This is a genomic window from Zhengella sp. (assembly GCF_041397485.1).
GTDB lineage: Bacteria > Pseudomonadota > Alphaproteobacteria > Rhizobiales > Rhizobiaceae > Zhengella.
In genome coordinates this window covers 270,342-384,516 of sequence record NZ_JAWKWO010000003.1, presented here as the reverse complement: position 1 = coordinate 384,516, position 114,175 = coordinate 270,342, and the positions used below count along the sequence as shown (strand labels likewise).

107 protein-coding genes, 1 tRNA gene and 1 other RNA gene (2 of these 109 only partly in view) are annotated in these 114,175 nt (G+C 61.0%); 44 read left to right on the top strand and 65 right to left on the bottom strand.

Annotation, left to right across the window (positions count from 1 at the left end):
- The 3 genes in view from R3D65_RS11480 to R3D65_RS11470 are tightly spaced (at most 4 nt apart) and all read left to right on the top strand, a layout consistent with a single transcriptional unit that may run on beyond the window.
- Nucleotides 1-67, top strand: the final stretch of a protein-coding gene (locus R3D65_RS11480; protein ID WP_371275352.1) for an efflux RND transporter periplasmic adaptor subunit. 689 nt of this gene lie to the left of the window's left edge; the window shows 67 of its 756 coding nt (coding positions 690-756); its start codon lies off the left edge, out of view; the stop codon is at nt 65-67.
- A gap of 4 nt (nt 68-71) precedes the next feature.
- Nucleotides 72-1,520 carry an efflux RND transporter periplasmic adaptor subunit gene (locus tag R3D65_RS11475; protein ID WP_371275351.1) on the top strand — a complete coding sequence of 483 codons (1,449 nt, stop codon included), beginning with the start codon at nt 72-74 and terminating at the stop codon, nt 1,518-1,520.
- Between the two features lie 3 nt (nt 1,521-1,523).
- Entirely contained in the window at nt 1,524-3,629 is a 2,106-nt protein-coding gene (locus tag R3D65_RS11470) for an HlyD family efflux transporter periplasmic adaptor subunit (protein WP_371275350.1), read from the top strand.
- Between the two features lie 3 nt (nt 3,630-3,632).
- Here R3D65_RS11470 and R3D65_RS11465 read toward each other — a convergent pair whose 3' ends face one another.
- From R3D65_RS11465 to R3D65_RS11455, 3 genes are all read right to left on the bottom strand, one after another.
- Entirely contained in the window at nt 3,633-4,007 is a 375-nt protein-coding gene (locus tag R3D65_RS11465; RefSeq protein ID WP_371275349.1) for a hypothetical protein, read from the bottom strand.
- 31 nt (nt 4,008-4,038) lie between these two features.
- The gene (locus tag R3D65_RS11460) at nt 4,039-5,424 is read right to left on the bottom strand and encodes an aspartate aminotransferase family protein (RefSeq protein WP_371275348.1); all 1,386 of its coding nucleotides are present in this window, start codon (nt 5,422-5,424) and stop codon (nt 4,039-4,041) included.
- Nucleotides 5,425-5,968: 544 nt separating this feature from the next.
- Nucleotides 5,969-6,823, bottom strand: coding sequence for an SH3 domain-containing protein (locus R3D65_RS11455; RefSeq protein WP_371275347.1), 855 nt, complete (start codon nt 6,821-6,823; stop codon nt 5,969-5,971).
- A 177-nt stretch (nt 6,824-7,000) separates the two neighbouring features.
- Between R3D65_RS11455 and R3D65_RS11450 the strand changes: the two genes are divergently transcribed.
- From R3D65_RS11450 to bmt, 3 genes are all read left to right on the top strand, one after another.
- Nucleotides 7,001-7,600 (top strand): hypothetical protein, encoded by a 600-nt coding sequence (locus tag R3D65_RS11450; protein ID WP_371275346.1) that lies wholly within the window; start codon nt 7,001-7,003, stop codon nt 7,598-7,600.
- Nucleotides 7,594-8,352, top strand: a complete 759-nt coding sequence (locus R3D65_RS11445; protein ID WP_371275345.1) for a hypothetical protein — start codon at nt 7,594-7,596, stop codon at nt 8,350-8,352. Before R3D65_RS11450 ends, R3D65_RS11445 begins: the two co-directional genes overlap by 7 nt.
- An 85-nt stretch (nt 8,353-8,437) precedes the next feature.
- Nucleotides 8,438-9,460, top strand: coding sequence for a betaine--homocysteine S-methyltransferase (bmt, locus tag R3D65_RS11440; protein WP_371275344.1), 1,023 nt, complete (start codon nt 8,438-8,440; stop codon nt 9,458-9,460).
- A 24-nt stretch (nt 9,461-9,484) separates the two neighbouring features.
- Here bmt and R3D65_RS11435 read toward each other — a convergent pair whose 3' ends face one another.
- The 6 genes from R3D65_RS11435 to R3D65_RS11410 form a co-directional block, all read right to left on the bottom strand.
- Nucleotides 9,485-9,913, bottom strand: coding sequence for a hypothetical protein (locus R3D65_RS11435; protein WP_371275343.1), 429 nt, complete (start codon nt 9,911-9,913; stop codon nt 9,485-9,487).
- A gap of 164 nt (nt 9,914-10,077) precedes the next feature.
- Entirely contained in the window at nt 10,078-12,126 is a 2,049-nt protein-coding gene (locus R3D65_RS11430) for a von Willebrand factor type A domain-containing protein (RefSeq protein WP_371275342.1), read from the bottom strand.
- 2 nt (nt 12,127-12,128) lie between these two features.
- Nucleotides 12,129-12,695 (bottom strand): RNA polymerase sigma factor, encoded by a 567-nt coding sequence (locus R3D65_RS11425; RefSeq protein ID WP_371275341.1) that lies wholly within the window; start codon nt 12,693-12,695, stop codon nt 12,129-12,131.
- A 66-nt stretch (nt 12,696-12,761) separates the two neighbouring features.
- A complete protein-coding gene (locus R3D65_RS11420; RefSeq protein ID WP_371275340.1) occupies nt 12,762-13,448 on the bottom strand; it encodes a hypothetical protein in 687 nt (228 codons plus the stop codon).
- A gap of 12 nt (nt 13,449-13,460) precedes the next feature.
- Nucleotides 13,461-14,195, bottom strand: coding sequence for a dienelactone hydrolase family protein (locus tag R3D65_RS11415; RefSeq protein ID WP_371275339.1), 735 nt, complete (start codon nt 14,193-14,195; stop codon nt 13,461-13,463).
- A 206-nt stretch (nt 14,196-14,401) separates the two neighbouring features.
- Nucleotides 14,402-15,988, bottom strand: coding sequence for a trimethylamine methyltransferase family protein (locus R3D65_RS11410; RefSeq protein WP_371275573.1), 1,587 nt, complete (start codon nt 15,986-15,988; stop codon nt 14,402-14,404).
- Between the two features lie 332 nt (nt 15,989-16,320).
- On the opposite strand from R3D65_RS11410, the gene R3D65_RS11405 reads away from it, so the two are divergent.
- The 8 genes from R3D65_RS11405 (at nt 16,321) to R3D65_RS11370 (ending at nt 22,110) form a co-directional block, all read left to right on the top strand.
- A complete protein-coding gene (locus R3D65_RS11405) occupies nt 16,321-17,022 on the top strand; it encodes a corrinoid protein (protein WP_371275338.1) in 702 nt (233 codons plus the stop codon).
- Nucleotides 17,023-17,081: 59 nt separating this feature from the next.
- The gene (locus R3D65_RS11400) at nt 17,082-17,666 is read left to right on the top strand and encodes a DUF4893 domain-containing protein (RefSeq protein WP_371275337.1); all 585 of its coding nucleotides are present in this window, start codon (nt 17,082-17,084) and stop codon (nt 17,664-17,666) included.
- The gene (locus tag R3D65_RS11395; RefSeq protein ID WP_371275336.1) at nt 17,663-18,283 is read left to right on the top strand and encodes a DUF1638 domain-containing protein; all 621 of its coding nucleotides are present in this window, start codon (nt 17,663-17,665) and stop codon (nt 18,281-18,283) included. The genes R3D65_RS11400 and R3D65_RS11395 overlap by 4 nt, the downstream gene beginning before the upstream one ends.
- Nucleotides 18,284-18,361: 78 nt before the next feature.
- Nucleotides 18,362-19,000, top strand: a complete 639-nt coding sequence (locus R3D65_RS11390) for an exopolysaccharide biosynthesis protein (protein WP_371275335.1) — start codon at nt 18,362-18,364, stop codon at nt 18,998-19,000.
- Nucleotides 19,001-19,108: 108 nt separating this feature from the next.
- Nucleotides 19,109-19,411, top strand: coding sequence for a virulence factor (locus R3D65_RS11385; RefSeq protein ID WP_371275334.1), 303 nt, complete (start codon nt 19,109-19,111; stop codon nt 19,409-19,411).
- A complete protein-coding gene (locus R3D65_RS11380) occupies nt 19,401-19,982 on the top strand; it encodes a methylenetetrahydrofolate reductase C-terminal domain-containing protein (protein ID WP_371275333.1) in 582 nt (193 codons plus the stop codon). Before R3D65_RS11385 ends, R3D65_RS11380 begins: the two co-directional genes overlap by 11 nt.
- A gap of 5 nt (nt 19,983-19,987) precedes the next feature.
- On the top strand, nt 19,988-21,082 hold the full coding sequence (locus tag R3D65_RS11375; RefSeq protein ID WP_371275332.1) for a methylenetetrahydrofolate reductase: 1,095 nt from the start codon (nt 19,988-19,990) through the stop codon (nt 21,080-21,082).
- Between the two features lie 74 nt (nt 21,083-21,156).
- Entirely contained in the window at nt 21,157-22,110 is a 954-nt protein-coding gene (locus R3D65_RS11370) for a methyltetrahydrofolate cobalamin methyltransferase (protein ID WP_371275331.1), read from the top strand.
- Between the two features lie 61 nt (nt 22,111-22,171).
- On the opposite strand, the gene R3D65_RS11365 is transcribed toward R3D65_RS11370, so the two are convergent.
- Nucleotides 22,172-22,411, bottom strand: a complete 240-nt coding sequence (locus R3D65_RS11365; RefSeq protein WP_371275330.1) for a hypothetical protein — start codon at nt 22,409-22,411, stop codon at nt 22,172-22,174.
- 110 nt (nt 22,412-22,521) lie between these two features.
- Here R3D65_RS11365 and R3D65_RS11360 point away from each other — a divergent pair, with 110 nt between their 5' ends.
- Nucleotides 22,522-24,555, top strand: coding sequence for an ASKHA domain-containing protein (locus R3D65_RS11360; protein ID WP_371275572.1), 2,034 nt, complete (start codon nt 22,522-22,524; stop codon nt 24,553-24,555).
- Between the two features lie 18 nt (nt 24,556-24,573).
- On the opposite strand, the gene R3D65_RS11355 is transcribed toward R3D65_RS11360, so the two are convergent.
- On the bottom strand, nt 24,574-25,449 hold the full coding sequence (locus R3D65_RS11355) for a LysR family transcriptional regulator (protein ID WP_371275329.1): 876 nt from the start codon (nt 25,447-25,449) through the stop codon (nt 24,574-24,576).
- 108 nt (nt 25,450-25,557) lie between these two features.
- Here R3D65_RS11355 and R3D65_RS11350 point away from each other — a divergent pair, with 108 nt between their 5' ends.
- Both R3D65_RS11350 and R3D65_RS11345 read left to right on the top strand, forming a co-directional pair.
- Nucleotides 25,558-25,704, top strand: a complete 147-nt coding sequence (locus R3D65_RS11350; RefSeq protein WP_371275328.1) for a hypothetical protein — start codon at nt 25,558-25,560, stop codon at nt 25,702-25,704.
- 174 nt (nt 25,705-25,878) lie between these two features.
- The gene (locus R3D65_RS11345) at nt 25,879-26,016 is read left to right on the top strand and encodes a hypothetical protein (RefSeq protein WP_371275327.1); all 138 of its coding nucleotides are present in this window, start codon (nt 25,879-25,881) and stop codon (nt 26,014-26,016) included.
- Between the two features lie 78 nt (nt 26,017-26,094).
- Here R3D65_RS11345 and R3D65_RS11340 read toward each other — a convergent pair whose 3' ends face one another.
- Complete coding sequence (locus tag R3D65_RS11340; protein WP_371275326.1) at nt 26,095-27,252, bottom strand: carboxylate-amine ligase; 1,158 nt, start codon at nt 27,250-27,252, stop codon at nt 26,095-26,097.
- A gap of 181 nt (nt 27,253-27,433) precedes the next feature.
- On the opposite strand from R3D65_RS11340, the gene R3D65_RS11335 reads away from it, so the two are divergent.
- A complete protein-coding gene (locus R3D65_RS11335) occupies nt 27,434-28,429 on the top strand; it encodes a GlxA family transcriptional regulator (protein WP_371275325.1) in 996 nt (331 codons plus the stop codon).
- A 9-nt stretch (nt 28,430-28,438) separates the two neighbouring features.
- On the opposite strand, the gene R3D65_RS11330 is transcribed toward R3D65_RS11335, so the two are convergent.
- Nucleotides 28,439-30,673 (bottom strand): putative bifunctional diguanylate cyclase/phosphodiesterase, encoded by a 2,235-nt coding sequence (locus tag R3D65_RS11330; protein WP_371275324.1) that lies wholly within the window; start codon nt 30,671-30,673, stop codon nt 28,439-28,441.
- On the opposite strand from R3D65_RS11330, the gene R3D65_RS11325 reads away from it, so the two are divergent.
- Nucleotides 30,659-30,913, top strand: coding sequence for a hypothetical protein (locus R3D65_RS11325; protein WP_371275323.1), 255 nt, complete (start codon nt 30,659-30,661; stop codon nt 30,911-30,913). The genes R3D65_RS11330 and R3D65_RS11325 overlap by 15 nt on opposite strands.
- Before the next feature lie 30 nt (nt 30,914-30,943).
- Here R3D65_RS11325 and R3D65_RS11320 read toward each other — a convergent pair whose 3' ends face one another.
- From R3D65_RS11320 to R3D65_RS11310, 3 genes are all read right to left on the bottom strand, one after another.
- Nucleotides 30,944-31,774, bottom strand: coding sequence for a DUF1194 domain-containing protein (locus R3D65_RS11320; protein ID WP_371275322.1), 831 nt, complete (start codon nt 31,772-31,774; stop codon nt 30,944-30,946).
- 149 nt (nt 31,775-31,923) lie between these two features.
- The gene (locus tag R3D65_RS11315; protein ID WP_371275321.1) at nt 31,924-33,201 is read right to left on the bottom strand and encodes a class I SAM-dependent methyltransferase; all 1,278 of its coding nucleotides are present in this window, start codon (nt 33,199-33,201) and stop codon (nt 31,924-31,926) included.
- 170 nt (nt 33,202-33,371) lie between these two features.
- The gene (locus R3D65_RS11310; protein ID WP_371275320.1) at nt 33,372-35,933 is read right to left on the bottom strand and encodes an FAD-dependent oxidoreductase; all 2,562 of its coding nucleotides are present in this window, start codon (nt 35,931-35,933) and stop codon (nt 33,372-33,374) included.
- A 199-nt stretch (nt 35,934-36,132) separates the two neighbouring features.
- Here R3D65_RS11310 and R3D65_RS11305 point away from each other — a divergent pair, with 199 nt between their 5' ends.
- Both R3D65_RS11305 and R3D65_RS11300 read left to right on the top strand, forming a co-directional pair.
- Nucleotides 36,133-37,224 (top strand): GNAT family N-acetyltransferase, encoded by a 1,092-nt coding sequence (locus tag R3D65_RS11305; RefSeq protein ID WP_371275319.1) that lies wholly within the window; start codon nt 36,133-36,135, stop codon nt 37,222-37,224.
- Nucleotides 37,225-37,250: 26 nt separating this feature from the next.
- The gene (locus R3D65_RS11300; RefSeq protein WP_371275318.1) at nt 37,251-38,141 is read left to right on the top strand and encodes a hypothetical protein; all 891 of its coding nucleotides are present in this window, start codon (nt 37,251-37,253) and stop codon (nt 38,139-38,141) included.
- Between the two features lie 27 nt (nt 38,142-38,168).
- Here R3D65_RS11300 and R3D65_RS11295 read toward each other — a convergent pair whose 3' ends face one another.
- The 10 genes from R3D65_RS11295 to R3D65_RS11250 form a co-directional block, all read right to left on the bottom strand.
- A complete protein-coding gene (locus tag R3D65_RS11295; protein WP_371275317.1) occupies nt 38,169-39,404 on the bottom strand; it encodes a hypothetical protein in 1,236 nt (411 codons plus the stop codon).
- Between the two features lie 3 nt (nt 39,405-39,407).
- Complete coding sequence (locus R3D65_RS11290) at nt 39,408-40,883, bottom strand: aspartate aminotransferase family protein (protein WP_371275316.1); 1,476 nt, start codon at nt 40,881-40,883, stop codon at nt 39,408-39,410.
- Nucleotides 40,884-40,898: 15 nt separating this feature from the next.
- The gene (locus tag R3D65_RS11285) at nt 40,899-41,909 is read right to left on the bottom strand and encodes an NAD-dependent epimerase/dehydratase family protein (RefSeq protein WP_371275315.1); all 1,011 of its coding nucleotides are present in this window, start codon (nt 41,907-41,909) and stop codon (nt 40,899-40,901) included.
- Complete coding sequence (locus R3D65_RS11280; protein WP_371275314.1) at nt 41,906-42,346, bottom strand: transporter; 441 nt, start codon at nt 42,344-42,346, stop codon at nt 41,906-41,908. The genes R3D65_RS11285 and R3D65_RS11280 overlap by 4 nt, the downstream gene beginning before the upstream one ends.
- Nucleotides 42,347-42,449: 103 nt before the next feature.
- Entirely contained in the window at nt 42,450-43,802 is a 1,353-nt protein-coding gene (locus tag R3D65_RS11275) for an FAD-dependent oxidoreductase (RefSeq protein ID WP_371275313.1), read from the bottom strand.
- Entirely contained in the window at nt 43,799-45,250 is a 1,452-nt protein-coding gene (locus R3D65_RS11270; RefSeq protein ID WP_371275312.1) for a UbiA family prenyltransferase, read from the bottom strand. Before R3D65_RS11270 ends, R3D65_RS11275 begins: the two co-directional genes overlap by 4 nt.
- Nucleotides 45,251-45,453: 203 nt before the next feature.
- Complete coding sequence (locus R3D65_RS11265; RefSeq protein ID WP_371275311.1) at nt 45,454-45,717, bottom strand: hypothetical protein; 264 nt, start codon at nt 45,715-45,717, stop codon at nt 45,454-45,456.
- A gap of 119 nt (nt 45,718-45,836) precedes the next feature.
- Nucleotides 45,837-48,329 carry a mechanosensitive ion channel domain-containing protein gene (locus R3D65_RS11260; RefSeq protein ID WP_371275309.1) on the bottom strand — a complete coding sequence of 831 codons (2,493 nt, stop codon included), beginning with the start codon at nt 48,327-48,329 and terminating at the stop codon, nt 45,837-45,839.
- Between the two features lie 16 nt (nt 48,330-48,345).
- Nucleotides 48,346-49,056, bottom strand: coding sequence for a nitroreductase (locus R3D65_RS11255; RefSeq protein WP_371275308.1), 711 nt, complete (start codon nt 49,054-49,056; stop codon nt 48,346-48,348).
- 24 nt (nt 49,057-49,080) lie between these two features.
- Nucleotides 49,081-49,242 carry a hypothetical protein gene (locus R3D65_RS11250; protein ID WP_371275307.1) on the bottom strand — a complete coding sequence of 54 codons (162 nt, stop codon included), beginning with the start codon at nt 49,240-49,242 and terminating at the stop codon, nt 49,081-49,083.
- A 227-nt stretch (nt 49,243-49,469) separates the two neighbouring features.
- Between R3D65_RS11250 and R3D65_RS11245 the strand changes: the two genes are divergently transcribed.
- On the top strand, nt 49,470-50,558 hold the full coding sequence (locus tag R3D65_RS11245) for a DNA topoisomerase IB (RefSeq protein WP_371275306.1): 1,089 nt from the start codon (nt 49,470-49,472) through the stop codon (nt 50,556-50,558).
- 155 nt (nt 50,559-50,713) lie between these two features.
- Here the strand turns inward: R3D65_RS11245 and R3D65_RS11240 are convergent.
- From R3D65_RS11240 to R3D65_RS11205, 8 genes are all read right to left on the bottom strand, one after another.
- Nucleotides 50,714-50,789, bottom strand: a tRNA-Lys gene (locus tag R3D65_RS11240).
- 87 nt (nt 50,790-50,876) lie between these two features.
- Nucleotides 50,877-51,791 carry a PhzF family phenazine biosynthesis protein gene (locus tag R3D65_RS11235; protein ID WP_371275305.1) on the bottom strand — a complete coding sequence of 305 codons (915 nt, stop codon included), beginning with the start codon at nt 51,789-51,791 and terminating at the stop codon, nt 50,877-50,879.
- A 72-nt stretch (nt 51,792-51,863) separates the two neighbouring features.
- The gene (locus R3D65_RS11230) at nt 51,864-52,595 is read right to left on the bottom strand and encodes a hypothetical protein (RefSeq protein ID WP_371275304.1); all 732 of its coding nucleotides are present in this window, start codon (nt 52,593-52,595) and stop codon (nt 51,864-51,866) included.
- A 2-nt stretch (nt 52,596-52,597) separates the two neighbouring features.
- On the bottom strand, nt 52,598-53,707 hold the full coding sequence (locus R3D65_RS11225) for an endonuclease/exonuclease/phosphatase family protein (RefSeq protein ID WP_371275303.1): 1,110 nt from the start codon (nt 53,705-53,707) through the stop codon (nt 52,598-52,600).
- A 169-nt stretch (nt 53,708-53,876) separates the two neighbouring features.
- Entirely contained in the window at nt 53,877-54,164 is a 288-nt protein-coding gene (locus tag R3D65_RS11220; RefSeq protein WP_371275302.1) for a hypothetical protein, read from the bottom strand.
- A 200-nt stretch (nt 54,165-54,364) separates the two neighbouring features.
- Nucleotides 54,365-55,582 carry a PLP-dependent aminotransferase family protein gene (locus R3D65_RS11215; RefSeq protein ID WP_371275301.1) on the bottom strand — a complete coding sequence of 406 codons (1,218 nt, stop codon included), beginning with the start codon at nt 55,580-55,582 and terminating at the stop codon, nt 54,365-54,367.
- A 175-nt stretch (nt 55,583-55,757) separates the two neighbouring features.
- A complete protein-coding gene (gene ilvC, locus R3D65_RS11210; RefSeq protein WP_371275300.1) occupies nt 55,758-56,777 on the bottom strand; it encodes a ketol-acid reductoisomerase in 1,020 nt (339 codons plus the stop codon).
- Between the two features lie 526 nt (nt 56,778-57,303).
- A complete protein-coding gene (locus tag R3D65_RS11205) occupies nt 57,304-58,053 on the bottom strand; it encodes a pyridoxine 5'-phosphate synthase (protein WP_371275299.1) in 750 nt (249 codons plus the stop codon).
- 104 nt (nt 58,054-58,157) lie between these two features.
- On the opposite strand from R3D65_RS11205, the gene R3D65_RS11200 reads away from it, so the two are divergent.
- Together R3D65_RS11200 and R3D65_RS11195 are read left to right on the top strand one after the other, a co-directional pair.
- Nucleotides 58,158-58,562, top strand: a complete 405-nt coding sequence (locus R3D65_RS11200; RefSeq protein WP_371275298.1) for a hypothetical protein — start codon at nt 58,158-58,160, stop codon at nt 58,560-58,562.
- 222 nt (nt 58,563-58,784) lie between these two features.
- Entirely contained in the window at nt 58,785-60,158 is a 1,374-nt protein-coding gene (locus R3D65_RS11195) for a hypothetical protein (RefSeq protein ID WP_371275297.1), read from the top strand.
- Nucleotides 60,159-60,254: 96 nt separating this feature from the next.
- On the opposite strand, the gene R3D65_RS11190 is transcribed toward R3D65_RS11195, so the two are convergent.
- Complete coding sequence (locus R3D65_RS11190) at nt 60,255-60,695, bottom strand: group III truncated hemoglobin (protein ID WP_371275296.1); 441 nt, start codon at nt 60,693-60,695, stop codon at nt 60,255-60,257.
- A gap of 140 nt (nt 60,696-60,835) precedes the next feature.
- On the opposite strand from R3D65_RS11190, the gene R3D65_RS11185 reads away from it, so the two are divergent.
- On the top strand, nt 60,836-61,963 hold the full coding sequence (locus R3D65_RS11185; protein WP_371275295.1) for an ATP-dependent RecD-like DNA helicase: 1,128 nt from the start codon (nt 60,836-60,838) through the stop codon (nt 61,961-61,963).
- Between the two features lie 98 nt (nt 61,964-62,061).
- On the opposite strand, the gene ilvN is transcribed toward R3D65_RS11185, so the two are convergent.
- The 4 genes from ilvN to R3D65_RS11165 are packed head-to-tail and all read right to left on the bottom strand — an operon-like array spanning nt 62,062 to nt 65,874.
- Nucleotides 62,062-62,634: an acetolactate synthase small subunit gene (gene ilvN / locus R3D65_RS11180; RefSeq protein WP_371275294.1), complete on the bottom strand. Its 573-nt coding sequence runs from the start codon at nt 62,632-62,634 to the stop codon at nt 62,062-62,064.
- Nucleotides 62,635-62,646: 12 nt separating this feature from the next.
- Nucleotides 62,647-63,555 carry a DMT family transporter gene (locus R3D65_RS11175; protein ID WP_371275293.1) on the bottom strand — a complete coding sequence of 303 codons (909 nt, stop codon included), beginning with the start codon at nt 63,553-63,555 and terminating at the stop codon, nt 62,647-62,649.
- Nucleotides 63,552-64,130 (bottom strand): hypothetical protein, encoded by a 579-nt coding sequence (locus R3D65_RS11170; protein ID WP_371275292.1) that lies wholly within the window; start codon nt 64,128-64,130, stop codon nt 63,552-63,554. The genes R3D65_RS11175 and R3D65_RS11170 overlap by 4 nt, the downstream gene beginning before the upstream one ends.
- Nucleotides 64,123-65,874, bottom strand: coding sequence for an acetolactate synthase 3 large subunit (locus tag R3D65_RS11165; protein ID WP_371275291.1), 1,752 nt, complete (start codon nt 65,872-65,874; stop codon nt 64,123-64,125). The genes R3D65_RS11170 and R3D65_RS11165 overlap by 8 nt, the downstream gene beginning before the upstream one ends.
- 348 nt (nt 65,875-66,222) lie before the next feature.
- On the opposite strand from R3D65_RS11165, the gene R3D65_RS11160 reads away from it, so the two are divergent.
- Nucleotides 66,223-68,295 carry an ATP-binding protein gene (locus R3D65_RS11160; protein WP_371275290.1) on the top strand — a complete coding sequence of 691 codons (2,073 nt, stop codon included), beginning with the start codon at nt 66,223-66,225 and terminating at the stop codon, nt 68,293-68,295.
- Between the two features lie 106 nt (nt 68,296-68,401).
- Here the strand turns inward: R3D65_RS11160 and R3D65_RS11155 are convergent, their stop codons facing one another.
- A complete protein-coding gene (locus R3D65_RS11155; RefSeq protein WP_371275289.1) occupies nt 68,402-69,157 on the bottom strand; it encodes a GGDEF domain-containing protein in 756 nt (251 codons plus the stop codon).
- 161 nt (nt 69,158-69,318) lie between these two features.
- Nucleotides 69,319-70,215: a tRNA (adenosine(37)-N6)-dimethylallyltransferase MiaA gene (gene miaA, locus R3D65_RS11150; protein WP_371275571.1), complete on the bottom strand. Its 897-nt coding sequence runs from the start codon at nt 70,213-70,215 to the stop codon at nt 69,319-69,321.
- Between the two features lie 7 nt (nt 70,216-70,222).
- Between miaA and serB the strand changes: the two genes are divergently transcribed.
- The gene (gene serB / locus R3D65_RS11145) at nt 70,223-71,116 is read left to right on the top strand and encodes a phosphoserine phosphatase SerB (protein WP_371275288.1); all 894 of its coding nucleotides are present in this window, start codon (nt 70,223-70,225) and stop codon (nt 71,114-71,116) included.
- A 57-nt stretch (nt 71,117-71,173) separates the two neighbouring features.
- On the opposite strand, the gene R3D65_RS11140 is transcribed toward serB, so the two are convergent.
- From R3D65_RS11140 to R3D65_RS11110, 7 genes are all read right to left on the bottom strand, one after another.
- Nucleotides 71,174-72,673: a DegQ family serine endoprotease gene (locus R3D65_RS11140; protein ID WP_371275287.1), complete on the bottom strand. Its 1,500-nt coding sequence runs from the start codon at nt 72,671-72,673 to the stop codon at nt 71,174-71,176.
- A gap of 116 nt (nt 72,674-72,789) precedes the next feature.
- Nucleotides 72,790-72,975, bottom strand: coding sequence for a DUF2065 domain-containing protein (locus R3D65_RS11135; RefSeq protein ID WP_371275286.1), 186 nt, complete (start codon nt 72,973-72,975; stop codon nt 72,790-72,792).
- Nucleotides 72,976-72,988: 13 nt separating this feature from the next.
- Nucleotides 72,989-73,948, bottom strand: a complete 960-nt coding sequence (hflC, locus tag R3D65_RS11130) for a protease modulator HflC (RefSeq protein ID WP_371275285.1) — start codon at nt 73,946-73,948, stop codon at nt 72,989-72,991.
- Nucleotides 73,945-75,039: an FtsH protease activity modulator HflK gene (gene hflK / locus R3D65_RS11125; protein WP_371275284.1), complete on the bottom strand. Its 1,095-nt coding sequence runs from the start codon at nt 75,037-75,039 to the stop codon at nt 73,945-73,947. Before hflK ends, hflC begins: the two co-directional genes overlap by 4 nt.
- Nucleotides 75,040-75,198: 159 nt before the next feature.
- A complete protein-coding gene (locus R3D65_RS11120) occupies nt 75,199-75,747 on the bottom strand; it encodes a dihydrofolate reductase (RefSeq protein ID WP_371275283.1) in 549 nt (182 codons plus the stop codon).
- Between the two features lie 91 nt (nt 75,748-75,838).
- Nucleotides 75,839-76,633 carry a thymidylate synthase gene (locus R3D65_RS11115; protein WP_371275282.1) on the bottom strand — a complete coding sequence of 265 codons (795 nt, stop codon included), beginning with the start codon at nt 76,631-76,633 and terminating at the stop codon, nt 75,839-75,841.
- Nucleotides 76,634-76,788: 155 nt separating this feature from the next.
- Nucleotides 76,789-77,097 (bottom strand): DUF2853 family protein, encoded by a 309-nt coding sequence (locus R3D65_RS11110; RefSeq protein WP_371275281.1) that lies wholly within the window; start codon nt 77,095-77,097, stop codon nt 76,789-76,791.
- 209 nt (nt 77,098-77,306) lie between these two features.
- Here R3D65_RS11110 and ssrA point away from each other — a divergent pair.
- The 4 genes from ssrA to R3D65_RS11090 all read left to right on the top strand — a co-directional run bounded on the left by ssrA (nt 77,307) and on the right by R3D65_RS11090 (nt 78,803).
- Nucleotides 77,307-77,663: a transfer-messenger RNA gene (ssrA, locus tag R3D65_RS11105) on the top strand.
- A gap of 113 nt (nt 77,664-77,776) precedes the next feature.
- A complete protein-coding gene (locus R3D65_RS11100; RefSeq protein ID WP_371275570.1) occupies nt 77,777-78,340 on the top strand; it encodes an SspB family protein in 564 nt (187 codons plus the stop codon).
- A gap of 41 nt (nt 78,341-78,381) precedes the next feature.
- A complete protein-coding gene (locus tag R3D65_RS11095) occupies nt 78,382-78,573 on the top strand; it encodes a DUF4169 family protein (protein WP_371275280.1) in 192 nt (63 codons plus the stop codon).
- Nucleotides 78,570-78,803 carry a ribbon-helix-helix domain-containing protein gene (locus R3D65_RS11090; protein ID WP_371275279.1) on the top strand — a complete coding sequence of 78 codons (234 nt, stop codon included), beginning with the start codon at nt 78,570-78,572 and terminating at the stop codon, nt 78,801-78,803. The genes R3D65_RS11095 and R3D65_RS11090 overlap by 4 nt, the downstream gene beginning before the upstream one ends.
- Before the next feature lie 7 nt (nt 78,804-78,810).
- On the opposite strand, the gene R3D65_RS11085 is transcribed toward R3D65_RS11090, so the two are convergent.
- Both R3D65_RS11085 and R3D65_RS11080 read right to left on the bottom strand, forming a co-directional pair.
- A complete protein-coding gene (locus tag R3D65_RS11085; RefSeq protein WP_371275278.1) occupies nt 78,811-82,488 on the bottom strand; it encodes an AsmA family protein in 3,678 nt (1,225 codons plus the stop codon).
- 130 nt (nt 82,489-82,618) lie between these two features.
- Nucleotides 82,619-84,031 (bottom strand): FAD-binding oxidoreductase, encoded by a 1,413-nt coding sequence (locus tag R3D65_RS11080; RefSeq protein ID WP_371275277.1) that lies wholly within the window; start codon nt 84,029-84,031, stop codon nt 82,619-82,621.
- 149 nt (nt 84,032-84,180) lie between these two features.
- On the opposite strand from R3D65_RS11080, the gene R3D65_RS11075 reads away from it, so the two are divergent.
- Entirely contained in the window at nt 84,181-84,678 is a 498-nt protein-coding gene (locus tag R3D65_RS11075; protein WP_371275276.1) for a thioesterase family protein, read from the top strand.
- Nucleotides 84,679-84,755: 77 nt separating this feature from the next.
- Here R3D65_RS11075 and R3D65_RS11070 read toward each other — a convergent pair whose 3' ends face one another.
- On the bottom strand, nt 84,756-86,561 hold the full coding sequence (locus tag R3D65_RS11070) for a chloride channel protein (protein ID WP_371275275.1): 1,806 nt from the start codon (nt 86,559-86,561) through the stop codon (nt 84,756-84,758).
- A gap of 257 nt (nt 86,562-86,818) precedes the next feature.
- Between R3D65_RS11070 and R3D65_RS11065 the strand changes: the two genes are divergently transcribed.
- The 3 genes from R3D65_RS11065 to R3D65_RS11055 all read left to right on the top strand — a co-directional run bounded on the left by R3D65_RS11065 (nt 86,819) and on the right by R3D65_RS11055 (nt 91,173).
- Nucleotides 86,819-87,877, top strand: a complete 1,059-nt coding sequence (locus tag R3D65_RS11065; protein ID WP_371275274.1) for a serine/threonine protein kinase — start codon at nt 86,819-86,821, stop codon at nt 87,875-87,877.
- A gap of 70 nt (nt 87,878-87,947) precedes the next feature.
- A complete protein-coding gene (locus R3D65_RS11060) occupies nt 87,948-90,515 on the top strand; it encodes an ATP-dependent helicase (RefSeq protein WP_371275273.1) in 2,568 nt (855 codons plus the stop codon).
- Between the two features lie 55 nt (nt 90,516-90,570).
- Nucleotides 90,571-91,173, top strand: coding sequence for a hypothetical protein (locus tag R3D65_RS11055; protein ID WP_371275272.1), 603 nt, complete (start codon nt 90,571-90,573; stop codon nt 91,171-91,173).
- 56 nt (nt 91,174-91,229) lie between these two features.
- On the opposite strand, the gene R3D65_RS11050 is transcribed toward R3D65_RS11055, so the two are convergent.
- Nucleotides 91,230-91,964, bottom strand: a complete 735-nt coding sequence (locus tag R3D65_RS11050; RefSeq protein ID WP_371275271.1) for a glutamine amidotransferase — start codon at nt 91,962-91,964, stop codon at nt 91,230-91,232.
- Between the two features lie 308 nt (nt 91,965-92,272).
- On the opposite strand from R3D65_RS11050, the gene R3D65_RS11045 reads away from it, so the two are divergent.
- Nucleotides 92,273-93,868: an isocitrate lyase gene (locus R3D65_RS11045; protein ID WP_371275270.1), complete on the top strand. Its 1,596-nt coding sequence runs from the start codon at nt 92,273-92,275 to the stop codon at nt 93,866-93,868.
- A gap of 119 nt (nt 93,869-93,987) precedes the next feature.
- Here R3D65_RS11045 and R3D65_RS11040 read toward each other — a convergent pair whose 3' ends face one another.
- A complete protein-coding gene (locus R3D65_RS11040; RefSeq protein WP_371275269.1) occupies nt 93,988-94,989 on the bottom strand; it encodes a 2-hydroxyacid dehydrogenase in 1,002 nt (333 codons plus the stop codon).
- 145 nt (nt 94,990-95,134) lie between these two features.
- On the opposite strand from R3D65_RS11040, the gene R3D65_RS11035 reads away from it, so the two are divergent.
- Genes R3D65_RS11035 through R3D65_RS11025 form a run of 3 tightly spaced genes read left to right on the top strand, consistent with a single transcriptional unit; the run spans nt 95,135 to nt 97,269 of the window.
- Nucleotides 95,135-95,347 carry an alkylphosphonate utilization protein gene (locus R3D65_RS11035; protein WP_371275268.1) on the top strand — a complete coding sequence of 71 codons (213 nt, stop codon included), beginning with the start codon at nt 95,135-95,137 and terminating at the stop codon, nt 95,345-95,347.
- A 9-nt stretch (nt 95,348-95,356) separates the two neighbouring features.
- On the top strand, nt 95,357-96,562 hold the full coding sequence (locus tag R3D65_RS11030; protein WP_371275267.1) for an NAD(P)/FAD-dependent oxidoreductase: 1,206 nt from the start codon (nt 95,357-95,359) through the stop codon (nt 96,560-96,562).
- The gene (locus R3D65_RS11025) at nt 96,559-97,269 is read left to right on the top strand and encodes an alpha/beta fold hydrolase (protein WP_371275266.1); all 711 of its coding nucleotides are present in this window, start codon (nt 96,559-96,561) and stop codon (nt 97,267-97,269) included. Before R3D65_RS11030 ends, R3D65_RS11025 begins: the two co-directional genes overlap by 4 nt.
- Before the next feature lie 38 nt (nt 97,270-97,307).
- Here the strand turns inward: R3D65_RS11025 and R3D65_RS11020 are convergent, their stop codons facing one another.
- The 3 genes from R3D65_RS11020 to R3D65_RS11010 form a co-directional block, all read right to left on the bottom strand.
- The gene (locus R3D65_RS11020; protein WP_371275265.1) at nt 97,308-98,135 is read right to left on the bottom strand and encodes a DUF2189 domain-containing protein; all 828 of its coding nucleotides are present in this window, start codon (nt 98,133-98,135) and stop codon (nt 97,308-97,310) included.
- A gap of 174 nt (nt 98,136-98,309) precedes the next feature.
- Complete coding sequence (locus R3D65_RS11015; RefSeq protein ID WP_371275264.1) at nt 98,310-98,945, bottom strand: DapH/DapD/GlmU-related protein; 636 nt, start codon at nt 98,943-98,945, stop codon at nt 98,310-98,312.
- Between the two features lie 49 nt (nt 98,946-98,994).
- The gene (locus R3D65_RS11010) at nt 98,995-99,471 is read right to left on the bottom strand and encodes a CreA family protein (protein ID WP_371275569.1); all 477 of its coding nucleotides are present in this window, start codon (nt 99,469-99,471) and stop codon (nt 98,995-98,997) included.
- 160 nt (nt 99,472-99,631) lie between these two features.
- Between R3D65_RS11010 and R3D65_RS11005 the strand changes: the two genes are divergently transcribed.
- From R3D65_RS11005 to R3D65_RS10990, 4 genes are all read left to right on the top strand, one after another.
- On the top strand, nt 99,632-99,793 hold the full coding sequence (locus R3D65_RS11005) for a hypothetical protein (protein WP_371275263.1): 162 nt from the start codon (nt 99,632-99,634) through the stop codon (nt 99,791-99,793).
- 27 nt (nt 99,794-99,820) lie between these two features.
- Nucleotides 99,821-100,402, top strand: coding sequence for an SCO family protein (locus tag R3D65_RS11000; protein ID WP_371275262.1), 582 nt, complete (start codon nt 99,821-99,823; stop codon nt 100,400-100,402).
- Nucleotides 100,403-100,500: 98 nt separating this feature from the next.
- Nucleotides 100,501-102,354 (top strand): cation:proton antiporter, encoded by a 1,854-nt coding sequence (locus R3D65_RS10995; protein WP_371275261.1) that lies wholly within the window; start codon nt 100,501-100,503, stop codon nt 102,352-102,354.
- Nucleotides 102,351-103,226, top strand: coding sequence for a 50S ribosomal protein L11 methyltransferase (locus tag R3D65_RS10990; protein ID WP_371275260.1), 876 nt, complete (start codon nt 102,351-102,353; stop codon nt 103,224-103,226). Before R3D65_RS10995 ends, R3D65_RS10990 begins: the two co-directional genes overlap by 4 nt.
- A gap of 122 nt (nt 103,227-103,348) precedes the next feature.
- On the opposite strand, the gene R3D65_RS10985 is transcribed toward R3D65_RS10990, so the two are convergent.
- The gene (locus tag R3D65_RS10985; protein ID WP_371275259.1) at nt 103,349-103,531 is read right to left on the bottom strand and encodes a hypothetical protein; all 183 of its coding nucleotides are present in this window, start codon (nt 103,529-103,531) and stop codon (nt 103,349-103,351) included.
- A gap of 242 nt (nt 103,532-103,773) precedes the next feature.
- Between R3D65_RS10985 and R3D65_RS10980 the strand changes: the two genes are divergently transcribed.
- Nucleotides 103,774-105,639, top strand: coding sequence for an aminopeptidase P family protein (locus tag R3D65_RS10980; protein ID WP_371275258.1), 1,866 nt, complete (start codon nt 103,774-103,776; stop codon nt 105,637-105,639).
- Here R3D65_RS10980 and R3D65_RS10975 read toward each other — a convergent pair.
- From R3D65_RS10975 to ftsZ, 8 genes are all read right to left on the bottom strand, one after another.
- Nucleotides 105,620-105,916 carry an AzlD family protein gene (locus R3D65_RS10975; protein WP_371275257.1) on the bottom strand — a complete coding sequence of 99 codons (297 nt, stop codon included), beginning with the start codon at nt 105,914-105,916 and terminating at the stop codon, nt 105,620-105,622. The two genes, R3D65_RS10980 and R3D65_RS10975, sit on opposite strands and share 20 nt — an antisense overlap.
- Nucleotides 105,913-106,584 carry an AzlC family ABC transporter permease gene (locus R3D65_RS10970; protein ID WP_371275256.1) on the bottom strand — a complete coding sequence of 224 codons (672 nt, stop codon included), beginning with the start codon at nt 106,582-106,584 and terminating at the stop codon, nt 105,913-105,915. Before R3D65_RS10970 ends, R3D65_RS10975 begins: the two co-directional genes overlap by 4 nt.
- Nucleotides 106,585-106,730: 146 nt before the next feature.
- Nucleotides 106,731-107,402: a TIGR02453 family protein gene (locus tag R3D65_RS10965; protein WP_371275255.1), complete on the bottom strand. Its 672-nt coding sequence runs from the start codon at nt 107,400-107,402 to the stop codon at nt 106,731-106,733.
- Nucleotides 107,399-109,513 (bottom strand): NAD-dependent DNA ligase LigA, encoded by a 2,115-nt coding sequence (gene ligA / locus R3D65_RS10960; protein WP_371275254.1) that lies wholly within the window; start codon nt 109,511-109,513, stop codon nt 107,399-107,401. Before ligA ends, R3D65_RS10965 begins: the two co-directional genes overlap by 4 nt.
- Before the next feature lie 231 nt (nt 109,514-109,744).
- Nucleotides 109,745-111,418 (bottom strand): DNA repair protein RecN, encoded by a 1,674-nt coding sequence (recN, locus tag R3D65_RS10955; protein ID WP_371275253.1) that lies wholly within the window; start codon nt 111,416-111,418, stop codon nt 109,745-109,747.
- A gap of 11 nt (nt 111,419-111,429) precedes the next feature.
- The gene (locus R3D65_RS10950) at nt 111,430-112,302 is read right to left on the bottom strand and encodes an outer membrane protein assembly factor BamD (protein ID WP_371275252.1); all 873 of its coding nucleotides are present in this window, start codon (nt 112,300-112,302) and stop codon (nt 111,430-111,432) included.
- Nucleotides 112,303-112,461: 159 nt separating this feature from the next.
- On the bottom strand, nt 112,462-113,442 hold the full coding sequence (lpxC, locus tag R3D65_RS10945; RefSeq protein WP_371275251.1) for a UDP-3-O-acyl-N-acetylglucosamine deacetylase: 981 nt from the start codon (nt 113,440-113,442) through the stop codon (nt 112,462-112,464).
- 248 nt (nt 113,443-113,690) lie between these two features.
- On the bottom strand, nt 113,691-114,175 hold the final stretch of the coding sequence (gene ftsZ / locus R3D65_RS10940) for a cell division protein FtsZ (protein WP_371275250.1). It continues 1,243 nt past the right edge of the window; the window shows 485 of its 1,728 coding nt (coding positions 1,244-1,728); the start codon falls outside the window, past its right edge; its stop codon occupies nt 113,691-113,693.

Genomic DNA, 114,175 nt, shown 5'->3' with positions numbered 1-114,175 from the left:
TGGCGGCATCCTGCCGGGCATGAGCGGCACGGCACGCTTTGCTCGTGCAGCCCCGGCGGGGGAATGACACGATGAACGCGCCCGTGCGAAAGGATTTCGGCCTGAAGGTGACGCCGCAGGGCGCAGGCGCCGCAAGCGGCCCGCTGCCGCCGGAAGATACAGGGCGCCTGAAGGCAGGAGGGGCCGGAGCGCGGGCCGGAATCGGGCAGACCGCGCCCTCCCGGCTGCAATTGCTGCTTGAGATCGAGGGAGGCTTGCGCGAAGCGGCGACAGAGGCCGAACTGGGCCAGTACATCGTGGACGAAACCGGCCGCATTCTCCCCTGGGCATCTGCCTGTTACCTTTTGCTCTATCGTGCCTGGCATGGGCGCGTGGTCCTTCGCCACGCCTCCGGGCTTGCCCAGCCCGACCGGCAGTCCGCACTTGCCGCGGCGCTGGAGCGGGCAGTCGCACTGGAAGCCGGCAGACTGGCCGAAGGCGGTCCGGTCCTTTTGCGGCTGAAGACACGATTGCCGGGCAGCGCGACGACGCTCCTGCTCGCTATGCCGCTCCGCATCACCGGCGGCAGGATGGCCGGTTGCCTGGTCGCGCCTGTTGCCAAGGCCCCCGGCGATGCCGACCTGGTGATCGCCGGCCGCCTGGCTTCTGCCTATGGCCATGCCCTTACACCCTTCGCACAGCGCCGGGGGCGGCAGATCCTGCTGGCGCGGCGCCGCCAGTTTGCCTTGGCATTCGCCGCGCTTGCGGCGCTGGCTCTTTTCATCCCGGTGCCGTTGACCGTATTGGCGCCCGCTGAAATCGTGCCGCGCGACCCGATCGTCGTAGCCGCGCCGATCGATGGCGTGGTCCGCCGGCTCCTCGTCGACCCGAATCAGCCGGTGCGAACCGGTGACCTGCTCGCGGAATTCGACGATACCGAACTCAAGGGCCGTTTCGACGTGGCGGCAAGAGCACTCGACATCGCGGCTGCACGCGAGCGCCGGGCCCGCCAGGGCGCCTTCACCTCGCGCGAAATGCGGCACGACCTGGCGATCGCGGAAGCCGAACGGCGCATGGCCGAAGCGGAACTGGCGGAAGCGCGCGGCCGGCTTGACAGGGCCGGCATCCGCGCGCCGTCGGACGGGCTTGTGCTCTATTCCAACAGGGACGACTGGACCGGCAAACCGGTGTCCACCGGCGAACGCATCTTGCAGATTGCGGATCCGGCGCGCCTGCGCGTGAAGATCGAGCTGGCAATCGGGGATACCGCAGCGCTCGCGGGAGACGGCGAATTGCGGCTCTTCCTGGATTCCGACCCGCTCTCGCCGGTCGCGGCACGGATCGAACGCGCCGCCTATCTGGCAGAACCGACACCGGACAACCGCCTTGTCTATCCCGTTCTGGCAGCCCTCGATGGTGGCAGCGCCGGTTTGCGTGCAGGATTGCGCGGGACCGCACAGATTTTCGGGCCATCGGTCTCTCTGGGCTACTTTCTGTTCCGCCGTCCCATCGCGGCATTGCGTCAGAAATTGGGAATATGAACCGTGACGCCGGCTGAAGACATGCCAGTGCCTGCCCTGCGCCCGGATCTGCGCGTGCATGAAGCGCCCAAAGACAGGCATGGCATACGTGCCTGGCTGATCGAGGATCCGGTGCGCCAGCGGTTTTTCAGGTTGCCCCGGGCGGCCTTCGATCTACTCGCCGTCTGGGGCGCAGGCAGCAAGAGCCGGATCATGCGACGGCACGAGGAGATGACCGGCCGGCCGGCCACACCCGAAGACATCGATACCATGGTGCGCTATCTGACGGCGAACGAACTGACCACGCCGGAACCCGGTGAATGGAAAGCACGGGCCGCCAATGCACGGCGAAGCCAGAAGGGGATCTTCTCCCGCGCCGCCCATGCCTATATCTTCTTTCGCCTGCCGCTCTTCCGGCCCCAGGCATTCCTCGACCGTCTCTGGCCCTTGGTGGCGCCGCTCTTCACCCGCGCATTCGCCATTCTCTCGGCACTGGCCGCATTGGCCGGTCTCTGGCTTGCATCCCGGCAATGGGATGTCTTTGCAAGCACATTCATTGACTTCCTGACCTTCGAGGGCTTTCTGATCTACGGCGCCAGCCTCGTTGTCATCAAGTCGCTGCACGAACTCGGCCACGCCTTCACGGCGCGGCGCTATCGCACACCGGTGCCGACCATCGGCATAGCCTTCATCGTGCTGTTTCCCATCCTCTACACCGATACGACGAGCGCGTGGCGGCTGCCGGCGCGCCAGCGCGTGATGATCGATGCGGCCGGCATCTTCACGGAACTGGTCATTGCCGCCTGGTGCACTCTTCTCTGGGCGCTGCTGCCGGACGGGCCGCTGCGCGGCGCGGTCTTTGCAGCGGCCACCCTGTCATGGCTGACCAGCCTTGCCGTCAATCTCAATCCGCTGATGCGCTTTGACGGATATTACCTTCTGGCTGACAGCATGGACTTCCGCAATCTGCAGAACCGCAGCTTTGCCATGGCACGGTGGCGCTTGCGCGAACTCCTGTTCGGGTGGAGCGATCCGGCACCAGAACCGCTCGCGCCCGCGACACGGCATGTCGTCATCGTCTATGCCTGGGCGACCTGGGTCTACCGCTTTTTCCTGTTCGCCGGTATTGCGCTTCTCGTCTACCACATGACGGTCAAGGTGATCGGCATTGTCCTTTTCTGCCTCGAAATCGCTGTCTTCATCGCAATGCCGGTGTTTCGCGAACTTGCCGAATGGTGGAAGAACCGGAAGCGGATAACGCTCAACCGGACACTTGCCCGCAACGCATTCATTCTCGCGACCGTCCTTTGTGCGCTTTTCGTACCCTGGCAGGGAAGAATTGCAGCGCCGGCGCTTCTGCGGGCCGCGCCCACCTTCCCACTGCATGCGTCAGCCAAGGCCAGACTGGTCGATGTTTTGACCGCCGACAACGAAATCGTGCAGGAGGGGCAATTGCTTTACCGGCTCGAAGCGCCGGATCTGGTCCATCGCAAGCAAGTGGCACTCGCCCGCATGACCCTGGCGCGCGCACGCCTTGCCCGCATGGCCGCCGATGACCGCGATCTCTCGCAGCGCGGCGTGATCGAAAATGAACTGGCTTCGGCAAGAAGCGAAATCGCCAGTCTGGAAGCGCTGGAGACAGCGCTGGAAATCCGGGCGCCCATTTCCGGGCGCATTGCCAATACCCTGCCCGATCTCCAGCCCGGGCTTTGGGTCGCGCCATCCGCCCGCCTCGCCGTGATCGCTGGCACCGCTGCCCCTGCACTGGTCGCCACGATCCCGGAAGCGGCCATTCACCGGCTTTCCCCCGGTGCAATCGGCCGCTTCATCGCCTCTGAACCTGAGACACCGGCAATTGATGTCACACTGACCGACATCTCTCCGGCCCCCATGAACACGCTGCCCGGCCCGTTGCTTGCCGCCGAACACGGCGGCAGTGTCCGGACGCAGCGCGATGCCCGGGATGCCATTGCCGGGAGCTGGTATGCCGGCAAGCTCGAAGCCATGGATTCGCTGGGCGTCACCTACGAAATGCGCGGAACCGTCCTGCTCGACGCAAAGCGGGAGAGCCTGGCGGCCGGTTTTTTCCGGCGCGTTGCCGCCATCCTTGTGCGGGAAAGCAGTTTCTGACGTTCAGCCCCGGCTCAACCGGTCGAAATTGCGGCGAACCGTCAGCGAGGCAGGCCGAAGCGCGGCGCGGGATGCCTGGACCCAGCTATCGGCGAGGAGATCGACCGGGTGCCGGCCGGAAAGCACATCGGGCCAGAAATCAAACGCGGCGTTCAGCATGGAAAGCTGCGCTTCCCAGATGCCTTCCACGCCGGCGGTGATCTTCTCGTTGACCGCGAGATGCGATTCCGTTCGTCCAATTCCGCCGCTCGCGGCTTCGGCGTAGAGGACCGGCAGGCGCATGACGACAACGAACGGCGCCAGCAGGAGATCGGCGGACGACCCCTTGCCCGTCCGCCGGCCATGCCCGCCTTGCCGCTGTGGCGAACGCTTTCTCACGTTCGCACCCATGGCCATGAACCGCCGATGATCACGCCTCCCTGCTCCTCAGATCCCGCTCCGCTGCATCAAGCGCAGCAAGAATGCGGTCCATTGCCATGTCGATCGTCTCGCGGGTCCAGATCAACGGCGGCGACAGGATCATCGTATCGCCGACAGCGCGCATCATCATGTCATTGGCAATGGCGTGATCGCGCACGCAGACGGCCGCCGCCCCCGCGCCGGGAAACCGCTGGCCGCTGGCCTTGTCCTTCACGATCTCGATGGCCGCCATCAGGCCGATGGAGCGCGCCTCGCCCACGATCCCGTGCGGGGAAATCCGCTCGGCAAGCTGGCTGGCGAGATAGGGGCCGGTATCGTCGCGCACCCGTTCGATCAGCCCCTCCTGCTCGATGATTTCCAGGTTCTTCAACGCGACGGCACAAGCAACCGGATGGCCCGAATAGGTATAGCCGTGGAAGAATTCGCCCCCCTTCTCGATCAGCGTACGGGAAATACGTTCCCCGACGAGCAAGGCCGAGAGAGGCTGATAGCCCGATGTCAGCGCCTTGGCGGTGGTGATCGTGTCCGGTTCGATGCCCAGTGTCTGGGCGGCGAACCAGTTGCCCGTCCGGCCGTAGCCGGTGATCACTTCATCCAGCATGAGCAGGATGTCATGCTTGCGGCATATCCGTTGAATCTCGGGCCAATAGCTGTCGGGCGCGATTTTCACGCCGCCCGCCCCCATGACCGGCTCGCCGATGAATGCGGCGACCTTGTCCGCCCCATGCTCCAGGATTGCGTCTTCAACGGCCCGCGCCGCCCGCAAGCCGAAATCATGGTCGCTTTCGCCGTCCTGCTTCAGCTCGAAGGCATAGGGCGGCATGACGTGGACGATGCCCGGCACAGGCGCACCGAGCTGGGCATGCATCGCACTCATGCCGCCCAGTGAAGCGCCGGCCACGGTGGAACCGTGATAGGCCATCTGGCGCGAAATGATGATCTGCTTCTCGGGCTTGCCTTCAAGCGCCCAGAAATGGCGGACGAGCCGCAGCGCCGTGTCATTCGATTCAGAACCGGAAGATCCGTAGAAGACCTGGTTCACATGTTCAGGCGCAATCTCGGAAAGCTTCTGTGAAAGCAGCACCGGCGTCGGTGTCGTGCACCGGAAAAACGAATTGTAATAGGGTAATTCCTTCATCTGCGTATAGGCCGCCTCGGCCAGTTCGTCGCGGCCGTAACCGACATTGACGCACCAGAGGCCAGCCATGCCGTCGAGGATGGCATTGCCCTCGCTGTCATGGATGAACGCGCCGTCGGCGCGCACGATCATGCGGCTGCCCGCAGCGCGCAGATCCTTGTGGTCGGTGAAGGGATGCAGGTGGTGCGCCGCATCGATGGCCTGCAGCTGCTCCAGCGAATAGTTTTGATATGTCATGGGCTTGTCCCCGCTGATTGAATCAGGCGATCAAGAAAAAACGACAGGTGATGTCAGACGGGAAATGCCGGCGGGGAATAGCCGATGCGCGCGCATAGGCGCAGCAACTCGGCATGCAGGGTTCTGAGCGAAGGTTTCAGCTTCATGGGAAACATGATTGCGGAGTCAATCCGCAATTGCAATCGGGAATTACCGGGGCTTCAGGAAAAGAACGCGAGCGAAGCCGGCGGATGAAAGCCCCACACCATCCGCCGGCTTGCCCCCTCGGGACCGCACACACCCGATCCGCGTCCCTGCCGCCTGTAAGCCGCATTGGCAATCAAGCCGCCCCCCGGCGATGATTGCCCGGCAGCAGGGCAAAAACTCGCGACACTCGGAACATTTCAAGGATCGTGCCAAGTTGAAAAGGCCGGGAAACCTTGCTTTTTAAAAGCAAAGAGCCAGACGGGATTTGCAAAACGCAAATCATCGGTGCGCAATGCAAAACGCGATCGACGCGCGGCAAGGCACTTTGCAAATCGCAAACAGCGTTGCGAAACAGAACTCAGCCGCGCCTGATGAAGCTCTTGTAAACGAAACCCCGCTGACCATCATGGCTGACTTCACACCAGCCCTTGCAGCCGTGAATGGTCAGCCTGGCCTTTGCGGGTATCACCTTGAGCACATCGGCATCGTTGCTCGGCCCTGCGCGCATGTTCACATATTGCCGCGCATAGCCAGTGGCACCGGAGGTTGCGGCCGCGTCATGTGCGGCTTCGTCGCGGTTTGCATCGCCGGGCGCAGGACGCGAAGGTGTTGCCAGTTTCCGTTCGACTGGCGCGATGGCCGCCGTAAGCGAATTGTCTGCCGGCATCTGCGTATCGTCCCTGGCTTCCAGCAGCAGCCTTGCCAAGGCCTGTTCGCCCTTGTTGACGGGCTGTTCGAGATCCTGCGCCCAGCGCGGATCATCTGCATCCAGTCCGTCCATTTGCTGATGAAGCCGCCCGTCGGGCGCCACCTTGACGGTTCTGACAGGCGCCGGAGTGAGTGTTTCCTGGCCGTTGCCGGACATTTGTGGCGGCAAGGCCTCCCGCGTTCCAGGATTGCCGGCAGCCGCCTCATCCGGTGACGGCGGCGGCGCCCGTTCATCATCAGCCGACAGGGAAAGCGCACTTGCCACCTTGTCCGTCGACGCAGAAGAAGCCGCGCCTGCAATTCCGGCAACCGCCCGGCTGGCCATGACATGCCCGCTACCCTTGGGTCCGCTTCCGGCGACATAGGCGATGGCGCCGAAGCCCGCCAGAACGGCAAGAACGGCGGCGGATGCCACCAGTCCGGCAAGGCCGAAACCCGGCCTGCCGGTACCGGTTCCCTGTTCGGATACATGCTGCTTTGGCCACTGCCCGGCAAAATTGCTCATCTCGCTTCTCCCTGCGCCCCGTGAGGGCTGCCCGTCTTCTTGTGATGCTTCCCGCGCCGCATCTTCGCTCGCACAGGAATATGGCGGCACAACGGAATGAATCGGGCAGGTCCGGGGCAATCGGTCTTTACCGTCGGGCCAGGCTTTGCCATCGTCGGGCATCCAGGGAGACCCGCCATGCAAGATCCTCTCGGCAATCCGGTCAGCAAGGCCGGCGCAGCAGCCCATGCCGGCATTTGCGACTTCGTATCCGGTTTTCTGGGCTATCACCCCCGGGCCGTTAACATTCTCGCGGCAGCCGAAGCCGAGCCGGAATGCCCGCTTGCCCAGACCTATGCCGGGCTGCTTTGGATGTTCCTTGAGTCTCCGGATGCGCCGGCCCATGCCAGCCGCTTCGTTGCGGCCGGCGAAGCATTGTCGACAGGGGCAAACGCTCGCGAACGAAATCTGCACGCCATCCTGAAGGACTGGGCATCCGGTGACCCGTTGCGCGCCGAAAGCCGGATCGCCGGCCATGTGCGCGATTGGCCGAACGATCTCGCTGCCATGAAGCTTGGACAGTATCTCGCTTTCAACCGTGGCGATGCCCCGGCCATGCTGCGTCTCGCCCGCACTGTTCGCCACCGCAATGCGGACAATGCGCATTTTCATGCCATGACCGCCTTTGCCTATGAGCAATGCCACCTGCTGGACAAGGCCGAAGCCGCCGCAAATGCAGCGCTGGAACTTGATCCGGCGGAGCCCTGGCCCACCACGCGCTTGCCCATGTCATGCTGACACAGGGCCGCGTGCCGGAAGGCGCCCGCTTCATGGATCGCGTGGCGCCATATTGGGACGGGCTCAATTCCTTCATGTATACGCACAACTGGTGGCATCGCGCCCTGTTCGCCTTGTCAATGGGCGACGAGGCATCGGTATTCCCGATGTATGACGCGCATTGCTGGGGCGTCGAGAAAAGCTACAGCCAGGACCAGGTCGGCGCCGTATCCCTGCTGGCACGCATGGAAATGGCGGGCATGGATGTGGGTGACCGATGGGCCGACCTCGCCCAATGGCTCAAGCCCCGCCACGGTGACACGATCAACGCGTTTCTGACGCTGCAATACCTTTACGGGCTGCAACGGGCCAGCCTTGGCGAGGCAGCAACACTGATGCAGGCCATCGAGGAGCGCGCCTTGGACGAAACCGGTTTCGATGTTGCGGTCTGGCGCGATGTCGCCCTGCCTGCGGCGCGCGCGATCACCGCGCATATGGAAGGCCGTCATGGCGAAGCGGCGCGGTTGATGGCGCTTGCCCTGCCACGCATGGCCGAAGCGGGCGGCAGCCATGCACAGCGTGACCTGTTTGAACAGATCCTGCTGGATGCGCATCGCAAGGCCGGCAATCTCGTGCAGGCACAACAGATGATGGAAATGCGCCGCCTTTACGATCCCTGCGGCATTCCGCTCAACCGGATGCTCGCCGCAACCTACCGCAAGCTCGGGCTGGAAGACGAGGCAGGCGAAGCGGAAAGCCGCCGCTACGCCTGACCGCGGGCAGCAGGGCGCCTTGCAAAGATATAAAGACTTCTTTATGTGGTTATGACTGCTTTTTCCAAACGTCAGGAATCCTGCCATGACAAACGCGCTCTCCGATCTGCTGGCTGAAAAAGGCGTTCTCCTCGCCGATGGCGCCACCGGCACAAACCTCTTTGCCATGGGCCTGGAATCGGGCGATGCGCCGGAGTTCTGGAACGCCGACCATCCCGACAGGATCACGAAACTGCATCAGGACTTCGTCGATGCCGGATCGGATATCATACTGACCAACAGTTTCGGCGGCACGCGCCATCGTCTGAAGCTTCACAATGGCCAGGACCGTGTCCATGAACTCAACATGAAGGCCGCCCGGCTTGCCCGCGCCGTCGCCGACAAGGCGCCGCGCAAGGTCATCGTGGCTGGGTCCGTCGGCCCGACCGGCGAACTGTTGCAACCGCTCGGCGCCTTGACCCATGACGAAGCAGCGGATGCCTTTGCCGAGCAGATGCAGGGGCTGAAGGATGGTGGCGTCGATGTCGCCTGGATCGAAACCATGAGCGCGCCGGAGGAAATCCGCGCGGCGGTGGAAGCCGCCAATCGTGTTGGCCTTCCATATGTCTACACGGGCTCCTTCGATACGGCCGGTCGCACGATGATGGGCCTGCATCCCAAAGACATCCATCACGTTGCCGATGGCCTTGGCGAAGCGCCCGTCGCGGTGGGCGCCAATTGCGGCGTAGGGGCATCCGACATGCTCTCCACCCTGCTCGACATGTCCGGCGCCGATCCCGAAGCCGCCATCGTGGTCAAGGCCAATTGCGGCATCCCGGAATTCAAGGGCACCGAGATCGTCTATTCGGGCACGCCGGACCTCATGGCCGAATATGCCCGCCTCGCCATGGATGCGGGTGCGCGGATCATCGGCGGATGCTGCGGCACACGTTGCGAGCATCTTGCCGCCATGCGCCAGGCGATAGACAGCCATGCCCGCGCACCGCGCCCGACCATTGAGGAAATCGTCGCGAAGGTTGGTCCGATGCGCAACAAGCAGGCCGATGCCAGTGGCGCGGGAACCGGCGACAGCGCAGGGCGCGAACGGCGCGGCCGCCGCCGCGGCTGAGGCATTGGCCTGAACCGGAAACGATCAGCGCAGGAGCGGAACGTCGCTGAACTCATGCAGCAGCGTCTTTCCGCAGACCACGCGCACGGACTTGTAGTTTTCCTGGCCCGGCAGGATGACGCTGACTCGACGGTCGTCGACCACCTGGGTGCCGATCCGGTTGATCGGCTCCCGCACTTCCAGAACGACCATCTGGGTTGGCGGGAAGGAGCGCGTGAGCGGCCCCTCGCGCAGGTTGACCGTGTAGCCCGGTGTCGGCAGGGAAACCGTGCCGCGCACATGCAGCATCAACCGGTCACCGGAGAACGGCGTGCGCGAGAGCCACGCCTCCCAGTCCTGCGATGCTACCACGGGGCAAAGATCGTTCTCGGCCCTCACCTCCGCCGGTCCGCTGACGGCAAGAAGACCACCGAGGAGACTTCCTGCCAGCACCATCCGCCTGTCGATTGCCATCCGATCTGCTCCCTTTTTGCCAAGCCTGGTTTTCCGGACGCCGCGCGCGGCGTGTTGCACAACCTGATTCACCGTTTGAACAAAGCCGTGCAACACCCGGACTTGATTCACCTTCTTGCCTTCAAACGCGACGCCGCGAGAGCCGTTCCAGGCGCAGCCGCTTGTCACGGTGCGTTCTCCAGCGATTTCGCAATCTGCACGAGCCGCAGGAATTCCGCGCGATAGCCATAGGGATCCGGGCCGCGCGCGCTGGCCGCCAGCGTCGCGATCGCATCCCAGCCGGTATCGTCGACCTGGCTCGCCTTGCGCAGTTTCTGGCCGAATCCCGCCACCGCCACAGAGAAGCGCAAATCGTCGGACGCCTCGTCCAGCGATGCAATCTCGTCGTCCCCGGTGACCGGTCGGGTAATGAGGCTCGACGTGTCGCTGTCGGGCTGCTTGTAGCGGATCTTGACGAAACCATATTCGCCGGACCCGCCATCGCCGGCCGTTTCCGCCGGCGCGGTCTGGTAACGCAGCTCATCGATCTGTTGTGCCGGGCTGCCCTTCGGCGTGATCTCGTAAATCGCGGTCACCGAATGGCCGGAGCCGATGTCGCCGGCATCCTTGCGGTCGTCGTTGAAGTCCTCGCGGTTCAGCGCCCGCGTCTCGTAGCCGACGAGCCGGTATTCCGCGACCATGGCCGGATTGAACTCCACCTGGATCTTCACGTCCTTTGCAATCGGAAACAGCGTGGACGTCGCCTCCTCGACGAGCGTCTTCTGCGCCTCGCCGAGCGTATCGATATAGGCAGCGGAACCGTTTCCGTTCTGCGCCAGCACCTGCATGAGCTGGTCATTGTAGTTGCCGCGCCCGAACCCGAAAACCGAGAGGAAGACACCCTTCTTGCGCTTGTCCTCGATCATGCGCTTCAATTCCTCGTCCGACGCAGGCCCGACATTGAAATCTCCGTCTGTCGCCAGCATCACCCGGTTGACGCCATCCTCCAGGAAGTTCTGCTCGGCAAGCCGGTAAGCGGTCTCGATTCCCGCGGCTCCCGCCGTGGCCCCGCCCGCGCCGAGCGCATCGATGGCCGCCAGGATTGCCGCCTTGTCAGAGGCCGCAGTCGGCTCCAGCGCCACGCCGGCCGAGCCCGCATAGGTCACGATGGAAACCGTGTCCCGGGCATCGAGCTTGCCCAGCAGCAATCGGAACGAGGTCTTCAGCAGCGGCAGCTTGTCCGGCGCATTCATGGAACCGGACGTATCGACCAGGAAAACCAGATTGGCGCGCGGACGCGTCTCCGCCTGCACCTCATAGCCCTTGATCGCGATATGCATCAGCTTTCGATGGGCATTCCAGGGCGACGGCGCGATTGTGACCGTCGGCTTGAAGGGCTGACCGGCATTGTCGGCAACCGGCCAGTCGTAGGGGAAATAATTGATAAGCTCCTCTACCCGCACCGTGTCAGGCGCTGGCAGACGCCCCGCATTGAGCTGTGAACGGATGAAGGCATAGGACGAGGTATCGACATCGATCGAGAAGGTCGAGACCGGATGTTCCTGCGCCGCGCGCACCGGATTGCCGTCGAACGCCTCCACCCGGTCGCGGTTTTCCGACCGTGGAACGGGCGCGATATCGGGACGCAGCGGCATGCTGCGCATCATCTGCTTGGCTGCTGAGGGACCGGGGTTTCCCGGGGCGCTCGACCCGTTGACGGCATCCTGCAAGGCCGGGATCGGCCGCATCAGGGCTTCCTCGCGCGGCGCAGCCGGAACCTGCTGTCCGGCCGCCAGCCCGCTCTCAGGCAGCGATGGTGCATTGGCGTCATCGTCCTTCGTGCTTGCTGCCACCTCCGGCTCGCCCTTCGGCGCGTCTGACTTGCTGCTTGCCATGTCGCCCATGCCCGCAGGTTGCTGACTGCGGACCAGCGGGGATGTCTCCATCATCTGCCAGCCGAGATAGCCGCCAAGGGGGAGGACAAGAATGGCGGCGGCGACCGGCCCGGCAAGGGATTTCGGGTTCATGACGTTTCTCCATGCTCTGCTTGCGATGGAGATGAGACGCCCCTGTCCCACCGATCCTTGGGGGGCGGCCGAAGTTTTTTTATCTGCATCGGTGGCGGCGGCGTCATAGGCCTCCATGGCCGCCATCACGGCACGCTCGCGCGCCTCCGGGCGCGGTGCCGCATGGCCACGCGCTGCCAATTGTTTCAACGTTTCGTCACCGGTCATGGTCACGTCTCCCCGCCGGGCCGCAAAAGCGCGGCCAGGCGTTTTTTCGCATCATGGACATGCCAGGAAACCGTGGCCTCCTTGCAATCGAGGATCCGGGCAGCCTCGGCATGGCTCAGTTCTTCCGCGTAAACCAGCATCACGGCCTCGCGCGTCTTGTCCGGCAGGTCACGCACGGCCGCCCAGAGCGCCTGCGTCTCGTCTTCCGGCGGCCAATCCGGCGTAGTGGACTGATGATCCACCAGCGCCTGCATGGCGAGGGCGTGGGCATGGCGCTCATCCCGCCTCGCTGCGCGATGGTGATCCCGCGCGGCATTGATCGTCATGCGGTAGAGCCATGTGGTGAAAGCCGCATCGCCACGGAATTTCCTGATCGCGCCACCCAGCTTCATGCAGACCGACTGGGCGATGTCCTCGGCATCGGCGCGGTTTCCACTCCAGCGCAAGGCGATACGGTGGATCAGATCATAGTGGTCGTTGACAAGCCGGGCGAAGGCCGCACGATCGCCGCCCGCCGCCGCAAGCGCCGTTTCCTGCACGTCCGAACCGTGACCGGCCATTTCGCTCATCGCATGCATCATCGGCCTTTGGACGCGGCAGGCAAGGCGATCCTTGGGTGCAAGGTGAAAAAATGATCAGGCGCCAAGGAACGCCCGTTGATGAAAGCGCTGTTGCTCTTCGCAATACCGGTAACTGGCGCCAACCGGACAGGCCATCCGGGCGAGGCAACCACCCCGGCAGGCGTCTCCGGCCAGGGAACTGGCATGGCTGCGGCAGGCCTGCACGTCGAATCCGGCCGGCGAATAGGCTTCGACCGGACAGGCGCCGAGACAGGGCTTGCCATGGCAGGAATCGCACGGATGCGCCACGGGCCGCGCGGGCGGCAAGGCCAGAGCCTCGTTGAACAAGATTGCACCGCGATAGGCATGCCACAAGCCGTAGGCCGGATGCATCAGTATTCCGAGTGGCGACGGGCACAGCCCTTCCGCCCGCATGGCCCATTGCTGGAAAGGCAGATAGGGCGGATCCGAGGGGAAAACCGCGTGCGCGCCCGCAAGCCCGGCCACGCCGCCGATGACCTGCCTCGACCATGCATCGAGCGGATTGCCGGCCTCGCCAGACCGCTGTGCGCGCCAAGCGGAAAAGGGAGCCCAGATCGAGCCTCCGGCATGTCCGACGAGCAGAACGCTGCGCGCCATGCGTCCGCCGGGACCGGCAGGCGCGGCATCGTCCGCCCGGAAATCGAAGCCGCCCCGCACCATCAGGCCGAAGGGCGCCAGCGCGCCGGCAATGTCCTCAAGCAGGTGCTTGCCTGTCGCCATGATCGCGCCGCGTCAGGTTTTCAGGGTCTCTTCGAATAGCGTGAGCAGGCGCTTCCAGTGCCGCTCGGCACCTTCTTCGTCATAAACGGTATGATCGGGAACGCACCAGCCGTGGCGGCAGGCGGGATAGTTCTCCAGCGTGTAGTCGACACCGGCCTCACGGAAAACCTGGGCGAAGAGTGCGGATTGCGCCGGCGGGAAACTGCCGTCGTCGCCAGCCACGCCGACATGGACCCGGGCGCGGATACTGCCGGCATGGAGATGCGGACTGTCCGGAATGTCCCCGGCAAGGTTTCCGCCATGCCAGCTTGCCGCCGCCACGATACGGTCGGGATGATGCGCGGCGGCGTTGAGCGCCCGTGCCCCGCCCATGCAGTAGCCGGTGACACCGACAGGCCCGGTCAGGCCTTCCGAATCGAGTGCTAGCAGAAAATAGGCGCAGTCCTCGATCGTCACAGCCTGCGGGGTGGCCGCCAGCATGGATTTAAGCAGCGGCCCGCGTTCAGGGTCGGAAAAGGTCGTGCGCGCATCGAAGGCAGAACGGTCCTCGCACCGATAGAGCAGATCCGGCAGCAACACCGCATAACCTTCGCCGACAAGCCGCCCGGCCATGGCATCCAGCGCCGGGCGGGGGCCGAAGGCATCCATGAAGAAAAGGACGCTCGCCGCCGCTGGCCCGTCCGGCAGGAAAAGTTTTGCCGGGCAGGTTCCGGCGCCGGTAGTAATCGACAGCGTTTTCAGATGCATGCGGCTCTCCGTTTGCGTGGGGGCCAGCGAAACCGCCAGCCGGTCAATCAGACGAAGCCTAGTGGTTTTCGTGAGCCGGTCAAAGCATGTCGGGGCCGCGCGGCGACAAAACCGCCCGGCTAGAGCCCGCGCACCGGTCGCCGCCAGACATCCTCATGGATCATGGAAGCGATCCGGGCACGGCCAGCCGTTTCGGTCTCATCCTTTCAGGTGAAGGCGTCCGGCATCGATTCCTTCTTCTTCGAGACGAAATCGGTCAGGCCATCAAGGATACCAGGATCGATAAACGGAGCCTCATAGGCATCGAGCCATTTCTGTGCCAGCTCATTGGCACGCTGATGGGCCGGTTTCTGGCCTTCTGCCTGCCATTGCTCGAAGGAGTTGTTGTCGGCAATCGAGGAGCGGTAGAAGGCTTCCTGGAAATTGGCCTGGGTATGCGCGCAGCCAAGATAGTGCTGACCGGGGCCGACCTCGCGGATCGCATCCATGGCCTGCCCGTTTTCCGAAAGGTCGATGCCTTGCGCCAGGCGCTGCATCATGCCGAGCTGATCGATGTCCATCATGAACTTTTCATAGGACGAGACCAGCCCGCCCTCCAGCCAGCCCGCCGAATGCAGCACGAAATTCGTACCCGCCAGCAGGGTGGAATTGAGTGTATTGGCGCTTTCATAGGCAGCCTGCGCATCGGCCACCTTGGAGGCGGTCAGCGATCCGCCGGTGCGGAAAGGCAGGCCGAGACGCCGCGCCAGTTGCGCAGCGCCGTAGGAGACGAGCGAAGGCTCCGGCGTGCCGAAGGTGGGCGCACCCGACTGCATGGAGATCGAGGAGGCAAACGTGCCGAAGAGCACCGGTGCCCCCGGACGCACGAGCTGCGTGAAGGCCGCGCCTGCCAGCACTTCAGCCAGCACCTGCGTCAGCGTTCCCGCCACGGTGACCGGGCTCATCGCACCGGCAAGGATGAAGGGCGTGACGATGCAGGCCTGGTTGTTGCGCGCATAAACCTTGGCCGCGCCCACCATCGTGTCGTCGAACACCATCGGCGAATTGGCATTGATCAGGTTGATGACGACCGCATTGTTGTCGACGAATTCCTCGCCGAACAGGATCTTGCACATGTCCACGGTGTCCTGCGCACGCTCAGGGGCGGTGACCGATCCCATGAACGGCTTGTCGGACAGCGTCATGTGCGCCATCACCATGTCCAGGTGCCGCTTGTTCACCGGCACGTCGACCGGCTCGCAGACCGTGCCGCCAGAATGGTGCATGGACGGCGCCATGTAGGCCAGCTTCACGAAATTCTGGAAGTCCTCGATCGTGGCATAACGGCGATTGCCCTCGAGATCGCGGACGAAAGGCGGGCCGTAGACGGGAACGAAAACCGTGCTGTCGCCGCCGATCTGCACTGATTTGGCGGGATTGCGCGCATGCTGCGTGAAGGAAGAGGGCGCTGACTTGAGCAGTTCGCGGCAGAGGCCCTTGGGAAACCGTACCCGCTCGCCTTTCACGTCGGCGCCAGCGTCGCGCCACATCTGCAACGCCTCCGCATCATCGCGAAACTCGATTCCCACCTCTTCCAGAATGGTGTCCGCATTGGATTCGATGATCGCCAGCCCCTCCTCCGAGAGGACTTCGTAGGTCGGGACCTTTCGGGTGATGTAGGTGAGCGACTGGCCCGGTCCGCCACCCGAACGCGCCGCCCGGCGGGCCGCCGCACCTGAACGTTCACCCCTCCCGCGGCGTTCGCGCGGTGCACTGGCGGCACTGGTCGTCAGCTGGTCGGTATCCTCGGTCATTCCTGTCACCGTTGTCTCGAAATCGGCACCCGTCACGGGCATTGTCCGGATAAGTCTACGGCTCGCCCCGCGGCCACACCTGCCCCAGCCGCGTCAAGGACTTGGCTACCGGCGACACGAGGCGGCTGCACCGGCCTGCATCGGTTCGTCGGGCTTGCGCAACTCCCTTGCCACGGCGTCACAAGCGCTATATCCGACAATCAGGATGCGGGCGGTCGCATTTTGCATCCGGCCGCGTCGCAATTCGTGCATCCCTCCGGCACGGGAGCCGGATATTCGCATGATGAAGCGGTCATCGGTGTGCCGCGCGACATTTGAAGAGGGATTTGACCATGGCTGGCGACGACGAGATCATCCTGTCGGAACTCGATGACGAGGAACTTGTCCAGCAGATGATGGACGACCTCTACGACGGTCTCAAGGAAGAGATAGAGGAAGGTACGCGCATTCTTCTCGATCGCGGCTGGGTGCCCTATGACGTGCTGACCAAGGCACTCGTCGAAGGAATGCGCATCGTTGGCGAGGACTTCCGCGACGGTATTCTCTTCGTGCCGGAAGTGCTGCTTTCCGCCAATGCCATGAAGGCCGGAATGACCATCCTGCGCCCGCTGCTGGCGGAAACCGGCGCGCCGAAGCTCGGCACCATGGTCATCGGCACGGTCAAGGGCGATATCCATGACATCGGCAAGAACCTGGTTGGCATGATGATGGAAGGCGCAGGGTTCGACGTGATCGACATCGGCATCAACAACCCTGTCGAGAACTACCTTGAAGCCATCGAGAAGCACAATCCGGACATTCTGGGCATGTCAGCGCTGCTCACGACCACCATGCCCTACATGAAGGTCGTCATCGACACGATGAAGGAAAAGGGCATTCGCGACGACTATGTCGTGCTGGTCGGCGGCGCCCCTCTCAACGAGGAGTTCGGCAAGGCCGTGGGTGCGGACGCCTATTGCCGTGACGCCGCGGTTGCGGTGGAAACGGCGAAAGACTTCATGAAGCGCAAGCACAATCAGGCAGCGGCCGGCTGAGACTGGCCACCCGCGGTCCCGATCGTGCCTGCGCCAGCTCCTGAAAGGAGAGGCATGGCATGACTCGCGCCGCAATCGCTTCAGTCGTCCTGATGGCCCTGGCCGGTTCCGCCGGACCGGCCAACGCCACGGGCGGGATCGAGTCCCTCATCACTGACATTGACCGGCAGCGACTTGCCGCCTTCGATGAGACCCGCACCCGCGCCATTGCGGTTGCCCGTGCCCGTGGTGCGCCCGCCGACATTGCGCAACTCGACGAGATTCTCGATGGTGATCCGGTTTCCTTTTCCGGAGCAGACCTGACCGGCAACTGGCAATGCCGTATCACCAAGCTGGACGGGCCGGCCGCATTGGTGACCTATTCCTGGTTCCGGTGCCGCATTACCGAAAGTGGCGCTGGCTTGTATCTGGAAAAACTGACCGGTTCGCAACGGGTGACGGGCCACTTCTTCGATGACGGCGACAAGCGCCTGATCTTCCTTGGCGCCGGCCACTATTCCTACGAGGAACCCCTGCCCTACCCGCAAAACAACGAGCGCGATGAAGTCGCCTTTGCCTTTCTGCTCGATGACGGCCGGCTGCGGCTGGAATTTCCCGCGCCGCATCTGGAGTCGCGCTTCGACATCATGGAATTGAGACGATGACCGCCCTTCCCGCACCTATCCCCCGCGATGGTGTGCGCGTCATCGCATGCGGCGCCATAGCGCGGGAGATCGTGGCCATATGCGAAGCCAACGGGCTGGACCATATCGACCTGACTTGTCTGCCAGCCATCTGGCACAACACGCCGGGGCGGATCGCACCGGCCATGCGTGAGAAGATCGCCGAGGCGCGCGCTGAAGGTTTCAGCCGCATTTTCATCGGCTATGCCGAATGCGGCACGCAGGGCGAACTCGACCGGATCTGTCAGGAAGAGGGACTGGCGCGTATCGAGGGACCCCATTGTTACGCATTCTACACCGGCACCGAGAGGTTCCTGCGTGAGAGCCAAGACGATGTCACCGTCTTCTATCTGACAGACCTGATCGCCCGCCAGTTCGAAGCCTTCATCATGGAGCCGTTGAAACTCGACCGCCATCCCGAACTCATCGCCATGATGTTCGGCAATTACACCAAGCTGGTCTATCTCGCCCAGAGCGAAGACCCCGCGCTTGATGCCAAGGCGCGCTGGGCAGCGGATTTCCTGGGTCTGGACTACGAACGCCGCTTCACCGGTTATGGCGATCTGACCGGTGCGCTTCTCGATGCGGCGTCAAGCTGACTTGTGGTTTTCATATTCCGGAACTATGTGACAATCCCCTGCTGCAAAGGCAGCCAGGTAGAGACGAACCGGTACAGCATGACCAACCAGTTCATCGCGGTGCAACCGCCCCAAGACCCGCCACGCCGGCTATCGACCGTGTTGCGGGAACTTGCTGCCTCGACGGACGGCCCGCTTTCGGTCGCCGCCATCAGGGATGCGCTCGGCGACCGCTCCTTCGCGGCCATGCTGATCGTCTGCGGCGCGATCAACCTGTTGCCGCTTCCGCCCGGCACGTCCGTCATCCTTGGCATTCCACTGGCCATCGTCTCGGCACAAATGGTCCTGTCGCGCCAGACGGTCTGGCTCCCCCGCTACGTTCTCTCCAAGAGCCTGGCGCGCGAAAAGGTTGACTACGCAATCTCCAGGCTTGTACCGCGCCTGGAGCGCCTGGAGCGCTTCATCAAGCCGCGCTACTGGCCGCTGTCGCGCGGCCAGGCTGACCGAATGCTTGGCCTTGCCATCTTTGTGCTCGCCATAGCCGTGATCCTTCCCGTACCGCTCGGCAACTGGCTGCCCGCCTTTGCCGCCACCCTCCTTGCCCTGGCCTTGTCCGAACGCGATGGCGTGCTGCTGGGCATAGGCGCCGCGGTCGGCGTGATTTCCCTCGTCATCATCGTAGCGGTGATCGGGGCCGCGGGCGTGGCTGCGGGCTTCGTCGCCGGCATGATGGGTTGACCGTCAAATTTTTCCCCTGTCGCTTTTGAAATTTCCGGCGTCGCGCGGCAACCAGCGGGCACGCGCGGCCTCCGCAATTGTCATCCACGAAAGAAAGGAAACCGGATCATGGCTGATCTCGTCATCGTTTATTGGCGCGATATCCCCGCCCAGGTGATTGTCAAACAGGGTCGCAGAACGGCCAAGCGGGAACTCTCGCAACGCTTTGCCGAGGCCATTGACATGGCCGCCATGCGCTCCGGCGCAGCCGATACGGATGCCTATCTGGAAGAATGGCGGCGGGCTGCACCCGTCGCCGTGGGAGACGATCTGGAGGCTGAAGCCGACAAGGCGGCGGCCGAAATGGAAGCAGCATGGCCAAAGGACCGTCTTGTGGCCCTTGTCCAATCGGGAGGACGCGATGGCACCTGAACCTGCGGTCAAGACCGCGACCGCAAGCAAGAAGGCAGCGAAGGGTCCGCCCTCGGCCTATGTTCCATCAGGCGTATCGCCGGTATCGCGGGCGCGAAAAGCCTATACGATCCGGCTCTGGTCCGTGCGTCACGCCCGTGCGCTTGAATGGCTCTATGCGCGTTTTTCAGGCCTTTTCCTGGCATTGCACCCGTTCTGGCGGGCTGTTGGCTACAAGCGTGCCGAGCCTCCGGTGAAATTTGTCGAAAAACGGGTCAAGGGCCTGCTGTTCGATTGCCGCATGTGCGGCCAGTGCATTCTCTCCTCCACGGGCATGTCCTGCCCGATGAACTGCCCCAAGCAATTGCGCAACGGCCCATGCGGCGGCGTGCGCGCCAACGGCCATTGCGAGGTCGAGCCGGACATGCCCTGCGTCTGGGTGCAGGCCTGGAAGGGAACCGAAACCATGCGTGAGGGCCGCTCCAACATCATGAATGTGCAGAAGCCGGTGGACCAGAGCCTTCGCGAGACCTCCGCCTGGCTTCGCGTCACCGCCAATGCAGCCGCTGATCGCGACGCCGCAAGGAACTGAACGAAATGACCACGTCTCCCGACACCAATCCGTTCGACCCGTCCGCGCCGCTGGATCCGTTGCCAGGCCATTTTTCCCGTGGCCGGCTGGAGCGCGTCCTGCGCCGCGGCGAATTTGCCGTGACCGCCGAACTGAACCCGCCCGACAGCGCGGATCCGCAGGAAGTCTATGAACGCGCGGCCATTTTCGACGGCTGGGTTGACGGCATCAACGCAGTCGATGCATCCGGCGCCAATTGCCACATGTCCTCCGTCGGCATCTGCGCACTGCTCACTCGCATGGGCTATGCCCCGATCATGCAGATCGCATGCCGCGACAAGAACCGCATCGCCATACAGGGCGATGTCCTGGGCGCGGCAGCCATGGGCGTGGCCAACATGCTCTGCCTGACCGGAGACGGGGTGCAGGCCGGCGACCAGCCGGGTGCCAAGCCTGTCTTCGACCTCGACTGCATGTCGCTGCTGGAAACGGTCCGCACAATGCGCGATGAACAGCGTTTCCTGTCCGGCCGTCCGATCACCTCGCCACCCCATGTCTTTCTCGGCGCGGCCATCAACCCCTTTGCCCCGCCCTACGATTTCCGTCCGCACCGTCTCGCCAAGAAGATCGCCGCCGGCGCCCAGTTCGTGCAAAGCCAGTATTGCTACGACGTCCCCATGTTGCGCGAATACATGAAGCGCGTCGTCGATATGGGCCTGCACGAAAAGTGCTTCATCCTCGTCGGCGTCGGGCCGCTGGCCTCTGCACGAACCGCAAAATGGATGCGGTCCAACGTGCCCGGTGTGCACATCCCCGATTCGGTCATCAAGCGCCTCGAAGGCGCCGAGAAGCAGAAGCGCGAAGGCAAGCGCCTGTGCATCGACATCATGAACGAGGTCAAGGAAATCGAAGGCGTTTCCGGGGTCCATGTCATGGCCTACCGGCAGGAGGAGTTCGTCGCTGAGATCGTGCACGAATCCGGCGTCCTGAAGGGCCGCAAGCCCTGGCAGCGCGAAAGCCGCCCAGACGACGCCGTCATCGCCGAACGCCTCGAGGAGATCATGGCCGAGGAGACCGAACGGCCCGCCGCCATAGTCGCCGACGTCGTCGACAGCAATTGACAACGGCTCCGATCAGGGGCTTGAAGGAAATCAGATAACGATATAAAGAAGTCTTTATATCAAAGGAGACAGGCATGACCCGCACCATCGTGGCTTCCGCGACCCGAGAGGTCGTCATCGGTTTCGACCAGCCGTTCTGCGTCATTGGCGAGCGCATCAACCCGACCGGCAGAAAGAAGCTGGCCGCGGAGATGGTGGAAGGCAATTTCGAGACGGTCAAGAAGGATGCGCTCGAGCAGGTTGCTGCCGGTGCCACCATGCTCGATGTCAATGCGGGCGTCACGGCTGTCGACCCCAATGCCACGGAGCCGGCATTGCTGGTCCAGACGCTTGAAATCGTTCAGGCCCTGGTCGACGTGCCACTGTCGATCGATTCTTCCGTCTCCGCCGCAATCGAGGCAGCGTTGAAGGTGGCCAAGGGCCGTCCGCTGGTCAATTCGGTGACCGGCGAGGAAGAAAAGCTGGAGGCTATCCTGCCGCTCTGCAAGAAGTACGATGTGCCTGTTGTTGCCATCTCCAACGACGAAACCGGCATTTCGCAGGATCCCGATGTCCGTTTTGCCGTGGCAAAAAAGATTGTCGAGCGCGCCGCCGATTACGGCATTCCCGCCCACGACATCGTCGTTGACCCGCTGGTCATGCCGATCGGCGCCATGGGTACGGCAGGCAAGCAGGTTTTTGCGCTTCTGCGCCGTCTGCGCGACGAGTTGAAGGTCAACACGACCTGCGGCCTTTCCAACATCTCGTTCGGGCTGCCGCACCGCCACGGCATCAATGCCGGTTTCATTCCGATGGTCATCGGCGCCGGCATGACGTCGGCCATCATGAATCCATGCCGTCCCCAGGAAATGGAAATGGTGCGTGCGGCTAATGTGCTCAACGGGACCGATCCCGACTGCATGAACTGGATCCGCACCTACAAGGACTACAAGCCGCATGCCGGCGCAGCCCCTGCGCCTGTTGCTGCCGCCCCTGCCGCCGGGGGCGGCCGCCGCGGCGGACGGGCAGCGCGCCGCACCCAGGCCTGAGGGCGACGGTGGCCGATGGCGTAACGGCAATGCAAATCGGGGCGGCGGCCTTTTCTGCCGCTCACACGTCCGTGACGCGATCGAAGGCCATGATCGCGATAGCGGCACCGATCAGGGGCGCAAGACTTCCCGCCACCATGCCGCTGGCGAGATCAGGCGCGAAACTGGCTACGAGCAGTTTGCCAGCGATCGAGCCGATTATGGCCAGCCCGAGGTAATGCGGATGGCGGAACCATGGTCCCTTTAAGATCCGGACCAGAAAGAAGGCCGAAAGAACTGCGGACAGGAGCGTGAATGGCATGATCGAACCTCCTTCAGGAACGACCGCATCATGCCGGATATCCGCTGTCCTTCGCTTAAGCAAAATCATCGCATTTTCCCGATGAGCATCATTCAGGACCCAGCAACATGATGTCCACCGACCACCTCGTTCTTTTCATGCCGTCCGGCAAGCGCGGACGCTTTGCAAAGGGCACGTCCGTGCTGGATGCCGCACGCGAACTCGGCGTCTATGTGGAGAGCGTATGCGGTGGCCGCGGCATCTGTGGCCGGTGCCAGATTGAAGTGCAGACTGGCCATTTCGCCAAGCACGGCATCACATCCGATGCATCCGGCATTTCCGGCTGGTCGGCCAAGGAAGCCCGCTACACGGAAAAGCGCGGCGCTCTTGCCGAAGGACGACGCCTGTCCTGTTCAGCCTTGATCGAGGGCGATCTTGTCATCGATGTGCCGCAGGATTCCGTCGTCAATGCACAAGTCGTGCGCAAGAAGGCAACCGACAGGCTGATTGAGCGCAATCCGGCAATCGGGCTGTGCTATGTCGAGGTGGAAGAGCCTGACATGCACAAGCCGCTGGGCGATCTGGACCGGCTGAAAGCCGCCCTTTCCCGCGATTGGGGCTATGAAAACCTGTCGGTGGATTTCCGCCTCGTGCCGCAGGTCCAGTCGATCCTGCGAGCAGGCAAATGGTCCGTCACAGCAGCCATTCACCATGACGCAACATCGGATCGTCCCACGATCATCGCGCTCTGGCCCGGCCTCAAGAACGAAGCCTGGGGTGTTGCCTGCGACATCGGCTCCACGACCATTGCCATGCATCTCGTGTCGCTTCTGTCCGGGCGCATTGCCGCCTCGTCGGGCACGTCCAACCCGCAGATCCGGTTCGGCGAGGACCTGATGAGCCGTGTCTCCTATGTCATGATGAACCCGGAAGGCCGGCAAGCCATGACGGTGGCAGTGCGTGAGGCCGTCAACGGCCTCATCGGCAAGGTTTGCAACGAGGCCGGCGCCGACAGGGCAGACATTCTCGACACGGTGTTTGTCGGCAATCCGGTCATGCACCACCTGTTTCTCGGCATTGACCCGACTGAACTGGGCGGCGCGCCCTTTGCGCTTGCGGCATCGGGCGCATTGTCCTTCTCCGCAGCCGAAATCGGCATCGGCGTCAATCCGGGTGCGCGCACCTATGTCCTGCCCTGCATTGCAGGCCATGTCGGCGCGGATGCAGCCGCCGCGACCTTGTCGGAAGGGCCCTACCGGCAGGACAGGGAAATGCTGCTGGTCGACGTCGGCACCAATGCCGAAATCGTACTGGGCAATGCCAGGCACACTGTTGCCTGCTCCTCCCCGACCGGCCCGGCTTTCGAGGGTGCCGAGATCTCGGGTGGTCAACGCGCTGCACCGGGTGCCATCGAGCGCGTGCGCATCGATTCGCAGACGCTGGAGCCGCGCTATCGCGTCATCGGGTCTGACCTCTGGTCCGACGAGGACGGTTTCCCGGCCTCCCTGAACGGCACCGGCGTCACCGGTATCTGCGGATCGGGTATCATCGAGGTCGTCGCTGAAATGTTCCTTGCCGGCATCATATCGGAAGACGGCGTGGTCGATGGCGCCCTTGCGGCACGCTCTCCACGTATCGTGGAACAAGGACGCACCTTTGGCTACGTCCTGCAGGAAGCCAATCCGCGCATTGTCGTCACCCAGAACGATGTCCGCGCGATCCAGCTTGCCAAGGCCGCGCTCTACGCGGGAATCCGCCTGCTGATGCAGAAGAAGGGTATCGACAAGGTCGATGCCATCCGCTTTGCCGGCGCGTTCGGATCTTATATCGACCCGAAATATGCCATGGTGCTGGGGCTCATTCCCGATTGCACCCTGGATGAAGTGAAGGCCGTCGGCAACGCGGCCGGCGATGGCGCCCTGATGGCATTGCTCAACCGCGACCACCGGCGCGAAATCGAGAGCGCCGTATCGCGGATCGAGAAGATCGAGACGGCGCTGGAACCCGACTTCCAGCAGCTCTTCGTCAATGCCATGGCGCTGCCCAACAAGGTTGACGCCTTTCCGCGCCTGGCCGAGGCAGTGATGCTGCCTGAACGAAAGATCTTGTCCGATGCAGGCGAGAGCGGCACCGGACGCCGGCGCGGAGGACGGCGCGCCCGCTGATCGGCGCGCCATCCGTTCTCAGGCCGCTGCCTTCATCGCAAAACAGGCACGCAGATGACCGGCCGCCGCATCGACGGCTGAATTGGGGTTGCCGCGAACCATGAGGCCGAGCTGATACGTCCCCAGCGGCGGCAGGTTTTCACTTGGTCGAGCCGCCACGATGGGATCGGCGATCGACGAAGCCGGCATCGGCGCAATGGCCAGATCCGCAAGGATGGCCGCGCGCTGACCCGAGATGTAGGCGGTCTGGAAAGCGATCCTGTAGCTGCGGCCGGCGTGTTCAAGCCCACCCAGAGCAGCACCTCGCCAGGAACATCCGTCTTCCCAGACCGACACTGGCAGCGGATCCCGCGACGCCGCGCATCCACCTTTCAGGCAGGCCCAGACCAAGGGCTCCTCCATCAGCACGTCCACCTGCTTGTCCGCCGTATGGACACCACATGTCACCATCGCCAGGTCGAGTTCCCCCTTGCCAAGCCGGTCGATCAACTGGTTCGTGTTCTCCACGACGACGTTGACCGTCACGCCGGGATGGCTTTGCGAAAAACGGCGCAGCATGTCGGGCAGATATCGTTCCGATACATCGTCCGGCGCGCCCATCCGCACCTCGCCTGCCACTTCTGGCGCTATGAATTTCGATACCGCTTCGGAATTGAGCGCCAGGATGCGCCGGGCATAGGCCAGCAGCATTTCACCATCGGCAGTCAGATAGACCGACCTGCTATCGCGCACGAAGAGCGGTTTGCCAAGCAAGTCCTCCAGCTTCCTGATCTGCATGGAAACCGCCGATGGCGTACGCAACACCTGTTCGGCTGCCTGGGTGAAGCTGCCGGTTTCAGCTATGGCCACGAAGGTGCGCAAGAGATCGGTATCGATGAGTGGCGATTGTCCCATGACGCGTCTTTCATTTTTTCTGAATGATCGATTCACACCTTTTCGTTTGATTGAACACAAGTCAAGGGGCATCGTCTCCCCGTCAGCAAGACGGAAAGGAGACCTCCCATGACAGTCCGCCGCACCACGATAAGCACGACGATTTCCCGCGCCGCCGAGCGGTATCGCCGCTACCGTACACAACGCATTCTCGATGCCCTGCCCGGCGAAATACAAAAGGATATCGGCTATTTCCGCGCAGACCACATGGCCTGAGACACCGGTTTCAACAGCCCGGAGAAAGGGCCGTCAGCAAGGTCGCGTGGCGGCAATTCCGCGTCGCTTCCCCGCCAGAAGCCCGTATCCCTTCGCCATAGAGACAAGCAACCAGACAGGAGGGACGCGCTGTCACAGATGCATCCTGGCCAGGTCCGGATATGGAGACGAGAAATGTTCAACCTTCGCCACTACATGCAGCGCCTCGAGGCGCATCGCACGCGCGAACGCACCCGCCTGATGATCGAGCGGCTGCCGGAGCATCTGCGCAATGATATTGGCAACCCGCATCTCGACCGGGCGCGTCGCTGATGAAGGTCTTGCCAGCCATGAGTTGAAACGCCGCTCTCCCGGGCGGCGTTTTCACGTCAGGCGTTCGCTTGCAAGAGGTCAAAGCCCCTCGCCGAACTCATCTGCCAGCGACTGCACGACCGCGCACAGGGCTTCCTGACGGTCCGCCCCCTGCCCGATCGCGGATGTGAACACGGCACGCTGCCGGTCAGCCGAAGATCCACGCTCCTGCATGGTGCGCAAATGCCGGATTTCCGATTCGCATCCGAAATGGGCGGCATCCTCTTCCGTCAGTTCGATCATTTCCTCCAGAAGATCGCCGAAGGGCACAACCGCACGCCTTCCGAAATCGATCAGTCCCTCCGCCATCCCGTAGCGCTGCGCGCGCCACCGGTTCTCGCCGAGCAGGAAACGATCGTAGATGCGCCAGCGCTGGTTCTTCTTCCTGAGGCGCGTGAGTTTGCGAATGAGGCAACGCGCCATGGACGCTATCGCAATGGCGTCATCAAGCCGCGGGCTGACATCGCAAATCCGCGTTTCCAGTGTGGGGAAGCGCGACGACGGCCGGACATCCCACCAGATTTTCGTGGCATCCTCGATAAGCCCGCAGCCGGTCAGCAGCCCGAGCGAACGCTGGTATTCCGCGAAGGAGGCGAAGTCCGGCGGCATGCCTGTCCGCGGCAGGTTGTCGAACACGGTCAGCCGATAGGAAGACAAGCCGGTGTCATCGCCTTTCCAGAAAGGCGAGGAACACGACAGCGCGAGCAGATGCGGCAGAAAATAGCTGAATTGCCCCATGAGGTCGATCCGGGCCTCATCATCGGCAATGCCGACGTGGACATGCATGCCGCAAATCAGCATCCGGCGTACGACGCCCGCCAGATCCCGCTCCAGTCCGCGATAGCGTTCCTTGTCGGTAAAGTGCTGCTTGTGCCAGTCGGCAAAGGGATGGCAGGAGACCGCCAACGGCTTCAAGCCATAACGGCCGGCCACCTCCATGATCGTGCGGCGCAGATGCGCAAGATCCGAGCGCGCCTCGGCCGAGGAACGGCAGACGCGGGTCCCCACCTCGATCTGGCATTGCAGGAATTCCGGAGAAACCTGGCTCTCCAGTTCCGCCGCGCAATCGCGCATCAGGGCATCCGGAGCGGCTGCCAGATCGAGTGTCTGCGCATCGACGAGGAGATACTCCTCCTCGATTCCCATCGTGAAATCTTCCCCCTCCACGCGACACCCCCTGCCTTTCGTTGCTGTCATGGTGACCATGTTCGGCAATTTGCCAGAAAGTTCAATCTGACCGCTTGACTCAGGACAACAAGACCCCCAAAGCGCCACTTGACCCGTATGGCCTGATCGGTTGAAGTCGCGTCTTCCGCCTGCTTGCCGTGGTTGTGCAAGCAAGAACAAGTTCGAGAAAACGGGAGTGGGCAGGATGGACATGCAATCGCCACGTACGATCGTTTTCTTCCTCGTTCCGGAATTCTCCATGATAGCCTTCACGACGGCCATCGAGCCGCTCAGGCTTGCAAACAGGATTCTCGGCGAGGAAGTCTATACCTGGCGCCTTACCTCCATAGACGGACATCCGGTCAAGGCATCCAACGGCGTGGAATGCGCGGTTTCGACCAGTCTTGAGCAGGAACGCCGCCTCATGACGGGTGCCGGGCGTCCATCGATGATCTTTGTCTGCTCCGGCATCAATGTCGAAGAGCATGTCTCCAGGGCCGCGAACGCGTGGCTGCGCGAAGAGGCCAATCGCGGCGTCATGGTGGGTGGTCTTTGCACTGGCGCACATATCCTTGCTTCCGCCGGCCTGCTGTCCGGCAAACGGGCCGCGATCCACTGGGAGAACCTGCCGGGCTTTGCCGAGGCCTTCCCCAAGGTCGATGTCCATGCCGACCTTTTCGAGGTGGATGGCAACATCTGCACCTGCGCAGGCGGAACTGCATCGCTCGACATGATGCTGGACCGCATCCGCCAGGACTATTCCGAGGGTCTGGTCAATGCCGTATGCGAGCAGTTGCTGACCGACCGTGTCCGTTCGTCGACCGATCGCCAGCGCCTGCCGCTGCGCGCTCGTCTGGGCGTGCAGAACTCGAAGGTCCTGTCCATCATCGAGTTGATGGAGGCCCATCTCTCCGAGCCACTGTCCCTGGTCGAAATCGCCGACCACGCGGGCCTGTCGCGCCGCCAGATCGAGCGGCTCTTCAGGCTGGAAATGGGGCGTTCGCCAGCGAGATATTATCTGGAAATCCGCCTTGACCGGGCCCGTCACCTGCTTTTGCAGTCCAACATGCCGGTTGTCGAGGTGGCGGTTGCCTGCGGTTTCGTTTCCGCCTCCCATTTTTCCAAATGCTACCGTGAGGTCCATGGCCGCTCACCGCAGCAGGAGCGCGCGAACAGGAAGAGCCGGCAGGCAAGCGCCAAAGGCTGATCGGCCGGTTCAGCCGGCGTCGCGCTTGATCGCGCGGCAGGCGGCTTCGGCTGCCATGTGGGCAGCAGGCTTCGGACGCCCTATGAGATAGCCCTGGAACTCGTTTATCCCTTCAAGGCGGAGAAACGCCGCCTGCTCTTCTGTCTCCACGCCTTCGGCCGTGGTCCGGACCTTCATGGACCGCGCCAAAGACACGATTGCCCGCACGATGGCCAGATTCTGCTCCGAACACATCGCGTTCTGGACAAAACTCTTGTCGATCTTGAGCTTGTCGATGGGGAAGCGAACCAGGTAGGAGAGCGAGGAATATCCGGTCCCGAAGTCGTCCAGCGAGATCCTGACGCCGACCGAACGCAGGCGGTGCAATAGTCCGGCCGCATGATCCGGCTCCGCTTCGAGCGCCGATTCGGTGACTTCCAGTTCCAGGCGCGAGGCCGGAAGACCGCTGCTGTCGAGCGCCGTCTTGACTGTATTCAACAGCCTGAACCCTTCCAACTGGCGCGGCGACAGATTGACGGCGACCGCGGCCTGCATGGGCCATTGCGCCGCTTCGAAACAGGCGCGGCCGATGACCCATTCGCCGATCTCGTGGATCAGGCCCGTTTTCTCGGCGATCCGGATAAATTCCGTGGGTGGCACCCGCCCGAAACGCGCGGAGTTCCAGCGCAGCAGGGTTTCATAACAGGTTATCTCCCGGGTGAGCGAATCGACCAGCGGCTGGAAATAGAGCTCGAACTCGTTTCGCTTGAGTGCCGAACGCAATTCGTATTCCAGATCCTGAAGCTTCCGGGCCGTGGCATCCATGATCGGTTCAAAGACGCACCATGCGCCGATCGGCGCACTCTTGGCCCTGTACAGGGCAAGATCCGCATTGCGATGCAGCGTCTCTGCCGTCATCCCGTCTCGCGGGCAGACAGAGATACCGATCGAGCAACCGATCTCGGCCATGCCGGCAGACAAGTCAACCGGCTCTGCCAACACATCGACGATCACCCTCGCCAGCTCTTCCGCGCGCCGGCCGGCATCCGGCCCGGTGACAAATGCACAGAACTCGTCGCCGCCGAAGCGGGCAAAGGTGATGTTTGGTGCATTGAGGCCGGAAAGCCGTTCGGCCACCGCGCGCAACACGTCATCGCCTGCCTGGTGGCCGAGCGTATCGTTGACCATCTTGAACTTGTCGAGGTCAATCGCCAGCAGGGCCACCTGACCGCCACCTGCCTGCACCCCCGCCAGCGCAGCATCGAATGCACGGCTGAAATTCTCGCGGTTTGGCAGACCGGTCATGGCATCATGCATGGCAAGGTATTGCAGGCGGCTTTCCGCCTCGAAGGAATCGGAAATGTCGGAACAGGCGCCACGCATGCCAAGGAACCGGCCGTCGGAGGAATGAACCGGCCGCCCCGAAAGCCTCCAGTAACGCCATTTGCCGGCGATATGAATGGCAACAACGGCTTCCTTGAAAGGTGCTTGCCGCTGAAACGCTGTCAACACATCGCGATGCAACGCCGGCACCCTGTCACCACGGACCACGCTTTTGGGATCGCGCAAACGACGGCCGATCACCTTGTCATCAAACGAATGGCCCTTGAAACGCTCATCAACGAAGAATTGCGGCGAAACATGGCTGAGGCGCCCGCTCTCATCCACTTCCCACATCCAGTCCGAACTGCTGTCCTCGAAATCGCGAAACAGGACAGAAAAGAGTTCCTTTGATTTTTCCTGTTCATATTGCTGGACGAGATGCTGCACGAAAACGCGCCCCGTTTCATTGACCGCATGCATGATCGCGGCAAACAGGAAGGCCAGAAACAAGGCCAGTGGCAGCGCGACAGGACTGCCATCAAGGGAAATCGCTGCAATCAGCCCCAAGGCCATGATGCCCGCAAACGACACGGCTATGGCCGGAATTGCATGAAGTGCCATGGCACCCGACGCCATCGACCCCGTCAGGGCGATTGCCACCAGCAGTTTCTCGGGCTCCGTTCCCCCCGGATAAAGCACAATCGCGGCAACCGACCAGAGAACGCCTATCATGTTCATCTGCCAGCGCGTCATCGAAAGCGACTGGGCATCGTTCATGGCTGTCAGGCCCGGGAGCGGTCCCCGCTCGAACAGGGACTTGAGCGGCACGATCAGCAGCACGGCCAGGAACACCGTCAGCCAAGCGGCGACAAAAGCCCTGTTCCAGGGCCCCAGAACGGCCGCGCCGAGGAAAAGGGCGCCAACCGCATGAGCCAGGATCATGGAACCAGCCTGCTTGCCGGCACTCGCCAATTGCGCCTGCCGCAATCGCCTCACGAATTCTGCATTGTCCGTGGCGGTCCCCGCATGATCGGCGGCGACGAAGTTCAAGAAATTCCTGATTGGCCGATATTCCATGTCCCTGCCGATACCGGTTTCAAAAGGTTACGGCCCGTGGATGACACACAAGTTTATAACATCGGCTTAATCTGGTTGTATTTTAGATATTCATACATCTTATGATGGATCGGGCATTTTACCCTGTTCGGCACGTCAGTTGTCCTCGAACATCTGGAAACGCCTCTGCCAGATCTTCTCGCCCACCATGCAGTCGGAACGCGAATCCACTTCACTTCCTGTGGCAGCCAGCACGACTGGTGCAGGCGAAGGCAGGCCGGCCAGTTCCAGCACGAGCTTGCGGCGGATGGCGGCTGGAAACTGCTCCCAGTCGTCGACAGGCACCATGAACGCCCCGGGGCCTCCAATCACGCAGTCGGCATAGTAGCGATCCAGATCCGGAATATCGAATGATCCGTAAGGCGAGGAATCGAGCGTCATCAGCGGCAAGCCATTGATCACGATCCCTTTTGCGACCGCGTCGTCGCGCGCCTGCGTGACCGGCCTTCCCTGGTTGTTCGGACCATCGCCAGAAATGTCGATGACTCGCTTGAGGCCCCGGATTCCGTTCGCCTCGAACAGGCTGGCTGCCTGGTCAATCGCACCGGATATCGACGTACGCCGCATGCCGCGTCCGGAATTGGAGGTGATCGAGGCGGCGAATGCCTTGGCGTCCGCCATTGAGGCGACAATTGTCCATGGCACCACCTGTCGATGGCTGAAATTGCCGGCCCATTCCAGGTATGTGACGGCAATACGCCCGTGTACGCCCTGCTGGATCGCCTTGACAACGCTGGGATCTGCGATCGCAGCGGCATATCCCTTGCGCTGGATTTCGAGCTCGAAGGGCATCATGGACAGCGATACATCCACCGCCAGAACGAGTTCGACGTCAACAACTTCGTCCTGTGCATCCGCGCGGACGGACGCGGCCAGCACCATTGTCCCCATCAGGAAAGACACAAGTCGAAGCGTGTATTTCATCATGCCATAGTGCCCCCATGTGCAGAAAACCGCCAGCAACAAAGAAAGCTGCAATTCCCGGTCACTCTTTCCCGTACCCGCTTTTCACGCGGCCGCCGCTGAGGGAGCGCTTCAAGCAAGCGGCAATTGGTCCGGCCGATATCGGCGAAACATCAATGTGTTGATGTTACAATCCCTTTCTGTCGCGATTTGCGGCGTTTCTGGCCGCTGTCTTTCTGGCGCAACGCGTCCTCGCTGCCCGGCAAATAGTCACGGGTCAATGGCACTGCCGCCTTGTTGCGGGCGAGCTGGAACTGGAAGACGCAGAGATCGCCCCATCTGAACGATGCTTCGGACGCCACCAGGTAAAATTCCCACATACGGCAGAATCGCTCATCATACATGGTTGTCACTCGGTTCCGCGCATTGGCAAAATTTGCCCGCCAGGCCTTGAGGGTCTCGGCATAGTGAAGCCGCAGGACTTCCAGATCCGTCAGCACAAGACCGGCGCGCTCCACCACCGGTGCAACTTCCGAAAGCGCCGGAATGTAACCGCCCGGGAAAATATGTTTCCGGATGAAGCTGTCAGTGACCGTTGGCGGACCGGAACGGCCGATCGTGTGCACCAGCGCGACCCCATCGTCTTTCAGCAGCTTCGCGATCTTTTCGAAATAGGCGCGGTAGTGGTTGACTCCGACATGCTCGAACATGCCGACCGAGACAATCCGGTCGAACCGCCGCGAAACCTCGCGATAGTCCTGCAATTCGAACCGGACTTGCTGATCGAGCCCCGCTTGCTTCGCCCGCTGGCGGGAAACCTCCAATTGCTCGGTCGACAAGGTCACGCCGAAGACATCGGCTTCCAGGTGCTTTGCGAGATAGAGGGCCAGCCCACCCCATCCGCTGCCGATCTCCAACACCGATTGCCCGGGATCGAGACAAAGTTTGGCGGCTATATGCCGCTTCTTGGCCAGTTGTGCGTCTTCCAGGGTTTGGCCGGGATGGTCGAAATAGGCGCAGGAATATTGAAGGTCCGGGTCGAGGAAAAGCCTGTAGAGTTCTCCCGACAGATCATAGTGATGGCTGACATTGCGCCGCGAGCGCGCCGCCGTGTTGATCTGGAAGAACCGGCGCACCAGGAAGTTGAAGGCCGCGCGCAAGCGCGACGGAGAACCCAGCATGCGCGAATAATCGCCATTCGAAAACGCAATGCGCATGACATCGAGCAGATCACCTTCCTCGACATCGATATCGCCATTCATGTACCCTTCGGAGAACCCAAGCGAGGGATCCGCCATCATCTGGCGCAAGGTGCCCGGTTTTCGGAAAACAACGGTTGCAGGAGCACCTGAACCATCCCCGAAAACATGCAGATCGCCTGAAGGCAATCTCAATTTCAGACTGCCGATCCTGATATAGCGCGCAAGCGCCTTGGCGAACAGCTTTTCCATGCCCAACTCCGAAAACGGTTCCGGACGTCAAGCCCCCTCAAAGCCTTTCCGGGCGACCCGAAAGGCCTTCATCCGCATTAAACGGATTTCTAAAAGGTATCGCATCAGCCGCAGGCGTCAAGGCGTGGGCAGGTTCGCCACGCCACGGTCAGGCCAAGGCGGTCTTTTCCTCAGCTTTTCGGCCGGTTGTTTTCAGGGTCGTACAGCGCATTGTAGCCGACCGCGGCAATTGTTACCGGGAAGGTCTCTCCGAAATACTCGATGGCGAGACTGCGCCCCTCCACGGCATGGGAATGGGGGATGTAGCCAAGTGCGATATTCTTGCCGATGGTCGGCCCGAAGGCAATGGAGGTCGTGTAGGACCGACGTCCCTTCTCGTCAACCAGCACTCCCCCCGTCTCCGGATCGAGGATCGGGCAAGTGCCGACCGGATAACGGGCGACGCCCCGGGCATCGACATTGTCGTCCATGACCAATGTACACAACATGGCCGGCTGATGCGCCCGTTCGCGAAATTTCAGATGCGCCTCCTTGCCGATGAAATCGGCCGCCTTCACCTTTGGTCGCGCAAGCCCGGCTTCGAGCAGGTTGTAGTCGGTCAGCAGATCGGCGTTCTGCAGCCGCAAGCTCTTTTCCATGCGGCGCGAATTGGCATAGGTCTCGACACCGAAAGGCATGATGTCCAGAGAACGCAGCGCGTCCCAGACGGCCAGGCCGTCCTCGTATCTGAAATGCAGTTCCCAGCCCTGTTCGCCGACATAGGAGATGCGGAAGGCTGTGACAGGAACACCGCCAATGCGGATTTCCCTGGTCGTGGCAAACTTGAAATTGGCTGCGTCAAGCTGCGAAGGGTCGTCAACCAGCTTCTGCAGCGTCGAACGGGCATTCGGCCCCCAGACACCGATGCAGCCGAAATCCTCGCTACGGTCTTCCACCGTCACGTCGAAGCCTTTGTCCTCGGCGACCCGCTTCATGTAGGTAAAGTCGCGCGGCCCGGCATCGGCCCCGTCGACCACCCTGTAGCGATCCTCCATGCGGATGACCGTCAGGTCCGCACGAACCCCGCCGCGCTCGTCGAGGAAATGCGTATAGATACCGCGCCCGACAGGCGTGTCGCCGCCGACTTTCGCCGCGCACAGATATTCCATCAGCGCTTCGTGGTCCGGCCCGGACACGTCATAGATTGCGAAATGGGAGAGGTTGACCATGCCGACATCCTCGCTCATGGCGAGATGTTCGGCATTGGAAACGCGCCAGAAATGGCGGTTGTCCCATTCGTCTTCCCGTACCGGCACCCGGTTGCCGTATTTCTCCAGGAGATGCTCGTTACAGGCATAGCCGTGGGCGCGCTCCCAGCCGCCAAGCTCCATGAAATAGGCGCCCAGTTCCTTCTCCCGCTCCCAGAACGGCGAGCGGCGGATGTTTCGTCCCTTGGAAAAGGGTTCGCGCGGATGAATTGCCGGATTGTAGACCTTCATGGCCGTTTCGGAACAACGGTCATGTATGAACTGCTCGGCAAGCTGGTGCGGATAGAAACGGGCGACGTCGGCCCCGTGGATGTCGATGGGCGTCACGCCGTCGGTCAGCCAGTCGGCGATGAGCTTGCCGACCGCCGGCCCGTCCTTGACCCACACGGCCACGGCATACCACAGCCCCCTCACTTTCTGGCTTTCGCCCAGCGAAGCGCCGCCATCGGTGGTGACCTGCAACAGACCGTTGAATGAATGACCCTCGTTGTAGCCCAGTTCGCCGAGGATCGGTGTCAACTCGATGGCCCGCTCCAGCGGTTCCAGGATCTGCTCCATGTCCAGATCACGCTGTGAGGGCGAAAGACGCGCCTCATGCTTTTGAAGCAGGTCGCGCGGATGGACCAGGCGCGGCTCCTTTTCCTCATAGTAGCCCCACTCGATCTGCCCGCCTTCCGGCGTCTTCGGATCGCCCGTGTCCCGCATATAGGCGGAATTGCCCTGGTCGCGCAGCAAAGGCCAGCCAATGTCCTTCCCCGTGCCGGCGAATTCGTTGTAGGGGCCGAAGAAGGTGAGCGGATGGTCGATGGGCATGACCGGAAGATCCTCGCCTGCCATGGCAGCGATCATGCGTCCCCACAGCCCGGCACAGACGATGACATGGTCGGCCATGATCGTCCCGCGCGCAGTCTCGACGCCCCTGATACGCCCGTCCTCGATCACCAGCCCTGTGCAAGGCGTGTTGGCGAAGACCTTGAGCTTGCCGGTCGCTTCGGCCTGGTCGACCAGCTTGCCGACGACTGTCTGCGAACGCGGCGTGACCAGTCCGGCATCCGGATCCCACATTGCCCCCTGAACCACGCTTTCTTCGAGAAGCGGAAACTTCTCCTTGGTTTCGGCGGGTCCGATCATGGAAACGCGTGTTCCGAACGCCTTGCCCGATGCCACCTTGCGCTTGAGCTCCGCCATGCGCTCGTCATCGCCCACGCGGGCAACTTCGAGACCGCCGACGCGTGCGTAGTGACCCAGCTTCTCGTAGAAGTCGATGGAATACAGTGTCATCCAGGTCGACAGCAGATCATGCGACGTCGTGTAGCAGAAGTCGGACGCATGGCTGGTCGAGCCGATATCGGTGGGAACCGACGAAGTATCGATCCCGACAATATCGTCCCATCCGCGCTCGATCAGGTGATGGGCGACACTCGCACCCACGATCCCGCCCAAACCGATGATGACAATCCGCGCCCGCTCCGGAAACCTGGCCATACCCGCTGCTCCGCATTTGAAGAACCCATTTGCGCGCCAGCATAATCACCGCCTCGCACAACCCAAATCCTGTTTGCGACAATTGGAAAACCTGCCGCGACTTGGCGCGTGTTCGAAACCGATCCGCTTGACCGTCACGGCAACCTTTTCTTCAGGCGCTCCGGGTAAAAGGGTAATTCGGGATATGGGTATTTGAGCGATGTTGGAACCGGACAGGCTGGCCCGCGACAGAAGCGCCATCAAGGTGGCGGCGATACCGCCCGGCCAGGCCCTCGGCCCGGACTTCGCGCGGCTGTTCAATGCCTCGGATGCGACGGCATTCCAGCATCCGGCATGGCTTGACACCTTCTACCGCACACTTGCACCGGCGCGCGGTGCTGAACCCGTGCTGGTGACGGGACACGCAGGGCCTGTCCTTGTCTTCCTTCTGCCGATGATTCGCCGGCGCTTGAAAGGCGTCACCCTGCTTGAGGCAGCCGACCTTGGCGTCAGTGACTATTGCGCGCCTGTGGTCGATCCGGCATGGCGTGGCGACATCGCAGCGCAAGCAGGCTTGCACAGCGCGGTAGCCCGCGCTTGCGGACCGCACGATATCTTGCGCATCAGGAACATCCGCCCCGAGCACGTCCCGCTCTGGCAGCTGTTCCTTGATGCGTCGGCCAACAGGCTCGATTTCTCATCCCATGAAACGGCGCTTCGGTCCAACTATGCCGAGTGGAGCCGGGCATCCTATTCCGCAAGCTTCGCCAAATATCTGAAACGGCGAAAGAATCGCTTCTTCAGGATGGACGGCGCGCGCCTTGTGCGCATGAGCGATCCCCTTTGCGCTGCCCGGGAAATCGAACTGCTTGCCACCCTTCGCGAGGGTCGCTTCAAGGGCGACATGATCGCAATGGACGCCGTCCGCCGGTTCTATGCGGAAATCGCCGCCAGAGGCACGACCTCAGGATTTGCCGCCATCTACCGGCTTGAACTGGAGGGCGAGCCGATCGGTCATGTCTTTGGCGTCGAGCACGCCGGCCGGTTCCACTACCTGCTGATCGGCTGCGACTACGAGACCCACGGCCGGCATTCGCCAGGTCTGCTGATGTATGATGCAATCATCGAGGAACGATGCCGCGAAGGCGGCAAGGTCTTCGATTTCACCATAGGGGATGAACCGTTCAAAACCGATTTCGGCACTCGCGCCATTCCCGTTCACGGCATGCAGAAGGCCTTGACGTTGCGCGGCCGCATGGCGCTCGCCTGGCAGAATTTCAGCCGCGCGAACGCCGGTACAGCATCACAATGACGTAAAATCAAAAAGGAGGATGTCCGATGGGTGTGCGACCGGATTTCCTGAAAAATTCAATCATTATTGGCGCTCATCCCGATGATGAACTGCTTTGGTTCAACTCGATCATGCGCCAGGCGGACCAGGTGGTTATCGTTTTCCGCCATTTCTGGGCACAGCCTGAACTCTGTGAACGGCGGAAAGCGGCCATTGCAGAAATTCCGCATCCGCATGTCACCTGTCTGGAGATTGACGAGCCGGGCAGCTATGGCTGCGCGGACTGGACTCAACCAGTCATTGATGAATTCGGCCTCGCCTTCCGTCACACGGCCGCGCTGCGCGACGCCAAGCGTCAGGTAAAGCGTGTCATGAACAAGATGACATCGGATGAGTTGCCGGTGGCGCCGGCACCCATCCGCGACCTCTATGAGGCCAATTACGGCCGCATCCGCGACGCCATAAGACCAATGCTGCACCCGGGCATGAACGTGTTTACCCACAACCCATGGGGCGAATACGGCCATGAAGACCACGTGCAGGTCTTCCGCGTGCTGGAAGATTTGCGCGAGGAGCTCGGCTTCACGCTCTGGATGTCGAACTATTGCACGGAACGGGCCTTGCCCCTTGCAACGCAATACTTCAAGCGGGCACCAGGCGCGTACATACGCCTTGCCACCGACAAGACGTATGCCGAACAGGTCGCCGACGTCTACAGGCGAAATGGCTGCTGGACCTGGGCCGACGACTGGGCCTGGTTCGACGAGGAATGTTTCATGGAAGCCCCGCGGGCCATGGAGAAGGCAGGTCCGCACAGCCACCTCATGCCGCTCAACATTTTCCGGATTGACGAGGAGGTCTCGCAATCCTGGCTCAGGCTGGCCACGACACTGACGGCCACGACCGGTGTTGGCTATCTCATCGCGGAAATGACCTGAGCGCCCGGCTTGGCGGCAGCCGCCGCATCATTGCGGAACATGCGGGACACCCGCCCGCTCTCGCGCCCGATCGCGCGTTTCCGCCAGCATGATCACGAGTGCCGGCACAAGCATCGGGAAATAGGTGCGGCCATCATGCAGCGGAAAGATCATGAACTTGAGGGCGATGGCCCCCATCGCCGCAGCCAGCAAGGCTGTGCGGCGCCGGCCGAATGACATTCCGCCGGATGACAGCAATGCCCATGCCGCCAGCCCCGCCATATAAAGGCCGAGCCAGCTGTTTTCGAAGGCCGATCTGACCAGGTTCCAGGCAAAGGCAATGCCGTAGACTTTCAGCGAGAAATCCGGGCGGAAGTCCTGCATGTTTTCCTGCATGTGATAGGTCGAAAACCACAGATGCGGCCACCAGCCGGGATGGTCCGTCACTGACTGGATACCGGCATAGACCAGCACGCAGGCCGCGAATGCCACTGCCAGCACGGCCGCCCCTCGTTGGCGCCACAGCCAGAACGTGCCCATGAGTCCAGCCACGAGCACGATGGAATCCGGCCGCACGGCGACCGCGAGAATGCCGACCAGCGATCCTGCAATCATCCGGTCCCGGTCCAGAAGCAGGAGTGCCGCCGCCACCAGCATGACATTCAGCAAATCGGGCGATTCCGCCATCGCAAGTGCCGGAAAGCCGGCCACCATGAGGAGCGCAATCACCAGCGGCGCGAGGTTGAGCATGCGCACCGAATGAAGCCACCATGCGAGAATGGCGAACAGACCGGCACATGCCGCGACATTGATCGCATAGCCGGCCTGCATCGCGCCCGTGAACGGAGCGATCCACCGGATCATCTGCACATAGAGCCATTTGACTTCATACATGCCGAGCTGTGAGTAGAAGGCAAGCGGGTCGGTGAACTGGCGGACCCGGTAGGCATCGCCTTCCGCAAGTACCGCGAACCGGTCTGGTTCCGTTCCCAGCCGCACGGCCTCCCAAACGGCATGATGGAGGGCCTGCGGCGTGGCGAAATCGCCCTTCCACGCGGCAGCAAGGTAAGCCACCATGTCCCAGGCATGGACCGGCCGCAACCAGCCGATCAGCATGACCGCGCCGAAGAAGGTGCCAAGAAGCACAAGGCCGATCCACGCACCATGGCGGGTCCAGGCACGCCCGAAGCCCTTGAGAAGCATGGAAATCAGCGCCAGAAGGACCGGCCGCGGGTCGGCGCGGCTGCCTGTCGCGCCAGCGCTGCGTTCGGTTTCCAGCGCCATGGATCAGCCCACCTGGCTCTTGACGAAATCCTTGACGATGCCGACCACACCGCGGCCGAGCAATTCGTCGAAGCTCTCGATGAACGCATCGACATGGACGCGCGTCGCGATCAGCGGCGGCTCCAGCCTGATGACATTGCGGTTGTACTCGGTGAAGGCAACAAGCGTATCGTGGTCCTTCAGCAGCAGGGCCCCGACAAACCCGGAGAGTGAGCCCTTCAGCTTGTCATCCAGCATCGCCACCATCGGCCGCAGCATGGCAGGCAGCGTCTGGCTGAAATCCTGGAATTCGAGGCCGACCATGAAGCCCTTGCCGCGAACATCCTTGATGATCTTGGGATATTTCGCTTGCAGGCGCTTCAGTTCGCCGATCAGGTATTCGCCTGTCGATGCAGCGTTGGCGATCAAATCCTCGTCGTAGAGAATATTGAGCGCCTCGATGGAGGTCACACATGCCTCGCCGATGCCGCCAAACGTGGCCTGGGCATGGATCATCGCGGTCTTGGGGCTGCCATAGGCCTTCATGTAGATGTCACGCCTGGCGATCATCGCCGCCATGGCGGTCTTGCCGCCACCCAGCGACTTGGCAAGCGCCGTGATGTCGGGAACAACGCCGTAGTGTTCAAACGCATAGAAGCGGCCGGTTCGTCCATAGCCGCACTGCACTTCATCGGCGACCCAGATCACGCCATGCTTGTCGCAAAGCGCGCGCAATTGCTGCCAGTATTCCGCCGGCGCCTCGATGATGCCGCCCCCGCCCTGGAGTGTTTCCAGCACGATGGAGCCAATTTCCGGGTCAGCCTTGAAAGCGGCCTCAACGGCCTCGATGTCGCCGAACGGCACCCGGACGGTGTTGTCCACAAGCCGGAACTCGCCACGGTAAAGTTGCCCGTCGGTAATGCCGAGGACACCCTTGGTTTTGCCGTGAAACGAATTCTGCGCATACACGACCTTCGGCCGCTTCGGTCCCGCCGCCCGCTCGGCCAGCTTGATCGCCGCTTCCATGGCCTCCGAGCCTGACGAACCGAAGAACACCATGTCCAGGTCGCCAGGCGAAACCTCGGCGAGATTGTGGGCCAGCGCCGCCGCATATTGCGACATGAAGGCAATGGCGATTTCGTGCCGGTTCTCGTCCTGGAACTGCTTGCGCGCCGCGAGGATGCGCGGGTGATTGTGTCCCAGCGCCAGCGAACCGAATCCGCCGAAGAAATCGAGGATCTTCCGGCCGTTCTGATCGGTGTAGTACATGCCCTGAGCGCTCTCCACCTTCACCTTGTGAAAGCCGAGCAGCTTCATGAAATGCATCTGGCCGGGATTGATATGTGCCTTGAACTCCTCGGCCATGGTCGAGACATCCATGGCCTTGGCATCGGCAACGCTCATGAGATCCGGCTTTGCCAGGGCAACCGGAGCAAGGTCCGGTGTATGGGCCACGGCTGCCTTTGCCTGCGTCGTCTCGGGCTTTGTCATGACGGTCATCTGCTCGTTCCTTCCTTATTCGGCCGGTGCGTGGGCGCCAGCAGCGGCAGCCTTGCCGTCGATTGCCGCGCGATATTCGCTATAGGCGGCGTTGAGCATGTCTTCGTCGCGGTATTGCGGCACCCAGCCGAGCTCCCGCTCCCCCTTGGAAACATCCAGGATGCATTCCTCGTCCGCGATGAGATATTGCTCCGGGTCCATCAGTGGCATGTTGAGAAGGTCGAGAAGGTCGAGCGTCCGCTTCACGGCCCATCCGGGTGTCGGCAGCAGGATGGATCTCGATCCGGCATGCCGTATCAGGTCGCCCAGCAGCTTGCGCACTGGGGGCGGATTGAGCGATCCGAGATTGTAGGCCTCGTTCGGTACGCCCGCCTTCCAGGCCAGTCGCGCGGCTTCCGCACAATCGAACACGGAAATGAACTGATAGGGATTGCGACCGGAGCCGATCATCGGAACCGGCAGGTTGAGGTCGATCAGCTTGAACAGCTTTGACAGGATGCCGAGACGACCCGGGCCGATGATCAGGCGTGGCCGGAACAGCGAGATGTTCATGCCCCTTTCACGCCATTCATGGGCGAGCAGCTCGGTCTTCCATTTCGACAAGCCGTATTCGCCGAGCGGAGCAACCGGGTGATCCTCCGTCATCGGTGTCACCACGGTATGGCCGTAGATCATGTCCGTGGTGAAATGGACGAGGTTGGGCGCGCCCGCCCTGTCCATGGCCTCGATGATGTTGACCGTTCCGTTGTAGTTGACCGGAAAGAAGAACGCGTGCCGCTTGGCCCGCACCTGGATCGGCGAAAGCATTTTGGCCGACAGGTTGTAGACCATGTCATCGGCGCGGATCCCCAGTTCGGCCAGATCCGTCGGCTTCGTCACGTCGCAATGGACGAAACGCGCCTGCGCATAATGCGCAAGGTTCGACTTCACGATATCGGCCACGACCACCTCTTCGCCATCGGCGATCAGCTTGGGCGCAAGATGGCGGCCGACAAAACCGTCACCGCCAATTATGATATGTCTCATCGGGTCAACTCGCTTGTCTGGATGGTGGTATCGGAGACTTGGGCCGTGTCGGTCGCTTCCGGGCGTTCGCGGCCGCTCTGCGCGATCAACACCGTGCCGATGCAGATGAAGCCGATGCCCGCCATGCGCAGCGCGTTCAGGTCCTCGCTGAAGACGTAGTAGGCGAAGACGGCGACCGCGACATAGGCCAGGCTCAGGAAGGGATAGGCGAAGGAAAGCTCGACCTTCGACAGCACATAGAGATGCGACGCCATGGAGATGACGAAGACGCAAAGCCCGAAGAAGATCCATGGGCTGAAAACGATCTGCAGGAGCTTCAGAACCGGGTTCACACCGGCAAAGGACAGTTCGCCCAATTGCAACATGCCATATTTCAGCATCAGCTGGGCCGCAGCATTTGTCATGACCGTGAACAGAATGAACGGTATGTATTTCATCGCGTACTCCCCATCTGCTCATTCTGTAGCAAATACTGAATAATATTTCGTGAATTCAGACACTTGTTGTAATTTATGGATTCTGTTCGCGAAGCAGTAACCATCACTCGGCGGCCTCCTTCGCCTGGCCGTGTTCGCCGAGGCGCAGCGCCGTACGCCGCCAGAAGTCCGACATGAAGGCCGGGTCGCGCCATGCCTCCAGGTTCTCCCAGTTCGGAAACGACGCAGCGAAGGTCTCCGGTGCCATGCGTGCATCCTTGTAAGGATTGACCGCGCCGCCGGCACCCAGCGTGATCCGGTCGAGTTCGCCAAGCAGCGCAAGCGTCGCCGCGCCGCGATTGGGAAAATCCAGGGTCAGTGTGTATCCGGGGCGGGCAAAGGACAGGAGACCTGCCGGCGCCATGGCGCCGAAGCGCTTCAGGACTGTCAGAAACGATCCCTGGCCAGCCTCGTGCGTGGCTCTCAGGAGCCGGGGAATCGTCTCACGGGCAGCATCAACCGGGACAAGGCTCTGGTGCTGGAACAGTCCACGCGGACCATACAGCCGGTTCCAGTGCCCGACCGCATCCAGAGGGTAGAAATAGGAGCGCCATCCGGTGATGTTGTCCCGGCCGGCCTTGCGGACCTGCGCCGCGCGATAGACCTTGTTGAAGAGTGCCAGGAAAGGCCGGTTCAGCACCGTGACAGGCGGCTGGAACGGAACCGCCAGGCGCGGTCTGCGCGCCGCGCCGTCCAGATTGCCGTTCGCGGCATGGTTTCCGGCGAGCAGCACCCCCTGCCCGGCCCGTCCGGCCCTGGCCATCTGGTCGATCCATGCCACGGCATATTCATGTTGCGCATCGGCTTCTTCCGCGCGTTCGAAATACGCATCGAGACCGGAAAACGGCATGACCGTTTCCGCAATATCCAGAGAAGCGACCTTCATCATGCGGATGCGCGCGCTGACGATGAGGCCGGTCAGACCCATGCCACCGATGGTGGCGCGAAAAAGCCCTTGATTGGCATCCTTCGAGCAGTCCAGGCGACCGAGGTCCGAGCGCACCAGCGCAATGCTCTCCACATGTGCGCCAAAGCTGCCGCGCCGGTGATGGTTCTTGCCATGGACATCATTTGCGATGGCGCCGCCGAGCGTCACATGCTGGGTCCCCGGCGTGACGGGCAGGAACCAGCCATGCGCTGCGCAATGGGCAATGATCTCGGCCAGCGTCGTGCCCGCCGCCGCTTCCAGCACGCCGCTTTCCGGATCAAATGACAGGATTCCGGCATGCCCCCGCATCGCGGCCAGAAGGCCACCGTCATTGTGACAGGAATCCCCGTAGGATCTGCCGTTGCCAAAGGGCAGGATACCGCCCGCCCCCGCGCTGCCGTCAAGCAACAGCGCCTGGGCGGCCGCAGGCCCGATGGCCCGCCGGCGCGCGATCCGGATACGGCCGAAGCTCTGGAAATCCCCTGTCATGCCCAAGGCCCCGACCAGAGCGCCAGAAGGAGCATGATGGCGCCGAAAGCCGCCATCATCTGGCTGCGCCAATCCCGCATGATGAAGACGACAGGGTCCTCATGCATCTCCCCACGCCGGGCAAGTACCCATATGCGCAGGATGATGTAGAGCACCAGCGGCGCCAGCGGCCAGATCATCCACGGTGTGGCATACATGGCCTTGACCGCGTCGGAATCGATGTAGAGCGCAAGAACGAGCACGGCGGCGAACCCCGCTCCGAGTCCCGCCTGCGAAATGACCTCGAAATCCTCGCGCCGGTAGCCCCGTCCGGCCAGCCGGATGCCTTCCTCGATGTCGGTATCCTTCAGCTCCACGAAACGCTTCACCAGTGCAAGCGAGAGGAAGAAGAAGACAGAAAAGGCAAGCAGCCAGAAGGAAACCCCGGTGTCGGTCGCCGCGGCACCTGCAAGGATGCGCATCGTGTAGAGACCGGCCAGCGTCAGCACATCGATGAGTAGCATTCGCTTGAGCGACAGCGAATAGGCTGTCGTCGTGACAAGGTAGCCGCCAAGCACAAGCCAGAAAAGCGGATCGAGCAGGCTGGCCGCGATGACGGAAATGGTCAGCAGGACCGCAACGGATTTCAGGCCGAAAGGAATCGACAGCGCTCCGGAGGCAAACGGGCGCTTGCACTTCGTGGCATGCTGGCGGTCCAGCGGCAGGTCGAAGAAATCATTGACGATGTAGATCGCTGATGCCGTTGCGGAGAAGGCGATGAAAGCGATCACGCATTGCACCACCATGACCGCATTGAAATATTCATGGCTCAGGATGACAGGAACCGCGATGAGCGTGTTCTTGAGCCATTGGTGGACACGCAGCATCTTGACGACGGCGCGCCACCCGGCCGCCGGTTTCTCTATCAGGTCGGCATTGTGTGCCCGCCCCCAATTCGCCGCGGCCCTGTCCGGCGCCACAACGATAGCCTGCCGCGCAACATCGAATATGTGAATGTCCGGCCGCGAATTGCCCGCATAGTCGAAGCCCGCCTCACCGTAGTGCTCCACGAGCAGCTTCCGCTTTCGTCCGGCAGTCAGGTTGGTTCCGTTTTCCGTCGCATGCACGACATCGAACAGGCCGAGATGGTCGGCTATGGCGTCCGCGAAGGCGCGTGGCGAACCGGTCGCAAGTATGATGCGGCGCCCACGCGCCCGCTCGCTTCGGATACGCGCCAGGACGTCCGCCCGATAGGGCAAGCTCCCCGCATCAAGCACGACGCGCCCTGCAATCTCACCCTTGAGCCGGGCAGGACCGCCCGAAGCGATCCAGAAAGGAACCATGAACAGGTAAAGGGGATTCTTCCGCAGCAGAAGGAACAGCCCCTCCCAGAGAAGGTCTGTTGCGATCAATGTCCCATCAAGATCAATCGCAAGCGGTATGGTCACCGCTTCATTGCGCACATCCATGGCTTTGTTCCCCGAAAGTCAGGATCTGTGCCGGACTATGGGGAAGAGCGGATGAAATAGACTTAATTCAGCGATAGATCATGCGAATTGCGGGTGTGTTTCATGGCGGACAGTCAATAGCCGGTTAATGGGCAAAAGAAAAAGCCGGACATTTTATCCGGCTTTTATCAATGACTGACGAGCAGAGGCACGAGACGCAAGTCTTACTTGAATACCGCCTTGCCGTTTGAGATCTCGATGGCCTCATCGCCCGTCAGCGCTTCACGATCGCCATTTGGCATGGTCACGAAGCACCCGTTCGGGCAAATCGAAACGGATTCGCCGGCAGCGACCGTGATTTCACCCTTGTTCGCACCTTCCGTGACGATAAGTGTGTGTGGATCGCCATCCTTGTTTGTCAGGCTTGCTGCCAGCGACGGTGCAGACATGCCCGCCAGGATGACTGCGGCGATAATCAGTTTCTTCATGTTCCTGCGGCCGAAGGCCGTCCCTCTTGCGACAGAGCCATGCTCTGCACCTTTATTGTCAGACTACACGATCAACCTGAACGGCGCCTGAACAGGCAATCGTGGCGCTTGCCCGCATGTCACGTCGCATTTCCCGGCTTGTCACGTGTTCCCTCGGTCCGGTCCGGTTGCAGTTCCGCGTCTCCCCTGGCCCTGCGTTCCGGTTCGGCACGCAGGGAATCGGCGACAGCACGAATATCGCCCGGCATGCCGGAGCGGATATGAATGTCCTGCTGCGGGAACGGAATCTCGATGCCGGCCTCCTTGAAGGCGGCATGGATGGCCATTCGCAATTCCGTCTCGACGATCAGGATATCAAAAACATCAGCCAGGTAGACGCGAAGCTCGAAGTCCAGAGACGATGCCCCGAATGCGGCAAAATAGATGACCGGTTCGGGATTTCGCAAAACCAGCCGGTGCTCCCGCGCCAGGCGCATGAGGATGTCCCGGACCTCGGCCGGATCGCTGTTGTAGGAAACACCAACCGCGATATCCACGCGGCCCAGATGGTTGCGATGTGTCCGGTTGCCGACGGGCTGGTTGATGAGATCGGAATTCGGCAGGATGATCGTCTGGCGCTGGAAGGTCTCGATTTCCGTTGCCCGGACGGAAATCTTCTTCACCAGGCCCATATATGGCCCCGCCTCGATCCAGTCCCCGACCTTGAAAGGGCGTTCCGCGAGCAGGATCAGGCCGGAAACAAAATTGGAAACAATGTTCTGCAAACCGAAGCCGATGCCCAGGGACAAGGCGCCGGCAACGAGCGCAAGATTGGAGAGATCGATACCCGCAACCGAAATCCCGATCAGCACCGCCAATGCAACGCCAAGATAACCCACGGCCGTGCGTATGGAATTTCGAACGCCTGCATCGAACCGGCCGCGGCTGAGCACATGCCCGTCGAGCCAGCCCTGGAACCAGCGGGTGGCGAAATAGGCCAGCAGGAAGATGACAATGCCGGTCAGGATGCCAACCAGCGAGAAAGAGACATTGCCGATCGTGACTTCGGTTGCCAGCCGGAGCGCCCAGGCCTGGATATCGGCAAACTGGAAACCCCATTGCAAAAGGATCATCGGCACGCCGATCAGCAGGACGAGGAAATTGATGGCCAGGCTTGCAACGAGGCCAAGCTGATCCAGCGTCTTGCCATCGCTTCGCCCCGCGCCTGACAGCAGGCCACCGATCAGTGTCCGCTCGAAATTGCCTTCTTCGGCTATGGCCTGCGCGGCCTTGAAGCCAAGATACATGGTCGCGAGAATTGCGCCGGTAATCACCACTTGCTTGCCAAGGAATTGGGCGAACCCGACAAATCCGAGCAATGACGCCATCACCGTCACCGCGCCAAGTCCAAACAGCAGGAACCGCACGGGCATCGGCCAGGCCCGCGGTACGCCTTCCTCCGTTGTGGTCGGGCGCACGAAACCTGTGCCCAGGATGATCAGCCCCAGAAGGACCGTCGAGAAAAGGCCCTTGGCAACGGTCAGGCTCAGCGGCGACATCATCACCGAATTGACCGTGTTCAGCACGTAGTCGAACCCGGTAATGAAGGCCATCGCGGTGGCGATCCAGTAAAGGAGCCGCGCCGGCCGGCTCTCCACCGCCACGAGGCGCCAGGCTGGCATGGCCGGCTTGAGCACGGCCCGCGCCAGCCGGTTGACGAAGAAAACGACACCGGCCATTTCGAATGTCGAGGACAGGATGCGGTCGATGCCGGGGCGCAGGACCTCGAACTGTTCAAAAAGGAAATAGGTCGCCGCCAGGAAAACCCAGAAGGCAACGGAAGGCAGCAATGTCGACCAGAAGGCCGTGGAAAGGCGAGCCAGGTAACCGGGTTCCTCGACAGCAGGGTCAGGCCGGATCACCCGTCCGAAGACCCGCTTCCCTCCGATCATGAGAAAGGCGGCACAAACCAGCGCAAGGAAAGTGGCCGAGAGCGCAGCCGGTGCCTTGAAGGTCGAAACGAAACGGAACCAGTTGGAAACGGTCCACCACAACTGCCGCAACTCGCTTTCGAAATCCGCGAGTGTTTCACCGAATAACCCGAAATTGACGTCGTAGCGGCGGGTCAGTGCCTGCGTGAAGAGGTCACGGCGTATCGTGTTGATCCGGTCGGCCAGCCGGTTCGCCGCCAGCGAGCTGTTCTCGGCCCGTCCGAGCAGGTCGTTGATGGCCGACTTCTCGGCGAGCAGGCGATTGCGCTCCTGTGTCACGCTTTCCGGCTCTGGCGGCTGACCATCGGCGGGTGGCGGACCGAGTTGCTCCAGCCGGGCATTGATTTCCGACAGACGCGGACGGAACGCCACCGATTCATTAAGCAGATCGCGGGCTGCATCCTCCGCAGCGATCTGCACGTTGACCAGACCGCTGTCGCTGTCCCTGACCGCATCGACAGATGCGTTCAGGTCTTCGATGGTCGCGATCAGATCCTCGATGACCGGGCGTTTCTCGGAGAGGATGCTTGCTTCGTCAACCTGGGCATGGGTCGAGCCGGTCCAGCCGGCCAGCACGACGGCTGACAGGAAAGCCAGTGCCCGAAGAAGGGAGAAAAACCGCCCTGTACCTTGCAACACCATGTGCCTTGCCCGCTCCTCAGTCCAGGAAGACGGCCCAGTCTTCCAGCGGCGCACGTTCTGTTCGCAACCGGTTTTCCGGCCTGCGTTCGTCCTCATAACCAAGCGCCACACCACAAACCACGACTTCCTCGTCCGGCATGCCGAGCAACGGGCGGATTTGACGGTGATAGGGCGCAAAAGCCGCTTGCGGACAGGTATGCAATCCCCTGCCCCGCGCGGCGATCATGATGTTCTCGATGAACATGCCCAGATCGAGCCACGAGCCCCGCTCAAGCCTGCGATCGATGGTGATGATCATCCCCACCGGCGCGTCGAAGAAGGTGAAATTGCGGTCGTGCTGGGCGCGCATCCTGTCCACGTCGCGCCGTCCGATTCCCAGAAGGCTGTACAGCGCAAAGCCGACAGTGCGACGGCGCGAAAGATAGGGTTCGAAAAAATGGTCCGGGTAGTACTTGTATTCGTCCCATTCGGCTTTTTCCGCCCTGATTCCGGAATTGAGAATGACTTCGGACACGGCCTGCTTCGTCTGGCCAGTCGTCACATAGACCTTCCAGGGCTGCATGTTCGTGCCTGAGGGCGCACGGGCGGAGACTTCGAGGATATCCCTGACGATTTTTTCGGGAACGCTGTCGGGCAGGAAAGCGCGGACAGAGCGCCGTGTCGTGATCGCGCTGTCGACCACGGCAGTCTCGTCGACCGTCAGTTTCTGGCGGTGCGGTGCATTCATCAACAGGGCTCTCCACTTCTGCGCTCAACTGTATTGGCGCCTGATATCACCAGATCGGCTTTCATTTTTCACACGATTGGCCGTGACACGCAATCGGATGAAAGCGTCTGTCCCCACAACCATCGGATACGGGCCGCTGCCGGCGTGATTATTCACAGGTTGCGACATTTCGATGTCGACAGCCATGGCCGCCTTCATCCGTTGGCTGACAGGCCTCCAGCCTGGCGTGCCACCGGGCACCGGCTTCCCCGGTTGCCTCCGCATTCTTCGGACATGCATGCTCGCATAAGCCCGGCGGAACCCGCCGCTCCTCAACGGGTTGTTTGCTTGGATAGTCTCCGGGCCAGTCTCCGGGGGCCGACTGCAGCGGTATTGCCGTCTTCTGACATCGTGTTTTTCGCGGAAAACTGCCCATGGACGCCACCACGCCCGCCGAAGAAACGACTGCTGACGAACCATGCCAGGACGTTGGTCTGGTTCATGTGACCGATAGCCAACCGGGTATACGAAGGCGTCGCGCCGGCAAGGGTTTCTACTTCCTTGACATGAAGGGCAAACGCATTCGCAATCCGGAGGAACTGGCACGAATCCGATCCCTGGCGATCCCGCCGGCCTGGGAGGATATTTGGATATGTCCTCTACCGGAGGGCCACATTCAGGCGACGGGCCGGGACCGGCGTGGGCGCAAGCAGTATCGCTACCACCCGGACTGGACCGCTTTGCGCGACACCGTCAAGTTTGCCAGCCTGGTCGGCTTTGCAGAAAAGCTCCCCACCTTGCGAATGCGTGTGGAGACTGGTCTCCGCCTGCGGGGGATGCCGCGCGAAAAGGTTCTGTCCGCTATCGTTCGCTTGCTGGACAAGACCTTGATCCGCATCGGAAACGAAACCTATCGCAAGGAAAACCGCAGCTTCGGGCTGACCACGCTCTCATCGCGGCATGTAGAGACGGCCGGAACGTCGATCCGCTTTTCCTTCAGGGGAAAATCCGGCAGGGAGTGGAAACTCAAACTGGTCGACAGGCGGGTCGCCAACGTCGTGGCTGCCATCGGAGAATTGCCCGGCCAGCACCTGTTCCAGTTCGTCGACGGCGATCAACGGCTTCCTGTCCACTCCCACGATGTGAACGACTATATCCGGGAAACGACTGGCGGTGATTTCACCTCCAAGCATTTCCGCACCTGGGCGGCCACGGTGCTTGCGGCGGCATTGCTGGCTCAGACAGACCGGCCCGATCGGAAACAGGCGCGCACGCGGACCGTCAAAGGGATTGTCGATCAGGTCGCGCGTGAACTTCGCAATACCCGCGCGGTCTGTCGCAGGGGCTACATTCATCCCGCACTCTTCGATGCCTTTGAGAGAGGTACGCTCCGGGACGATCTGGAATGTCTGCGGGGGCGCTTTCGCAAACCGTTGCGGGGACTGGATCAAATGGAATCGCTGGTGCTGCGATGGTTGAGGTCGGTTGACGACAGTGGCCCGTCCGGAAAAAACGGCCGCTGAGGCTTTCCAGCCGGCATCAAGGCTTTACACACGACACGAACACAGGAGGCATTGCCTATACCGTATCGCTCCGGCCGGGAAGGAAAAGTCCGGGAGTTCAACAGTTCCTGGGACGGGCGGAAGGCCTGTAACGACATCGGCCAAGACATTGAAATTGGTGGGTGATGTAGGGATCGAACCTACGACCCGCTGATTAAGAGTCAGCTGCTCTACCAACTGAGCTAATCACCCGCCGATGTGGCGCGATATAGCCCTCCCACTTCGCACTGTCCAGCCCTAATTGCCTCTCCCATGACGCTTTTTTGAAGTTGTCCGGCCTCAGACGAAAAGCGTCCCCTCCGCAAACTTCACTGCATGGCCGCCGATACGTGCGGCCAGCAGCGTTGCGTGTTCGACCTCTATTTCCAGATGGATTCGCGATGGACGCCCCATCTCCAGCCCTTGCTCGATGATGTGCCGGTGAACCCCGATCGACGGCTCATCGAAATGGACAAGAGCTCCGGCAAATGCCGCTGCCGCGGAACCGGTGGCGGGATCCTCGGGTATGCCATGGAAACCGGCAAACATGCGCACATGAAACGCACAATCGTGGTTCACTGTCTCACGGCAATAGACATAAGGACAGGACGCTTCCAGGGGGTCCGGATCATCCAGCGCTGACAGCCACAGCCCCTCATCCAGCCGCACATTTTGCGCTATGTCGAGATTGCGAACCGGAACACAGACATAGGGTACGCCGGCCGACCACGCGCTGACCATGTGGTTCTCGAAACCGATTTCATGCGAACTGATACCAAGCGCTGCAGCCGCGCCCTCTCTCGTCACGGGACAAGGCAGGCGCGCAGGCAATCTGGGAAGATCGAATTCCGCGAAAACACCATCGGAATCGCGCCTTACCGCTGCCCGCACCAGTCCGATCTTTTCTTCGAGCGTGACAAGCGCAGCGCCATTGTCCAGCCGCCCGTCCCGTTCGGCAATTGCCACCGCGGCGCCCACAGTGGGGTGTCCTGCAAACGGCAGTTCCCCTTCCGGCATGAAGATTCGCAGAGCCGCATTGTGCACGGCGTTGTCCGGGCCCAGTATGAAAACGGTTTCCGAGAGGTTGAATTCGCGCGCGATCGCCTGCATTGCATCGTCGGAAAGCCCTTCGCCATCAAAGACGACAGCAAGCGGATTCCCGCTCAGTGCACGGCTGGCAAAAACATCATAGATGGCATAGCGGCACCCGGTCACGTCTCATACTCCCCATGACTGCACTGTATTGATCCCTATCATGACATGGCCCGCGCCGTTTCGCATCGCAAATCATGCCGCCGGGAATGCCGCTTCTGCGGTCAGCCAGTCGAGAATCGGGGTCATGTGTGATGCCAGGCAACCCGGACGCTCTCGGCCGCCACCGAGTATGACCGGCCCCTCGATTTCAGGCTGCGGGTCGACGCGGACATGGGCCCGGATTCGCTGGGCCATGGCATCGGCATCTTGCGTGAACCGGTAGCGCCGCAGAAGAACCGTGTAGCTTTCTCCACGCCAGAGATGGTAGCCACTCTCGGCCCTCGCCTCCATGAGGTCGAGGCCTGCCTCCTCCCGCACTTCCCGTCGCATGTTGCCGTCGACGTCGATCCGGTTGTCTCGTATGTCGTCGGTGTCGAATGAGCCGGCCGCGAAATAGCATTTGCCTGCATTGGCCGTATGCCCAGCCATGCGAATGGCGATGAAGCAGCCATCCGCCGATACGGGAACGGCGTGTGCGAAGACGTGCTCACCAACCGCGGAATCGGGATACCGGATCCAGTGCAGGAGCGTTGAATAGCGGATCGTGTGAAAACACCCGTGCAAGAGGCCTTGGTCATCCAGCGCCATGGACACAAGCAACGTCGCAACGCCGTTGAAAAGGCTTGGATTTGCAGATTTCTCCCGAGCCCATGTTTCGGCGATGGCCCGTTCGTTGGCTTGCTCGAACGGATGCGGACCGGACACACGTTCGAGCCGTACATCGCGAACCTTCAGCATCTTGCCACGCGGAATGGTAATGGTCACGGTCAGGCTATATCCAGTTTCATGACAACCGGGCAATGGTCCGACGCCTTCGGCCTGTCCCAGCCCGTCCGCGGATAGCGGTCGGTTTCCTGTTCCGGCGGAAAGATCGTCCGCCAGGGCTGGCCGGACCGTATGATTTCGGGAACCCGCCTGGCATTGCGCTCAGCAAGACGAGGCGAAAGGAGCAGATAGTCCAGTTGGCACAGATGCCGCTCCTCCGGACCGCGGGTGTGGTAGAGCGTCCATCGCTCCAATTCAGGCAACCGCCGGCATGGGTCCACCGAAAAGCCGTCGTCAAGCAGCGCGTCGAGGCTGCTGGCGGCTTCGATGACCGGCTTGAAGGCATAGCCTGACCGCCGGTCGCCGGAAATCAGGATACGTTCGCGATAATCGTTGAAATCCCCGGCGACAAGCCAGCGCTTTCCGGCCGTGCGCCCGTCGAACTTGTCGGAAATGATCCGGCGTACGGCCCTTGCCTCTGCGAGACGCACCGGCATCGTATAGTCGCGTCCCGGAACACCGTCCCGGCTGCCCCCCATCGACTTGAAATGGACCGCGAAGACGGTGAAGGGGCGCCCGCCTATCGTCAGGTCGATCTCCAGGCAATCCCGCCTGAAAATCCGTTCATGGGCCTCGATGCCCATTTCGGCCAAGGCCGGATTGTGCAGGCCGAGATCGCCAAAGGTGACATGCGCGTGGCTTTGCATCGCCTGGAACTCGATTGGCTGGCCATCCCGGGTCTTGTCGCGCATCATGACCGCCACATCGATGCCGCGCCCGTCATTGCCGGGCGCCAGATACTTGTGGCGATAACCGGACCCGACCATCTTGAACAGGTATCCGTATTCGAAGGCATGCAGGGCATCGAGATTATCCACCTCCTGCAGGACCACGATATCGGCATGGGTATCGGCAATGGCCAGCGCGGAAAGCTGCCGCGTGTCGTCTGTATGGGCGATCGTGCGCGCGGCCTCCAGCCGCTTGTACTGCTCCTCATCATCGATCTTGTAGAGGGCAAGCGTCCGGTCCTGGTTGAGATTGTTCCGGTAGCCGGAAAAATCGAACCGGTTCATCAGGTTTTCTATGTTGAAGGTGGCAACGCGAACTGACATGCGGCGAGTTTGGACCGCGGATCATGTGGCCGCAAGTTGTATTCCATGCTGTTCACGAAAAGATCCGGCGGCAAGGGTCGTGCATCCCTGGCCGCAAGGCGGGCCCTGAAAGATGGGGCCGACGGGACATCCCGGTGCCGACGGATGGACCTGTGGCGGCGGCCAGGCGTCACTCCTCGAAGCGTATTCCTGCACGAACGGGCGTGCGCCAGCGGATCGTGGCCTGCTTCGGCGCAAGGCCGCTGATCCGCACTTCGAACCGTGTCGGAATACCTGCGGTATCGCCCATTGCCAGCAGCGCGCCTTGTCCGGAAACGTTCCGCACCACCGCATCCAGCGACGAATAGCCACTGTTGAAACGAAGGACGGCTCCCTTGAAGGCACGTTGACGATGTTCGGCGCGCCGTCCCAAGTCCCCACCCGTCTTTTCCGCCAGTACCGAATGATGCTCCATCATGATCGCCTTTCCTGTCCTGCGCCAAAACGGCCACCGGAAACAGAGAGCATTTTCCGGGCCAAGCCGTTCCAGCCGCCCTGAGAGGCGCTCAAACGCCCTCGGTACGGCCAAGATGGGTTGGGACGAACCAGACGCTGTCCCCGGATGGGACACCCACGTCATCCTGTCGCACGGAAACGGCAAGATCGGCACACGCCAGTTCAAACCGGGAGCGACCCCTTGACGAGCGCACCCAGGCGCTTCATCCCCTCGTCAATCATCGTTTCCGTTGCACAGGAAAACGACAGACGCAGTGTGTTCGCGCCCGAACCATCGGCGAAGAAAGCCTGACCGGGAACGAAGGCAACATTCGCTTTCTGAATGGCTTCCTCCAGAAGGCGCGCACCGTCGAGCCCCTCCGGAAGCGTCACCCAGATGAACATGCCGCCCTCGGGATGGGTCCAGGTGACGCCATCGGGCATCTCCCTCTTCAGCGCCGCAAGCAGATGATCCCTTCTTGCAGCATAGACAGTCCGCAGCCTGTCAACGTGTTCGGGAAAGATCGAACGCGCGACATGGTTCATGGCTGCCTGGTTGATCGTGGATGTATGGAGGTCACCAGCCTGCTTGAGGATGACAAGCCGCGAAATGACATCGCGGGCAGCACAGACCCATCCGATCCGCAACCCCGGAGCCAGCATCTTGGAGAACGAACCGCAATAGATCGTTCGGCAAAGATCGATATTGCCATTTCGTTCGATTTCGAGGGCCAGCACCGGTGGAACGGATTCGCCGTCGTAGCGCAGGGCCTGATATGCCCCGTCCTCGATGATCGCGATATCGAGTTCTTCAGCCAGATCGAGGACACGATGGCGCTCCGCCAATGTCATGGTCTGGCCGGTGGGATTGGCGAAATCAACAGACATATAGGCAAACTTGACCGCCCCGCCCCGCGCCTCGGCCAGATCGCCATAGTCACTTCCGGCCCGATTCCCCATCGGCTCCAGCCTGTCGAAGAACGGCTCATAGGCATTGAAGGCCTGAAGGGCACCCAGATAGGTTGGCCATGAGACGAGCGCCGTATCGCCAGGCGAGAGAAACAGCTTGCCAAGAAAATCCAGGGCCTGCTGGGAACCGGAGGTGATGACGATATTGTCGATCGTGCAGGCTACGCCAAGGGACGCCATCTGCCCGGCTATCCATTGGCGAAGGCCGACATGCCCCTCCGAAGGAGAATATTGCAGCGCTTCCGCGCGGCTCCCCTGTACAAGTGCAGCGCCATAGGCGTCACGGAACGCGGCTGCCGGAAACAGGTTGACGTCGGGAATCCCGCCGGCAAACGAAATGATGTCCGGCCGGTCGAGCAGTTTCAGCAGTTCACGTATTTCAGAAGCCTTCATCCGGCTTTCCCGGGAGGCAAATCGCGTCTCTGTGGCCATGGCGGGCTCCTGCGCAACAAAGTGGCGTGGGATATGCGCCCAATGGCAATTTATGTCAATAGTGCTGACCTATTTGCAAAACAAAACACACTCCGCCTGAAACGGCAAAGGGCCGTGACGTTTCCGCCACGACCCTTCCTGCAATTTTTCGCCAGTCACTAATACTTCGGCGAAATCAGTTCTTTTCCTTGTCCACCAGCTTGTTGGCGGAAATCCACGGCATCATGCCGCGCAGCTTCTCGCCAACTTCCTCGATCTGGTGGCTGTCATTGACACGGCGGATACCCTTGAAACGGGCTGCACCGGAATGCCACTCCTGCATCCATTCCGAGGTAAACTTGCCGGTCTGGATATCCTTGAGGACACGGCGCATCTCGTCCTTCGTCTCGTCGGTGATGATCCGCGGACCGGTGACGTATTCGCCCCACTCTGCCGTGTTGGAAATCGAGTAGTTCATGTTGGCGATGCCGCCCTCGTAGATCAGGTCCACGATAAGCTTCACTTCGTGCAGGCATTCGAAATAGGCCATTTCCGGCGCGTAACCGGCCTCGACCAGCACCTCGAAACCGGCGCGGATCAGTTCGACAAGACCGCCGCACAGGACGACCTGTTCGCCGAAAAGGTCGGTTTCACACTCTTCGCGGAAATTGGTCTCGATAATGCCCGAACGACCGCCGCCGACCCCGCAGGCGTAGGAAAGGCCAAGGTCGAGCGCATTGCCGGATGCGTCCTGGTGGACGGCAACAAGGCAAGGCACGCCGCCGCCCTTGGTGTATTCACCGCGAACGGTGTGGCCGGGGCCCTTCGGCGCAATCATCAGGACGTCGACGCTGGACTTCGGCTCGATAAGGCCGAAATGCACGTTCAGGCCGTGAGCAAAGGCAATCGCTGCGCCATCGCGGATGTTGCCGGCGATTTCATTCTTGTAGATGCCAGCCTGCAATTCGTCGGGAGTGGCCATCATCATGAGATCGGCCCAGGCTGCGCCCTCGGCAACGCTCATGACCGTAAAGCCATCGGCTTCGGCCTTTTTCGCGGTGGCCGAACCTGCACGCAGCGCGACGCGTACGTTCTCGGCGCCCGAATCCTTGAGGTTCAGTGCATGGGCACGGCCCTGCGAGCCATAACCGATGATGAGAACCTTCTTGCCCTTGATGAGATTGAGATCGGCGTCGCGATCGTAGTAAACGCGCATGAGTCCCGTCCTTTTGTCTGAAACGGCCGTGACAAGAGCCCTCCCCCGCCCGGCCTGATGGTCGAAAAAATCCGCGCGGTTTTAGCGGCATCGGATGGCCATGGCAATGGCAAAGCCGAACGCAGCGTCACGCGGAACCTTGCCGGCGTCGCAAGGCCGACAGGCCAGCGGCAACATGTCTGCAACCGGCAGTTCTAAGGCAGCTTCCGCACGTAGGCCTCCGGTCCGGCCGGCTCCTTCTTGTCGACAGCGCGGTCTAGCCGTTCGAATGGAGCCCGCAGATCATGCCCGAGCATGGCAGTCGAAACAAACATGCCAAGACTGACGAGTGCGGCAAGAATACCGTATTCGACCGTTGTCGCCGCCGCTTCAGACCTGCCAAGGTCAATACACCGTCTGAAATTGGAGCGCATGGGAACCCTCTCCGGCCACAGTTGGACGGGCCGGAGAAGAACGGTAAAAATCAGAAGTTCGTGCGAACAGCTTGTTCCCGCCATGCGCGAGCCGGGTTGCATCCAGCGAAGGATCAGCCCGGTTCAAGAGCGTTCAGAAACCGCCGGACAGTTTGCGCCATGCCGAATTCAAGCGCGTCAGCGGTCAATCCATGCCCGATGGAAGCCTCGCTCAGCATTGGCAATGCCCGCACGAGTGGCGGGAGGTTGGCGACCGTCAGGTCATGACCTGCATTCACGTCCAGCCCTGCCGCCTGCGCCAACAGGCCAGTAGCCTCCAACCGCGCCAGTTCTGCCGTTGCCGCCGCCGGATCGTCATGGCAGGCGCCATAGGGACCGGTGTAGAACTCCAGCCGGTCGGCGCCGGTTTCCCGTGCCGCCGCTACAAGATCCTCAGACGCGTCCGGGTCGCAGAACAGCGAGACCCGCATGCCCTTCCTTTTCAGCCGCGCGACAACGGAGCGGAGCATGTCGCGCTCGCCTATGAAATCCCAGCCATGATCGGAGGTCGGCTGAGCCGGATCATCGGGCACCAGGGTGACTTGTTCAGGCTCGGCCTGCTCGACAAGTTGCAGGAAATCCGCGGTCGGATAGCCTTCGATATTGAACTCCGCGGATGGAAATTCATCGTCGATCAGTGCGCGAATGGCAGGCACATCGGAAAACCGGATGTGACGCTGATCGGGACGCGGATGCACGGTCAGACCATGGGCACCGGCTTCAAGCGCAACTCGTCCCAGCCCGGTAACGCTTGGCCATGGCAGGTCGCGGCGGTTTCTGAGCATGGCAATGGCATTGAGGTTGACAGAGAGATTGGCGGGCATGGATTTATCTTCCGGCTGCGACATACAAGAGGGTTGGTCCTTGCGGTTCGCGAAACTATTGTAGCAGCGTCGTCCGACGCAACCGGTTTCAAACGAGTGTCCCGATGTTTCAAGCGAATGTTCCCTCAAGCAAGGTCGATGAACACCTCCTCCTTGCCGGCGCTGCGTGGCTGGTTGCGTCTGTCGTGCTCGCGATCATTTCCGGCATGACAACCTCCCCGATGAGCCTTCCCCATGCCTATGCCTTCATGGCCGGTTTTTGCGGCTCGTCGGTGATGGGCCTGACCTATCGCCTCTTTCCCGGCATGAAGGCGTCTCGCATGGCAAAGCCCCAGCTCTGGATCTGGGAAGCGGGTGTTGCCCTGCTGGTCACAGGCCGCACATTGCAGGACCTGGATCAGGGCGACGGCGTGTTTCAATTCGCCTCGATCGTGGCGGGTTGCGGCGCGCTGCTTTTTGCCGTGAATGTCCTGAGAGGGCGAACAATTCGATCCCAGGTCCAGCCCTGATCGACTTGCCGCACCGCCAGATTTGCCGTCGTTCAATATTTGTTGACCAATAACGGCGAACCTCGGTTCTGGTATTAATCCGTTGGCTTGAGTTTCACCCTCAAGGGTCAAGCTTACGGAACTTGCGGGAAAGAGGGTCTGGGCATGTCCAGGTTGACGGATCTTTTGGGTAGAGCGAAGTCGAAGACAGATGTTCCGTCCTACGCGACGGAAGACAAGGCAATGCTTCGCAGGCGGATAAGTTCGATCCTGGCCCGCCCCACGCGCAAGGAACTGAATCCGCCTGACCTCGCGCCGCAGGATACGGCGCTTGACGGTATTGCCGAACAGCCTCCGCTGACACCGCTGAACGATGAAACCGCCTGGCAAGAAGAAATACGCAACGTCTCCGGGGATCAGGTTGACACGCGATCCGGACCCCAGGCCGACGAAGTCACTGTACCCGGCGATGTCGGCATTGCGGATACCGGCATTGCGGATACCGGCATTGCGGATGTCGGCCCGCGGGACGAAACGGACGCAATGCCTCCAACTGCGCCCGACGGGGCCGATTTCGACATGGACGGCAACGGCGACACGCTGGAAAGCTTGCGCGATCGCCTGAGGGAACGGCTCGAAGCCCTTCGCCATGAGAGCGGCGAAGAAGAAGTACCGGCGTCCAGAGACAATGGTGACCCGGCGCCAACCGGCAACATCGCGGACGGTTCCACCGACGACGCAAGCCCCCCGATACCGGCTGCATTGTCGGACGTCTTGCCCGCACCTGCGGATGAGAACACCCCGTCCGGTACTGATTCGGAAATGGAAGCTGCCGGTTCTCTTCACGCCGGCAACGGCGCGCCGTCATGGTCCCGCGACACGATCGACCTACCGCCATTGGCTCCGGATTCGCAAGGTCTTCTGGTTTCCCATGAAGCCACAGCCATGCAGACCGCCGAAACCGAAGCAAACGCGGTGGCCTTGCCCTTGCACGACGAAGAAGAAAGCGACGACAGCGCTCTTCCATCCGGGCCGGAGCAGGATACCAGGGTCGCGCCTGTCAAATCCATCCTGCTGCCCGCTTCACTGGCAGATCAGAATGATGGAGAACGGGCAGCGGAACTGGCGGTCAAGGTTGCCGACTACCTCATGTTCGATGCCGGCTACTATCCGGAGGAATTGCCGAGAGCCGCAGTCATGCTGTGGTGCATGGATTTCCTGGTCCGGAACGTGGCGGAAAACGGGCTCGGTGCCTTCGTCTACAATGCCTGGGGCCAACCGGACCTCTGGGCGGCCTGTTCAGAGGGACTGAATGCCTGTGGAGCCATCCGGCACCTGGAAGCCTTCGAGGCGCTGAGCGAACTCTTGGTTCACGATGGAGGCCTGGCCGTGGAGCTTTCCGGGGACCCGGCTGCCGGATCGGATGACCAGAACTTCGCCCGGATCGAACAGGAATTCATGGAAGCGGAGAATGCTGCGCCGCTCGCCAAACAGGCCGGTGACTGGCTCCTGACGCAGGATAATATGGAGTTCGTGGACGATGCCCTGTTCCAGGAGTCCGTATCGGCATTGGGCGACGCTCCCGGCCTTGAAAGCCGCCGCCACGAAGCGACCTGATACCAATAGGCTATTCGTTTCGCCAAGCGACCGGTATTTACAGTCCTGCAATCGGATCGCCACCGCCACGGAACATGTCCGGGAGCAGCAAGGCCGCTAGTCCAGCCATACCGGCGGCCGCTTGAATGGTCCGCCGAAGCGGGAAAGCCAGAGGCTGCGGCCGATGCGCCGGGCTGCGGAAATCACGTGCGGCGCAGCTTCTGGATGAAAGACGCGCCGGACTGTTTCTTCAAACAGTTTCAGCCATATCCTGAAATCGTCCTCACGCAACTCATTGATCGTCATGTGGACAGCGACCGGCTGCCCGACATACTCGCCGGACTTCAGCAAAATGGATCGCCAGAAGCCCTTCATCCGCTCCAGATGCGCATCCCAGCGCCCCTGAACACGTGCCTCGAAAAGCGGCCCCAGCCTATGGTCGGTACGAATTGAAGCATAGAATTCCTCGACCAGGGCAGAAATCTGCTCCGGCGTGATTGAGGCGAATTTCGGCTCGGGAACACGTGGCGGGCGGCCACTGAGAGGCGCAATAGTCATGGTAGCTGCAAACTGGATTTGAATACTGAATTAACCTTTTCTATTTACTACCATATACAACCCTAGTTGGCAATCTCAAAGCTGCGACAATCGAGAGAAACCACCTCGCCTTTGTGCGCCGAATCGGGCAGTGAATGGGCATGATTTTTTCTCCGGAACAGGATGAGGCGCTCAAACGCGTTGACGACTGGTTGAAGGAAGGGCGCTCGCCACTCTTCCGCCTTTTCGGTTATGCCGGCACCGGAAAAACAACCCTTGCGCGCCATTTCGCGGAAAACGTGGCCGGAGATGTCCAGTTTGCGGCGTTCACGGGCAAGGCAGCGCAGGTCCTGCGGTCCAAGGGCGCAACGAATGCGCGCACCATCCATTCGCTGATCTACCGGCCCCGTGGCGAGGAAGCGGTCGAGGATGAAACGACGGGCAAGACTTCGGTCTCACCGACCTTCTCGCTGAATCGTCAAAGCGCCGTTTCACGCGCCAAACTGATCATCGTTGACGAATGCTCGATGGTGGATGAGGCGCTTGGCAGGGATTTGATGAGTTTTGGAACACCGATACTCGTGCTCGGCGACCCCGGACAGTTACCGCCGATCTCCGGCGGCGGGTACTTCACCGAACACGAGCCGGATTTCCTGCTGACGGAGATCCACCGCCAAGCCCGGGACAATCCTATCATTTCCATGGCACTTGATGTCCGTGAAGGCCGCGAGCTGATGCTTGGCGACTATGGCACAGCGCAGGTCATCTCCAAGGCGCAGGTCACGCAGGACCTTGTACTTGATGCCGACCAGGTGCTGGTTGGAACAAACCGCACCCGCCGCCGGTACAATGCACGGCTGCGGGAACTCAAGGGCTTTTCCGGATCTCTGCCCCAGGCGGGCGACAAGATGGTTTGCCTGCGCAACGACCCGGCAAAGGGGCTGCTGAACGGTTCCTTGTGGAAGGTCATGACGGCGAGCAGGGAAACAGTGAAGCCGGGTATCAATCTGCTGGTCTCACCGGAGGAGGATGATCCCGATCGCGGCGTTGCCAAGATCAAGCTGCTCAAGTCTGCCTTTGAGACGCCGGAGACGGAAATCCCCTGGCAGACAAGGAAGCGTTTCGACGATTTCGACTATGGCTATGCCTTGACCGTCCACAAGGCACAGGGTTCCCAATGGGACAATGTTGTCCTGTTTGATGAAAGCTACGCCTTTCGCGATACCCGTGCCCGCTGGCTCTATACCGCGATCACCCGAGCCGCGGAGCGTCTGACCATCGTGAAATGAACCGGCTTGCCGTGCCGGTCTGCTAGATGCGGGCGCCCGTGGAGCAAGTCATCCTCTCCGCGAGCTACCCCGGCACGGCACAGACAAACGGCCCGTCCCTACATTCCCTGATCGCCACGATTGAGCGCCGCAATGCCGGTTCGGCACACTTCAATCAGGCCAAGCGGTGCCATGATGGCGATGAACTGATCGATTTTGGAGGGTTTGCCGGTAATCTCAAAAATGAAATGCCCGACATTCGCGTCGATCACGGATGCGCGGAAAGCGTCTGCCAGGCGAAGCGCCTCCACCCGCTTGTCGCCGGCGCCGGCAACCTTGATAAGTGCAAGCTCCCGCTCCACCGGCTTGTCATTGCCCAGTTCACGCGCCCGAACCGTGAGATCGACCACCCGGTGCACCGGCACGATCCGTTCCAGTTGCGCCTTGATCTGGTCCAGGACATGCGGCGTCCCCGTCGTCACGATCGTGATGCGGGAACGATGCCGCTCGTGTTCTGTTTCAGAGACGGTCAGGCTGTCGATATTGTAGCCACGCCCGGAAAACAGGCCGATCACCCGTGCAAGCACGCCCGGCTCGTTATCCACCAGCACCGAAAGCGTATGGGTTTCCGGCTTTTCCATGCTCTTCTCGATGAAGTAGGCGGAACCGGTTGGCTGCAATTGCGCGTTCATGATCGTTATCCTTCAGGCGACACGTGATGGTTTTTGCGCCGATTGGCGCGCGATGACAAGACCGGTGAGAATGACGCCGAGCGCGGTCAAAGCCCGCGGATCGAGCGCTTCCCCCAGAAGGGCGACAGCCCAGACAATGCCGAACAGCGGCACCAGAAAGTTGACATTGCTGAAGAAGCCTGCGCCCTGGCGCTCAAGCACGATGAAGACAAGCAAGGACGCCATGGCCGTCGGAAACAGGGCCAACAGGACAACTACCGTCGTGCTTGCGCTGCCCGGCTCTATCGCTGACCAGTCTTCCGATAGGAGCGAGACCGGAAAAAGCGTCAGCGCCCCCGCCAGAAGCAGCGCCGCCGCGGCAGCCCTGCGCGGCTGGTGGAGCATGGACTTGGTCAGAACCGCATTGATCCCGTAGGAAATCGCCGCGCCGACAATGGCCAATTGCCGCACACCGTCATCGCCCAGCCGGTACAGGACGGATGGCCCGACGAGTATGGCAAGCCCGGCCAATCCGATGATTGCGCCAACGACCTTGCCAGCCGAGAGCGGCTCATCGCCCCCGGTAAAGAAATGCGCCAGCAGCAGCGTGGCCAGTGGCATGATGCCCATCAGGATGGAGGCGAGGCTCGCATCGACCACTTGCTGCCCCCACGCAATCAGGCTGAAAGGCAGCGAATTGCCGAAAATCCCGATCAGAAGAAGCATCCAGGCTGTCCGCGCAGACCATTGAATCCGCTCCCGCAAGAACAGCGCGATACAAAGCATGACCACGCCTGCGATCGCCAGGCGCACCATGCTCATGAAGGCGGGCGGGTAGTCGCCAACCGTCTGCTTGATGAGTGCGAACGAACCGCCCCAGAAAGCAGCGAGCAGAAGCAGGAGACCGTAGTCGATCCATCCGGGGAGTGCCCTTGATGTCATGACATGGCTCGAATGTGTGCCGGCTTCACGACCTGATGCAGGTACAGGCCGAACCGGTCGAACTCGGCCTGGTTCATGCCTTTGAGCTGCATCAGCGCGCCGATCCGTTGCGCTGCCCTGCGGGAAATGATGGCGCTTCGCGCATCGGCCTGCCGTCCGGCCGGTTGCGCCCGCCCCTCTTCAACGCTCTTCGACACGGCGAAATCCTGCGCGGCGCAGACCTTTGCATCGGCAATCGTGGCACGCGGTTCCTGTGCACGCTCATAGCACTGGAAAACGGCATCCATGGCCGCAAGCGTTCCCTGCGCCTTTTGCAGCCGCCCGATTCTCACGACAGCGGTGAGGACAGGATCGCTGCTGTCCCGTATGACAGGCTTGCCCGCCCTCTCGGCGACGACGCCTCCCGGCGTCGGCTGGAGCGACGCGACGCCTTGCCGCTCTGGAGCCGCGTTCATGGCTTCCGCCCGTGCCGATTCCAGTGTGGCTGACGTGCTGTTGCCGCCTGCCGTCTGGCAGGCGCCAAGCGCCAGCAGCAGCATGGATAGGAGCCAGCCGCGCATAGCCAAGTTACACAAGCGCCTTTCCTTCAGCGCCGATGGCATTGGCAACCGCCTCGTCCGTGGCTTCATCCGGCAGAAGCATTTCGTTATGCGCCTTGCCGGACGGAATCATCGGAAAGCAATTTGCCAGATTGGCGACTTCGCAATCGAAGATGACCGGCTTTTTCACATCGATCATTTCCTGGATGGCGTCGTCCAGGTCGCCCGGCCTCGAACAGCGAATGCCATGTGCACCGAAGGCCTCGGCCATCTTGACGAAGTCAGGCAGCGCCTCGGAATAGGAATGGGACAGCCGGTTGCCATGCAGCAATTGCTGCCATTGTCGCACCATGCCCATATAATGATTGTTCATGATGAAGATCTTGATCGGCGCCTCGTATTGCACTGCCGTCGAGATTTCCTGCATCGTCATCTGGACCGATGCATCTCCACCGATATCGATGACCAGCGCATCCGGATGAGCGATCTGGACCCCGAGCGCTGCGGGCAGGCCATAGCCCATGGTGCCGAGACCGCCGGACGTCATCCAGCGGTTCGGCTTCTCGAAGCCGTAGAACTGGGCCGCCCACATCTGGTGCTGGCCGACCTCCGTTGTGATATAGGTGTCGCGATCCTTGGTCAGTTCATAGAGCCGCTGGATGGCATATTGTGGCATGATGACCGTATCGTTCGTAGTATAGGCCAGGCTGTTGCGCGCCTTCCACTTCGCAATCTGCTCGTTCCAGGGTTTCAGCGCTTCGCGGTCGGCCCGCGCGGTCGCCCTCCACAGCCGGACCATGTCCTCAAGGATTCGTCCCGCATCGCCGATGATGGGAATGTCGACGTGAACATTCTTGTTGATCTGGGAAACGTCGATATCGATGTGGATACGCTTGGAGTTGGGCGAAAACGCATCAAGACGGCCCGTGATGCGGTCATCGAAGCGCGCGCCGATGCAAACCATCACGTCGCAATCATGCATGGCCATGTTGGCCTCATAGGTGCCGTGCATCCCCAGCATGCCCAGCCAGTGTTCACCGGAAGCCGGATAGGCGCCAAGGCCCATCAGCGTCGAGGTGATCGGAAAGCCAGTCAGATCGACCAGTTCGCGCAGCAGGTGACAGGCCTCGGTACCGGCATTGATGACACCGCCACCCGAATAGATGACGGGTTTCCTGGCCGACGCCATGAGCTCGACAGCCTTCTTGATCTGCTCGCGGTCGCCCTGCACCCGTGGCTGGTAGCTCGGTCGGGAAATCTGTTGCGGCGGCGTGTAGCGGCCTGTGGCGAACTGGACATCCTTGGGAATATCGATGACGACGGGACCGGGCCTGCCGCTGGTGGCCACCTTGAAGGCCTCATGCAGGACGCGCGGCAAGTCGTTCACGTCCTTCACCAGCCAATTGTGCTTGGTACAAGGCCGCGTGATGCCCACAGTATCGCATTCCTGAAAGCCGTCGGAACCGATGAGCGATGTCGGCACCTGGCCCGTGATGCAGACCAGTGGAATGGAATCCATCAGGGCGTCCTGCAAAGGAGTGACCATGTTGGTAGCGCCCGGACCCGAGGTCACAAGCACAACCCCTGGCTTGCCGGTTGAACGGGCATAGCCCTCGGCGGCATGCCCTGCTCCCTGCTCATGACGAACGAGAATGTGCTGGATTTTCTCCTGCTGGAAAATCTCGTCATAGATCGGGAGAACGGCACCGCCGGGATACCCGAAAACATGGCTCACGCCATTGTCGGACAATGCCTGCAGAACCATTTCGGCGCCTGTCATATCACGTCCGGCGCTTGTGTCGTTTTCCTGTGCCATGGTCAGTCCCGTCTCTTCGTTTCTCCAGCAGCGGCTGGTCGTTTAGCTCTAATCCGGCCAATAAAAAAGGCCCTTGGGAGGGCCTGGTGATGCGCATGGGTGGCTGTCGCCGGAGGGTTACGCCCTCCTGCCCATGCGCAAACGTACTACGAGAATGTTCGTCCGTGTTTTCATGGCTGATATTTATGCTTGAGACTGCATGGGCGTCAACCGCTCTTTTGCGATCAACGACCAACGGATTATGGCTGCCGGTGGTGCACAAGGCCTTAACCTCTTGGCCATATGCTTTCGCGGAAAAATCGGGGAAACGGAATGAATGACGTTGTTGCCGGCGGCGCACCAGCTTTCCAGGACAAGGAACCGAAAATGCCACTCGTTCGAAACAGGACGGAAGGGCATGTCATCGGCTGTGATGGAGAAAGGGCAATCATTGCCGCCGAAGCTGGCAAGCAGGCGGCAGGCTCTGACGATTATTGGGCCGTCGGGCAGATGATTTCGATCAGGGTGGGGGATTCACGCCTTGTCGGCCTGATCTTCCACGTCGATGTTCCCGGCAAGGCATGGCACGGCGAGACGAAGAACACCATTCATGTCCATGTCGAACTTGTGGGGCAGGTTTCTGCGGATAGTGACGGACAGCTTCAGTTCTCGACCGGCATCGCGAACTATCCCTTCATGGGTGCGATTGCACATCGCATCCGCGCGAGCGACCTGAAAGCGATCTATGACAATGTGGCGCCCAACGCCGTTGCGATCGGTGAGTTGACGCAGGAGCGCAGCATTCCCGCGCTGATCGATATCGACAAACTGCTGGCGCGCCATTTCGCGGTCGTGGGCACGACAGGCGTCGGCAAGTCGACGGCGGTCACCCTGCTGCTGCGCAAGGTTGTGGAGAAACGGCCGGATATTCGCGTTCTGCTTCTTGATCCGCATAACGAATTCACCACCGCATTCGCGGACAAGGCGATCACGGTCGATGCCAACCGGCTTGATCTTCCCTTTTGGATGTTCCGCCTTGAGGAGTTCGCGGAAGTCATCTTTCGCGGACGCACTGCGATCCCGAACGAGATAGACGCCTTGCGCGATCTCATTCCCCTCGCCAAGGAGCGGTTTCGCCGCGGCGAAGGCAATGCCGCATCACCGTCAATGCTGAAAAAGGACCGGGAGGTTACGGCGCTGACGGCCGACACGCCCGTTCCCTACCGCATGGTCGACCTGCTGCAACTTCTTGACGAGCGGGTGGGCCAACTGGATGGCAAGGCTGACCGGCCTCATCTTCGCGCGCTGCGGAACCGGCTGGAATCGCTGTTGAACGATCCGCGCTTCCGGTTCATGTTCGGCGCAAAGACTGTCAGCGACACGATGCCGGTCATTCTCAGCCACGTTTTCCGTGTGCCGCAAAACGGCAAGCCGATCTGCGTATTCGATATGTCGAACCTGCCTTCCGAGGTGGTGAATTCGGTTGTTTCGGTCTTCTGCCGTATGGCCTTCGACCTGGCGCTGAACTCGGATGGCGGCCTGCAAACCCTTGTCGTATGTGAGGAAGCCCATCGCTACATACCGGCGCACAACGAAAGCGGCTTCTGGCCCACCCGCCAGGCAATCGCACGCATTGCGAAGGAAGGCCGCAAATACGGCGTTTATCTGGGCGTCGTGACCCAACGGCCAGGCGAACTGGATTCGACCATCCTGTCCCAGTGCAACACGATCTTTGCCATGCGTCTCGGCAACGAAAACGATCAGGCCATCATCAAGCTGGCGATCACGGGCGCGGCACGTTCGCTGACGAACTTCCTTTCATCGGTCGCCAACCGGGAATGCATTGCCTTTGGTGAAGCGTTCCAGTCACCCATGCGCATGATGTTCGAAACGATCGCAAAGAAGGATCTCCCCGGGGCGCATATCTACGAACACCAGGCCAGGCTGCAAGCCGGACATACCGAAATCTCCCTTCCGGATGTCCTGCGCAGGATGCGCAACATGGCCGATTGTGAGGCCGATGATTTTTCCACGGAACTGTTTGATGCGCCGGCACAATCGGCCGGTGCCTTCGATCGCGAGGCCCTCCTCGCCGCTGTCACCACACGTTTGAACGCAGGTGACGACCGACGGGGTCTCAGGGAAACGGTGCCGCCTCCGGCGCGCCCTTCGCCCTCGGGCGGCATCGCGTCCAGCAGGGGTTTCCCTCAGGAGCGGTTCGATCCTGCCGGAGTCGAAAGGGACAGCACCAAATGGCGAAACGATGCCCGCCTTGGCTTCCGGCCAAATGACGGCGATGGCACCCGGAAACCGAGGACGAACGCGCCCGCGCCGGAGCCGGACTTGCAGGACGGTGATGGCAGGAAGGGTAACAGCCTTATCCGGGATTTCCGGTCCCGCCGCTGACCACCCTTTCGAGTTTCGGGATTCACGCTGCCGCTCGGCCATGACGGGTCGCCGATGCTTTCAACGGAAAGGAAGGGTGGCTTGCCCCATCCGGATTTCGGCCGCGTTATGCGGCTGCGCAAACCCGATTTCGCCCGTCTCGCTTCGCCTTGTAAAGCATGGCATCGGCGCGCCGGAAGAGATCGTCCGACCCTTCCCTCCCGTCCCAGATGGCCACACCCACACTCACTGTAACGCGGATACGGATGTTGCCGCTCGAGATGGTGATCTGCGAGACAGCCATGCGGATGCGATTGGCGAACTTGGTCAGCGTGTCGGCATCCATGTTCGGAGCCACGATCGCGAATTCCTCGCCACCCAGGCGTGCAACGACATCGTGATACCGCGTGAACTCCCGCAGGCAATCCGCAACGGCCCTGAGCACCTCGTCACCGGCATCGTGACCATGTGTGTCGTTGACCGACTTGAAATGATCCAGATCGAGGATCATCAAGCCAACCGGGCGGTTGATACGCTTGAACTCTTCGAGATACTGCGCCAGCGCATCGTCGAAATACCTGCGGTTCTGCATTCCTGTCAGACCGTCCGTCAGTGCGGCGTGTTGCAGGTTCTCAGAGCGCTTTGACAGGGATTGCGTCATGGCGCGCAGTTGCATTTCCTCACGAACCAGCTGGTGCAGGACAGGATAGAAATAGCCGAGACCGAAAACGATGGTGGCGCCGTGAACCACAAGTGCCGTCGTCGCGGGATGCCCGGGCTGCAGCAAGTCCGTCCGGTAAAGCCACGCAGCCAGTATCCCGGTGCCGCAGACAAGCAGCGATACAAGGATGAAGAAGGCCAGCTGTGCCTTGTGAAAACGCATGCCGCGCGCCACTCCTGCCACGAGTTATGTGACCATGGATGTAAGCCTTGCATCGCTAATCAGGGGTTAAGGTAGACTGGCGTGGCATGGAAAAATACAACCGCAGGACACTTTCGGGCCTTCTAGTTCCGGCAATGGTTAACGTGCCGCTTCCCCACAACTTAAGAAGCCGGAATTCGCTCCCAGTCCCCGTCCATCTGGTTGCGAAACCACGTCATTTGCCGCTTTGCATATTGGCGGGTTGCGGTGATTGCCGCTGCCACGGCATCGGCCATTTCCTGCTCTCCACGCAGGACCGAGGCGATTTCCGGCACGCCGATGGCTTTCATTGCAGGCAAGGAAGGATCGGGCGAAAGGGAAAGAAGCCTCTCGACCTCCTGTACAGCGCCCTGTTCGACCATTGCGTGAAAGCGACCGGCAATCCGATGGCGAAGCACCTCTCTCTCAGGTTGCAGGATGATCCGCCGTGCCGAGGCGGGATCGATTATCGCCGCACGCCTCCTGGCCTGCCAGAAACCGATCGGCTGGCCGCTGGCCTCCATCACTTCCAGCGCCCTCAGGATTCTCTGTCCGTCCTGCGGATGCAGCGAACGGGCCGTTTCCGGATCACGACGCGCCAGCAAGGCATGCATCGCCTCAGGCCCTGCCGCCATCAATTGCGACCTGAACGCCTCACGAACCTCGTCTGGCACGTGCGGCATGTCCGAAAGACCACCGAGCAACGCCTTGAAGTAGAGCCCCGTTCCCCCGACGAATACGGGCTTCCGCCCGTCCAGTTCCGTGTCCAGGACGTGGAGGACATCGCGCATCCATTCCCCTGTGGAGTAGGCACGCAACGGACTGACATGGCCGAACAGGACATGGGGCGCTGCCGCCAGTTCAGCCTTGGAGGGTCGCGCGGTCAGGACATGGAGAATGTCGTAGACCTGCATGGAATCGGCGTTGATGACAAGACCATCGTGCCGTCGCGCCAGCTCCACCGCCAGAGCCGTCTTGCCGCTGGCTGTTGGTCCGGCTATCAGGATGGCGTCTTTCGCAGCTATCCGATTTTCCGGGATTTCATCCATGAGCCTTGTTGCCACCCTGATCGCCAATCCGCGCGAGCCTGTCCTGTCACCTGCATTGGGGGATAAGGCTTTTTCTGCAGTGAACGCAACCGCGCTTTACTGGCTTGCCGACGGCATCGCGTGCGACATCGCCCTGAATGACGGCTACTCCGCGGCAGAGGCTGAGGCGGACCTCCGTGAAGCTCTTCAAGCTATGCCCGTGGATGTCGTTGTCCAGCATGCGGAGAGCCGGCGAAAGAAGATGCTGCTGGCGGACATGGATTCAACGATGATCTGCCAGGAATGCATAGATGAACTGGCCGATGTGGCCGGGATCAAGGCGCATGTGGCAGCGATAACCGCGCGGGCCATGAATGGCGAAATCGAGTTCGAGCCGGCCCTGCGTGAGCGCGTCGCCTTGCTGAAGGGTCTGCCGGTTGCCGTCATCGACCAGGTTATCGAAAGCCGCATCACGTTGATGCCCGGAGGCACGGAACTCGTGCAGACCATGCGGGCTCACGGAGCATATACGGTTCTCGTTTCCGGTGGCTTTACCGCCTTCACCGCGCGCATTGCCGAGATGATCGGATTCGATGAAAACCGCGCGAACAGCCTCCTGGAAGAAAACGGGTTGTTGTCTGGCAAGGTAGCCGAGCCAATCCTCGGAAAGCAGGCCAAGCTCGACACGCTGGAAGAAACGGCCGCCCGGCTCGGTCTGAGGCCCGCAGACGCCATTGTGGTCGGCGATGGCGCCAATGATCTTGCCATGATCGAGCGCGCCGGTTCGGGCGTCGCCCTGCATGCCAAACCGAGTGTTGCCGCAAAGGCCGGCATGCGGGTTGACCATGGCGACCTGACTGCCCTTCTCTACATCCAGGGCTATCGCCGGACCGACTTCAGAATGAAGGAATGACCGCTGAAGGTTGGTTGCAGTGGCACGGACGCATGGCCGGCGCTGCATTTGCGTCTTCTAGTCCATCCGGATCGTGACGAACCGCAATTCTCCGGTCTTGGATGACAGCATGAGAAGCGCATTCTTGCGCCCCTGGGACTTTAGTTCCTCGATCCGGTCAAGAACGTCCTGCGGATTGTCCACGGACTCCTGGGCGATTTCCGTGATCACGTCGCCTGCCATGACACCACGTTCGGCGGCCAGAGAATTCGCGTCCACAGCGGTCACCAGAACCCCGGACACGTCATCGTTGATGCCGTAACTTTCACGCGCGGCATCGTCCAGTTCACCAAAGGTCATCCCGAGTGCCGCCGCTGTCGCGACCGGGGCGTCTTCGGCGGAGCTCTCAGGGTCTTCTGCCTGTGATGCCGCAAGCTTCTCGCCATCTTCAAGCCGGCCAAGGGTGACAGTCAGGTCAATCTCCGCGCCCTTGCGGACAACCTTGACGCTGACCTCCTTGCCGACCGGGCTTTCCGCCACGATGCGCGGCAGGTCGCGCATGTTATCGACACTGCGCCCATCGAACTCGACAATGACATCGCCGGCCTGAATGGAACCGTCATCCACTGGCCCGCCCTTGACCACCCCGGCGACAAGGGCCCCCCGTGCACCGTCCATGCCCAGGCTCTCGGCGATATCGGCGGTCACCGGCTGTATCCGGACCCCGAGCCAGCCGCGTCGGGTCTCGCCGAATTCCCGCAACTGATCGATGACCGTGACGGCGAGTTTGGAAGGAATTGAAAAGCCGATCCCGATGGATCCACCGGACGGAGAGATGATGGCCGTATTGATGCCAATGACCTCACCATCCATGTTAAACAACGGGCCGCCGGAATTTCCCCGGTTGATGGCTGCATCCGTCTGGATGAAATCGTCATACGGCCCCGAATTGATATCGCGGTTTATCGCCGAGATGATCCCGACCGTAACCGTGCCACCAAGGCCGAACGGATTGCCGATGGCCATGACCCAGTCACCAATCCGCATCCGTGTCGAATCGCCGAACGAGACCTGCTTGAGGGCTCGCTTGTCCGGGTCGATCTTGAGAACGGCAAGGTCGGTTTTCGGATCGGTTCCAAGCAATTCCGCGGCGATCTTCTCGCCATCGTTGAAGACGACCTCGATCGCGTCCGCCCCGTCGATGACGTGATTGTTGGTCACCACGATGCCTTCCCTGGCATCAATGACGAAGCCCGACCCGAGAGAATTCTGTTTGCGCGGACCGCCGCGCCTGCCGCGGTCGCGAAAGAACTCATCGAAATAGTCCTTGAACGGCGATCCTTCTGGAATGTCGGGAACCGGAACATTTTCCTCGTTCCCGCCCGTGTTCTGGGTTGTCGCGACATTGACCACCGCGTCCAGCAACTTGTCGGCAAGGTCCGCGACCGAAGCGGGCCCTCGTTGCTGCGCCAGCACGGGTTCGGAAAGCAGCGTCGCAACCGGAGAAGCGGAAATTGCCACGGCGCCCATGGCCGCAATCAGGGGATAACGGAGGCGATTGAACACATTGGCAAGCATTTGGTTGGTTCTCCGGTCAGCGGCGATCCGGTCAGATTGCCGGATGGTTGGCACAAGATTAGGGCGGTCTCACCTGTTTTCACAGAGGCGAAACGCACAGCCGTCTGACAATCGCGTTATCCGCGGACAATCCACACGAGCAGGACGCCCGCAGCCACGGCAACCAGCCCTGCTGCCCGCAACATGCTGTCGGGCATGAACTGCAGTTGCTCCGCGAGCCGGCGGACCAGTTTGGGAAACCCGCCATAAAGAACGCCCTCGAACACCAGAAGGAGTCCGAGGGCGGTCAGGAAGTCATTCACCGCAATGCACCGGTCACTGGGCCGACTGCGATGCCGGTGCCGGGGTGCTTGCCGGTTGGGCAGGCGCACCTGACGCGCGATTGCCGTTCGCCGGCGGCGCACCATCGCCGTAACCGAAATACCGGAAGAATTCGGATTCCGGGGACAGGATCATCGTCGTCCCGTCCTTTTCGAGCGCCTTTTCATAGGCGCTCATCGAGCGATAGAACTCGAAGAACTCCGGATCCCGGGAAAATGCTTCGGCAAAGATCCGGTTGCGTTCGCCTTCGCCTTCACCGCGCAGAATCTCGGATTCCTTGCGCGCTTCGGCAACGATCTCGACCACCTGCCTGTCGGCGCGCGCCCGGATCGTCTGTGCGGCTTCGCGGCCACGGGCCCGCAGGCGCTCGGCCTCGGCAAGACGCTCGGCCTTCATGCGATTATAGGTCTGCTCGGAGACCTCCTGGGTAAGGTCGGTTCTGCGGATGCGAACATCCTCTATCTTCAGTCCCAGCGAAGCAGCGTCCGGCGTCAATTGCTGCGCCACTTCACGCATCATCTCGGTGCGCTCTTCCGAGAGCGCCGCCTCGAAACCGCGCAAACCATAGACCCGGCGCAAGGCCGCATCCATGCGTGTCCGCAGTCGCTGCTCGGCGAGCGTTATCGAACCGGAGACCGCTTGGCGGAAGACGCGCGGATCTTCGATCCGATAGGCCATGAACGCGTCCACGACATAGAACTTGCCGCCCGAAACCTGGACACGGATGTCTTCGAGGCTGAAGCGCAGAATACGGTCTTCAATGATCTGGACATTATCCGCGCCAGTGAAACCGAATGGCAACTTGAAATAGATGCCCGGATCGGTTTTCACGTCCACGATCTCGCCAAATCGCAAGACGATAGCCTGCTGACGCGCATTCACGACGAAGATCGACGAATAGACGACAATGGCCACGACAGCCAGCGCGCCGGCAATGATGGGAAGCCTGTTCATCGCTGTGCTCCTCCCCGCGGCGTCAATTCGTTGAGCGGCAGATAGGGGACGACACCGGAGCCGCCGCTACCCTGTTCGATGATGACCTTGTTGGAATCGCCAAGGACGTTTTCCATAGTCTCAAGGAACATGCGCTTGCGGGTCACCTCGGGTGCCTTCTCATATTCATTGAACACAGAAATGAAGCGTTGCGCCTCACCCGTCGCTTCCTGCACGACGCGATTGGCGTAGGCCGCAGCCTCTTCGCGAATCTGCGCCGCTTCACCGCGAGCCTGGCCCAGCTTCTGGTTGGCGTACTGGTTGGCTTCCTCGCGGAAGCGGTCTTCGTCCTGCTCGGCGCGCTGCACTTCATCGAACGCGTCAGCCACTTCGCGCGGCGGAGCGGCATCCTCGATCGAGATTGCATTGACGGTCAGGCCCGCGCCGTATTGCTCCATCGCGACCTGAACCGTCTGGCGCACATCGTCGGCAATGCCTTGACGGTCATCGCGGAACACATCCTGAGCCTCGCGGCGTCCGACCACTTCGCGCATGGCGCTCTCGGACACCGAACGAAGCATCTCGTCCGGATCGGCCACGTTGAACAGATAGGCCTTGGGATCCGCGATCTGGTAGGCGACGGAGAATGTCACATCGACAATGTTCTGGTCGCCCGAGAGCATAAGTCCCGAATTGGCGCGGCCGCCTGCCCCGGATCCGATCGTGACGAGTTTTTCCGCTGTGGTCGCCTTCTCGACGGTTTCCACCGGCCAGAAATGGAAATGCAATCCGGGTTCGGAGATCTCGTTCTTCGGCTCGCCGAACCGCAACTCGACGCCCAGCTCATCCGGCTGAACCGTATATATGGATTGGAACAGCCACAAAACGACGACGCCGGCGCCAATCAGGCCGAAGAGGGCCGGGCCGCCACCGCCGCCAGGCATGGCCTGCTTGAGACGATCCTGTCCCTTTCGGATAATGTCTTCGAGATCCGGGGGCGATCCCTGCGGACCGCGCGGTCCCTGGGGCCCCTGCCCCCATGGGCCGCCGCCGCCGCCATTGTTGCCGCCGCCCCACGGGCCGCCGCCTCCACCTTGATTGCTCCAGGGCATCGATACTCCTTTGTCCTGCTTTGCCCGCAGGGTGTCAAAAACCCGATCGTGTTCACGTTATAGGAAGCCGCCCGGCCGCTTTCAACGACACCGGTCGCAAAGTCGTCACGAATTGCGCGATTTCTGCGAACGACAGCGGCAACCACCGGACCTGGGCACTCAGCCTGCCCGGTTTCGGGTCCAGACCTCGTATCGGGTTGGATGGCTGTCGGCAGGCCCGGCCGGAATGTCCTCTGTCGCAACCAGCGCCCAGTCGCCCACCGCCAGCGGCGGAAACACCGTATCGCCTTCCACATCGGCCAGCACGCGGGTGAGGTGTATCGTATCCGCGCGCTCCATTGCCTGGGCATAAATCTCACCGCCGCCGATCACGCAAATGTCGAGATCCGGCGGGGCTTCTCCCCTGTCCTCCGCCTGGCGGCAGGCAGAATCGACATTGGCCGATGCCAGTTCAAGAGCGGTTTCGAGAGACGCGACACGCAAGGCGCCATCGGCCTCCCAGTCGAAATCGCGCGTCACCACGATGTTGAGCCGCCCCGGCAACGGCTTGCCTATGCTCTCGAAGGTCTTTCGGCCCATGATGATGGGGCAGCCCATCGTCAATGCCTTGAACCGCTTGAGATCGCTGGACAGGTGCCATGGCATGGCGCCGTCCCTGCCGATGACATTGTTCAGCGCCGCAGCGACAATGATGACGATATCATGCATGGCTGCATTCCGGTGTCTTGAAGAAAGGGGTCTGGGCGCAACAGGCACTGGCGAAATGAATAGGCATGTGGTGAATACCTGTCTGCACAGATCAGACAGCGATCGGTGCCTTGATCGACGGATCGGCCTCGTAACCGACGAGTTCAAAATCCTCATAGCGGAAAGCGAAGAGGTCGCGAACCGCGGGATTGAGCTTCATGAACGGCAAGGCCCTCGGAGTGCGCGTCAATTGCAAACGGGCCTGCTCGAAATGATTGTGATACAGATGCGCGTCGCCAAGCGTATGAATGAAATGCCCCGGTTTCAGGCCGCTGACCTGCGCGATCATCATGGTCAGCAACGCATAGGACGCGATGTTGAAGGGAACGCCGAGAAAGATATCCGCTGACCGCTGATAGAGCTGGCAGGAAAGGCGCCTTTCAGCGACATAGAACTGGAACAGGCAATGGCAGGGCGGCAATGCCATGTGATCGACTTCTGCCGGGTTCCAGGCCGAAACAATCAGCCTGCGGGAATCGGGATTGCGCCGGATCTGGTCAAGAAGGCCTGTAATCTGGTCGATCGTGCCGCCCCTGCCATCAGGCCATGACCGCCATTGCGCACCGTAAACAGGTCCGAGATCGCCGTTCTCGTCTGCCCATTCATCCCAAATGGAAACGCCATTGCTGTTCAGATATGCGATGTTGGTATCGCCGGAGAGAAACCAGAGCAATTCGTGGATGATCGAACGGAGATGCAGCCTTTTGGTTGTCAGGACCGGGAAACCGTCATCGAGATCGAAACGCATCTGGTAGCCGAAAACCGACCGCGTTCCGGTACCTGTCCGGTCACCACGGTCGACCCCGTTGTCCAGAACATGGGAAAGCAAATCGAGATATTGGCGCATCGTGTCCGATCCGGGCTGATTCCTGCCCGCAGCCTAGCCTATCTGCCTTGCCGTACGAAGAGCGCGTTGCCCCGCCATGTGGCTTCTGCACAGGCTTGCGGGGAAAAGGCCTGCCTCGCTCTGCGGCCTTCTCCACCAAGCAATCGGCCTGCCAATTACAGTTCGCCCAGTTTTCCCAGTTCCTTGGCGACCAGATAGTAGAATGTCACGCGGGATTTGGAGCGATCGTCGCTCATCAGGCCGCATACCGTCTGGACTGCGGAATCGGCGGCCTCACCGGTAACGCCGAGCTTCTTGCCGCACCATTTCTCCACCACGCGGTCCAGTTCGGACGGATCGGAACAGGAAACCAGCGATGCGTCTCTCGACCGCAACGCAATACCCAGATGCTTGACGATCTTGCCGACAACCGCTTCGTCAGCGCCTGCATCGTACTTCTTCACGTCCGCAACATAGTCTGCCATGGTTTTTCTCCCCTTTGGCGCACCGAAAAGCCGACAGCGGCTGTCCCCGTTTCCTGCATGTCGATTCTGCCAGTCTGGCAGGCCTGACAAGATCAGAGGCTACAATCCGGCTCCCGCAAGTCAATCCCGCAAGCAACAAAGTCAAAGTAGCCAAGCAGGTAAAGGCGAATACACAAGCCGCCGGTTTCGCGCCGCTTTCCTGCCGCCGCCCCCTTTCTTTTCCGCCGCGTCATGCCTATATCTGGGCGGTCAGCTTGTCTGACTATGGCGATAAACGGCCGATGTAATAAGCCATTCGGACCCGGGGGCGGTACCCGGCGCCTCCACCAGAAGATGCCGGTCGCGGCATTTTCTGATGGGGGCGAAACAGGATCGACGAGGGTGTAAAGATCGGACTTTCGCTCGGCATGATACCACCGTTATCGGGTCACAATTATAGTTGCCAACGACAACTATGCTGAGGCTCGTCTCGCTGCCTAATGGCGGTGCGACTGCTTCGATCTAAGTCCTGACGGTTAGCCCCGTCAGGCGGGGCCCGGAGGCGCCTGGCAACAGAAGCCTCCACTTTTCTTTCTTGTTTTTTGTGCGCCGAAACCGACGCGTGAGGGAATGAAGCCTTTGCGTGCCGACCCTACATGTTCTAAATCAGTGGCGAACAGGAATCGAGGATCAGGCGACGATGGCTCAGGACCACATCCGCTACGACATTCTGGCGCAGGACGCGCTTCGGGGCGTGATGCGGAAAGTATTGACAGAGGTAGCCAAGACCGGGCTGCCCGGAAATCACCACTTCTTCATTACCTTCCTGACCCAGGCTCCTGGAGTCCGCATCTCATCGCGGCTCATGGAAAAATACCCGGAGCAGATGACCATTGTTCTCCAGTATCAGTATTGGGACCTGAAGGTCGCCGAAAGCGGCTTCGAGGTCGGTCTCTCCTTCTCCGACATCCCGGAAAAGCTGGAGGTGCCTTTCTCGGCCGTGCGCGGTTTCTACGACCCTTCGGTCAATTTCGAACTCGAGTTCGATGTCCGGCTGGAAGAGAACCAGGTCGCTGAGATCACCGAGTTGCAGACCGCGCCTGCGCAAGAGGATGTGCCGGATGAAACCGCGCCTCCGCCCAAACAGTCCAAGGCAAAAGGCAAGGCAGCACGACCGCAAAAGGAAATAGCCAAGGACGCGGAAGATGCGGAAAAGCCCGCGGCCGACATTGTCTCGCTCGACGCGTTCCGCAAGAAGAAATAGGTGAAACCGCCCGACACGGCTGAAGACTGGACAACGGGATCATGGCCGAAATCGTCAATCTTCGTCAGGCGAGAAAGCAAAAACGGCGCAAGGACGCGCAGAAGGTGGCGGAAGCCAACCGCTTGGTCCACGGAAGGACGAAAGCGGAGAAGAAGCAGGACAAGGCTTCACGGGCGTTGCACGAAAGGCACCTGGATGGCCACAAGCGTTGTTCGGACAAGCCTGATCCATGAGCGCCATCCGGAAGTATTCGGTGTCCATCCAGGGACACCGGACCTCCTTTTCGCTTGAAGAAGCATTCTTTCTGGAACTGAACCGGATGGCGCGCACGCGTGATCTTGCACTTGCCGCACTCGTGGCGGAAATCGACAGCTCACGGCCACGGGATTCAAACCTGTCGTCGGCCTTGCGGCTGGCCGTGCTTTCCGACCTCAAACGCCATGCCCAGGCGCCCTGCCAGTGATCTACGGTCAGAATTCGTTGTTTGATCTCAGGATTTGTTCGATTGAAAACGCGTCTCTGTCAAAAATCGAATCAAGTTCTTCCGAAGGACCGGGCTGACGTTCCGGAGGCGCAATCGGCCTGCGAATGATGCTGCTACCCGCCGCGTCGGGTTCCGCCGATGGCGTTGAAGGTCCAGCTCCATCCTGAAGGTGAATCTGCTGCTCTGGCTCATTGCCGGTCTGGAGAGACTGCTCCTCTTCCGCTTGTCTGCGAGCATCTTCCTCGGCCTGGCGGCGTTCCTCCTCGGCCCTGATTTCGTCCCGCTGGCTCGCAAGCGCGGCGAAGTAACCGGCTTCGCGCCTCAGCCTCTGTTTTTCCAGAAGCAGGGCCTGCATGGCCTCTACCCGAGCCTGTTCGCGTTCGAGCGCCCGTTGTGTGAGGTATTGGGTCAGAGGGCTTATATCGAGGTCAAGTCCGCTGGCGCTATCCCATGCGAACCGCACCACGGGTTCCGATCCCGCCAGTGCCTCTTCACCAGGGTCAAAGACAACGTTGCCATTGGCCTGCTTTTGGCCAGTCGCAAGATTGTGCCCGAATTCGGCGGTCAACGTGGCTTCACCGGTCTGGATTCGAACGGGCGCGCTTCGCACCACGCCACCTGCGACCGTGAACGCGAAATCGGCGCCGTCGATTCGCAGGCTGCCCTGCTTCAGGAGTGGAACAGCAAGGCCCGATACGGCCGCCTGATCGATTTCAGGTCCGATCGCGTCGGCGGCATCAACGATCTCGGGATAGGCTCCCGTGTTGAAGCCCTCCAAGACGACCTGCGCGACATCTGCCGATCCGGACCCCGACAGGGAGGCTAGAAAACTGCCAGGCGTCTTGCCACTTCCGGAAATGTTGGCCGAAACATTCGCGACACCCGCGGCGAGATGCTCCGGATACAGTGACGCGACATTTGCGCCGCTCATGCTCAACTGCGAGGAGACAGTCGCGCTGCCGGATGCATTGGCCACTTCAACAAGGGCCTGAATTCTGCCCCCCGCAAGGCCCGCATCGAGATCGGAAATCCGGATCCTGTCCCGCTCGGCCGTGAGACGCATATTCACGTCTTCAAGGGGAAGCAAACCGGCAAGGGTGAGCTTGTCGGCTTCCAGCGTCAGGCCAGCATTGATCGGCACTTGCCCCTGTGCGGTAAACGGCTGATCCGGCCAGGCCTCCGTACCGGCGAGGGCGACCGCGTCACTGCCCAGTAGCAGGCCCGCAATCCAATCCATTGCCAGCGTTTCGATCTTGAGGCTACCGGTCAGTCTTGGCCGTCCCTCCTCCATGCGCAGTTCGGCAACCCCGGTCACGCCCTGGCCGGCAACATGTCCTTCCAGCCCGGCCAGGCCGAGTACGCCATCCATCAGGGTGATAGGCGCCTCAAGCACAACCGGGAGACCGAACTCCGCCCCCGGGATTCCGTAGCCTGCCGCCATCAACCATGGCGCAAGATCCTCGCCCTTCACCTCACCATTGCCTGTAAGTCGCACCTGGTTGCCGTCGGTTCGAAGGTCACCAGTGACGCGAAGCAAGGCAGTTGGACCGGAAACCGTTGCAGAAACGGAAAATCCGTCCCCGGGAGTGCCGTTCATCTGCAATCCGGTCTCCACCCTGCCTGCCAGGCCGATGGGCAGCACAGGCACCCCCCAGGCAGCCAGCACGGCTTCGCCCTCGTCATTGGCCGCGGTGACGGAAAGTTGCATCCGCCCCTCGCCGGCCAGAAGGCTGCGCGCGCCGGCAACCCGGAAATCGAAGCTGGTCCCCCCTGCCCGTCCCTGCCCTGAAAGGCGGGCACTGTCGGGGTCGAGGCGTCCGGTGAAGTCGATCCGCGTTCCTGTAAGCAGGCCAGGAAACGAATCGGCGCGCGAAACGAGTTCCTGTAAAACGACATTGTCCGGATAGCGGTTAGCCAGGAAATCCGCGAGATCGTTCAAGTCGCGCCCGGCGATCGAAGCATCGACGGAGCCGGAGGCGATCTCCGGAAATCCTTCGAAACGGCCGGTGGCGGAAAGATCCGCACCCTCAAGGCCTCTGACCGCGAAGCGGTCTATATCAAGCGTTCCCTCCTTGAGACGCAAGCCAAGGTCCACAGCCTCTGCACGTGTGCCCGAGACATGGACGGGGCCGGCTTTCAGCTTCAGGTCCAGATCGTCGCGGGCAAGGCGGACTTCGCCCGCTTCACCAAAAAACAGCGCCGCAAGGGCACGAAAACCCTCGACATCCAGCGCCTGGCCTTCAAGCTCCAGAACGGTTGCCGCCTTTTCGCCTTCTGGCGAAACCCTGTCGAACAGTCCGGTGAACTTCGCACCGCCCAGAATGATTTCAAGATCACGCGCACTTTGCCGATTTTGTGAGAGATTGACAGCACCTGAAAAGCCTGCAGACCCCAATCTGCGGATCGCCTCATCCACGTCATCGGTCAGCCATGCGGCAAAACCGGATGGCTGGGCAATGGCAAGCAACAGGTTTCCATCGAACGAAACCGTACCGGCATTGCTCAGAAGGCCTGATGCTTCAAGCGTCGTCCGTCCCGGCAGATGCGCAGAGAAGCGGGAGATGTTCCAGCCTTCGGGTCTGGGCTGCGCAGCGAAGGACAGGTCCCTGATTGTCGTGTCACCGGCGACAACGGCCGGCAAGGACATGTCAATGGTTCCCGGCAGCGGCGGCTGGGGCAATTGGTCGAGAAATGCCCGGAATGCAGCGACCCTGGTCGGAAACGGAACCGGCGATCCGGTGGTGTCTTTGGCCGCCAATTGCACCTGGCGCCCTTCCAGTTTGAGCGCGAAACGCGGCTCAAGCCCCAGATCGATGAATCCTGTGCCTTCCGCCGTGTAGGGATCCTCCTCGGGGCCGCTTTCGAGGCGAATGGTATCGAAGGCAAGCAGGCGGTTTTCCAGCGTGAACTCGCCGGCAAGGCGCAGTTCCGTCCATGGATTGTCCGACAACACCGAAATGGAGAATGCCTCGCCTTCTTTCTCTGGCTCATCAACGCGCGGACCAACCGTGAAGGTGCCGCTATAGCGCGGCGCACCATCAATAAGCGCGGCACGGCCGTCGGCCTCCAGCGTCAGCGCGAGTTCATCAGGCTCGATGCGCGAGCGTAGCCTGATCCGACCATCTTCAGTGACAGTGCCCGTCGAAAACACGAACCGTCCTGAATGCCCTTCGACACGGCCTGTTCCCGCGACGCGCCAGGGACCTTGCAAGGTCTCGGCCGAAACCGTGGCATTGATGGCCTCGACCGCCGTCCTGGAACCGCTGGCCGCATGAATCACGGTCACTTCGCCATCCATGATCCGGACCTGTTCCAGCGTGATCTCCTTGACGGCCGCCGGCGCCTGCGGGCGAATGGCCCAGTCGAGAATGCCTTCATTGTCGATGGAAACGGTCAGTTTCGGCTTTTCCAGCCGCATGTCGAAGATCAGGATTTCCCCGCGCAGGAAAGGCGACAGTTCCGCATCCATGGAAAAACTGTCTGCTGTCATGACAGGCTCGCCGCCATCGGTGCCGGCCACGCTGACGTCGGTGAAACGGACAGACGGGAACGGCAGCAGGCGGGCCTGGGCCTGGCCGCTCACAGTGACCTGACGGCCCAGGAGGCGGCTGGCCTCGCGCTCGAACTGGGTCCGATAGTTCGACCAGTCAATGAAAGGTGGCACCAGGACGGCTGCGGCGAGTACCGCGACGACAAGACCACCGATGATGACAAAAAGACGGTTCAGGACATGGCTCCCGATCTTGTTTCAATGGCCGAAAGCTTAACGCGCTCAAGATGACCGGAAAGTGGCATCATGCCGGCGGCATCACCTTGCCCGGATTCATGATGTTGAAGGGATCGAGCGCTTGCTTGATGGCGCGCATCGTATCCACTGCCGCCCCCAGTTCGAGTTGCAGGAACCGCTGCTTCCCCTGTCCGATCCCATGCTCTCCGGTACATGTTCCTTCCATCGCGATCGCCCTGAGGTTCAGGCGTTCCACAAACGCCTCGGCAGCCTCGATTTCGGCAGAATTGTCCATGTCGAGCAGCAGCAGGACGTGGAAGTTCCCGTCGCCCGCATGGCCCACGATCGGCGCGACAAGGCCGCTCGCGGCAATATCGGCCTCGGTTTGCGCAACGCATTCGGCCAGCCTCGAGATCGGGACGCAGACATCCGTCGAAATGCCACGGCAACCGGGACGCAATGCAAGCCCGGCGAAATAGGCATTGTGCCGCGCCTTCCAGAGCTTGTTGCGTTCTTCCGCAACCGTGGTCCAGAGGAATGGTCCGCCGCCCAGATCCCCGGCTATCTCTCCAAACATCTCCGATTGCTCTTTGACGCCGGTTTCCGATCCATGGAACTCGACGAAGAGACACGGGCTCTCGGGATAATCGAGATGGGAATATGCGTTCAGCGATTTCATCGACAGCGCGTTCAGCAATTCAATTCGCGCCACCGGAATGCCCATCTGTATTGTCATGATCACGGCCTGACAGGCTGCCTCAAGGGACGGAAACGGGCAGACACCGCCCGAGATCGCCTGAGGTATACCGTAGAGCTTCAGGGTCAGGGATGTGATGATGCCCAACGTACCTTCGGAACCGACGAGCAGACGCGTGAGGTCATAGCCTGCCGATGTCTTGCGCGCCCTCTTGGCCGTGGTGATTTCCCGGCCGTTTGCCATGACAGCGCTCAGGGCAAGGACGTTTTCGCGCATCGTTCCGTAACGCACGGCATTTGTGCCGGAGGCGCGCGTGGCTGCCATGCCGCCAAGGGAGGCGTTGGCGCCAGGATCGATGGGAAAGAAAAGCCCCGTGTCGCGCAAATGTTCATTCAGTTGTTCGCGTGTGACACCCGGCTCGATGACCACGTCCAGGTCATCCTGGTTGATCCTGAGGATCCGGTTCATGCGGGAGACATCGATGGAAATGCCGCCGCCAGGCGCATTCACATGCCCCTCCAGCGATGTACCGGTTCCGAACGGAATGATCGGCACGCGATGATCGAGGCAGACTTGCACCGCCTCCTGCACATCGCCGGCCGATTCGGCAAACATCACGCCGTCCGGCAATTGCGCCGGCAGATAGGTCATCGTGTGGGCATGCTGCTCGCGAAAGGCCTGGCCGGTCTGGAACCGGTCACCGAACCTCTGCTTCAGGATTCCCAGGGCCGTTGCGATTCCCGCCTCGTTCCGCTCGACAACGTGAAGATCGGCAAGGGCCATGTTGTTTCTCCCGGTTGTTTTTGTTCCGTCATGCAACGACAGGCCAGAGGCCGCTTGTGCATGCCTTGTGCAATCTGGCATGACCGGATACGCGAGAAAAGCATGCTGCGCCAGTCGAACGCGGCAACCGGAGTGCCAAGGGAGGGAAAATGGCCAGTCAGGAACCGTTCATCTCATCTGTGTTTTCCGTCGATCCGGCCTGGATCGACTACAATGGCCACATGAACATGGCCTATTACAACGTCCTGTTCGACCGCTGTGCCGACGAGGCGTTTTCCGAATTTGGCGTCAGCGCGGACTATGTGAAGGAGCGCTCGATGAGCGTTTTCACGGCAGAGATCCACGTTTGCTACATCCGGGAACTTCACGAGGGCGACAAGGTGACGGTCAGCTTCCAGATGATTGATCACGACGAGAAGCGGATCCGGGTCTACCAGGAAATCCGCCATGAGGATGGCTGGCTGGCGGCAACCGGCGAGGCGCTTTCGCTTCATATCGACATGAGCGGACCCCGCGTCGTGGCCTTCCCGGACGATATTCTCGAAAAGGTCCAGGCGATGCAGTCGCGGCATGCCACGCTGCCCATGCCGGAAAGGGCCGGCCGGTCGATTGCCTTGAAGGCCAGGAAGAACACCTCTCCCCAATGACCGCGGCTGTGCCAAGGCCGTGACCAGCTTTGCGTCATCAAGGCGCTGACGGCAGCGCGCCAGCGCGCGCTCCGATGTCAGTTGTAGTGGTTTCGGATCAGGGCCGTTGCCAGTTCCTCGCGATCGATGACGCCCATCACGTCCTCGGGACGAGGCACCCCGACATGCGCGCCGTCGATCACGATTGCGCATGTTCGTTCACGCCGGCTCATGCGCGTAACCACGTCATTGAGAGTATTGCGATGGGTCGCAATCACGAAATCGGTGCGCATGATATCGCCCAGCGTCTGATTGGTGAACCGGTCCGCCCTGTAGGGGATGGTGCCGAACCGGACATAACCGCCAATGCGCGGCCCGCTTGCAACGATCACTTCCTTGACCGGATCATGCCCAAGCTGATCGAGTGCTTCGCGCACAGGCATCTGTGCCGGCAATATGTGAAAATCCTTGTTCATGATTTCGCGTGCCTGCTGCACGAGAAGCATGTTGGTGGTCCTGTCCGTTGGGATCGCACGGCCACGCTTGCGGAGCTTGATCGTGTAGATGTCATTGGAAACCAGCGCCCTTCGGATCCCCAGAGCGATAGCAACGGCCAGCACCAGCGGCAGGATGATGTTGTAGTCGCGCGTCATCTCGAAGATCATGACGATTGCGGTCATTGCTGCGCTTGTACCGGCGCCGACCATGGCCCCCATCCCGATCATGGCAAAAACCTCAATGGAAAGGTCGGCATTGGGAAACAGGGCCATTCCGATGACACCGATCGCCCCCCCGAGCGTCGCGCCCATGAACAGACTCGGAGAAAAGATTCCGCCGGAAGCGCCCGCGCCAAGGCTCACCGTTGTGGCAAGCAGCTTTCCCAGGAACAGAAGTATGAGAAGGCCCGCGGCCATCGCACTGTTCGAAAGGATTTCCTGGATTGTCGCATAACCGACACTAAGGACATGATACTGGCCGGTAAACATCATGAAACCGTAGCCCATCAGTCCGACACAGGTCATCCCGATGACATTCTGAACATAGGGGCCGCCGGGAATCCGTTCGAAATTGTCCTCCATGTATTCGAGAACGATCACGAAGAGATAGGCCGCGAAACCGATGGCGACGCCAGTGAACGCAGCAAGCCCGATTTCGGTGAAGTTGACGGCAACCGGCTGGGGCAGCTGCTTCCACAGAGGGATGTAGAAAGTCGCCTCGGCCCCGATGATGAGGCGATAGGCATAAGTGGACGTCGCTGTGGCGGCAACGACGGGCAGAAAAGAACGCGGCGAGATCTCGGGCAGCAGGACTTCCACAGCAAAGAGCACGCCGCCCAGTGGCGTGTTGAACGTGGCCGCGATTCCAGCGCCAGCTCCGGCGGCGAGCAGGATGATTTTTTGTGACCGTATCAATCCGAGCCGGCGACCGAACGTCGAGCCGAATGACGAACCGATCTGGATGATCGGTCCTTCCCGACCTACGGATGCGCCCGTTCCGATCGATATTGCCGACGCAAAGGATTTCGCGACGGCAACGATGCCTCTCACGTTTCCGCCCTTGTGATAGATGGCGAACATCACTTCGGGAACACCGTGGCCTTTGGCTTCCGGCGCGAATGTCTGCACGATCCAGACGACAACAAGGCCACCGATCACGGGAACAAGAATGATCCAGGCGCCCCAGATGCTCGGCTCGCCATACTGGTTCGGCTCCAGCTCGAAGGACAGGATGCCGTAAAAGGCGAGGTTATAGATGAAGGCAATAAGCAGTTTGAAACCGATGGCGCCGGCTGCGGCCACCAGACCGACCAGGAAAGCGAAAAATGTCAGGGTCGGAAGGGTCGCCTCTCGCTCGCCCGGCTTCTGAGAATCGGTATTGGCTGTAACGGTTGCGCTTTTGGTCATTTCTGGAATCGTTTTTGTGGAATGAAATTCTCACGGTCAGAACCGGGTCACTCCGGTTAGAGCAAGCGGCATGACCGAAGCAAGGGCGGATTGCCCCTTTTGGCATTGTTTTGACCGGAATTGGCTGCTCATACACCTTGCTTTGCGAATTTGGTGCCACTTTCCTGGCGTTTCATGGTGCATCAAACCACCGGCCCTACCCTTCCTTTCGACATCGAATTGAATTAGGGGAAGCGAGTTTTCGTATTCTGAGATCAATGACCGAATTCATTTCTACAGCCATTCTCAAGCGCGATGTTTTCTCGGAAACCCACAAGGGTTATCTGCAGGACCGGTCCGCCGATCCGGTCATACGGCGCATAGTCTCAGCCGCGCCCTGGTGGAGCAGGCCGGTTGCCCGGTGGCTGGCGCGCCGCGAGATCCGTGCGCTCGATGCTGTAAAAGGCATTGCCGGCACGCCTGAACTTCTCCGCGTCGATGCTGATGGCCTGCTTCGACGCTGGTGCGAAGGCACGCCGCTGCATCTTGCCCGCCCCGCCGATCCTGCCTGGTATCGCGATGCGCGCCGCCTGCTGCTCGAAATGCGCCGCCGCGGCGTCACGCACAACGATATTGCCAAACCGCAAAACTGGCTGTTGCTGCCCGACGGCTCGGCTGGCGTCATCGATTTCCAGCTTGCCTCGCTGCACAGGCGGCGTGGCCGCCTTTTCAGGATCATGGCCTACGAAGACCGCCGCCACCTGATCAAGCAGAAGCGCGCCTTCGCGCCTCACCTCCTGACGGCAAGGGAAAAGCGCATCCTGGCGCGCCGGTCGCTGCCCTCCCGCATCTGGTTTGCCACGTTCAAGCCCGTCTACAACCTTGTTACACGCGGCCTTCTGCGCTGGTCGGATGGCGAGGGAACACAGGATCGCATCGATCTGGAAGGCCCCGGCATCAATTCGGCATTCATGCAGCATCCGGCGGTCACCGACGTTGCCCTTACGGTATGCCCCTTGCCAAGGAAAGGCATTGGCTTGTACGCCTTCGTGGAGGCGCCGGAAGGCGTTGATGCCGCCGAACTCGAAAAGCTGCAACGCCTTCGCATGAAGCGCGGCGGCGCTGACCTGATCCACCCGTTGCCGCGAATGCCCCGCTATGCCGATGGCAGCCCGCGCGACGACCTGCTGCGGTTGATTGCCATGAACCAGATGACCGAGCTGGATGCGCTGGTGAGCCGGGAACCGGACCTTGCCGACCTTGCACACGACATAGCTGCCGGCAGACGGAATTTCACCGATCGCAGGTTGTCGAAACTCGAAAAGAAGCGCGGCTGAAACCGGTCGCGGCTGTCAATGTTTGCGCTCTGTTCTGGCCTTTTGCTGTCGAATCGCTACATTGCAGGCAATGACAGATTTTCCGGACGACGACGATATCCCGTTCTTCGACGGGCCGGCCGCGCCGCCACCCCAACGCGCCGGCGGCCTTGCCGCACGCGCCATGGCCGCGCGTGAACGCGAACGCAGGACTGCACCTTACCTCGAAACCATGAATCCGGAACAGCGGGAGGCGGTCGAGACAACGGAAGGCCCCGTTCTCGTGCTTGCCGGTGCCGGAACCGGCAAGACGCGCGTGTTGACGACACGCATCGCTCATATCCTGAATCTCGGCCTCGCCTTCCCCTCGCAAATTCTTGCAGTCACCTTCACCAACAAGGCTGCCCGTGAAATGAAGGAGCGCATCGCGCTGCTCGTGGGCGAAGCCGTGGAAGGCATGCCCTGGCTCGGCACGTTCCATTCCATTGGCGTGAAGATCCTGCGCCGCCATGCCGAACTGGCCGGCCTCAAGTCGAATTTCACGATCCTCGACACCGACGACCAGATCCGCCTCATCAAGCAGTTGATCCAGGCTGAAGGCATTGACGACAAGCGCTGGCCGGCCCGGCAATTTGCGCAAATGATCGACGGCTGGAAAAACAAGGGCCTGTATCCGGCGCAGATTCCCGAGGGCGACGCCCGTGCATTTGCCAATGGAAAAGGTCGCGAGCTCTACACCGCCTATCAGGAGCGGCTGAAGACGCTGAACGCTGTCGACTTTGGCGACCTGCTGTGTCTGCCCATCCGCCTTTTCCGCGAGAATCCGGATGTGCTGGCCGATTTTCATCGCAGGTTCCGCTACATTCTGGTCGACGAGTATCAGGACACAAACACGGCGCAATACATGTGGTTGAGGCTGATCGCTCAGCGGCCACAACGCAAGGACGCTGCCGACCGCGTGGACAGCGGCGACGCCGGCAGCAAGGCAATCCAGCCAAATATCTGCTGTGTCGGCGATGATGACCAGTCGATCTATGGCTGGCGCGGCGCAGAGGTGGACAATATCCTTCGGTTCGAAAAGGATTTCCCAGGCGCCAGAGTCATCCGGCTGGAACGCAATTACCGCTCGACCGCCCACATTCTGGGCGCCGCATCGCATCTGATCGCGCACAACGAAGGCCGTCTCGGCAAGACCCTGTTTACCGAAATGGCGGATCCCGATGATGCCCGCGTTCAGGTTCATGCTGCCTGGGACTCGGAAGAGGAAGCCCGGGCCATCGGCGAGGAAATAGAGGCGGTTCAAACCAGGGGGCATCGCCTCAATGACATGGCAATCCTTGTGCGTGCCTCGTTCCAGATGCGCGAATTCGAGGACCGGTTCGTCACGCTTGGCTTGAATTACCGCGTCATTGGCGGCCCGCGATTCTATGAACGCATGGAGATCCGTGACGCGCTGGCATATTTCCGCGTCGTCTGCCAGCCGGCCGACGATCTTGCCTTCGAGCGCATCGTCAACACGCCCAAGCGCGGCCTTGGTGAGGCTTCCGTCCGCCTTGTCCATGATACCGCCCGCGCCCGCGCCTGCCCCATGCTGCAGGCAGCGGCGGATCTTGTCGGCACCGAGGAACTGAAGCCGAAACCCCGTGCTGCATTGCGCGAAGTGGTCGAGAACTTCCGCCGCTGGCAGGGGTTGCTCGACAACACGCCGCATACCGAACTTGCCGAGCAAATCCTCGACGAAAGCGGCTACACTGCCATGTGGCAGAACGACCGCTCGGCCGAGGCGCCGGGACGGCTGGAAAACCTCAAGGAGCTGATCCGCTCCATGGAGGACTATGAATCCTTGCGTGCGTTTCTCGAGCACATCGCACTGGTGATGGATGCCGAGCAGGCCGAGGAAATGGATGCAGTGTCAATCATGACCCTTCATTCGGCCAAGGGACTGGAATTCGATACCGTTTTCCTGCCCGGATGGGAGGAAGGGCTTTTCCCCCACCAGCGGGCGCTGGACGAGGGCGGCAGGTCAGGTCTGGAGGAAGAGCGCCGGCTTGCCTATGTCGGCGTAACGCGTGCCAAGCGGAACCTGCACATCTGGTTCGTCTCGAACAGACGCATTCATGGCCTCTGGCAATCCACCATTCCCTCACGTTTTCTGGATGAACTTCCCGAAGATCATGTGGAAGTGGCCGAGACAGGTACGTCCTATGGTGGATATGGCGCCGGGGCCATGGGGCAGTATGGAGCAAGGCGCAAGCCCTATGGCGAAAGCCGGTTCGACAGAATGGGCGGCGAAGCCTTTTCCAACACCTATGCAACGCCCGGCTGGCAACGCGCGCAGGCCAATCGTACGGAGGCCACCGCGCGCAACTGGGGCAACCGGTCCGGTCATGCAGTTGAGCGCATCGGCTATGGGGAGCCGGATTCCGGGCGGGGCGCCGGCCGCGGATCGCCCCGCATCCGCACGATTGAGGGTGAACTGGTTGCCAGGTCCGTCAACGATGCACCATCGGCCTTTTCGATCGGTGACAGGGTCTTTCACATGAAATTCGGCAACGGCAATGTTGCCTCAGTGGACGGAAACAAGCTGACCGTCGATTTCGACAAGGCCGGGCAGAAAAGGGTTCTGGACAGTTTCGTGGAAATCGTCTCACCGAATTGATATTGTATCTAATTTCCGGCTCCGCTTTAAATGGCAACGGAACCGGGAGACAAGCATGCGCAAGTTCATCTTTTCCTTGGCGATTGTCGCATCCGTGCTGGCACATGCTTCATCAGGCGCGTTGGCCGCAGATGTCTACGTCATGCGGGGCCTCGCGGGTTTCCTGTTTCCGAATGTCGTCTATCCCCTGGCCGGCAGCCTCCGTCAAAGAGGCCATGACGTTGAAATGACATCCTACCAGGCGGCAAGCCGCATCGCTCTGGAGATCACAGCGAAGAAAAGGAAAGACCCCAGGCGTAAGATCGCCATAATCGGCCATTCCCTTGGCGGCAATGCCGTGACCACGATCCTGCAAAAACTGGCAACCGAAGGTATCACGATCGACTATGCGGCCGTGATCGACGCTCCGAACCCAAAGCCCGTTGCGCCTGCGGTTGTTATCGTGGACAACTTCTACCAGTTTGAAGGCGCGCGAAAACCCGTTCTCGTTGCTCAGAATCCGCGCAAGACACGGATCAACCAATACAATTTCAGGGGCAGACGGGGACAGGATGGCGGCGAAGGAACCATGAAACCGAAGAGAGGGCATCTCTCGATCGCCACGGACTCCTTCGTGACTCACCGGATCATGACGATGGTCGACCGGTTGGGAAGGTAATTGTTCACAGCGGAACGCCTGCGAATGGCATATGCCGTCACGCCCGCGGCTTGCCCTCACCCGTATCGCTCGACAAAGTTCCTGAGAATCAGCGCGCTGGCCTGCCCGTTCCCCTTGCGAGCATTGGCTGTCAGCACATCGGCATCCTCAGGCCGGAAATAGCCCTTGTCACGATAGATGCGAATGCGCAGCGCAAAGACCTCGCCGTCTGCTTCGGGATGGAATTGCGTGGCATAGACATTGCGGCCATGACGGATCATCTGGAACGGGCAATCGGGACCTGAAACCAGATGCACGCATTGTGGAGGCAGCGCCTGCACAGCCTCCTTGTGGCCGACATAGGCGTCGAATTCATCCGGCACCCCCCGCAGAAGCGGATCGGATCGCCCTTCTTCCGTCAGCCGGGCCCGTGTCACGCTCACCGGCTCGCCATATCTGACCTTGGAAACACGGCCGCCAAGATGATGGGCCAGGATGCCGATTCCATAGCAGCAGCCGAGAAACGGAATATCGCGCGCCGTGATCGCAGGCATAAGACCCATGACCTCGTCTTCGATGCGCCGTTCCATCTCCGGCTTGCTGCCACGCGGATCGGAGACACAGCCAGGCCCGCCACCGACAATGACCCCTGCATAGCCGGCAAGGTCGAGGTCCGCCGGCATCGCCTCGCGTTCAAGCCTCATCCTGTGGACACGGTCCGGCGCCAGCCCGCCCTTGGCGAGGAAGGCATCGAACTCGTTGTCGGATGCTTCCGCCTCCGGCCGCAACTGGATGATGAGAAAGGGCTTCATGACAACACGCCAGATTGAATGCACACCGGAGCCCTATGCTTCAACGCACGGGAAAAATCAAATGAAGGCGACACCAACGAGGCAAGACAATTGTAATTTTTTTGACTTGTTTACAGCGCAAATTGACAGGTCTTGACACAGGCTTACACGAATTTGGTGCAGTGCAACCAGAGTTTCCGTGACAATTTCGTACCTTTGCGTCATTTCAACTTCTGAAAGATCGGCGAACCCGAGTGGCAGAAGCCAAGGGAATTTCGTGACAGGTTTTACAAACTGACCAGATCAGCAGAAGAAGAAGGACATCTGCAATGTCGTATTCGCAGGACATCGAAAAGGCCCGCTCCCTTATCACGAGCAAGAACGGCACCTGGAACGCCATCGACGCCGAATCCGTGGCCCGCATGCAGGCCATGAACCGCTTCCGGACCGGTCTGGACATTGCGCGCTATACTGCAAGGATCATGCGTGAGGACATGGCGGCCTATGATGCCGATCCCGCGAACTACACGCAGTCGCTCGGTTGCTGGCACGGCTTCATCGGCCAGCAAAAAATGATCTCCATCAAGAAGCACTTCGGCACGACCAAGAGCCGCTACCTCTACCTTTCCGGCTGGATGGTTGCTGCCCTTCGCTCCGAGTTCGGCCCGCTGCCGGATCAGTCCATGCACGAGAAGACATCGGTTCCGGCTCTGATCGAGGAACTCTACACCTTCCTTCGCCAGGCCGACGCCCGCGAACTGAACATTCTCTTCCGCGATCTCGATGCGGCCCGTGAGGCGGGCGACACCAACAAGGCAGCGGAAATCCAGCACAAGATCGACAATCACGAGACCCATATCGTCCCGATCATCGCCGACATCGACGCCGGCTTCGGCAATGCGGAAGCCACCTATCTGCTGGCCAAGAAGATGATCGAGGCTGGCGCCTGCGCGCTTCAGATCGAAAACCAGGTTTCGGACGAGAAGCAGTGCGGCCACCAGGATGGCAAGGTCACCGTTCCGCACGAGGACTTCCTGCAGAAAGTGCGCGCCTGCCGCTACGCGTTCCTCGAACTCGGTGTCGAGGATGGCGTCATCGTCACCCGTACCGACTCGCTCGGTGCAGGCCTGACCAAGCAGATCGCCTATTCCGCCGAACCGGGCGACCTGGGTGACCAGTACAACGCCTTCCTCGATTGCGAAGAGGTCTCGGTCGACGATCTCAAGCCGTCTGATGTCGTCATCAAGCGCGATGGCAAGCTGATGCGCCCGAAGCGCCTGCCATCCAACCTGTTCCAGTTCCGCCCCGGCACGGGGGAGGATCGGTGCGTGCTCGACTCCATCACATCGCTTCAGAACGGTGCGGACCTCATCTGGATCGAAACGGAGAAGCCCCATATCGGCCAGATCGGCGGCATGATGAACCGGATTCGCGAAGTTGTTCCGAACGCCAAGCTCGTCTACAACAATTCCCCGTCTTTCAACTGGACGCTCAACTTCCGCCAGCAGGTTTTCGACGCCTGGAAGGAAGCCGGCAAGGATGTCTCGGCCTATGACCGCGCCCGTCTGATGAGCGTGGACTATGACGCGACGGATCTTGCAATTGAAGCCGACGAAAAGATCCGCACCTTCCAGGCTGACGCAGCCCGTGAAGCCGGAATTTTCCACCACCTCATCACGCTGCCGACCTATCACACTGCCGCGCTGTCGACCGACAATCTTGCCAAGCGCTACTTTGGCGAGGAAGGCATGCTGGGCTACGTTCTCAATGTCCAGCGCGAGGAAATCCGGCAGGGCATCGCCTGCGTCAAGCACCAGAACATGGCCGGCTCCGATATCGGCGACGACCACAAGGAATATTTTGCCGGCGAGGCGGCCCTGAAGGCCGGCGGCAAGGATAACACGATGAACCAGTTCGCTGCCTGATGGCGCGAACAGGAACCGGCAGCCACCATGGCATTGCCGGTTCCGGGAGGAGGAGGATGGGCGGATTCGCAAGAATCCGCCCTTTCCCGTCAAGGCCTTGCGCCTCGCGCGCCCCTTGCTCAGGCCACCATGGCGCGGGTGACGGCATGAAGCGGTACACCGTCGCGCTCGAAGGCGGTGAGATTGGCAATCGTCGTGGAAGCAATTGCTTCCATGGCCTCTCGCGTGAAGAAGGCCTGGTGGCCCGTGATGAGTACGTTCGGAAAATTGACGAGTCGCGCAAACAGATCATCGCGGATCACGGTTGAGGAGAGATCGCGGAAGAACAGGTCGCCTTCTTCCTCGTAGACATCGAGCGCCAGAGCACCCAGATGTCCCGACTTGAGCGCTTCCTTTGCTGCAAGTGCATCCAGGACGGCGCCACGCGACGTATTCACCAGCATTGCGCCCGGCTTCATGGCCGCAAGCGCGTCTGCATCGATAAAATGATGGGTGGCCGGCGTCAGCGGGCAATGCAGCGTGACGATATCGCTTTCGGCCAGAAGCCGGTCCTTGTCGACATAGCGCGCGCCGAGCGCTTCCACCGCAGCATCCCGCACTGGATCAAGCGCGAGAATGTTGCAATTGAACCCCTTGAAGATCGCGGCGACACAGACGCCGATCTTTCCCGTACCGACAATGCCCACCGTCTTGCCGTTCAGGTCGAAGCCCAGCAATCCGTCAAGTTCGAAATTCCCCTCGCGCACACGGTTGTAGGCGCGGTGAATACGACGGTTCAGCGTCAGCACAAGGGCCAGGGTGTGTTCGGCGATGGCATGCGGCGAATAGGCAGGCACCCGCGCCACCGTTATGCCAAGCCGATCCGCGGCATGCACATCCACACGGTTGAAGCCGGCGCATCGCAACGCCACCAGCCGGACACCGGCTTGTCTGAGCAGCCCGAGCGTTTCTGCACCCAATTCGTCATTGACGAACACGCAAACGGCGTCGCTGCCCCGTGCCAATGGCGCGGTAACCTCCGTCAGGGCAGGTTCGACAAAAGCGAGGGCATGCGCACGGCCATTTGCTGCTTCCAGGAAGCGCAAGTCATAGGACTTGGCTGAATAGACCGTGACACGCATGACAACCTCCTGCCAGACCATGCTGCAGCGCAACACAAATGGCATGGTCTTGCAAGCCTGGCCTCTTGCATTGTTCCCGAAATGCCCTCGCCTTCCCGGTTGAATGGCGTTAGACCGAAGGCGCAGGATCGACGGAGAAAGCAAAATGGACGTGAAGGATTGCAACGGTACGCTGCTGGCGGAAGGCGACAGCGTGTCAGTCATCAAGGATCTCAAAGTCAAGGGATCGTCTTCCGTGGTCAAGCGGGGCACGACATTCAAGGACATTCATCTCTCCGATGATCCGGAACTGATCGAAGTCCGGTCCAAGCAGATCAAGGGCCTGATGCTGCGCACGGAATTCGTGAAAAAGGCCTGATCAACGCGAATGCCATCCCGTTCCAGCATGCATGATGTCATCGTACTTGGTGCCGGGGCAGCAGGGCTCATGTGCGCCGCTAGGGCCGGACAGGCAGGGCGCAAGGTCGCTCTCGTCGACCACATGGATGCGCCCGGAAAGAAGATTCTCATCTCTGGCGGCGGCCGCTGCAACTTCACCAATCGCGACGTCACCGCGGCAAACTTCATCTCGGGAAATCCCCATTTCGCCAAGTCTGCCCTGGGCCGCTATCGTCCGGCCGACTTTGTCGCGCTCATCGAACGCCATGGCATCGCCTGGCACGAAAAGACACTGGGCCAGCTTTTCTGCGACGGTTCGGCACGCCAGGTCGTCGACATGCTGCTCGCTGAATGCCCGAAGGACAGGGTGGATATCCTGCTGGGCCATCCGGTCTCGGTTATCAGCCACGATGGCAGCCGCTTCAAGCTGACCTGCAACGCGACCGAAGTGGCCGCGCCGGCCCTGGTGGTGGCCACCGGCGGTCTTTCGATACCGAAACTTGGCGCAACGGGTTTGGCCTACGACATCGCGCGCCAGTTCCGCTGCAAGGTGGTGGAACCGCGTCCTGCACTTGTGCCCCTGACACTTTCAACGAGCGACGCCCTTTTTCGCGAGCTTTCGGGCGTCGCGGCGCCCGTCATTGCCCGTGCCGGAACGGCCAGTTTTGCAGAAGCGGCTCTTTTCACCCACAAGGGACTGTCAGGACCGGCGATCCTTCAGGCGTCATCCTATTGGAAGCCTGGCGGGGCCATAGAGGTCGATTTCCTGCCCGGCCTGCAGCACGGCTGGCTTCGCCAGGCAAAGCGAGACCGGCCCAAAGCCCAACTCAAGAGCATCCTGACGACCCACCTTCCCGAGCGGCTGGGCATAGCGCTCGGCGAACGGATCAACTGTTCCGGGAACCTGGCCGACATGCCGGACAGGAGACTTGCGGAAATCGAGAACTCGATTGCAGCCTGGCGGTTCCTGCCGAGTGGCACGGAAGGTTTCGGCAAGGCGGAAGTGACCTCCGGCGGCGTCTCCACCGTTTGCCTTTCGTCAAAAACCATGGAAGCGAAACGCTGTCCCGGCCTGTTTTTCATCGGCGAGGCGGTGGACGTGACCGGTTGGCTCGGAGGATACAATTTTCAATGGGCCTGGGCCTCGGCCGTTGCCGCGGCCACGGCGCTTGCAAAGGGAGTTTCCGCGCAATGACACAGCCGACCCTCGTGCTCATTCCGGGGCTGCTATGCGACTACGCGAGCTGGTCGACGATACCCGGACGGCTGGCCGCCCGCCTGCCGGTCTCCATGGCTGACATCACGAGGCAGGACAGCATTCCTGCGATGGCACAAGACATCCTGGACCGGCTCTCCGGCGATTTGCTCGTGGCCGGGCATTCGCTCGGCGGCCGGGTGGCATTCGAGATGTGGCGATTAGCGCCGGAACGCATCGGCGGCCTTGCCGTTCTGGACACCGGCATAACAACCTACAAGCAGGGTGAGGAGAAAATCCGTGCCCGCCGTGTTGCCTTGGCCCATGAAAAGGGCATGCGTGCATTGGCCGATGACTGGCTGCCGCCTTTCGTCCATCCCGCCCGGCACGTCGACCTCGCCCTGATGGGCTCACTGGCTGCAATGGTGGAGCGGATGACGCCCGAAATCCACGAACGCCAGATCAAGGCCCTCCTTTCGCGGCCCGACGCAGGTCCGGTCCTGCCGACCATCACATGCCCTGCCCTCGTTGCGACAGGAAGCCATGACAAGTGGAGCCCGCCAGCCGACCACGAAGCCATGGCCGCTTCGATGGCGGACGCGCGCCTTGTCACCTTCGAGGAAGCAGGGCATTTCACCATCACCGAACAGCCCGACAGCGTTGCCTCCGAAATGGAAGGCTGGATCGACCGATGCCTGGCAACTTGACGGGCCGGTGCTGGCTGACAGCACCCCCATCACGCCTGCTATGCCAGCGCCTCGCCTGAAGCCGGCTTCACGGTCTTCTTGTACAGATGCCAGGTCGCATGGCCGAGAACAGGAAGCACGACAAGATGCCCGAGGAACAGCGGCACGGATGCCAGCAGGACGGCGAGCGTGACAATGATGCCCCAGCCAAGCATGACAGGCGGATTTGCAAGCACGGCCTTGAATGAGGTGATCATCGCAGTCACGATATCCAGTTCCCGCTCCATCAGGAGGGGAATCGATATCACGGTCACGCTGAAGAGGATCATCGCAAGGACCGCGCCAACGACATGGCCGATGGCAAGGAACAGCCATCCGGTGGGCGTCGTGAAAACGATCTCGAGGAACCGGTCCAGCGTCGAAAAGGACATGCGCCCGAGCACAATCGCGATCAACAGCCGGATCTGATACATCCAGATCCAGAAGATGAAGAGCATGACAAATGCCATCCATGAGAGTTCGCGAAACCTCTGTTGCCAGACGAAGCCCAGGACCGCACCCCAGCTCAAGGGCTCCCCGCTTTGCAACCGGCGGCTGACTTCATAGAGGCCGACTGCGGCAAAGGGACCGACCAACGGAAACCCGATCGCGAACGGATAAATGAGCCAGGGCATATCCCACCGGGTCACCGCCAGGATAATGAGCAGGCCGGCCAAAGCGAACACACCGCCAAAGAACAGGCCATACAGGGGGGCCCGGCCAAAATCGGCAAGTCCCTGCTTCAACGCCGACTTCAGATCGGCGACGCTGATTGCGTTGACTTCCGGCATGGACGGCGACGACGCCGCAGGTTGTTCTTGCTGGTGATCGGAATCAGCCATCGACATTTCGAGCCTCCCATTGGACGCATCCCTTCGGTAAAAGGGTCCCTCCGCGTCCATATTGCTGCGGAATTGAACGGATTCGCGGCACGGGTTGCAAGTTGTATCTGCAAGAATCATTTCCGCATTGCAGCATCCCGAAGGCTCACCAACGTCAACGCAGCAAATATTTTCAGTCGATTAGGACCACTTTTTCACGAAATCCATTGGTTGCAGAGCCTGCATGTCCGGGATGGCCTCGAAGAGTTTTTCGACTGGCCAATCCCACCATGCAAGCTCTAGAAGCGCCTGTGCCACAGCAGGGTCGAAACGCTGGCGGATGATCCGGGCGGGAGCGCCGGCTACAATCTCGTAAGGGTTCACATCGCGCGTGACGACGCTGTTCGCACCGACCACCGCGCCAGTACCGATGACGACGCCGGGCATGACAACCGCTCCGTGACCGATCCAGACATCATGCCCGATGGTTACGGGTCTGTCCTTCCGCCGCTGCCGGAACTCCTGGTCCACAGGCAGGAAACGAAAATACTCGTTGGGCCGGTAGGTGAGCTTGTGGCTGCTGACCCGTTCGACCGGATGCTCCAGTGCGTTGATGCGGGTATTGGCTGCAATGGAACAGAAGGCCCCTATGTCTGCATGGGCTGCTTCCGCATGGCGCTCGAAATAGGAATAGGGACCGAGGATCACATCACGCAGGATCACTCTTTCACCGATCACGCAATGGCGTGCCAGCCGGCACCCCTTCATGCTGGCCGTTGGGTGGATCTTGGGTTCGCTGTCGCGAAATCGCAGAGGGCCGGCATCGTCTTGCGTCATCGCCCAGCCATAAGCTGCCTTGCATCTGCCCGCAAGGCGCCCTGCCCCCCTATTCCGGCTTGCCGTCACGCCATTCCACGGTTTGACCGTAAAGCGGAACGGTCGAGATCGACATCTTGGCCGATCCATCCTGAACCTGCCTGGAATGTGCAAGATAGATCAGGGTATCATTTGCCTTGTCGTAGATGCGCTTGACGACCAGTTGCTTCCAGATCAGCGATTGGCGCTGCTTGAAAACCTCTTCACCATCCTCGTCGAGATCGATTGCTCCGACCGAGATCGGCCCTGTCTGCCGGCAGGCGATGGAGGAGTTCGATGGATCCTCGAACCAGTTTCCCTTCTGAAGGCGGTCAATCAGGCCGCGATCGAAATAGGCGACATGGCAGGTCACCCCGGAAACCTCCGGATCGCTTATGGCCTCGATCAGGATATCGTTGCCAAGCCAGTCGACTCCCACCTCGCCAACCTGCTCCGCCTTCGCGTAACTGGCTGCCCCGGTCGCTGCCAATGCAGCCACCACAAGCATTTTCAAGGTCTTGTGCATCGTTTCTGTCCTCTCACTGAAGCCTGGCACGTCCGAACTGGCCGAGGGCCGTCCTCCCTTGATATGGGAACAGAAGAGGCCGGGCGCCACCCGCGACGCTTGGTCCTTTGCGGTTGCCGGCAATGCGCGATATAGATTTGCCATGAAACAGACTTGGCACAAGACACAGGGAATGCATGTGTGGGGAGCCGCCGTCCTGATGGCCTTGGCCGGGATTTTGGGACTCGCGCTTGCAGGCTGGATCGATCACGGCGCCTCGCTCTTCCTCTCGCTGGCCGAGACCGGCCTGTCATGGTGCCTCTGAGATCAGGATTCTGGAAAGAAATTCAAAATGATGCGTGGAATACTCTATGCTGTGCTTGCCGCAGTGGCGCTCGCAACCGGCATCCTCGGTTATACCGCCTACAATGCAATGAACCAGGGCGATGGCGCGTTCGGCGGCCCTTTCACCTTGACCGACATGTATGGAAACGAGATCACGGAACAGGCGTTGCGCGGTCAGCCCGTTGCCCTTTTCTTCGGCTTCACCCACTGCCCCGAAGTGTGTCCGACAACCCTTTACGAGCTCAATGGATGGCTGACGCAGCTGGGTCCGGAGGCCGGTAACGTCAAGGCGTTCTTCTTCTCGGTCGATCCCGAAAGGGATACGCCGGAAATCCTCAAGGACTACATTTCCAACGTCACCGATCGCGTTGTCGGCGTCTCCGGCGATCCTGACGAGGTTGCCAAGGTCATTCGCGACTACAAGATCTACGCAAAGAAGATTCCCACCAATGACGGGAACGACTATACGATGGACCATACGGCATCGATCCTGCTGCTGAACGCGAAGGGCGGCTTTGAAGGCACCATCGCCTATGGCGAAGATGCGCAGGCCGCGATGGCGAAATTGAAGCGGCTCGCCGAAGGCTAGGCGAATCCGGGAGGTGGATCCACTTCCGGTTGATCCCAACAGGAAGCCAGCCAGGTTACGCCCATGTGCGGCAATGGCTTCCTGCAGGAGTTTGAAGAATGGACATGGTAGGCTTCAAACTCGCCAGCATTGCTGCTGCAGGCGTTTTCGCCCAATGGCTGGCATGGCGTCTTCGCATACCCGGCATCGTGCTGCTTCTTGTCGCTGGCGCATTGATCGGCCCGGTCACCGGTTTCATCGATCCTGTCCGCGACTTTGGCGATGTCTATCGTCCAGCGGTTTCCCTTGCCGTTGCCATCATTCTGTTCGAGGGCGGGCTGACCCTCAATTTCAGGGAGATCGCGGAAACTTCGACAGCCGTGCGCCGGATGATCATTCTGGGCGGTCCCCTGGTCTGGGGCATGACAACGCTTGCAGCCCACTTCGTGGGAGGCTTGTCCTGGCCCACTTCAGCCGTTCTGGGCGCAATCCTTGTCGTCACCGGTCCTACGGTCATCATGCCGCTTCTGCGGCAGGCCAAGCTGACCCAACGGCCGGCTTCTCTCTTGCGCTGGGAAGCGATCGTCAATGACGCGATCGGGGCGCTGTTTGCAGTTCTTGCATTCGAGGTTTTCCTCGTGTCGCATGGCACGCATCACGCCGACCGGCTGGTCATTTCCGTGATCGTGGCCTTCGTCACAGCCACCGCCGGTGGCATTCTTTTTGGCCGCTTCATTGCCTGGTTGTTCATTCGCGGCCACGTACCCGAATATCTCAAGGCCCCGGTAATCTTTGCCGCCGTCCTTTCCGCATTCGTCTCAACCAATCTCATTCTTGAGGAAGCCGGCTTGCTCACCGTGACGGTCATGGGCATCACTCTGGCGAATACGCGCATCGCCAGCCTGGCGGAAATGCGCCGGTTCAAGGAAACCGTGACAATCTTGCTTGTATCGGGGCTTTTTGTTCTGCTGACAGCAGCCCTTGATGTCGATGCGGTTCTGGCCCTGGACTGGAAGGCGGCCGCCTTTGTGGTCCTCGTCATGTTCGTGATCCGGCCGGCGGCGGTCCTTGTCGCGACCCTGGGCACCGGCTTGTCCCTCAAGGAACGCATCTTTGTCGGCTGGATCGCCCCCCGCGGCATTGTCGCGGTCGCCGTCTCCGGCCTTTTCGGCGCCGCCTTGGCCGACAACGGGGTTGAGGACGCGCCTCTCATGGTTGCCTTCGCCTTCGCGGTTGTGGTGACCACCATCATTGCCCACGGCTTCACCCTGTCGCCACTCGCCGGACTTCTTGGTCTCAAGTCATCCGAAAGCCCCGGTGTCCTGATCGTCGGGGGCTCGCGATTTGCGACCAGCCTTGCGCGCAAAATGAAGGAATTGAAGATTCCTGTGCTCGTCGCCGACACGGAGTGGGACCGTATTCGCGAGGCGCGTCTGGCCGATATTCCCGTCTATTTCGGTGAAGTCCTGTCGGAGGACGCCCATCACTCGCTGGCCCTGAACCGATACCAGAACGTCATTGCCGCCACACCGAACGACGCTTACAATACGCTCGTCTGCACCGATCTCGGGCCGGAAGTCGGCCGCAGCCACGTCTTCCAGATCGGCAGTGCGAAGGAACGTTCCGAACGGTTGGCGCTCAATTTCACACTCGGCGGCCGTCCCCTGACGCGCGAACCGGCCCTTGGCTGGTTCGATTTCCAGATCAACATGACCCGCGGCTGGGGCGTGCAGGCGACCAGGATTTCAGATGAGTTTCCCTTTGACAAATATCTGGAAACCCGGGCAGAAGGCGCTCGCATGATCCTCTGGCGCAAGGCATCCGGGCAACTGGTCTTTGCCTCCACAGCGCCGGAGGGAAAACCGCAGCCTGGCGACACGATCCTGTCCTTCGCCCCGCCAAAGCCGGAAGGCCGCGCGGGTGATCCGAGGAAGGGAACGGCTGGAGCCGAAAAACCGGACGACCAGCCGTGAGCCAGATTCGCTATTTTTTCACCGCTACGCGAGACAAGGCCTATGCCGCAAGTGATCGCCTGGAACTGGTGTTTGAGGATGAGGGCGTCCCGATCGCCGTTCTTGAAGTGGACGAAGCCGCCGACATTCATGAAGTCTCGGTCTATGCCGGCAACGAGACGCGGCATGACATTCAGGCGATGATTCGCGATGTTCTTCTGGAACTCGGTATCGATACACAAGCCCGTACGGAAGAACTGCCTGACATCGATTGGGTCAGCAAATCGCTGGAGGATCTTGCGCCTGTCCACGCCGGGCGTTTCATCGTCCATGGCAGCCATGACAGGGACAAGATAAAGCCCGGCAATATCGCCATCGAGATCGAGGCAGGTCAGGCTTTCGGTACAGGCCATCACGGCACCACGTCAGGCTGCCTGATCATGCTTGACAGGATCGTTCAACGCGAACGGCCCAGGAAGGCGCTCGATCTTGGCACCGGATCCGCCGTTCTTGCGATCGCCTTGGCAAAGCGGGCGCGCATTCCGGTTCTTGCCACCGATATTGATCCGGTCGCTACAAAGGTTGCACGCGAAAACGTGCGGCTGAATGAAGTCGAACGGCTAGTGACGTGCGAAACGGCGGTCGGTTTCCGAAATCGCGCGCTGATCGAATCGAAGCCGTTCGATCTGATCATCGCCAATATCCTGGCACGGCCACTGATGAGCCTTGCACCGGAAATGGCCCGCCATCTCTCACCTGGCGGCTCGGTGATCCTGTCGGGCATTCTTTCCCGTCAGCGCGAGAGCGTCATTGCGGCCTATCGCAATCAAGGCTTCCGACATGTCCGAACGATCTGGCGCGAAGGCTGGGTGACAATCCACATGCAGCGTTGACCGCTCGCTCATTCTAGGGCCGACGATGTCACCTGCCTTCCCCCCTTCGTGGCAGACTTCCCGAAATAGCAAAAGGCGGCCCGCCATGGACCGCCTCGTGCTCGGACCGCTGTTAGGGTCGATCAGATATAGAAACCGGAAGAACCTTTCCGGCGCAGTTCGGCACGGGAATAGCCACGCGCCTTCAGCGTTTCGTCATCAAGCATCAGCAGTGCGCCATTGACATACTGGTTTGCCTGCCGCTGACGGGCTTCCAGCATCGCGTCATAGGCATTGCGGAAAAAGCCACGGGTCTTGTTCGGCATCGTTCTGTCCTCACTGGGTTGAACCAAAATTCATCGTTGACAAAGAGATAGGCCCCTTCCCCGCGCCCAACCAGAGCCATTGCTGCATGGCACCCTTGTGTGTTGTGCATATGCGAAAGAAAAATACTGCAGCGCAGCATGAAACGCTGGGCATGACCGATGGACAGCCCGTCGCGGCTTGTTTACCGTCGCCGCGAAAAGGATGCGGTCCGCCGGCCGCCCAGAACAGGAAACTGCCCATCATGCATTCTCCGCTCTTCCAATCCTTCGAGAGCACCTCGGATCCGACACACGCAGCCGAAAGAGTGCAGAAATTGCGGTCCTTGCTTGCCGAGCATGGCATTCAAGGTGTTCTGGTTCCCAGATCCGATGAGCACCAGGGCGAATATGTCGCCAACTATGCCGAACGCCTCTCATGGCTGACCGGATTTACCGGTTCGGCCGGTTTGGCATATGTCGGCCGATCCAATGCGGCCATGTTCGTTGATGGCCGCTATACGGAACAAGTGCGGCTGCAGACCGATCCTCACCTGTTCGACTATCAGGACCTCGTCTCAAATCCCCCGCCCAGATGGATCCGGACGCACTGGAAGAGAGGCGACCGTCTTGGAATTGATCCTTGGCTCCACACGATCGGCGAGGCGGAGCGGCTTCGAACGGCTTTGGAGGACGCGGGCGGCGAACTCGTCATGCTTGAGTTCAATCCGGTCGACGCCATTCGCCTTGATCGCCCTGCTCCCCCCCTTGAGCCGGTTGTCCTTCATCCAATAGAACGAGCCGGCGTTCTGGCACGCGACAAGCTTGCCGCCTTGGCGAATGAAATAAGCGAAGCCGGGGCCGATGCCTGCGTCCTGACAGATCCATCGTCCCTGGCATGGGCATTCAATATCCGCGGTTCCGATGTTCCTCATACGCCGCTGGCGTTGGGTTTTGCGATCGTTACAGCCAAAGGCAATCATCAGCTCTTCATGGACAAGCGGAAGATGTCGACCGCGGTCGAAGCGTATTTGACGCAATTGTGCAGCATCCGGCCGCCTTCCGAACTCGATGAAGCCATGGTCGAATTGGCTCGCCAGGGCAAATCGATCGGTCTGGATCCGCAGATGGCCGCAGCGAAGTTATACGCCCTGGTAAGCGAAAACGGTGGCCGGTATGTTCCGATGCCTGATCCGGCCCGCCTCCCCCGGGCCTGCAAAAACCCGACAGAACTGCAAGGCGCCAGGGCTGCACACCGCCGCGACGGTGTTGCCATGGCCCGGTTTCTGGCCTGGCTCGACCGCCAGGAACCCGGCACCGTGACGGAAACGAGCGCAGTCGTGGCGCTGGAAAGCGCCCGTGTGCTTGCCGGTCAGGAAGCGCAGATGCCACTCAAGGATGTGTCATTTGACACGATATCCGGCGCCGGCCCGAACGGCTCGATCATGCACTATCGCGTGACCAACCTGTCTTGCCGCACACTGACACGCGGCGAACTCTACCTGGTCGATTCCGGAGGTCAGTACGAGGACGGCACCACCGATATCACGCGCACTGTGCCCGTGGGTGAGCCGACTGCCGAAATGCGTGAGCGCTACACCATCGTGCTCAAAGGACTCATTGCTGTCTCCGACATCCGGTTTCCTTCCGGGACACGCGGCTGCGACATCGACCCGCTCGCGCGCGCGGCACATTGGAAGGCCGGCGTGGATTTCGCCCATGGCACCGGCCATGGCGTGGGATCCTATCTTTCCGTTCACGAGGGACCTCAGCGCATCGCCCGCACGGGAACCCAGGCCCTTCTGGAAGGCATGATCCTTTCCAATGAACCGGGATACTACAAGCCCGGCCACTACGGCATCCGCCTTGAAAACCTGGTTGCGGTGACGCCAGTTGAGGAACTGCCGGGTGGCGAAATCCCGATGCACGGCTTCGAAACGCTGACACTCTGCCCGTTCGACCGCAGGATGATCGTCGTTTCTATGTTGTCACACGAAGAGATCGGCTGGCTCGATTCCTACCATGCGCAGGTGCTTGACCGGATCGCACCGGCACTGGAACAGCCCGATCGCGACTGGCTGCAGGCAGCCTGCGCCCCGCTGCAGGATCCTGTCAGCCCCCGATCTGCCTGAACCCGATGATCAGCGCCCACCCGGCGGCAAACACGGCAAGTCCGGGCAGGCGCAAGGTTGCCGCTGCCACGAAGGCAAGCGTCAGCGCTTCACGCCAGTCGCCCTTCATCAAGGACGGTGCGACAAGGGTTGTCAGCACGGCAGCAGGCACAGCGTTGAGTGCCCGGTCTACCCGGCGGGGGATTCGCTCGAAGCGGGACAGAACGATGTGGCCACCGATGCGCGTGGCATAGGTGGCGAGGGCGCCTGCGATGGTGATCCAGAAAATCGTGCTCATCGGTTCACCGGGTCCGATGCCGCCTCGTCTTTCGGAATCGGCATGGCCATGGCAACGGCAATTCCCGCCAGGGCGCCGATGGATACATGCCACGGGGAACCGACGAGGTTTTCCGCCAGGACCGCACAAATGCCGCTGCTCAGGACCACGGGAATGAAGCTCTTGCGCTTGCGGAAGCCCATGACCATGATCAGGAAATACATGGGCAGGACAAAGTCGAGTCCCAGCGCATGGGGATCGGATATCAGGTTGCCAAAACTCGCCCCAACCCAGGTATCCGCGATCCAGAACACATAAACCGGCAATCCCATCGAGATGTACCAGCGCCATGTGACCTTGCTGCCCCTCTCCCGGCGCCGTTCGGTTTCCGCGAACTGCGGGTCGACAAGCAGGAAGAATGCAACCGCCATCCGCACCGTGCCCCATGGCCGCAACATCCGCCCGATCGCCGCCGAATAGAGCACATGGCGGAAATTCACCGCGAAAATCGAGAGCACGATCAGCCAGGGCGCAACTGTCGTGCCGAAGAGCTCAAGGCCAACCATCTGACTGGCGCCCGCAAAGATCGTAGCGCTCATGAACACGGCTTCGAAGGTGGAAAAGCCGTTCTTGACTGCAATCGCCCCGAACAGCAGCCCGAAGGGCATGGAAGAAAGAACGACGGGCATGCTGGCCTTCAGACCGTCGATGATTTCGGTTCTGTCGGGGTTGGAATTCGTCAAATTGCTCATGGTGGCCGGACGATAGGACAGCCTTCCTGACCTGTCACGCCAATAGTTCTGATGTGAACCACAAGCATGCCTGAAGGGATGGCTCAAATGGCCTGTATTCCCCAGTCGAAGAGCGGTTGGGCGCGTCTGGCGAAGCTGACACAATCATCCGCCAGTTCCGGCAAGACGATGCGGGCCGGATCCATGTCGGCGCGGGTGATGAAGTGGCGGTTTCTCACGCCTGCGGCCAGGTCGTCGTCAGAAACAGCCTCGAAGCCGCGTGGCAGGCGCTTCAGGGAATCGCTCATGTCCAGTTCAAGGCCTTCGCGCGCCAGAGCTTGGATCATGCCGCGATACCGGCCCGGCCACTCCATGATCGAGGTGCGCATGCGCTTGAGCGCGTCCGGCGCCGGAGAATGAAACGCGACGGCCATGAAACAGCCCTCCAGTCCCACATGGAGATAGAAGCAGCCGTCGGATCGCTTTGTGCCGTCCGGTGTGAGAATGATCGACACATGGCGATTGAACGGACGCTTGTCCTTGGAAAAACGGATGTCGCGATGGATCCGGAAAACCGATCGCTTGGGATCGCCCCGGTAGGGTAGCCCTTCACCGGCAAAGCGGCTGGTCAGTTCCTCGATCAAGGCCCGGCGCGGCATGTCGAGCTCGCTTTCGTAGAGATCGCGGTTTTCCTTGAACCACGTGCGGTCCTGATGGAAGTCCAAAGCCTTCAGAAAGGGAATTGCCTTTTCGCCAAAGCCGCGAAAATCGCTCATCCGCCAACCCTCTCGAACCAATCGTCCTCGGAGATTACCTCAACGCCAAGGTCTGTTGCCTTCTTGAGCTTGGATCCCGCGCCCGGGCCGGCCACGACCAGGTCCGTCTTTTTGGACACCGATCCGGCCACCTTGGCGCCAAGACTTTCCGCCATGGCCTTGGCCTCGTCGCGGCTCATTCGTGCCAGTGACCCGGTAAACACGACCGTCTTGCCGGAGACAGGACTGTCGCCTTTCGGCTTCTCAGCCTCCTGAACATGAAGTTCAGTGACCAGATCATCAACCATGGCGCGGTTGTGCGCCTCGGAGAAATAGCGCGCGATCGCCTCAACGACGGCCGGGCCGATATCATCCAGCGCATCCATGTCGTCGGTTGCCTGCCCGTCCCCCCGGGCGATGGCAAGGGCAGCATCTTCGAACGCGCTCCAGGTGCCATAGGCACGGGCGAGCGTCTTGGCTGTCGTCTCACCCACGTGGCGGATACCGAGTGCAAAGATCAGCCGTTCCAGCGCGATTGTCCGCCGAGCCTCGATGGCATCGAACAGTTTCTGGGCCGACGTTTCGCCGTAGCCCTCCCGGTTCTTCAACTTCTTCAGGCTGTTGGAGGCATCGCGCCTCGCCAGCGTGAAGATATCGGCCGGCGTGCGTATTGGCAGGTCCGGGTCGTCGTAGAAATACTCTATCTGCTTTTCGCCGAGCCCTTCGATGTCGAAGGCCTTGCGCGATACGAAAAGCTTGAGATGCTCCTTGCGCTGATAGGGGCAGGCGAACTCCCCAGAGCAGCGGCGAACCACACCTTCCACACCGCTGGCATTGGCTTCGCGTATCACCGGCGTTTTCAGTTCACAGGGGCAAACCACCGGGAAAACGAAGCTTTCTGCATCATCGGGGCGCTTCTCCGCCACATACCCCAGAACTTGCGGAATCACATCACCGGCGCGCTGCACGATGACCGTGTCGCCGATCTTGATACCGAGACGCTCGATCTCCTCGGCATTGTGCAGGGTGGCATTGGTCACGACCACGCCGCCCACCGTAACGGGCTCCAGCCGTGCCACAGGCGTCAAGGCTCCCGTGCGCCCCACCTGGATGTCGATCCCCTTGAGTGGCGTCATGGCCTTTTCGGCCGGAAACTTGTGCGCAATGGCCCAGCGAGGGCTGCGTGAAACGAACCCCAGCCGCCGTTGCAGGTCGAGACGGTCAACCTTGTAAACCACACCATCGATATCGTAGCCGAGTTCACCGCGCTGTTCTTCAATGGAATGATAGTGCTTGAGCAGCGCCTCCACGGACAGGAACCGTTGCATCAGCGCGTTGACGCGGAAGCCGAGTGTTGCGAACCATGTCACCATTTCCATCTGCGTCTCGTGCGGAATGGTGCTGACCTCACCCCAGGCATAGGCAAAGAACTTCAACGGTCGCGCCGCTGTGATCGAACTGTCCAGTTGCCGCAGCGAACCGGCCGCCGCATTGCGGGGATTGGCAAACGTCTTGCCGCCGATCTCGGCCTGCCGCGTGTTCAATGCCTGAAAATCGGCATGGCTCATGTAGACCTCGCCACGCACTTCCAGCACATCAGGCAGTTCGCCAGCAAGGCGGCGCGGGATATCCTCGATCGTCAGCGCATTGGCTGTGACGTTTTCCCCTGTCTGGCCATCCCCACGCGTCGCCGCGCTGACCAGTTCGCCTTTCTCATAACGCAAGTTCAACGACAGGCCGTCGATTTTCGGTTCTGCGGTCAGCGCCAGTTCGGCCCCTTCCTCAAGGCGTAAAAACCGGCGAACGCGCGCGGAGAAGTCCCGCACATCGTCATCCGAAAAGGCATTATCGAGGGAGAGCATGGGCACCGCATGGGCGACCTTGTCAAACTTCCCGGAAACCGTCGCCCCAACGCGAAGCGAGGGCGATTCCGCCAGAACCAGATGCGGGTAACGTTTCTCGATCGCCTCATTGCGCTGTCGCAACGCATCATAGGCAGCATCGGAGATCTCCGGCTGGTCGTCGCCATGATAAAGACGGTCGTGATGCGCGATCTCGTCGGCGAGGCGCTTCAACTCCGCCTTGGCCTGCAATTCTGTCAAGTGTTCGACAGGAATGGATGTCTCGGACATGACGCCTGTATGCCTGTTCTTCTGGAACCCGCGGTTGCCCCGGCTTCCGCCCTCCGATTCACGTTTCACACAAACGCCGTACTGCGCAAGAATGTCCAGCAGCCTGTCGTGAAAATTCCTGTTGGCTGCGGCGATGGCGGCCGTAATCTCACCGATGGCGCTCTCGACCGGTCTGCCGGCAATCGTGACCGGGGTTACGTGACCTTTCCGGTCGAGGCCTGGCCGCGTCCATCATTTCACCTGTGCATTCTCGCGCAACAACCGTCCGGCCGCCGCCCTCGCCTCATCGGTAACCGTCGCGCCGGCCAGCATGCGGGCCAGTTCCTCTGCCCGCTCATCCTGGTTCATCACCGAAATCCGCGTCGCCACCCGTTCGCCATCGCCACCCTTGGCGATAAGGTAATGGGTCGTGGCGCGTGCAGCCACCTGCGGCGCATGGGTGACCGAGAGAACCTGCACCGTCTGTGCAAGGCGAGAGAGACGTTGGCCGATGGCATCGGCAACCGCCCCGCCGACACCGGTGTCAATCTCGTCGAACACGAGCGTCGGGGCCGAACCGCGATCGGCAAGCGCCACCTTCAGCGCCAGCAGGAACCGGGACAACTCGCCTCCGGACGCGACCTTCATCATCGGGCCCGGCCGGGTGCCGGGATTGGTCCGGACCCAGAACTCGACCGTATCGCAACCTTCGGCCGCCCGGTTCTGCGGGTCGCTCGTCACCTGCACGATGAATTCGGCCCGTTCGAGCCGGAGCGCCGGCAACTCCGCCATCACCGCACTGGCCAAGACCGATGCGCTTGCCCGACGACGCTCCGACAATCGGGCGGCAAGTCGGTCATAGACCGCAAGCGCTTCGCTCGCCGCCGTTTCGAGTTGCGGCAAACGTTCAGCGCCCGCATCAAGATCAGCCAGATCCGCCGCCATGCTGTCGCGCAGTTCAGCCAACCGGTCCACCGGCATGTTGAACTTGCGACCGGCAGCGCGCAACGCAAAGAGCCGTTCTTCCGCCTCTTCCAGCCGCCGCGGGTCGTATTCGGTAGCCCGCATCGCCTCGTCGATCCCCTGCGACGCAGCGTCGAGCGAGATGAGCGCTTCGTCCAGCGATTTCAGAACGTCATCGAGCATGCCCGGCACTTCGGCCGACTTGCGCTCAAGGCGCCGCAAAAGGGCAGAAAGCTGCGGTATTGGCGAACCGTCGCCCGATAGCGCCGACTGGGCATCGGCAATTTCGACTGCGATCTTCTCGGCACGCATCATGCTCGCCCGTTCATCGGCAAGCGCGGTCTCCTCACCCGGCTGCGGGTCCAGCGTTTCGAGCTCTGCCACGGAAGCGCGCAGGTAATCGGCTTCCCGGGCTGCCTCCTCCACTTTCTGGCGATGCTTGCGCAAGGCAGCCTCGGCCTTTCTCCATGCAGCATGTGCATTCGCCACCTTTTCAGCATCGCCGGAATGCCCGCCGAAAGCATCAAGCAGCGCACGGTGCGCCGCCGGATCCACGAGCGCGCGATCATCGTGCTGGCCGTGGATTTCAACCAGTGCCAGTCCCACCTGGCGCATCAACGCAACGCTCGCTGCCTGATCGTTCACGAAGACACGGGTTCGCCCGTCCGCGTTCTGGACGCGCCGCAGGATGATGTCCCCGTCATCGGAAATTTCGTTGGCGGCAAGGATTGTCCGGGCTGGATGGCTGGCAGGCACGTCGAAGACAGCGGTAACCTGGCCCTGGGAAGCGCCGTGACGAACGAGCGACGCATCGCCTCGTGCGCCCAGGGCAAGCGACAAGGAATCGAGCAGGATCGATTTGCCCGCACCGGTCTCGCCCGTCAGCACGGAAAGACCTGCGGAAAACTCGATATCGAGCCGTTCGATCAGAACGATGTCGCGGATCGAAAGTTGGCAGAGCATGGCCCGCCGTATCAGCTCGCGCTTGCTGTCAGTCGGCGTGCTGCACGGGAAATCCAGGAGCCCTGATTTTCCTCAGGCGAATAGCCACCCTTCTCCAGCAACGTATAGGCATCCTTGTACCAGTTGGAATCCGGGTAATTGTGACCCAGCACAGCGGCGGCGGTTTGCGCCTCATGCACGATTCCCATGGCAAGATAGGCTTCAGTCAGCCGAGCAAGCGCCTCTTCAATATGCCGCGTGTTCGAGAATTCCTCGACCACGGTCCGGAACCGCTTGATGGCCGCGATATACTCGCGGCGCTCGAGGTAGTACCGGCCGACCTGCATTTCCTTGCCGGCGAGCTGGTCGCGGCCAAAGCGGATCTTTGTCTCGGCGTCCGGCGCATATTCGGAGTCCGGCCAGCGCTCCACGACCTCGTTCATCGCCTGGATCATCAGCTTTGTTTCACGCTGGTCCTGTGTCACGTTGCGAACCTGACGGAAATAGTTCAAGCCGACAATATACTGCGCATACGCCGCGTCTTCGGTATTCGGATAAAGCGTCAGGTATCGCTTTGCGCTGTTGATGGACTCGTCGTGATTGCCCTGCCGGTACTGGGTAAACGCGTTCATGACGAGCGATTTGCGCGCGTACTCGGAATAGGGATGCTGTCGGTCGACCGCCGTGAACTTGGCCGATGCTTCACCAAGCCTGCCGGCTTCCAGATTGGCCAGGCCCTGGTTGTAGAGCTGATCGGCCGGATCGGTTTGCTCCACATAGGTCGACAGATCGATATCGTCGTCCGACGAACAACCCGCCAGCAGAAAAGGAGCACAGGCCAAAGCCAGAAACGCGGGCCGCAGCAACGACCGCGACGCGTCCTTACGAGAGAATACAAGAGCCATGCATCTGTCCTGCCGGTAGAGCGATAACGTCACCATCGCCATTAAACATATCACCGCATGAGCGGCAATGCCGTCCGACGCCAATCGCTCAACAATGTGGCGCAAAAACGAAACGCCGTCCTTTGGACGAATTCCGCCTCGCGCACATGGATAGGGAAGTCAGAGTACCCAGGGCGCATGAACCGGGGCCCGCACGGCAACCAGTTCCGCTCCCCGGCCGACAGATCTGCGATTGGTCTCGACAATTTCGAACGCCGATTCGTCGCTCAACAGGGTGCGCAGCGCCCGGGCATTCAGCTTGTGGCCACCACGGAATGAACGGAAACAACCAAGAATGCGCGCACCGGCCAAGGCGAGGTCTCCAAGGGCATCCAGCGTCTTGTGGCGGACAAACTCATCCGGATAGCGCAGACCTTCCATGTTGATGACCTTGTGATCGTCACCGATCACGACGGAATTCTCCAGAGAAGAACCCAGGGCATATCCAGCCGCCCAAAGGCGCTCGACATCCTTCATGAAACCAAACGTGCGCGCCCGCGATACCTCGCGCCGGAAGGTCTCCGGGGTCATGTCAGCGCCGAATGCCTGACGGCCGATGGCCGGGCTGTCGAAGTCGATCTCCACCTCGAATCGCGTGCCGTCAAAGGGGCGGAACTCAGCCCAGGACGGACCGTTTTCCACGCGAACCGGTTTCACGACACGAATGAAACGACGCTTGGCTGCCTGGCTGACGAGACCCACTTGTTCGAAAGCATCAACGAAGCAAATGGAACTGCCATCGAGAATCGGCACTTCCGGACCATCGATTTCGATCGCGAGGTTGTCGATACCCATGCCATACAGGGCCGCCATGAGATGTTCGACGGTGGCAACGAAGACACCGGCCGGATTGCCAAGGACCGTCGCAAGGTCCGTCGCACCGACTTCGGATGCCAAGGCCTTGATTTCAAAAACCTCGCCATTCTTGTCAGCGCGATGAAAGACAATTCCCGTATCCGGATCCGCCGGCTGGCAATGTATGGTGACGGGCTTGCCGCTGTGAACGCCGATACCGCTGAGTGAAACGCGAGATTTCAGGGTTTTCTGGAAATCCGACAAGACTGTGCCCCTTGACCCCTGCACGATAGCTTCGCCGCGCATGAAGCGGAGAAACTTGTGTGTGTTAACAGGCTCGCAGCGATCCCCAACATCGGCTGCGACCCCCGCCTGATCGGGAGAGACATTACTGTGTCGCTACAGCCAAACCAAATCACGGTTTCTTACTTTTTGTAACGCTTGGCAACGGATGCCTCTCGGCGTCTATCTCACTGATTTCACGAGGCAATCGCAGCAAGGGCGGCAATTTCTTGCCGCCCTTGTCACGCTATCTGAAACGCAAGGGAACGCGATCAGTTGGCCTGCCGGCGCAAGAATGCCGGGATTTCAAGCTGGTCGTCGTCCTGCGCCGAATGCGCGGCGGGCACGATTCTCCCGTTGCCGTCATGCTGGCCGCTGCGCGGTGCGTAGAGCTGTGACTCCTGATGCCCAGCACGGCGCATTTCCGGCGCAGCCTGGCGAAGCTGCGGCTCACGGGTAGCAGTGGTTTCAGTTGCGGGCTTCAGGGAGGCGGAAGGTTCATCTTCGCGCCGCGAAAGGCCGTTTGTCAGCCGCTTCAGCAATCCCATGGGGCCACGCTCTTCATGATCCATGGCAGGCGCATTGTTGCGTGCCTCCATTTCCGCCTTCACCACCGGCGGAAAATCCTCGACCCGCGGCATGCGGGGCGCGGCGGCAGCGGGAGCCGGCTGCGGCGCCGGGGCCGCAGGGGTCGCTGGCGTTTCAGCAACATGATCGCGCACCGGGCCAGCCGGTGCCTGCGCCGTCGCCTGCCTTG

Coding starts and splice junctions, on each gene's coding strand:
- R3D65_RS11475 (WP_371275351.1), top strand. CDS start 72: ATGAACGCGCCCGTGCGAAAGGATTTCGGCCTGAAGGTGACGCCGCAG.
- R3D65_RS11460 (WP_371275348.1), bottom strand. CDS start 5,424: ATGACATATCAAAACTATTCGCTGGAGCAGCTGCAGGCCATCGATGCG.
- R3D65_RS11455 (WP_371275347.1), bottom strand. CDS start 6,823: ATGAGCAATTTTGCCGGGCAGTGGCCAAAGCAGCATGTATCCGAACAG.
- R3D65_RS11450 (WP_371275346.1), top strand. CDS start 7,001: ATGCAAGATCCTCTCGGCAATCCGGTCAGCAAGGCCGGCGCAGCAGCC.
- R3D65_RS11445 (WP_371275345.1), top strand. CDS start 7,594: ATGCTGACACAGGGCCGCGTGCCGGAAGGCGCCCGCTTCATGGATCGC.
- bmt (WP_371275344.1), top strand. CDS start 8,438: ATGACAAACGCGCTCTCCGATCTGCTGGCTGAAAAAGGCGTTCTCCTC.
- R3D65_RS11435 (WP_371275343.1), bottom strand. CDS start 9,913: ATGGCAATCGACAGGCGGATGGTGCTGGCAGGAAGTCTCCTCGGTGGT.
- R3D65_RS11430 (WP_371275342.1), bottom strand. CDS start 12,126: ATGACCGGTGACGAAACGTTGAAACAATTGGCAGCGCGTGGCCATGCG.
- R3D65_RS11425 (WP_371275341.1), bottom strand. CDS start 12,695: ATGAGCGAAATGGCCGGTCACGGTTCGGACGTGCAGGAAACGGCGCTT.
- R3D65_RS11420 (WP_371275340.1), bottom strand. CDS start 13,448: ATGGCGACAGGCAAGCACCTGCTTGAGGACATTGCCGGCGCGCTGGCG.
- R3D65_RS11415 (WP_371275339.1), bottom strand. CDS start 14,195: ATGCATCTGAAAACGCTGTCGATTACTACCGGCGCCGGAACCTGCCCG.
- R3D65_RS11410 (WP_371275573.1), bottom strand. CDS start 15,988: ATGACCGAGGATACCGACCAGCTGACGACCAGTGCCGCCAGTGCACCG.
- R3D65_RS11405 (WP_371275338.1), top strand. CDS start 16,321: ATGGCTGGCGACGACGAGATCATCCTGTCGGAACTCGATGACGAGGAA.
- R3D65_RS11400 (WP_371275337.1), top strand. CDS start 17,082: ATGACTCGCGCCGCAATCGCTTCAGTCGTCCTGATGGCCCTGGCCGGT.
- R3D65_RS11395 (WP_371275336.1), top strand. CDS start 17,663: ATGACCGCCCTTCCCGCACCTATCCCCCGCGATGGTGTGCGCGTCATC.
- R3D65_RS11390 (WP_371275335.1), top strand. CDS start 18,362: ATGACCAACCAGTTCATCGCGGTGCAACCGCCCCAAGACCCGCCACGC.
- R3D65_RS11385 (WP_371275334.1), top strand. CDS start 19,109: ATGGCTGATCTCGTCATCGTTTATTGGCGCGATATCCCCGCCCAGGTG.
- R3D65_RS11380 (WP_371275333.1), top strand. CDS start 19,401: ATGGCACCTGAACCTGCGGTCAAGACCGCGACCGCAAGCAAGAAGGCA.
- R3D65_RS11375 (WP_371275332.1), top strand. CDS start 19,988: ATGACCACGTCTCCCGACACCAATCCGTTCGACCCGTCCGCGCCGCTG.
- R3D65_RS11370 (WP_371275331.1), top strand. CDS start 21,157: ATGACCCGCACCATCGTGGCTTCCGCGACCCGAGAGGTCGTCATCGGT.
- R3D65_RS11365 (WP_371275330.1), bottom strand. CDS start 22,411: ATGCCATTCACGCTCCTGTCCGCAGTTCTTTCGGCCTTCTTTCTGGTC.
- R3D65_RS11360 (WP_371275572.1), top strand. CDS start 22,522: ATGTCCACCGACCACCTCGTTCTTTTCATGCCGTCCGGCAAGCGCGGA.
- R3D65_RS11355 (WP_371275329.1), bottom strand. CDS start 25,449: ATGGGACAATCGCCACTCATCGATACCGATCTCTTGCGCACCTTCGTG.
- R3D65_RS11350 (WP_371275328.1), top strand. CDS start 25,558: ATGACAGTCCGCCGCACCACGATAAGCACGACGATTTCCCGCGCCGCC.
- R3D65_RS11345 (WP_371275327.1), top strand. CDS start 25,879: ATGTTCAACCTTCGCCACTACATGCAGCGCCTCGAGGCGCATCGCACG.
- R3D65_RS11340 (WP_371275326.1), bottom strand. CDS start 27,252: ATGACAGCAACGAAAGGCAGGGGGTGTCGCGTGGAGGGGGAAGATTTC.
- R3D65_RS11335 (WP_371275325.1), top strand. CDS start 27,434: ATGCAATCGCCACGTACGATCGTTTTCTTCCTCGTTCCGGAATTCTCC.
- R3D65_RS11325 (WP_371275323.1), top strand. CDS start 30,659: ATGAGCCAGGATCATGGAACCAGCCTGCTTGCCGGCACTCGCCAATTG.
- R3D65_RS11330 (WP_371275324.1), bottom strand. CDS start 30,673: ATGATCCTGGCTCATGCGGTTGGCGCCCTTTTCCTCGGCGCGGCCGTT.
- R3D65_RS11320 (WP_371275322.1), bottom strand. CDS start 31,774: ATGATGAAATACACGCTTCGACTTGTGTCTTTCCTGATGGGGACAATG.
- R3D65_RS11315 (WP_371275321.1), bottom strand. CDS start 33,201: ATGGAAAAGCTGTTCGCCAAGGCGCTTGCGCGCTATATCAGGATCGGC.
- R3D65_RS11310 (WP_371275320.1), bottom strand. CDS start 35,933: ATGGCCAGGTTTCCGGAGCGGGCGCGGATTGTCATCATCGGTTTGGGC.
- R3D65_RS11305 (WP_371275319.1), top strand. CDS start 36,133: ATGTTGGAACCGGACAGGCTGGCCCGCGACAGAAGCGCCATCAAGGTG.
- R3D65_RS11300 (WP_371275318.1), top strand. CDS start 37,251: ATGGGTGTGCGACCGGATTTCCTGAAAAATTCAATCATTATTGGCGCT.
- R3D65_RS11295 (WP_371275317.1), bottom strand. CDS start 39,404: ATGGCGCTGGAAACCGAACGCAGCGCTGGCGCGACAGGCAGCCGCGCC.
- R3D65_RS11290 (WP_371275316.1), bottom strand. CDS start 40,883: ATGACCGTCATGACAAAGCCCGAGACGACGCAGGCAAAGGCAGCCGTG.
- R3D65_RS11285 (WP_371275315.1), bottom strand. CDS start 41,909: ATGAGACATATCATAATTGGCGGTGACGGTTTTGTCGGCCGCCATCTT.
- R3D65_RS11280 (WP_371275314.1), bottom strand. CDS start 42,346: ATGAAATACATACCGTTCATTCTGTTCACGGTCATGACAAATGCTGCG.
- R3D65_RS11275 (WP_371275313.1), bottom strand. CDS start 43,802: ATGACAGGGGATTTCCAGAGCTTCGGCCGTATCCGGATCGCGCGCCGG.
- R3D65_RS11270 (WP_371275312.1), bottom strand. CDS start 45,250: ATGGATGTGCGCAATGAAGCGGTGACCATACCGCTTGCGATTGATCTT.
- R3D65_RS11265 (WP_371275311.1), bottom strand. CDS start 45,717: ATGAAGAAACTGATTATCGCCGCAGTCATCCTGGCGGGCATGTCTGCA.
- R3D65_RS11260 (WP_371275309.1), bottom strand. CDS start 48,329: ATGGTGTTGCAAGGTACAGGGCGGTTTTTCTCCCTTCTTCGGGCACTG.
- R3D65_RS11255 (WP_371275308.1), bottom strand. CDS start 49,056: ATGAATGCACCGCACCGCCAGAAACTGACGGTCGACGAGACTGCCGTG.
- R3D65_RS11250 (WP_371275307.1), bottom strand. CDS start 49,242: ATGGCTGTCGACATCGAAATGTCGCAACCTGTGAATAATCACGCCGGC.
- R3D65_RS11245 (WP_371275306.1), top strand. CDS start 49,470: ATGGACGCCACCACGCCCGCCGAAGAAACGACTGCTGACGAACCATGC.
- R3D65_RS11225 (WP_371275303.1), bottom strand. CDS start 53,707: ATGTCAGTTCGCGTTGCCACCTTCAACATAGAAAACCTGATGAACCGG.
- R3D65_RS11220 (WP_371275302.1), bottom strand. CDS start 54,164: ATGATGGAGCATCATTCGGTACTGGCGGAAAAGACGGGTGGGGACTTG.
- R3D65_RS11215 (WP_371275301.1), bottom strand. CDS start 55,582: ATGGCCACAGAGACGCGATTTGCCTCCCGGGAAAGCCGGATGAAGGCT.
- ilvC (WP_371275300.1), bottom strand. CDS start 56,777: ATGCGCGTTTACTACGATCGCGACGCCGATCTCAATCTCATCAAGGGC.
- R3D65_RS11205 (WP_371275299.1), bottom strand. CDS start 58,053: ATGCCCGCCAATCTCTCTGTCAACCTCAATGCCATTGCCATGCTCAGA.
- R3D65_RS11200 (WP_371275298.1), top strand. CDS start 58,158: ATGTTTCAAGCGAATGTTCCCTCAAGCAAGGTCGATGAACACCTCCTC.
- R3D65_RS11195 (WP_371275297.1), top strand. CDS start 58,785: ATGCTTCGCAGGCGGATAAGTTCGATCCTGGCCCGCCCCACGCGCAAG.
- R3D65_RS11190 (WP_371275296.1), bottom strand. CDS start 60,695: ATGACTATTGCGCCTCTCAGTGGCCGCCCGCCACGTGTTCCCGAGCCG.
- R3D65_RS11185 (WP_371275295.1), top strand. CDS start 60,836: ATGATTTTTTCTCCGGAACAGGATGAGGCGCTCAAACGCGTTGACGAC.
- ilvN (WP_371275294.1), bottom strand. CDS start 62,634: ATGAACGCGCAATTGCAGCCAACCGGTTCCGCCTACTTCATCGAGAAG.
- R3D65_RS11175 (WP_371275293.1), bottom strand. CDS start 63,555: ATGACATCAAGGGCACTCCCCGGATGGATCGACTACGGTCTCCTGCTT.
- R3D65_RS11165 (WP_371275291.1), bottom strand. CDS start 65,874: ATGACAGGCGCCGAAATGGTTCTGCAGGCATTGTCCGACAATGGCGTG.
- R3D65_RS11160 (WP_371275290.1), top strand. CDS start 66,223: ATGAATGACGTTGTTGCCGGCGGCGCACCAGCTTTCCAGGACAAGGAA.
- R3D65_RS11155 (WP_371275289.1), bottom strand. CDS start 69,157: ATGCGTTTTCACAAGGCACAGCTGGCCTTCTTCATCCTTGTATCGCTG.
- serB (WP_371275288.1), top strand. CDS start 70,223: ATGAGCCTTGTTGCCACCCTGATCGCCAATCCGCGCGAGCCTGTCCTG.
- R3D65_RS11140 (WP_371275287.1), bottom strand. CDS start 72,673: ATGCTTGCCAATGTGTTCAATCGCCTCCGTTATCCCCTGATTGCGGCC.
- hflC (WP_371275285.1), bottom strand. CDS start 73,948: ATGAACAGGCTTCCCATCATTGCCGGCGCGCTGGCTGTCGTGGCCATT.
- hflK (WP_371275284.1), bottom strand. CDS start 75,039: ATGCCCTGGAGCAATCAAGGTGGAGGCGGCGGCCCGTGGGGCGGCGGC.
- R3D65_RS11120 (WP_371275283.1), bottom strand. CDS start 75,747: ATGCATGATATCGTCATCATTGTCGCTGCGGCGCTGAACAATGTCATC.
- R3D65_RS11115 (WP_371275282.1), bottom strand. CDS start 76,633: ATGCGCCAATATCTCGATTTGCTTTCCCATGTTCTGGACAACGGGGTC.
- R3D65_RS11110 (WP_371275281.1), bottom strand. CDS start 77,097: ATGGCAGACTATGTTGCGGACGTGAAGAAGTACGATGCAGGCGCTGAC.
- R3D65_RS11100 (WP_371275570.1), top strand. CDS start 77,777: ATGGCTCAGGACCACATCCGCTACGACATTCTGGCGCAGGACGCGCTT.
- R3D65_RS11095 (WP_371275280.1), top strand. CDS start 78,382: ATGGCCGAAATCGTCAATCTTCGTCAGGCGAGAAAGCAAAAACGGCGC.
- R3D65_RS11090 (WP_371275279.1), top strand. CDS start 78,570: ATGAGCGCCATCCGGAAGTATTCGGTGTCCATCCAGGGACACCGGACC.
- R3D65_RS11080 (WP_371275277.1), bottom strand. CDS start 84,031: ATGGCCCTTGCCGATCTTCACGTTGTCGAGCGGAACGAGGCGGGAATC.
- R3D65_RS11075 (WP_371275276.1), top strand. CDS start 84,181: ATGGCCAGTCAGGAACCGTTCATCTCATCTGTGTTTTCCGTCGATCCG.
- R3D65_RS11070 (WP_371275275.1), bottom strand. CDS start 86,561: ATGACCAAAAGCGCAACCGTTACAGCCAATACCGATTCTCAGAAGCCG.
- R3D65_RS11065 (WP_371275274.1), top strand. CDS start 86,819: ATGACCGAATTCATTTCTACAGCCATTCTCAAGCGCGATGTTTTCTCG.
- R3D65_RS11060 (WP_371275273.1), top strand. CDS start 87,948: ATGACAGATTTTCCGGACGACGACGATATCCCGTTCTTCGACGGGCCG.
- R3D65_RS11055 (WP_371275272.1), top strand. CDS start 90,571: ATGCGCAAGTTCATCTTTTCCTTGGCGATTGTCGCATCCGTGCTGGCA.
- R3D65_RS11050 (WP_371275271.1), bottom strand. CDS start 91,964: ATGAAGCCCTTTCTCATCATCCAGTTGCGGCCGGAGGCGGAAGCATCC.
- R3D65_RS11045 (WP_371275270.1), top strand. CDS start 92,273: ATGTCGTATTCGCAGGACATCGAAAAGGCCCGCTCCCTTATCACGAGC.
- R3D65_RS11040 (WP_371275269.1), bottom strand. CDS start 94,989: ATGCGTGTCACGGTCTATTCAGCCAAGTCCTATGACTTGCGCTTCCTG.
- R3D65_RS11035 (WP_371275268.1), top strand. CDS start 95,135: ATGGACGTGAAGGATTGCAACGGTACGCTGCTGGCGGAAGGCGACAGC.
- R3D65_RS11030 (WP_371275267.1), top strand. CDS start 95,357: ATGCCATCCCGTTCCAGCATGCATGATGTCATCGTACTTGGTGCCGGG.
- R3D65_RS11025 (WP_371275266.1), top strand. CDS start 96,559: ATGACACAGCCGACCCTCGTGCTCATTCCGGGGCTGCTATGCGACTAC.
- R3D65_RS11020 (WP_371275265.1), bottom strand. CDS start 98,135: ATGTCGATGGCTGATTCCGATCACCAGCAAGAACAACCTGCGGCGTCG.
- R3D65_RS11015 (WP_371275264.1), bottom strand. CDS start 98,945: ATGACGCAAGACGATGCCGGCCCTCTGCGATTTCGCGACAGCGAACCC.
- R3D65_RS11010 (WP_371275569.1), bottom strand. CDS start 99,471: ATGCTTGTGGTGGCTGCATTGGCAGCGACCGGGGCAGCCAGTTACGCG.
- R3D65_RS11005 (WP_371275263.1), top strand. CDS start 99,632: ATGAAACAGACTTGGCACAAGACACAGGGAATGCATGTGTGGGGAGCC.
- R3D65_RS11000 (WP_371275262.1), top strand. CDS start 99,821: ATGATGCGTGGAATACTCTATGCTGTGCTTGCCGCAGTGGCGCTCGCA.
- R3D65_RS10995 (WP_371275261.1), top strand. CDS start 100,501: ATGGACATGGTAGGCTTCAAACTCGCCAGCATTGCTGCTGCAGGCGTT.
- R3D65_RS10985 (WP_371275259.1), bottom strand. CDS start 103,531: ATGCCGAACAAGACCCGTGGCTTTTTCCGCAATGCCTATGACGCGATG.
- R3D65_RS10980 (WP_371275258.1), top strand. CDS start 103,774: ATGCATTCTCCGCTCTTCCAATCCTTCGAGAGCACCTCGGATCCGACA.
- R3D65_RS10975 (WP_371275257.1), bottom strand. CDS start 105,916: ATGAGCACGATTTTCTGGATCACCATCGCAGGCGCCCTCGCCACCTAT.
- R3D65_RS10970 (WP_371275256.1), bottom strand. CDS start 106,584: ATGCCCGTCGTTCTTTCTTCCATGCCCTTCGGGCTGCTGTTCGGGGCG.
- R3D65_RS10965 (WP_371275255.1), bottom strand. CDS start 107,402: ATGAGCGATTTTCGCGGCTTTGGCGAAAAGGCAATTCCCTTTCTGAAG.
- ligA (WP_371275254.1), bottom strand. CDS start 109,513: ATGTCCGAGACATCCATTCCTGTCGAACACTTGACAGAATTGCAGGCC.
- recN (WP_371275253.1), bottom strand. CDS start 111,418: ATGCTCTGCCAACTTTCGATCCGCGACATCGTTCTGATCGAACGGCTC.
- R3D65_RS10950 (WP_371275252.1), bottom strand. CDS start 112,302: ATGGCTCTTGTATTCTCTCGTAAGGACGCGTCGCGGTCGTTGCTGCGG.
- lpxC (WP_371275251.1), bottom strand. CDS start 113,442: ATGCGCGGCGAAGCTATCGTGCAGGGGTCAAGGGGCACAGTCTTGTCG.